At 73.3% G+C, this 96,976-nt stretch carries 88 protein-coding genes and 1 tRNA gene; 42 read left to right on the top strand and 47 right to left on the bottom strand.

Annotation, left to right across the window (positions count from 1 at the left end; translation table 11 throughout):
• The 3 genes from ACFQ11_RS12280 to ACFQ11_RS12270 form a co-directional block, all read right to left on the bottom strand.
• Positions 1–873 (bottom strand): serine/threonine-protein kinase (locus tag ACFQ11_RS12280; protein WP_378298366.1); only part of this gene is annotated, 873 nt, incomplete at its 3' end.
• Between the two features lie 164 nt (positions 874–1,037).
• Entirely contained in the window at positions 1,038–2,669 is a 1,632-nt protein-coding gene (gene pruA, locus ACFQ11_RS12275; RefSeq protein ID WP_378298365.1) for an L-glutamate gamma-semialdehyde dehydrogenase, read from the bottom strand.
• A 15-nt stretch (positions 2,670–2,684) separates the two neighbouring features.
• Positions 2,685–3,593, bottom strand: coding sequence for a proline dehydrogenase family protein (locus tag ACFQ11_RS12270; protein ID WP_378298364.1), 909 nt, complete (start codon positions 3,591–3,593; stop codon positions 2,685–2,687).
• A gap of 115 nt (positions 3,594–3,708) precedes the next feature.
• On the opposite strand from ACFQ11_RS12270, the gene ACFQ11_RS12265 reads away from it, so the two are divergent.
• The gene (locus ACFQ11_RS12265) at positions 3,709–4,788 is read left to right on the top strand and encodes a PucR family transcriptional regulator (RefSeq protein ID WP_378298363.1); all 1,080 of its coding nucleotides are present in this window, start codon (positions 3,709–3,711) and stop codon (positions 4,786–4,788) included.
• Here ACFQ11_RS12265 and ACFQ11_RS12260 read toward each other — a convergent pair.
• From ACFQ11_RS12260 to ACFQ11_RS12240, 5 genes are all read right to left on the bottom strand, one after another.
• A complete protein-coding gene (locus tag ACFQ11_RS12260) occupies positions 4,785–6,347 on the bottom strand; it encodes an acyl-CoA synthetase (protein ID WP_378298362.1) in 1,563 nt (520 codons plus the stop codon). The two genes, ACFQ11_RS12265 and ACFQ11_RS12260, sit on opposite strands and share 4 nt — an antisense overlap.
• Before the next feature lie 371 nt (positions 6,348–6,718).
• Positions 6,719–6,792, bottom strand: a tRNA-Met gene (locus tag ACFQ11_RS12255).
• Positions 6,793–6,844: 52 nt separating this feature from the next.
• Positions 6,845–7,891, bottom strand: a complete 1,047-nt coding sequence (locus tag ACFQ11_RS12250; RefSeq protein WP_378298360.1) for a YlbL family protein — start codon at positions 7,889–7,891, stop codon at positions 6,845–6,847.
• Between the two features lie 28 nt (positions 7,892–7,919).
• Positions 7,920–8,366, bottom strand: a complete 447-nt coding sequence (locus ACFQ11_RS12245; RefSeq protein WP_378298358.1) for a molybdenum cofactor biosynthesis protein MoaE — start codon at positions 8,364–8,366, stop codon at positions 7,920–7,922.
• A 10-nt stretch (positions 8,367–8,376) separates the two neighbouring features.
• Complete coding sequence (locus tag ACFQ11_RS12240; RefSeq protein WP_378298357.1) at positions 8,377–8,913, bottom strand: PPA1309 family protein; 537 nt, start codon at positions 8,911–8,913, stop codon at positions 8,377–8,379.
• Positions 8,914–9,030: 117 nt separating this feature from the next.
• On the opposite strand from ACFQ11_RS12240, the gene ACFQ11_RS12235 reads away from it, so the two are divergent.
• Positions 9,031–11,898: a UPF0182 family membrane protein gene (locus ACFQ11_RS12235; RefSeq protein ID WP_378298355.1), complete on the top strand. Its 2,868-nt coding sequence runs from the start codon at positions 9,031–9,033 to the stop codon at positions 11,896–11,898.
• Positions 11,899–11,980: 82 nt separating this feature from the next.
• Here the strand turns inward: ACFQ11_RS12235 and ACFQ11_RS12230 are convergent, their stop codons facing one another.
• On the bottom strand, positions 11,981–13,066 hold the full coding sequence (locus tag ACFQ11_RS12230) for an NAD-dependent epimerase/dehydratase family protein (protein ID WP_378298353.1): 1,086 nt from the start codon (positions 13,064–13,066) through the stop codon (positions 11,981–11,983).
• Between the two features lie 91 nt (positions 13,067–13,157).
• Here ACFQ11_RS12230 and ACFQ11_RS12225 point away from each other — a divergent pair, with 91 nt between their 5' ends.
• Genes ACFQ11_RS12225 through ACFQ11_RS12215 form a run of 3 tightly spaced genes read left to right on the top strand, consistent with a single transcriptional unit; the run spans position 13,158 to position 15,354 of the window.
• Positions 13,158–14,612: a zinc-dependent metalloprotease gene (locus ACFQ11_RS12225; RefSeq protein ID WP_378298351.1), complete on the top strand. Its 1,455-nt coding sequence runs from the start codon at positions 13,158–13,160 to the stop codon at positions 14,610–14,612.
• Positions 14,609–14,785 (top strand): hypothetical protein, encoded by a 177-nt coding sequence (locus tag ACFQ11_RS12220; protein WP_157432914.1) that lies wholly within the window; start codon positions 14,609–14,611, stop codon positions 14,783–14,785. Before ACFQ11_RS12225 ends, ACFQ11_RS12220 begins: the two co-directional genes overlap by 4 nt.
• A complete protein-coding gene (locus ACFQ11_RS12215) occupies positions 14,782–15,354 on the top strand; it encodes an NUDIX hydrolase (RefSeq protein ID WP_378298349.1) in 573 nt (190 codons plus the stop codon). The genes ACFQ11_RS12220 and ACFQ11_RS12215 overlap by 4 nt, the downstream gene beginning before the upstream one ends.
• Positions 15,355–15,379: 25 nt before the next feature.
• Here the strand turns inward: ACFQ11_RS12215 and ACFQ11_RS12210 are convergent, their stop codons facing one another.
• The 3 genes from ACFQ11_RS12210 to ACFQ11_RS12200 all read right to left on the bottom strand — a co-directional run bounded on the left by ACFQ11_RS12210 (position 15,380) and on the right by ACFQ11_RS12200 (position 17,551).
• On the bottom strand, positions 15,380–16,015 hold the full coding sequence (locus tag ACFQ11_RS12210; RefSeq protein ID WP_378298347.1) for a hypothetical protein: 636 nt from the start codon (positions 16,013–16,015) through the stop codon (positions 15,380–15,382).
• Positions 16,012–16,554 (bottom strand): M48 metallopeptidase family protein, encoded by a 543-nt coding sequence (locus ACFQ11_RS12205; RefSeq protein WP_378298374.1) that lies wholly within the window; start codon positions 16,552–16,554, stop codon positions 16,012–16,014. The genes ACFQ11_RS12210 and ACFQ11_RS12205 overlap by 4 nt, the downstream gene beginning before the upstream one ends.
• Before the next feature lie 208 nt (positions 16,555–16,762).
• Entirely contained in the window at positions 16,763–17,551 is a 789-nt protein-coding gene (locus ACFQ11_RS12200) for an enoyl-CoA hydratase/isomerase family protein (protein WP_378298346.1), read from the bottom strand.
• Between the two features lie 174 nt (positions 17,552–17,725).
• Here ACFQ11_RS12200 and ACFQ11_RS12195 point away from each other — a divergent pair, with 174 nt between their 5' ends.
• The gene (locus tag ACFQ11_RS12195) at positions 17,726–19,057 is read left to right on the top strand and encodes an ABC1 kinase family protein (RefSeq protein WP_378298344.1); all 1,332 of its coding nucleotides are present in this window, start codon (positions 17,726–17,728) and stop codon (positions 19,055–19,057) included.
• Positions 19,058–19,250: 193 nt separating this feature from the next.
• Here ACFQ11_RS12195 and ACFQ11_RS12190 read toward each other — a convergent pair whose 3' ends face one another.
• The 5 genes from ACFQ11_RS12190 to ACFQ11_RS12170 all read right to left on the bottom strand — a co-directional run bounded on the left by ACFQ11_RS12190 (position 19,251) and on the right by ACFQ11_RS12170 (position 23,697).
• On the bottom strand, positions 19,251–19,466 hold the full coding sequence (locus ACFQ11_RS12190; RefSeq protein ID WP_378298342.1) for a hypothetical protein: 216 nt from the start codon (positions 19,464–19,466) through the stop codon (positions 19,251–19,253).
• Positions 19,467–19,662: 196 nt separating this feature from the next.
• Positions 19,663–19,941 carry a WhiB family transcriptional regulator gene (locus ACFQ11_RS12185; RefSeq protein ID WP_051300364.1) on the bottom strand — a complete coding sequence of 93 codons (279 nt, stop codon included), beginning with the start codon at positions 19,939–19,941 and terminating at the stop codon, positions 19,663–19,665.
• 121 nt (positions 19,942–20,062) lie between these two features.
• Positions 20,063–20,467 carry a hypothetical protein gene (locus tag ACFQ11_RS12180; protein ID WP_378298341.1) on the bottom strand — a complete coding sequence of 135 codons (405 nt, stop codon included), beginning with the start codon at positions 20,465–20,467 and terminating at the stop codon, positions 20,063–20,065.
• A 217-nt stretch (positions 20,468–20,684) separates the two neighbouring features.
• Complete coding sequence (gene tesB, locus ACFQ11_RS12175) at positions 20,685–21,545, bottom strand: acyl-CoA thioesterase II (protein WP_378298339.1); 861 nt, start codon at positions 21,543–21,545, stop codon at positions 20,685–20,687.
• 82 nt (positions 21,546–21,627) lie between these two features.
• Positions 21,628–23,697 carry an ATP-dependent DNA helicase UvrD2 gene (locus ACFQ11_RS12170; RefSeq protein ID WP_378298338.1) on the bottom strand — a complete coding sequence of 690 codons (2,070 nt, stop codon included), beginning with the start codon at positions 23,695–23,697 and terminating at the stop codon, positions 21,628–21,630.
• A gap of 154 nt (positions 23,698–23,851) precedes the next feature.
• Between ACFQ11_RS12170 and ACFQ11_RS12165 the strand changes: the two genes are divergently transcribed.
• Entirely contained in the window at positions 23,852–24,145 is a 294-nt protein-coding gene (locus tag ACFQ11_RS12165; protein ID WP_378298336.1) for a mycoredoxin, read from the top strand.
• A gap of 230 nt (positions 24,146–24,375) precedes the next feature.
• On the opposite strand, the gene nudC is transcribed toward ACFQ11_RS12165, so the two are convergent.
• Both nudC and ACFQ11_RS12155 read right to left on the bottom strand, forming a co-directional pair.
• A complete protein-coding gene (gene nudC, locus ACFQ11_RS12160) occupies positions 24,376–25,287 on the bottom strand; it encodes an NAD(+) diphosphatase (protein WP_378298334.1) in 912 nt (303 codons plus the stop codon).
• A 16-nt stretch (positions 25,288–25,303) separates the two neighbouring features.
• Positions 25,304–26,686 carry a dipeptidase gene (locus tag ACFQ11_RS12155; RefSeq protein WP_378298371.1) on the bottom strand — a complete coding sequence of 461 codons (1,383 nt, stop codon included), beginning with the start codon at positions 26,684–26,686 and terminating at the stop codon, positions 25,304–25,306.
• A 97-nt stretch (positions 26,687–26,783) separates the two neighbouring features.
• Here ACFQ11_RS12155 and ACFQ11_RS12150 point away from each other — a divergent pair, with 97 nt between their 5' ends.
• The gene (locus ACFQ11_RS12150; protein ID WP_378298332.1) at positions 26,784–27,122 is read left to right on the top strand and encodes a DUF4031 domain-containing protein; all 339 of its coding nucleotides are present in this window, start codon (positions 26,784–26,786) and stop codon (positions 27,120–27,122) included.
• On the opposite strand, the gene ACFQ11_RS12145 is transcribed toward ACFQ11_RS12150, so the two are convergent.
• Positions 27,108–27,716 carry an HD domain-containing protein gene (locus tag ACFQ11_RS12145; protein ID WP_378298330.1) on the bottom strand — a complete coding sequence of 203 codons (609 nt, stop codon included), beginning with the start codon at positions 27,714–27,716 and terminating at the stop codon, positions 27,108–27,110. The genes ACFQ11_RS12150 and ACFQ11_RS12145 overlap by 15 nt on opposite strands.
• A 133-nt stretch (positions 27,717–27,849) precedes the next feature.
• Here ACFQ11_RS12145 and ACFQ11_RS12140 point away from each other — a divergent pair, with 133 nt between their 5' ends.
• Genes ACFQ11_RS12140 through ACFQ11_RS12125 form a run of 4 tightly spaced genes read left to right on the top strand, consistent with a single transcriptional unit; the run spans position 27,850 to position 33,273 of the window.
• The gene (locus ACFQ11_RS12140) at positions 27,850–29,007 is read left to right on the top strand and encodes an ATP-grasp domain-containing protein (protein WP_378298328.1); all 1,158 of its coding nucleotides are present in this window, start codon (positions 27,850–27,852) and stop codon (positions 29,005–29,007) included.
• On the top strand, positions 29,004–30,623 hold the full coding sequence (locus ACFQ11_RS12135) for an IucA/IucC family protein (RefSeq protein WP_378298327.1): 1,620 nt from the start codon (positions 29,004–29,006) through the stop codon (positions 30,621–30,623). The genes ACFQ11_RS12140 and ACFQ11_RS12135 overlap by 4 nt, the downstream gene beginning before the upstream one ends.
• Entirely contained in the window at positions 30,614–32,206 is a 1,593-nt protein-coding gene (locus ACFQ11_RS12130; RefSeq protein WP_378298326.1) for an IucA/IucC family protein, read from the top strand. The genes ACFQ11_RS12135 and ACFQ11_RS12130 overlap by 10 nt, the downstream gene beginning before the upstream one ends.
• Positions 32,203–33,273 carry an alanine racemase gene (locus ACFQ11_RS12125; RefSeq protein WP_378298324.1) on the top strand — a complete coding sequence of 357 codons (1,071 nt, stop codon included), beginning with the start codon at positions 32,203–32,205 and terminating at the stop codon, positions 33,271–33,273. Before ACFQ11_RS12130 ends, ACFQ11_RS12125 begins: the two co-directional genes overlap by 4 nt.
• A 148-nt stretch (positions 33,274–33,421) precedes the next feature.
• On the opposite strand, the gene ACFQ11_RS12120 is transcribed toward ACFQ11_RS12125, so the two are convergent.
• Complete coding sequence (locus ACFQ11_RS12120; protein WP_378298322.1) at positions 33,422–33,856, bottom strand: hypothetical protein; 435 nt, start codon at positions 33,854–33,856, stop codon at positions 33,422–33,424.
• Positions 33,853–34,488, bottom strand: a complete 636-nt coding sequence (locus tag ACFQ11_RS12115) for a maleylpyruvate isomerase N-terminal domain-containing protein (RefSeq protein ID WP_378298320.1) — start codon at positions 34,486–34,488, stop codon at positions 33,853–33,855. The genes ACFQ11_RS12120 and ACFQ11_RS12115 overlap by 4 nt, the downstream gene beginning before the upstream one ends.
• A gap of 80 nt (positions 34,489–34,568) precedes the next feature.
• On the opposite strand from ACFQ11_RS12115, the gene ACFQ11_RS12110 reads away from it, so the two are divergent.
• Both ACFQ11_RS12110 and ACFQ11_RS12105 read left to right on the top strand, forming a co-directional pair.
• Positions 34,569–36,161, top strand: a complete 1,593-nt coding sequence (locus tag ACFQ11_RS12110; protein WP_378298318.1) for an AMP-binding protein — start codon at positions 34,569–34,571, stop codon at positions 36,159–36,161.
• A gap of 102 nt (positions 36,162–36,263) precedes the next feature.
• Complete coding sequence (locus ACFQ11_RS12105) at positions 36,264–37,019, top strand: ATP-binding cassette domain-containing protein (protein ID WP_378298316.1); 756 nt, start codon at positions 36,264–36,266, stop codon at positions 37,017–37,019.
• Here ACFQ11_RS12105 and ACFQ11_RS12100 read toward each other — a convergent pair.
• The 7 genes from ACFQ11_RS12100 to ACFQ11_RS12070 all read right to left on the bottom strand — a co-directional run bounded on the left by ACFQ11_RS12100 (position 37,016) and on the right by ACFQ11_RS12070 (position 47,577).
• A complete protein-coding gene (locus ACFQ11_RS12100) occupies positions 37,016–37,327 on the bottom strand; it encodes a hypothetical protein (RefSeq protein ID WP_191329913.1) in 312 nt (103 codons plus the stop codon). The genes ACFQ11_RS12105 and ACFQ11_RS12100 overlap by 4 nt on opposite strands.
• 104 nt (positions 37,328–37,431) lie before the next feature.
• Positions 37,432–38,211: a class I SAM-dependent methyltransferase gene (locus ACFQ11_RS12095; RefSeq protein WP_378298314.1), complete on the bottom strand. Its 780-nt coding sequence runs from the start codon at positions 38,209–38,211 to the stop codon at positions 37,432–37,434.
• Positions 38,212–38,318: 107 nt separating this feature from the next.
• Positions 38,319–41,726 (bottom strand): ATP-dependent helicase, encoded by a 3,408-nt coding sequence (locus ACFQ11_RS12090; protein WP_378298312.1) that lies wholly within the window; start codon positions 41,724–41,726, stop codon positions 38,319–38,321.
• A 24-nt stretch (positions 41,727–41,750) separates the two neighbouring features.
• Positions 41,751–44,933 (bottom strand): ATP-dependent helicase, encoded by a 3,183-nt coding sequence (locus ACFQ11_RS12085; protein WP_378298310.1) that lies wholly within the window; start codon positions 44,931–44,933, stop codon positions 41,751–41,753.
• A 159-nt stretch (positions 44,934–45,092) separates the two neighbouring features.
• Positions 45,093–45,401: an MGMT family protein gene (locus ACFQ11_RS12080; RefSeq protein ID WP_378298308.1), complete on the bottom strand. Its 309-nt coding sequence runs from the start codon at positions 45,399–45,401 to the stop codon at positions 45,093–45,095.
• Positions 45,401–46,777: a S8 family serine peptidase gene (locus tag ACFQ11_RS12075; protein ID WP_378298306.1), complete on the bottom strand. Its 1,377-nt coding sequence runs from the start codon at positions 46,775–46,777 to the stop codon at positions 45,401–45,403. Before ACFQ11_RS12075 ends, ACFQ11_RS12080 begins: the two co-directional genes overlap by 1 nt.
• Positions 46,765–47,577: a hypothetical protein gene (locus ACFQ11_RS12070; RefSeq protein WP_378298304.1), complete on the bottom strand. Its 813-nt coding sequence runs from the start codon at positions 47,575–47,577 to the stop codon at positions 46,765–46,767. The genes ACFQ11_RS12075 and ACFQ11_RS12070 overlap by 13 nt, the downstream gene beginning before the upstream one ends.
• A gap of 152 nt (positions 47,578–47,729) precedes the next feature.
• Here ACFQ11_RS12070 and moeZ point away from each other — a divergent pair, with 152 nt between their 5' ends.
• On the top strand, positions 47,730–48,911 hold the full coding sequence (gene moeZ / locus ACFQ11_RS12065) for an adenylyltransferase/sulfurtransferase MoeZ (protein ID WP_378298303.1): 1,182 nt from the start codon (positions 47,730–47,732) through the stop codon (positions 48,909–48,911).
• A gap of 126 nt (positions 48,912–49,037) precedes the next feature.
• Here moeZ and ACFQ11_RS12060 read toward each other — a convergent pair whose 3' ends face one another.
• Positions 49,038–50,309 carry an MFS transporter gene (locus tag ACFQ11_RS12060; protein WP_378298301.1) on the bottom strand — a complete coding sequence of 424 codons (1,272 nt, stop codon included), beginning with the start codon at positions 50,307–50,309 and terminating at the stop codon, positions 49,038–49,040.
• A gap of 101 nt (positions 50,310–50,410) precedes the next feature.
• Here ACFQ11_RS12060 and ACFQ11_RS12055 point away from each other — a divergent pair, with 101 nt between their 5' ends.
• Positions 50,411–51,286 (top strand): LysR family transcriptional regulator, encoded by an 876-nt coding sequence (locus ACFQ11_RS12055; protein WP_378298369.1) that lies wholly within the window; start codon positions 50,411–50,413, stop codon positions 51,284–51,286.
• Here ACFQ11_RS12055 and ACFQ11_RS12050 read toward each other — a convergent pair.
• Complete coding sequence (locus ACFQ11_RS12050) at positions 51,262–51,978, bottom strand: TetR/AcrR family transcriptional regulator (protein ID WP_378298299.1); 717 nt, start codon at positions 51,976–51,978, stop codon at positions 51,262–51,264. The genes ACFQ11_RS12055 and ACFQ11_RS12050 overlap by 25 nt on opposite strands.
• A gap of 152 nt (positions 51,979–52,130) precedes the next feature.
• On the opposite strand from ACFQ11_RS12050, the gene ACFQ11_RS12045 reads away from it, so the two are divergent.
• From ACFQ11_RS12045 to ACFQ11_RS12035, 3 genes are all read left to right on the top strand, one after another.
• Positions 52,131–54,326 (top strand): MMPL family transporter, encoded by a 2,196-nt coding sequence (locus ACFQ11_RS12045; RefSeq protein WP_378298297.1) that lies wholly within the window; start codon positions 52,131–52,133, stop codon positions 54,324–54,326.
• 174 nt (positions 54,327–54,500) lie between these two features.
• Complete coding sequence (locus ACFQ11_RS12040; protein ID WP_378298296.1) at positions 54,501–54,803, top strand: hypothetical protein; 303 nt, start codon at positions 54,501–54,503, stop codon at positions 54,801–54,803.
• A 155-nt stretch (positions 54,804–54,958) separates the two neighbouring features.
• On the top strand, positions 54,959–55,633 hold the full coding sequence (locus ACFQ11_RS12035) for a hypothetical protein (protein ID WP_378298295.1): 675 nt from the start codon (positions 54,959–54,961) through the stop codon (positions 55,631–55,633).
• A gap of 96 nt (positions 55,634–55,729) precedes the next feature.
• Here ACFQ11_RS12035 and ku read toward each other — a convergent pair whose 3' ends face one another.
• Positions 55,730–56,647: a non-homologous end joining protein Ku gene (gene ku, locus ACFQ11_RS12030; RefSeq protein ID WP_378298293.1), complete on the bottom strand. Its 918-nt coding sequence runs from the start codon at positions 56,645–56,647 to the stop codon at positions 55,730–55,732.
• A gap of 111 nt (positions 56,648–56,758) precedes the next feature.
• On the opposite strand from ku, the gene ligD (ACFQ11_RS12025) reads away from it, so the two are divergent.
• The 8 genes from ligD (ACFQ11_RS12025) to ACFQ11_RS11990 all read left to right on the top strand — a co-directional run bounded on the left by ligD (ACFQ11_RS12025) (position 56,759) and on the right by ACFQ11_RS11990 (position 63,968).
• A complete protein-coding gene (gene ligD, locus ACFQ11_RS12025; RefSeq protein ID WP_378298290.1) occupies positions 56,759–57,751 on the top strand; it encodes a non-homologous end-joining DNA ligase in 993 nt (330 codons plus the stop codon).
• Entirely contained in the window at positions 57,741–58,646 is a 906-nt protein-coding gene (gene ligD / locus ACFQ11_RS12020) for a non-homologous end-joining DNA ligase (protein ID WP_378298288.1), read from the top strand. Before ligD (ACFQ11_RS12025) ends, ligD (ACFQ11_RS12020) begins: the two co-directional genes overlap by 11 nt.
• Before the next feature lie 93 nt (positions 58,647–58,739).
• A complete protein-coding gene (locus tag ACFQ11_RS12015; protein ID WP_378298286.1) occupies positions 58,740–60,089 on the top strand; it encodes a dihydrolipoyl dehydrogenase family protein in 1,350 nt (449 codons plus the stop codon).
• Positions 60,086–60,277, top strand: coding sequence for a hypothetical protein (locus ACFQ11_RS12010; protein WP_378298284.1), 192 nt, complete (start codon positions 60,086–60,088; stop codon positions 60,275–60,277). The genes ACFQ11_RS12015 and ACFQ11_RS12010 overlap by 4 nt, the downstream gene beginning before the upstream one ends.
• 411 nt (positions 60,278–60,688) lie before the next feature.
• Complete coding sequence (locus ACFQ11_RS12005) at positions 60,689–61,309, top strand: TetR/AcrR family transcriptional regulator (RefSeq protein ID WP_378298282.1); 621 nt, start codon at positions 60,689–60,691, stop codon at positions 61,307–61,309.
• A gap of 107 nt (positions 61,310–61,416) precedes the next feature.
• Positions 61,417–61,641 (top strand): DUF3107 domain-containing protein, encoded by a 225-nt coding sequence (locus tag ACFQ11_RS12000; protein ID WP_378298280.1) that lies wholly within the window; start codon positions 61,417–61,419, stop codon positions 61,639–61,641.
• Between the two features lie 369 nt (positions 61,642–62,010).
• Complete coding sequence (locus ACFQ11_RS11995; protein WP_378298278.1) at positions 62,011–63,591, top strand: DEAD/DEAH box helicase; 1,581 nt, start codon at positions 62,011–62,013, stop codon at positions 63,589–63,591.
• 188 nt (positions 63,592–63,779) lie between these two features.
• Entirely contained in the window at positions 63,780–63,968 is a 189-nt protein-coding gene (locus tag ACFQ11_RS11990) for an MmyB family transcriptional regulator (RefSeq protein WP_378298276.1), read from the top strand.
• Here ACFQ11_RS11990 and ACFQ11_RS11985 read toward each other — a convergent pair whose 3' ends face one another.
• The gene (locus ACFQ11_RS11985) at positions 63,969–64,646 is read right to left on the bottom strand and encodes a glycerophosphodiester phosphodiesterase (protein ID WP_378298274.1); all 678 of its coding nucleotides are present in this window, start codon (positions 64,644–64,646) and stop codon (positions 63,969–63,971) included.
• A 72-nt stretch (positions 64,647–64,718) separates the two neighbouring features.
• Between ACFQ11_RS11985 and ACFQ11_RS11980 the strand changes: the two genes are divergently transcribed.
• The 3 genes from ACFQ11_RS11980 to ACFQ11_RS11970 all read left to right on the top strand — a co-directional run bounded on the left by ACFQ11_RS11980 (position 64,719) and on the right by ACFQ11_RS11970 (position 68,155).
• The gene (locus tag ACFQ11_RS11980) at positions 64,719–65,597 is read left to right on the top strand and encodes an alpha/beta fold hydrolase (protein WP_378298272.1); all 879 of its coding nucleotides are present in this window, start codon (positions 64,719–64,721) and stop codon (positions 65,595–65,597) included.
• Between the two features lie 78 nt (positions 65,598–65,675).
• Complete coding sequence (locus ACFQ11_RS11975) at positions 65,676–66,890, top strand: FxsB family cyclophane-forming radical SAM/SPASM peptide maturase (RefSeq protein ID WP_378298367.1); 1,215 nt, start codon at positions 65,676–65,678, stop codon at positions 66,888–66,890.
• Entirely contained in the window at positions 66,887–68,155 is a 1,269-nt protein-coding gene (locus tag ACFQ11_RS11970; protein ID WP_378298270.1) for an HEXXH motif domain-containing protein, read from the top strand. The genes ACFQ11_RS11975 and ACFQ11_RS11970 overlap by 4 nt, the downstream gene beginning before the upstream one ends.
• Here the strand turns inward: ACFQ11_RS11970 and fxsT (ACFQ11_RS11965) are convergent.
• A complete protein-coding gene (gene fxsT / locus ACFQ11_RS11965) occupies positions 68,152–70,635 on the bottom strand; it encodes an FxSxx-COOH system tetratricopeptide repeat protein (RefSeq protein WP_378298268.1) in 2,484 nt (827 codons plus the stop codon). The two genes, ACFQ11_RS11970 and fxsT (ACFQ11_RS11965), sit on opposite strands and share 4 nt — an antisense overlap.
• A 399-nt stretch (positions 70,636–71,034) precedes the next feature.
• Here fxsT (ACFQ11_RS11965) and fxsA (ACFQ11_RS11960) point away from each other — a divergent pair, with 399 nt between their 5' ends.
• From fxsA (ACFQ11_RS11960) to fxsT (ACFQ11_RS11940), 5 genes are all read left to right on the top strand, one after another.
• Positions 71,035–71,235, top strand: coding sequence for an FxSxx-COOH cyclophane-containing RiPP peptide (gene fxsA / locus ACFQ11_RS11960; RefSeq protein ID WP_378298266.1), 201 nt, complete (start codon positions 71,035–71,037; stop codon positions 71,233–71,235).
• 404 nt (positions 71,236–71,639) lie between these two features.
• Positions 71,640–73,052: an MFS transporter gene (locus ACFQ11_RS11955; RefSeq protein WP_378298264.1), complete on the top strand. Its 1,413-nt coding sequence runs from the start codon at positions 71,640–71,642 to the stop codon at positions 73,050–73,052.
• Complete coding sequence (locus ACFQ11_RS11950) at positions 73,030–74,505, top strand: VMAP-C domain-containing protein (RefSeq protein WP_378298262.1); 1,476 nt, start codon at positions 73,030–73,032, stop codon at positions 74,503–74,505. The genes ACFQ11_RS11955 and ACFQ11_RS11950 overlap by 23 nt, the downstream gene beginning before the upstream one ends.
• A gap of 20 nt (positions 74,506–74,525) precedes the next feature.
• The gene (locus tag ACFQ11_RS11945; RefSeq protein ID WP_378298260.1) at positions 74,526–75,548 is read left to right on the top strand and encodes an AAA family ATPase; all 1,023 of its coding nucleotides are present in this window, start codon (positions 74,526–74,528) and stop codon (positions 75,546–75,548) included.
• Entirely contained in the window at positions 75,545–79,714 is a 4,170-nt protein-coding gene (gene fxsT / locus ACFQ11_RS11940) for an FxSxx-COOH system tetratricopeptide repeat protein (protein WP_378298258.1), read from the top strand. The genes ACFQ11_RS11945 and fxsT (ACFQ11_RS11940) overlap by 4 nt, the downstream gene beginning before the upstream one ends.
• A 67-nt stretch (positions 79,715–79,781) precedes the next feature.
• On the opposite strand, the gene fxsA (ACFQ11_RS11935) is transcribed toward fxsT (ACFQ11_RS11940), so the two are convergent.
• Complete coding sequence (gene fxsA, locus ACFQ11_RS11935; protein ID WP_378298256.1) at positions 79,782–79,946, bottom strand: FxSxx-COOH cyclophane-containing RiPP peptide; 165 nt, start codon at positions 79,944–79,946, stop codon at positions 79,782–79,784.
• Positions 79,947–80,216: 270 nt separating this feature from the next.
• On the opposite strand from fxsA (ACFQ11_RS11935), the gene ACFQ11_RS11930 reads away from it, so the two are divergent.
• Entirely contained in the window at positions 80,217–81,284 is a 1,068-nt protein-coding gene (locus ACFQ11_RS11930) for an effector-associated domain 2-containing protein (RefSeq protein WP_378298254.1), read from the top strand.
• 51 nt (positions 81,285–81,335) lie between these two features.
• On the opposite strand, the gene ACFQ11_RS11925 is transcribed toward ACFQ11_RS11930, so the two are convergent.
• From ACFQ11_RS11925 to ACFQ11_RS11915, 3 genes are all read right to left on the bottom strand, one after another.
• The gene (locus tag ACFQ11_RS11925) at positions 81,336–81,617 is read right to left on the bottom strand and encodes a hypothetical protein (RefSeq protein ID WP_378298252.1); all 282 of its coding nucleotides are present in this window, start codon (positions 81,615–81,617) and stop codon (positions 81,336–81,338) included.
• An 81-nt stretch (positions 81,618–81,698) separates the two neighbouring features.
• Positions 81,699–82,325: a class F sortase gene (locus ACFQ11_RS11920; protein ID WP_378298251.1), complete on the bottom strand. Its 627-nt coding sequence runs from the start codon at positions 82,323–82,325 to the stop codon at positions 81,699–81,701.
• Positions 82,325–83,089 carry a hypothetical protein gene (locus tag ACFQ11_RS11915; RefSeq protein ID WP_378298250.1) on the bottom strand — a complete coding sequence of 255 codons (765 nt, stop codon included), beginning with the start codon at positions 83,087–83,089 and terminating at the stop codon, positions 82,325–82,327. The genes ACFQ11_RS11920 and ACFQ11_RS11915 overlap by 1 nt, the downstream gene beginning before the upstream one ends.
• A gap of 231 nt (positions 83,090–83,320) precedes the next feature.
• Here ACFQ11_RS11915 and ACFQ11_RS11910 point away from each other — a divergent pair, with 231 nt between their 5' ends.
• Positions 83,321–84,229 (top strand): oxygenase MpaB family protein, encoded by a 909-nt coding sequence (locus ACFQ11_RS11910; RefSeq protein WP_378298248.1) that lies wholly within the window; start codon positions 83,321–83,323, stop codon positions 84,227–84,229.
• A gap of 3 nt (positions 84,230–84,232) precedes the next feature.
• Here the strand turns inward: ACFQ11_RS11910 and ACFQ11_RS11905 are convergent, their stop codons facing one another.
• From ACFQ11_RS11905 to ACFQ11_RS11890, 4 genes are read right to left on the bottom strand one after another with little or no spacing between them, the layout of a single operon-like run.
• Entirely contained in the window at positions 84,233–85,120 is an 888-nt protein-coding gene (locus ACFQ11_RS11905) for a RecB family exonuclease (protein WP_378298246.1), read from the bottom strand.
• Positions 85,121–85,123: 3 nt separating this feature from the next.
• The gene (locus ACFQ11_RS11900) at positions 85,124–85,831 is read right to left on the bottom strand and encodes an MBL fold metallo-hydrolase (RefSeq protein WP_378298244.1); all 708 of its coding nucleotides are present in this window, start codon (positions 85,829–85,831) and stop codon (positions 85,124–85,126) included.
• Between the two features lie 30 nt (positions 85,832–85,861).
• Positions 85,862–86,707: a PHP domain-containing protein gene (locus ACFQ11_RS11895; RefSeq protein ID WP_378298242.1), complete on the bottom strand. Its 846-nt coding sequence runs from the start codon at positions 86,705–86,707 to the stop codon at positions 85,862–85,864.
• A gap of 26 nt (positions 86,708–86,733) precedes the next feature.
• Positions 86,734–87,381 carry a DUF6758 family protein gene (locus ACFQ11_RS11890; RefSeq protein WP_378298240.1) on the bottom strand — a complete coding sequence of 216 codons (648 nt, stop codon included), beginning with the start codon at positions 87,379–87,381 and terminating at the stop codon, positions 86,734–86,736.
• A 72-nt stretch (positions 87,382–87,453) separates the two neighbouring features.
• Here ACFQ11_RS11890 and ACFQ11_RS11885 point away from each other — a divergent pair, with 72 nt between their 5' ends.
• A complete protein-coding gene (locus tag ACFQ11_RS11885; RefSeq protein ID WP_378298238.1) occupies positions 87,454–87,843 on the top strand; it encodes an NUDIX hydrolase in 390 nt (129 codons plus the stop codon).
• A gap of 27 nt (positions 87,844–87,870) precedes the next feature.
• Here ACFQ11_RS11885 and ACFQ11_RS11880 read toward each other — a convergent pair whose 3' ends face one another.
• Together ACFQ11_RS11880 and ACFQ11_RS11875 are read right to left on the bottom strand one after the other, a co-directional pair.
• The gene (locus ACFQ11_RS11880; RefSeq protein WP_378298235.1) at positions 87,871–89,331 is read right to left on the bottom strand and encodes a CPBP family intramembrane glutamic endopeptidase; all 1,461 of its coding nucleotides are present in this window, start codon (positions 89,329–89,331) and stop codon (positions 87,871–87,873) included.
• A gap of 63 nt (positions 89,332–89,394) precedes the next feature.
• Positions 89,395–90,336 (bottom strand): HpcH/HpaI aldolase/citrate lyase family protein, encoded by a 942-nt coding sequence (locus ACFQ11_RS11875; RefSeq protein ID WP_378298233.1) that lies wholly within the window; start codon positions 90,334–90,336, stop codon positions 89,395–89,397.
• A 40-nt stretch (positions 90,337–90,376) separates the two neighbouring features.
• Between ACFQ11_RS11875 and ACFQ11_RS11870 the strand changes: the two genes are divergently transcribed.
• Entirely contained in the window at positions 90,377–90,904 is a 528-nt protein-coding gene (locus ACFQ11_RS11870; protein WP_378298231.1) for a hypothetical protein, read from the top strand.
• A gap of 19 nt (positions 90,905–90,923) precedes the next feature.
• Here ACFQ11_RS11870 and ACFQ11_RS11865 read toward each other — a convergent pair whose 3' ends face one another.
• The gene (locus tag ACFQ11_RS11865) at positions 90,924–91,832 is read right to left on the bottom strand and encodes an RNA polymerase sigma-70 factor (protein WP_378298230.1); all 909 of its coding nucleotides are present in this window, start codon (positions 91,830–91,832) and stop codon (positions 90,924–90,926) included.
• A 280-nt stretch (positions 91,833–92,112) separates the two neighbouring features.
• On the opposite strand from ACFQ11_RS11865, the gene ACFQ11_RS11860 reads away from it, so the two are divergent.
• The 3 genes from ACFQ11_RS11860 to ACFQ11_RS11850 all read left to right on the top strand — a co-directional run bounded on the left by ACFQ11_RS11860 (position 92,113) and on the right by ACFQ11_RS11850 (position 95,195).
• On the top strand, positions 92,113–93,414 hold the full coding sequence (locus ACFQ11_RS11860; RefSeq protein ID WP_378298228.1) for a magnesium transporter MgtE N-terminal domain-containing protein: 1,302 nt from the start codon (positions 92,113–92,115) through the stop codon (positions 93,412–93,414).
• Positions 93,411–93,911: a DUF1003 domain-containing protein gene (locus ACFQ11_RS11855; RefSeq protein WP_378298226.1), complete on the top strand. Its 501-nt coding sequence runs from the start codon at positions 93,411–93,413 to the stop codon at positions 93,909–93,911. The genes ACFQ11_RS11860 and ACFQ11_RS11855 overlap by 4 nt, the downstream gene beginning before the upstream one ends.
• Before the next feature lie 144 nt (positions 93,912–94,055).
• Complete coding sequence (locus ACFQ11_RS11850; RefSeq protein WP_378298224.1) at positions 94,056–95,195, top strand: Mrp/NBP35 family ATP-binding protein; 1,140 nt, start codon at positions 94,056–94,058, stop codon at positions 95,193–95,195.
• 85 nt (positions 95,196–95,280) lie between these two features.
• On the opposite strand, the gene ACFQ11_RS11845 is transcribed toward ACFQ11_RS11850, so the two are convergent.
• Complete coding sequence (locus ACFQ11_RS11845) at positions 95,281–95,637, bottom strand: sec-independent translocase (RefSeq protein ID WP_378298222.1); 357 nt, start codon at positions 95,635–95,637, stop codon at positions 95,281–95,283.
• A 102-nt stretch (positions 95,638–95,739) separates the two neighbouring features.
• A partial coding sequence (locus tag ACFQ11_RS11840) for a S1C family serine protease (protein WP_378298220.1) occupies positions 95,740–96,976 on the bottom strand: 1,237 nt, incomplete at its 5' end.

Below are 96,976 nucleotides of genomic sequence, written 5' to 3'. Positions count from 1 at the left end.
CGCGAGCGTCGCGGTCGGTGGCTCCGGCGGCGGCCCGGGGGGCGGCGGGAGGGCCGGGGCGCGCCCGGCCGTGCGCAGGAAGGACGCGACGGCGTCGGCGCTCGCGGGACGCTCGTCGGCCGCTTTGGCGAGCAGGTCGCGGACGAGCCGTTCGAGCCACGGCGGCACGTCCGGGCGGGCGGCGGCGAGCGGCGGCGGGGCCTCGTTCAGGTGGGCGTACATCAGCCGGGGCAGCCCGGCGCCGGCGCGGAACGGCGGTGCGCCGGTGAGGAGTTCGTGGAGGACGCACCCGAGGGCGTACAGGTCCGACCGGGCGTCGGCGGCTCCGCCGCTGAACTGTTCGGGGGCCATGTAGAGGGGGGTGCCGACGGTCCCGCCGTCCCGGGTGAGCCGCGTGGCGGCGTCGGCGAGTCCCGCGATGCCGAAGTCGCACAGCTTGAGCCGTCCGTCGGGGAGGACGATGCCGCGCGAGTGGGCGGCGGCGAGGGCGTCCGCGAGCCGGGCGGCGAGGGCGACGGCCTCCTCGACCGGCAGGCCGCCCGGGTTGCGGCGGACGACCGCCCGCAGGTCCTCGCCCTCGAGGAGCTCCATCACCAGGTACGCGAGGCCGTCGCCGGTGCGGCCGACGTCGAACACGACCGTGATGCCGGGATGCTGGAGCGCGGCGGCGGCCTCGGCCTCGCGCTCGAACCGTTCCATCGCGCCCGGCACGTCCGCGAGCTCGGCGGGCAGGACCTTCACGGCGACGGGGCGGCGCAGCCGCCGGTCGACCGCGCGCCAGACCTCGCCCATCCCGCCGCGGCCGAGCACGCTCTCCAGGCGGTATCTGCCGTCGAGTTCGGTCCCGGCGGCGAGGCCCGGCCCGTCCGTCATCCCCGCCCCCGGACGGTCGGTGCCCGGTCGCGCGTCGGGTGGCGGTCGGCACGGCGGCAAGTCGTGAACACGGCAAAGAGTACAACCCGCACGAAACTGTCCGGCGGTGTCGCGTTCGGCGCCCGCGGCCGGGGAGGCCCCGGCCGCGGGCGCCGGACGGCGCGTCAGCCCATGTGCGGGTAGCGGTGGTCCGTCGGCGGGACGAACGTCTCCTTGATCGAGCGCGGGGACGTCCACCGCAGGAGGTTGAACACCGACCCGGCCTTGTCGTTCGTGCCGGACGCCCGGGCGCCGCCGAACGGCTGCTGCCCGACGACGGCGCCGGTGGGCTTGTCGTTGATGTAGAAGTTGCCCGCGGCGAACCGCAGCACCTCGGCCGTGTGCGCGGCGGCGGCGCGGTCGTCCGCGATGACGGCGCCGGTCAGCGCGTAGTCCGACACCGACTCCATCTGCGCGAGCATCTCGTCGTACCGGTCGTCCTCGTACACCAGGACCCCCAGGATGGGCCCGAAGTACTCGGTCCGGAAGATGTCGTTCTCCGGGTCGTCCGACACGAGCACGGTCGGGCGCACGAAGTACCCGACGGAGTCGTCGTAGGTCCCGCCCGCCACGATCTCGATCGACGGGTCGTCCTTGGCGCGGTCGATCGCGGCCTTGTTCTTCGCGAACGACCGCTCGTCGATGACGGCGCCCATGAAGTTCGACAGGTCGGTCACGTCGCCCATCGTCAGCCCGTCGACCTCCGCCGCGAGCCGCTCCCGGAACCCGTTCTCCCAGATCGACCGGGGGATGTACGCGCGCGACGCCGCGGAGCACTTCTGCCCCTGGTACTCGAACGCGCCCCGCACGAGCGCCGTCTTGAGGACGTCCGGGTCGGCGGACGGGTGCGCGACGACGAAGTCCTTTCCGCCGGTCTCACCGACGAGCCGCGGGTAGCTCCGGTACTTGTCGATGTTCGCGCCGACGGTCTTCCACAGGTGCTTGAACGTGGTCGTGGACCCGGTGAAGTGGATCCCGGCCAGGTCGGGGTGCTCCAGCGCGACGTCGGAGACCTCGATCCCGTCGCCCGTCACCAGGTTGACGACGCCCGGCGGCAGACCGGCCTCCTCGAGCAGCCGCATGGTGAGGACGGCCGCGTACGTCTGGGTCGGGGACGGCTTCCAGACCACCACGTTCCCCATCATCGCGGGCGCGGTCGGCAGGTTGGCGGCGATCGCCGTGAAGTTGAACGGGGTGATCGCGTAGACGAACCCCTCGAGCGGCCGCAGGTCCGACCGGTTCCACACGCCCGCGGAGCTGATCGGCTGCTCGGTGAGGATCCGCCGCGCGAAGTGGACGTTGAACCGCCAGAAGTCCGCGAGCTCGCAGGGGCTGTCGATCTCGCCCTGCTGGACGGTCTTGGACTGCCCGAGCATCGTCGCGGCGAGGATCGTCTCGCGCCACGGACCCGACAGCAGGTCGGCGGCCCGCAGGAAGATCGCGGCGCGGTCGTCGAACGACAGCGCGCGCCACGCCGGCGCGGCCTCCAGCGCCGCCGCGATCGCGTCCCGGGCGTCGTCGCGCGTGGCCGTGCCGTACGTCCCGAGCACCGCCGCGTGCCGGTGCGGCTGCACGACGGCGACCTTCGCGCCGGCGCCGAGCCGCCGCTCGCCGCCGATCGTCATCGGCAGGTCCACCGGCGCGGCGCCGCCGAGCTCGGCGAGCTTCGCCTCCAGCCGGGCCCGCTCGGCGCTGCCGGGGGCGTAACCCCGCACCGGCTCGTTCACCGGCGTCGGGACGTTGGTGACGGCGTCCATGAATGTGCCTCCTGGTCAGCGTGAGACGAACGAACGGAGAAAGAAGACGAGGTTGGCGGGACGCTCGGCCAGGCGCCGCATGAAGTAGCCGTACCAGTCGGCGCCGTAGGGCACGTAGACCCGCACGGTGTGGTCCTCGGCGAGCCGGCGCTGCTCGCCGGCGCGGATCCCGTAGAGCATCTGGAACTCGTAGGAGCCGGGCTTGCGGTCGTTCTCGGCGGCCAGCGCCAGCGCGATGTCGATCATCCGCGGGTCGTGGCTGCCGATCATCGGGCGCCCGTCGCCCTCCATCAGCAGCTTCAGCCCCCGCACGTACGCGAGGTCGACCTCGTGCCGGCTCTGGAAGGCGACGGACGACGGCTCGGCGTACGCCCCCTTGACCAGCCGGACCCGCGACCCCTCCCCCACGAGGTCCCGCAGGTCGCCCTCGGTCCGCCGCAGCATCGACTGGATCGCGACGCCGACCCACGGGAAGTCGGCGCGCAGTTCCCGCAGCACGCCGAGCGTCGAGTCGACGGTCGTGTGGTCCTCCATGTCGAGCGTGACGGTCATGCCCGCCCGCTGCGCCGCGGCGCAGATCGTCCGCGCGTTGTCCAGCGCCAGCCGGTCGTCCAGCGCCTGGCCCAGCGCCGACAGCTTCAGCGACGCGTCCGCCCCCGGCGCGAGGTCCCCCAGCGCCTCGAACAGCGCGAGGTAGGCGTCCCGCGTGGCCTCGGCCCGCGCGCGGTCGAGCGTGTCCTCGCCCAGGTGGTCGAGCGTGACTTTGAGGCCGTCCCGGTGCAGGTCCGCGACCGTCCGGACGGCCGCGTCGAGATCCTCGCCCGCCACGAACCGGTCGACGACGCCCCGCGTGAGGGGCACGGCGGTCACGAGACCGCGCACACGCTCGCTGCGCGCGGCCGCCAGGAGAAGCGGACTCAACATCAGGGCCTCCGAACTGCGATGGACACTTCGCACGTTAAACCGGCTCTGCCCGACCGCGTATAGTCAGATGCCACTTTCAGGAGCCGAACTCTTCATACAAACGTCACAGGAAGCCATGGACCTCCAAGAGATCGTCGAACTCTCAGCGGACCTGCTCGGCGCGCCCGCCACTTTGGAGGACCGTGACTTCCACCTCGTCGCCTACGCCGCGCACGGCGACACGATCGACCCCATCCGGATGGAGTCGATCCTCCATCGCCGCGCCACCGAGGCCGTCCGGACCCGTTTCGAGCGGCACGGCATCGCCCGCGCCACCGGCCCCGTCCGCATCCCCGCCGACGCGGCCCTCGGCCAGCTCGGCCGGCTCTGCCTGCCCGTCCGCTGGAACGACGTCACCTACGGCTACCTGTGGCTCCTCGACGACGAGGAGCGGATCACACGCGCCGAGGCGGTCCGCGCCATGCCGCTCTGCGAACGCGCCGGCCTCCTCATGGCCCGCCGCGCCCGCGAACGGGACGACCTCGGCTGGCGCGTCGCCGACCTGCTGTCCGCGCAGCCCGACGTCCGCGCCCAGGCCGCGGCCGAACTCAACGAGTCCGCGGCGCCCGAGCCGCCCCTCGCGGTCGCCGTCCTGCGCACCGACGCGCCCGTCCCGCTGAACCCCTGGATGCTCCCGCACTCCGTGCTGCCGACGCTCTGGCAGCGCGACCACGTGCTGCTGATCCCGTCCGGTGTCGCGCCCCGCCCCGTCATCGACCGCGCCCGGCGCCTCCTCGAGGAGCGGGGCGCGCCCGTCCGCGCGGGCCTGCACACCGGGTCGCCCGCCCTCGACGCCGTCCACGAGGGCTGGCTGCGCGCCCGCGTCGCCGCACGCGTCGCGGCGCCCGGCGAGACCCGCACCTGGACGTCCCTCGGCGCCCTGCGGCTCCTGCGCACCGCCCCCGACGACGCGCTCGCCGAGGCCGTCCGCGTCCCCGGCACCCTGCACGAGCACCCCGACCTCGAGGCGACCGCCCGCACCTACCTCGACCACGCGGGCAACGTCCAGGCCACCGCCCGCGCCCTGAACATCCACCGGCAGACGCTCTACCACCGCCTGCGGCGCATCGAGGACCTGACGTCCCTATCCCTCACCGACGGCCAGGACCGCCTGACCCTCCACCTGTCCCTGACCCTCTCCCCCCACCTGGACTAGCTCTGGGCCAGGGAGGCGTGGGCCTCGCGGAGTTCGCGCTTGAGGATCTTGCCGCTCGGGTTCTTCGGCAGCGCCTCGGCGATCACGACGTACTTCGGCCGCTTGTAGGGGGCGAGCCGCTCCCGGGCGTGCGCGTTCACGTCGTCGGCTCCGAGGGACGCGCCCGCCTTGGGCACCACCACCGCCGTGACGGCCTCGATCCAGTGGGGGTGGCGGATGCCGAACACGGCGACCTCGGCGACGCCCTCCAGCTCGTAGATCGCCTCCTCGACCTCGCGGCTCGCGACGTTCTCGCCACCGGTCTTGATCATGTCCTTCTTCCGGTCGACCACCGACAGGTAGCCGTCCTCGGTCATGATCCCGAGGTCGCCCGAGTGGAACCATCCGCCGCGGAACGCCTCGGCGGTCTTCTCCTCGTCGCGGTAGTAGCCCAGCGCCGCGTGCGGGCTGCGGTGGACGATCTCGCCGACCTCCCCCGGCGCCACCGGGTTCCCGTCGTCGTCCACCAGCACGGTCTCGACGTTGATCGCCGCGCGTCCCGCGCTGCCCGCGCGCTCCAGCTGCTCGTCCGGGCGCAGGATCGTGGCGAGCGGCGCCATCTCGGTCTGCCCGTAGAAGTTCCACAGCCGCACGTCGGGCAGCCGCCGCCGCAGCTCGCGGAGCACCTCCACGGGCATCGGCGACGCGCCGTAGTAGCCCTTCCGCAGGCTGGACAGGTCGCGGGTGTCGAAGTCGGGGTGCCGCAGCAGCGAGATCCACACGGTCGGCGGGCAGAACAGCTTGGTGACCTTCTCCCGCTCGATCGTCTCCAGCAGCGACGCGGGATCCGGGCCCGGCAGGATGATGCTCGTCGCCCCCAGGTACACGTCGACGCTGAAGAAGCAGTCGAGCTGCGCGCAGTGGTACATCGGCAGCGCGTGCGCCTCGACGTCGTCCTCGCTCATCTCGCCGTCGACGATGCAGCTCACGTACTGGCTGATCAGCGACCGGCTCGTCAGCATGACGCCCTTGGGCCGCGACTCGGTCCCGGACGTGTACATCAGCCGCAGCGGATCGTCGTCCTCCACCGGCACGTCCGGCGCCTCGTCGGGCCCCTCGGCGGCCCAGCCGTCGACGTCCTCCCACCCGCCGGCCGGAGCGCCGATCACCCCGCGGACCCCGCCGTCTACGCCCGCGATCGCGAGCGCCTTCTCGGCCGTGGGCACCAGCACGTCCTCGGCCACGATCCCGGACGCCCCGGAATGCCCGAGGATGTAGCCGATCTCGTCCGCGTTGAGCATGAAGTTCACCGGGACGAGCACCACCCCGAGCTTCGCCGTCGCGAACGCCAGCACCGCGTACTGCCTGCAGTTGTGGCTCACCAGCGCGAGCCGGTCGCCCTTCCCGAGCCCCCGCGCGGCGAGCGCGTGCGCCGTCCGGTTCACCGCCGCGTCGAACTCCGCGAACGTCCACCGGACGTCCCCGTCCACGATCGCCACCTTGCCCGGACTCCGCCGAGCCGTCCGATGCAGGAGATCCCCGTACGAGTGCCGCCGGGCACGAGCGACCGATCCGGACATGGGCGCCTCCCGTGAAACCGCTGCTTAGGCCCACTTTCGACCATTCCGGCGATCATAACCACGCACCCCGGACGGCGACCAGGGTCAGCGGCCGCTCGTGTCCGCCTCGCCGAGGCGCCCGCGACCGCCGCGCGGAGAGGGACACCCGAGAGTCCGAAATCGAACAGCCACAGAACAATGCGCGCCAACACAGCCGTATTAGAAGCCGCCCCACCAGACGAAGGAAAAAGGGGGTCTAGGGGCAAAGCCCCAGGGGTGGGCGGGCGGGGGATGGCGGAGGCACGGGGGGTTCGGGGGGTCGCCCCCCGGTAAAACGCGGAGAATCCCCGGGAAGGTGCGCGAAGTGCACCGACCAGGGGATTCCCGATTCGTAGCGGGGGCAGGATTTGAACCTGCGACCTCTGGGTTATGAGCCCAGCGAGCTACCGAACTGCTCCACCCCGCGTCGCGTTGATGTCTTAACTGTATGGGGTGTGGGGTGGTTGTGCAAATTGGTTTCAGCCGGTGCAGGAGGGGACGGTGCCCTTGCCGGTGGTGAGGGCGTTGAGGGCTTGGCGGGCGTCCTTGAGGGTGTCGGTGCGGACGAGGCGGAGGCCGTCGGGGCGGGCTTCGACGGCGGCGGCGCAGTTGCCCTTGGGGGTGAGGAAGACGGTGGCGCCCGCGCGGCGGGCGGCGATCATCTTCTGTTCGATGCCGCCGATGGGGCCGACTCGGCCGTCGGGGGTGATGGTGCCGGTGCCGGCGACGAATCTTCCGCCGGTGAGGGGGCCGGGGGTGAGCTTGTCGATGATGGCGAGGGAGAAGATGAGGCCGGCGGAGGGGCCGCCGATGTCGCCGATGCTGATGTCGATCTCGAAGGGGAACTTGTAGTCGCCGGCGAGGACGACGCCGACGACGGCTCCGCCGTCGGGGCCCTTGGTGGTGGGGATCCGCTGCCGGCTCTCGTCGCCGTCGCGCCGGACGGTGAGGGTGACGGTCTCGCCGGGCCGGACGCCGTTCATGATGTCGCTGACCTGCTGGACTTTGGTGACGGCGGTGCCGTTGACGGCGGTGATCTCGTCGCCGGCCTTGAGCTTGCCGTCGGCGGGCCGCCCTTTCTGGACGCTGTCGACGACGACGCGGGTCCCGACGGGGATGCCGAGTTCGCGGAGGGCGGCGGCTTCGGCGTCCTCCTGGGAGTCGCGCATCTGCCGGGTGTTCTGTTCGTCGACCTCTTCGGGCGATTCGTCGTCGGGGAAGATGGTCTCTTCGGGGACGACGGCGGTGTCGCCGTCGAGCCAGCCGCGGAGGGCGGTGAGGAGGTCGATGCGTCCGCCGGGGCCGCCGCGGTAGGTGACGGTGGTGAAGTTGAGGTTGCCTTCGGTGGGGTAGGTCTGCCGCCCGTCGATGGCGATGAGGGGTTCGCCTTTGGCGTTGTCGGCGAGGGTGTTCTGGGTGGGGCCCGGCATCAGCGTGACGTACGGGACCGGCATGAGGGAGCCGACGAGGGCCAGCACCAGGACGAGCACGCTCGCGGCGGTGAGCGTGGCGGCACGACGAGACATGGTCGGAACTCTATGCGGCGCGCCGGTGTCAGCAGGCCCCGACCCATTCGTCGCCTCCGTCGGCGAACGTCTGGTGTTTCCAGATGGGGACCTGCGCCTTGAGGTCGTCGATGAGGCGGCGGCAGGCGTCGAACGCTTCGGCGCGGTGGGGGCAGGACGCGGCGACGACGACGGCGAGGTCGCCGATCTGGAGGTCGCCGACGCGGTGGAGGGCGGCGAGCGCCCGCACGGGGTGGTCGGCGGCGACTTTCTCCATGACGGCGCGCAGTTCGCGTTCGACGGTGGGGTGGGCGCTGTAGGAGAGGGCGCTGACGGCGCGGGCGTGGTCGTGGTCGCGGACGGTGCCGACGAACAGGGCGGTGCCGCCGGCGGCGGGGTCGCCGACGGCGCCGAAGACCTCGTCGACGGACAGTGGCGTCTCGCGGACGCCGATGAGCCGGATGACGGGGGGTGCTTCGGCGCTGTCGTCGTTCACGTCTCGCACACTACCTTCCGGACGGATCTTCGGGTTCGTCCGGTTCGAAGGTGCCGGCGAGCGCTTCGGCGAGGGCGGGGACGAGGTCGGGTCCGGCGACGACCTCGTCGTCGGCGTCGTGGCGGCGGAGCCGGAGGGCGGAGTGCCGGGCGCCGTCCCGCAGCACGCCGACGATCATGCGGACGTCTTCGCGGCGGGGGTGCTGGGCGGCGAACGCGGCGGCCTCGGCCTCGTCGGCGGGGATGTCGTCCTCGACTTCGGGGGGCAGGACGACCCGTTCGATGACGAGGGCGCAGCCGTCGACGGCGTCGGGCCAGGCGATGGCGGCGAGGGCGTCCTCGACGGCGGCCTGTTCGGGGAGCGCGGGCTGTTCGAGGGCGGCGAGCGTGTCGGCGTCGGCGGGGAGGCCGAGCTGGTCGGCGAGTTCGGGTTCGGCGGCGCGCAGTTCGGAGCTGCGGACGAGGGCGTAGAGGCGGGGTGCGGCGTCCCATCCTTCCTGTGCGGTATGGCGTTCGAGGTCCAGGACGACTTCTTCCAGTAGGCTCACGGGCCCATCTTTCCCCTAATCGGTCCGGGGACATGCGGGAACCCCGGTTCCAGTCGGTAAGTTGCTTACACAGCACCGGCCGGCGGCCGGTGGCGCGATCTCGATCGGAGTGGGGCCTTGACCTTCCGGACTCCCGGCCTCGGACGCCGAGCAGGCGGCGGCCGCGCACGGCCGTTGCTGCCCGCGCTGGTGGCGCTGGCGCTGTTGCTTGTGGCCTTCGTGGTCTTCACCGCTTTCTATACCGACTTGTTGTGGTACCAGTCGGTCGGTTTCGAGGCGGTCTTCACGACGCAGTTGAAGGCGCGGGCGGTCCTGTTCTTCGGGGCGGGGCTGCTGATGGCGCTGCTGGTGGGCGCGAACGTCCTGGTGGCCTACCGGCTGCGGCCCGCGTACCGGCCGCTGTCGGTGGAGCAGCAGGGCCTGGAGCGGTACCGGGCGGTGATCGATCCGCGGCGTCGGCTGATCGCGATCACGCTGCTGGGGCTGCTGGGCGTTTTCACGGGCGCGTCGGTGTCGGGGCAGTGGCCGACGTGGCTGGCGTTCATGAACCGGACGCCGTTCGGCGTCGAGGATCCGCAGTTCCACAAGGACGTCTCGTTCTACGTCTTCACGTACCCGTTCATCCGGCTGCTGCTGGGGGTGGTGTTCGCGACGGTGATCCTGTCGATCCTCGCCGCGGTGATGGTGCACTACCTGTACGGGGGGCTGCGGCTGCAGGGCCCGGGCGACAAGGCGAGCCCGCCGGCGCGGGCGCACCTGTCGGTGCTGGTGGGCCTGTTCGTGCTGCTGAAGGCGGTGGCGTACTGGTACGACCGGTACGGGCTCGTCCATTCGGAGCGGGGCGTGACGACGGGCGCGTCCTATACGGACGTGAACGCGTTGATGCCCGCGAAGACGATCCTGGCGGTCATCGCGGTGCTGTGCGCGATCATGTTCTTCAGCAATCTGCTGCGCCGCGGGATGATGCTGCCGGGTGTGGGTTTCACGCTGCTGGTGCTGTCGGCGATCCTGCTGGGCGGGATGTATCCGCTGCTGATCCAGCAGTTCCAGGTGAAGCCGGACGAGCTGGCGAAGGAGCGCCAGTACATCGAGCGCAATATCAAGGCGACGCGGCAGGCGTTCGGGGTGGAGGGCGCGAAGCTCATCCCGTACGGGGCGAAGCCGAAGACCGACCAGGCGACGCTGCGGGCGGAGGCGGAGAAGCTGGACGGCGCCCGCCTGCTGGACCCGAACGTCGTGGGCGAGACGTTCAAGCAGCAGCAGCGCATCCGGCCGTTCTACAACTTCCCCGACATCCTCGATGTGGACCGGTACGAGGTCGACGGCGAGATGATCGACACGATCGTCGCGCTGCGCGAACTGTCGGGCGCGCCGGAGGGGCAGCACAGCTGGATCAAGGACCGCATGGTCTACACGCACGGGTACGGGTTCGTGTCGGCGTACGCGGACCGGCTCGCGGGGGGCGGGGTGCCGGACTACATCACCCGTGACATGTCCGTCTCCGCGAACCAGCGGATCAACGTGACCCGCCCGGAGATCTACTTCGGGGAGCGGACGCCCGCGTACTCGGTGGTCGGCGGAGCCGGCCAGCAGGAGCTGAACTACCCGGACAACAGCGAGAACGGGCAGCAGACGAGCAACTACGGCGGGGACGGCGGCGTCTCGATCGACTCGTTCTTCCACAAGCTGCTGTACGCGACGAAGTTCCAGGACAAGAACCTGCTGCTGTCGGGCGCGATCAACGACGGGGCGAAGATCCTCTACGACCGCTCGCCGATGGAGCGCGTCCAGAAGGCCGCGCCGTGGCTGAAGCTGGACGGCGACCCGTACCCGTCCGTGGTGAACGGCCGGATCGTCTGGATCGTCGACGGCTACACGGCGTCGAACAGCTACCCGTACTCGGAGGAGATCAGCCTCGGCGAGGCCACGCGGGACACCATCACCGAGACTCGTTCGGCGGTCGCGCGGCAGTCCGACGACCATGTCAACTACATGCGCAACTCGGTGAAGGCGACGGTGGACGCCTATGACGGGTCGGTGCGCCTGTACCAGTGGGACGACAAGGACCCGATCCTCAAGACGTGGATGAAGGTCTTCGACGGGACCGTCCAGCCCCGTTCGCAGATTCCTCCCGAGTTGGAGAAGCACTTCCGCTACCCGCAGGACCTGTTCAAGGTGCAGCGGACGATCCTGGCCAAGTACCACGTGACCGACCCGGCCGCCTTCTACAGCGGTGAGGGCTTCTGGGAGGTCCCCGAGGACCCCAGCGCCAAGGGGAAGCGGCAGCCGCCGTACTACCAGAGCCTGCGGATGCCGGGGCAGGCCGAGGAGTCGTTCTCGCTCACCACGGTGTTCAACCCGCGCAACAACCAGCAGCTTGCGGCGTTCATGGCGGTGGGCTCCACGCCCGGACGCGATTACGGGCAGATCAGCATCCTGCAGATGCCGCGTAACGCGCAGCCGCCGGGCCTCAGCCAGGTGCAGAACGAGTTCGAGACCGACCCCCGGGTCAAGGAGGATCTGAACTCGCTGAGGCTCGGACAGACGGACACCATCGGCGGCAACCTCCTGACGCTCCCGTTCAGCGGCGGACTGCTGTACGTGGAGCCGATGTACGCGATCCAGGAGAGCGCCAAGCAGCCGTATCCCGTCCTCGGCGCGGTCCTGGCCAGGTACGGCAACACGATCGTCCTGGCGAACACGCTGGACGAGGCGCTGGCTCAGATCGTCGGGGACAGCGCTCCGCCGGACGGCGGGCAGGACGAGGGGCAGGACGGCGGAGAGCCCGGGGAGGGCGACGGCGGGACCGGCGGCGCCCTCACCCCGGAGGCGCAGCAGGCGATCAACGATCTGAAGAAGGCGGTCACCGACTACGAGGAGGCGCAGAAGTCCCTCGACTACGACAAGATGGGCCAGGCCTGGGAGGCGATCAAGAAGGCGCGGGACGCGCTGGCCACCGCCCAGCAGACCAAGCCGGAGTCGTAGGCCGCGCCGCCGCGAGGACGTTCGAGGGCCGCCGCCCGTCGCCGGGCGGCGGCCCTCGCCGCGTCGAGGCTCGTCCTCCGGGTCAGGTCCTGCGGCGCTTGCGCGCCCGGCGGATCGCGGCGGCGGCGCCGATCGCGGCGACGGTGGCGCCCGCGGCGGTGGCGGCGGCGGCTTCCCGCCCGCCGACGCGGCGGCCGACGACCGCGTGCCTTCCGGCGATCTCGTCCATCAGCCCGCGCAGGGCCGCGGCGTTGTCGTACATGGGTTTCCAGCCGGCGGCGCGCAGCCGGGCGCAGTCGACGACCCACGGGTAGGCGACGTAGCGCAGCTCGGTGGCGGGCGCCGGGGTCATGCCGAGGCGGTGCAGGCGCTGGGCCGTCCCGAAGGTGAGGGCGGCGGGCAGTTCGAAGCCGCGCTTGCCGGTGATCTCGGCGACCTCGTCGGGCCCGATCCAGCCCTCGCAGCCGACGGCGACGGGTCCGGGGACGTGCTCGGTGACGATCAGGTCGAGGGCGGACGCGAGGTCCTCGATGTGGCAGAACTGCCAGCCGGGGGTGCTGCCCTTGACCGACAGCAGCCGGGGCGCCTCGAAGTGCCGGGTGACGAGGGTGTCGACGCCGGGCCCGACGAGCGCGGCGGGGCGGACGACGGTGATGTCGAGCCCGGGGTGGGCGAGCGGCGCGGTGGCGGCGAGCTCCTCGATCTCCAGGTGGTCGCCGGCGATGCCGGTGTCGGCCTCGGCGAGCAGCGGCGCGTCCTCGGGGAGCGGGACGTCGTTGCCCGGTTCAGCGCCGTACACCATGGCGCTGGTGACGAGCACGACCCGCCGGACGCGCGCGGCGGCCGCGGCGGTGACGACGGTCTGGGCGCCCCGCACGTTGTGGGTGCGGCGTTCCCGCTGGTCGATCTCGGGCGACTGCTCCACGTCGAGGTGGACGATCACGTCGACGTCCGACAGCCGGCCCGACAGCAGCGGGTCGCGGACGTCCATGACGCGCCAGGTGACTCCGGGCACGTCGCCGCGCTGCCCGTCGATGGCCACGACCTTGCGGATCTCCTCGCGCTCGGCGAGCCGGGCGGCCAGCAGCCGCCCCGCTCCGGTGGCCGCGCCGGTGACCGCGACGACCGGGCTCTTGCTACGCCGAGGGCGAACCTTGCCCGTTGCCACGGAGGTGCCCCCTTCCTTTTGTTCGCGACCTTGCCGGGACCGGCTAACGTTGCGGATATGAGCCCATCATGCATCCCAGGGGCGAACCGATATGAGTGACACTCCCTTCGGCTTCAACCGTCCCGGTGACGGAGACGACGACCGGCCCCAGGATCCATTCAAGGCCATGGGCGGCGACATGGCGCAGTTCGCCGACATGCTGCACCGGTTCGCCGACATGATCGGCGGCCAGGGCGCGGCCGGTGCGGGCGGCCCGGGCGGCGGCCCCCTGAACTGGGATCTGGCCAAGAACATCGCCCGGCACTCGGTGGCCGAGAAGGGCGACCCGTCGATCGTGGACGCCGAGCGGCGCCAGGTCGAGGAGGCGCTGCGGCTGGCCGAGCTCTGGCTCGACGAGGGCACGACGCTGCCCGCCGGCATCCGGACGCCGCAGGCGTGGAGCCGGTCGGAGTGGATCGAGCAGACGCTGCCGGTGTGGGCGAAGGTCTGCGACCCGATCGCGGCGCGCATGGTCGAGTCCATGGGCGGCGCGCTCGGCGGCGGCGAGATCCCCGCGGACGTCCAGGCGATGGCCGGGCCGCTGATCGGCATGGTCAAGCAGATGGCGGGCGCGATGGTCGGCGGGCAGGCCGGGCAGGCGCTCGGCGAGCTGGCCCGCGAGGTGACCGGCTCGGCGGACGTCGGGCTGCCGCTGGCGCCGGACGGCGTCGGGGCGCTGCTGCCCGCGGGGGTCGAGGCGTTCGGGTCGGGCCTCGAGGTGTCCGGCGACGAGGTGCGGCTGTACCTGGCGCTGCGCGAGGCGGCCCACCAGCGGCTGTTCGCGCACGTCCCGTGGCTGCGGTCGCATCTGCTGGGCGCGGTCGAGGAGTACGCGCGCGGCATCACCGTGGACCTGTCGGGCATCGAGCAGGCCGTGCAGGGCCTCGATCTGAGCAATCCGCAGGCGATCCAGGACGCGCTGGGCGGCGAGATCTCGCTGCAGCCGGAGGAGTCGCCGCGGCAGAAGGCGGCGCTGGCCCGGCTGGAGACGACGCTGGCGCTGGTCGAGGGCTGGGTCGACACGGTCGTGAACCGGGCGGCGGAGAACCGGCTGCCGGAGGCCGGGAAGCTGGCCGAGGCGGTGCGGCGGCGCCGCGCGACCGGCGGTCCGGCGGAGCGGACGTTCGCGACGCTGGTGGGGCTGGAGCTGCGGCCCCGGCGGCTGCGCGAGGCGGCGGCGCTGTGGCGGACGCTGACGGACGTGCGGGGCGTGGACGGCCGGGACGCGGTGTGGGAGCACCCGGACCTGCTGCCGACGTCGGACGACCTGGACGACCCGGACGGGTTCGTGCACGGCCGCGAGGACGCCCTGTCGGACCTGGATCTGTCGAAGCTCACCAAGGGCGAGGGCCCGGCCGGGGCCGCCGACGAGGCGAAGGACGAGCCGAAGGACGAGGCCGCGGACGACGACCGGAAGGACGACGACCGGAAGGACGACGGGCCGGACGACGGGCCGGACGACGGGCCCGGCGACGGCGGGTCCGGCGACGCGGGGCCGCGGCGGTGAGCCGGCAGCGGCCGCACCGGGTGAGCGGCTGCCGGTACGAGCCGGGCTCGTCGACGAACGTGATCCGGCGGCGGGTCGCGCGGGCGAGCCTGTGCTGGCAGCGGCCCATCGATCAGGAGCGTCGGCGCCGCCATCTCGTCAACTCCCGGTACCCGCGCATCGGGCGCGCATGAGGGACGACTCGGGACGGCTGCTCGCCGCGGTCACGCTCGGCAAGAACGTGACCGACGTGCTGCGCCGCTGGCGCCCGCCGGACGACGCCCAGCGCGAGCTGGCGCTCGATTTCCTGCGGCACCTGCGCGATCACACGCTGGACGGCCTGTGGCGGGAGTGCGCGGCGGGGCACATCACCGCGAGCACGCTTGTGCTGGACTCGACGCGCACCCGGGTGCTGCTGACGCTGCACTCGAAGATCAAGGCGTGGCTGCAGCTCGGCGGGCATCTGGAGCCGGGCGATGCGACGCTGGCGGACGCGGCGCTGCGGGAGGCGGCGGAGGAGTCGGGCATCCGCGGGCTGCGGCTGCTCGGCGCCGGTCCCGTGCAGCTCGACCGGCACGCCGTGCGCTGCCATCCGGAGGGCTCGTGGCACCTGGACGTCCAGTACGCGGCGGTCGCCCCGCCGGGCGCGCGGCACGTGGTGAGCGACGAGTCCGACGATCTCGCGTGGTTCCCGGTGGACGCGCTGCCCGAGCCGACGGACGACGCGCTGCGCCGCCTCGTCGCGCGGGCCGTCCGGGCCTGAGTCCGGCCCCGGCCGGGCCGGGCGCTCAGCCGTGCAGCGGGTGCCCCTCCAGCAGGGCGCGGGTGTTCTCCCAGCCCTCCAGGCCGGGGTCGAGGAACCTCAGGTCGGCGGCGGTGCGGATGCGGTGCCAGCCGGGTCCCTGCGGGACGAGCCCGGGGCGCGGCGCGGCGGCGCGCAGCCGGGCGAGCGCGTCGGGGGTGTCGAGGTCGACCTCGGTGAGTGCGCCGGCGAGCCAGCCGGGCAGCGGGAGGCGGGCGGCGAGCGCGACGAGGCCGTCCGGACGGGCGGCGCAGGCGGCCGCCGGGGCCTGCCCCAGCGCCCGGAACAGCTTGCCGATCAGCAGCGGCGGCAGGTCGGGGGCGTCGCCCGCGACGAGCACGGCCTCCGCGGCGCCGGCGGCGTGCAGCGCCGCGAACGCGTCCGGCGGGGTCGCCGCGCGGACGATCGGCGTGCCGGGCCACGTGACGGCTTCGGCGTCCGGCTGGTCGGGCGGGTCCAGCACGAGGGCGGGGGTGACCAGCTCGAGGCCGGCGACGACCTCGTAGGCGTCCTCGAGCAGCGCGAGCCGGAACTCGCCGGGGTCGACGCCGGGCGGGGCCGCGCCGCGACCGCCGTCCGGTGGGGCGTGCGACAGCACCGCGGCGTGGCGGGCGGAGCTCAACCGGCGACCCCGTACCGCTCGTCGCGGTGCAGGGCGTCGCCGCGGTGGGCGTCCTTGCCGGGGTCGCCGCCGGGCGCGTCCGCCTCCATGGGCAGGTGCGCGGCGGCGGCGACGCCCTCGAGGTAGCCGCGGGCGCGGTCGGCCTTCGGGTAGTTGCCGACCAGTTCCCAGAAGTCGGCGCCGTGGCCGGGGATCAGCAGGTGCGCCAGCTCGTGGACCAGGACGTAGTCGACGACCCAGCCGGGCATGCCGCGCAGCCGTGCGGAGAGCCGGATCGTCCCGTCGTCGGGGGTGCACGATCCCCAGCGGGTGCGCTGGTTGTCGACCCAGCGGACGCTGACGGGATCGGCACGGCCGTCCAGGTAACGGCGGGACAGTTCGCGGGCGCGGGCCTCAAGGTCGGCGTCGCTGGGACGCCGCTTGCGTTCGCGCTCCTCCAGCCGTTCCAGGATGGTCGCGATCCACTGTTCCTCTTCGGCCTTGCTCAGCCTGGACGGAACCATCACCACCACCTTGTCCCCGTCGCGGTAGGCGGACACCGTCCGCCTGCGGCGGGAGCTGCGGCGGACCTCAACGTTTGGGGGCACGCCAGAACCGTACCCAAAAATTTGCGTCCACCACAGGGGGTGTTTGGCGTTTTCGCAGGTCAGACGCCATGTTTTAACCGCTTCATAGCGGCGCGCACACGTCCGCGCAACCTTGCCGCGGCCCGCGGCGGCCGTTACGCGTCCCGATCCGTGGTATTGATCATTCGCCGGTGAAGCGGGGGGCGCGGCGTTCCCGCTGCGCGGCGAGGCCCTCGGCCATGTCCTTCGTGGCCATCGTGACGGGCTGCGCGAGCGACTCCCAGCGCAGCGCCGACTCCATGTCGGGGTGGCCGCCTCCGGCCAGCGCGACCTTCGTGAGCCGGGTCGCGACGGGCGCCTGCGCGGCGACGCGTCCGGCGACCTCCAGGGCCTCCGCCAGCACCCGCTCCCGGGGGACGGCGCGGTTCACCAGGCCGGACGCCTCGGCTTCGGCCCCGGTGAGGACGCGTCCCGCGAGCAGCATCTCCCGGGCGAGCGGCAGTCCGGCGACCTCGGGGAACAGCCAGGTGGCGGCCATGCCCGGGTGCAGGCCGAGGGCGGTGAACGGGGCGAGGAGCTTGGCGTCAGCGGCGGCGTACCGCAGGTCGCAGGCCAGGGCGAGGCAGAGCCCGGCGCCGACGGCGTGCCCGTTGACGGCGGCGATCGTGGGGACCTCGAGGTCCCGGACGGCGAGCCACGTCCGGTAGAACTCCAGCATCCGGTCGCGCAGCGCCGGGACGGCCTCGGAGTTCGTGTCGGCGAGCCACGACAGGTCGCCGCCGGAACTGAACGCGCTGCCCGCGCCGGTGACCACGACGCAGCGCACCCGGTGATCGGCGCGCAGATCCGCGACGGCCTTTTTCCAGGCCGCGGTCATGTCATCGGCCATCGCATTGCGGCGGTCGGGATCGTTCAGGGTGAGAACGGCGATTCCGTCCGGGCGGCGTTCCACGAGCAGCTCTTCGGGCACGGGACGCACCGTACCGTGCGGCCCGCGGGCGCCGCGCGGCGGGGCGCGAAGACGCGTGAGAAAGCGCACACTTACCACATTTGCGCTGGTCATGCGAGTGCGTTGTTTCCGGCCATGTCGATTGTTCATCCGGCACTGTGGCGGAAACGGCGGCCGATCGCGGAGAATGGCCGGGTGAGCGATCTTCCCCGCCGCGCGGTGACGCGGTCAGCAAAGCTGGCGTCCCTCCCCCTCGGCTTCGCGGGGCGTACCGCCCTGGGCGTGGGGAAGCGGACCTTCGGACGACCCGCCGAGGCCGTCGCGCTCGAGATCCAGACGCGCACCGCCGAGCAGTTGTTCAAGGTGCTCGGCGAGCTCAAGGGCGGAGCGATGAAGCTCGGCCAGATGCTGTCGATCTTCGAGGCGGCGCTGCCGCCGGAGATCGCCGGCCCGTACCGCGCCACCCTGACCAAGCTCCAGGAGGCCGCTCCCCCGCTGCCCGCGTCGGCCGTGCACAAGGTCCTCGCCCAGGCGCTCGGGGACGACTGGCGCGACTCGTTCGCCGAGTTCGACGACGAGCCCGCCGCCGCGGCGTCCATCGGGCAGGTGCACAAGGCCGTCTGGCACGACGGCCGCACGGTCGCCGTCAAGGTGCAGTACCCCGGCGCCGGCAAGGCCCTGATCAGCGACTTCAACCAGCTCGCCCGCGTCGGGCGGCTGTTCGGGGTGCTGATGCCCGGCCTCGACGTCAAGACGATGCTCGCCGAGCTCAAGGAGCGGGTCGCCGAGGAGCTCGATTACGAGATCGAGGCCGAGTCGCAGACGATCATCCGTGCGGCGTACCTCGACGACCCCGATTTCTACATCCCCGAGGTGATCGCCCAGTCCGGCGACGTCCTGGTCACCGAGTGGATCGACGGCACCCCGCTCTCGAAGATCATCAGCGAGGGCGACCAGGAGACCCGCAACCACGCCGCGCTCCTGTACTGCCGGTTCCTGCTGTCGGGCCCGAAGCGGTCCGAACTCCTGCACGGCGACCCCCACCCGGGCAACTTCCGGCTCCTCGACGACGGGCGCCTCGGCGTCATGGACTTCGGCGCCGTCGACCACATCCCCGGCGGGTTCCAGCAGCGGCTCGGCCTCCTGCTGCGCATCGGCACGATGGCCGACATCGACGAGGTCGAGGAGGCCCTGCGCCGCGAGGACTTCATCCGCGAGGGCGTCGAGATCGACACCGAGTCGCTGCAGGGCTTCCTCGCGCCGATCACCGAGCCGTTCGTCACCGAGACGTTCGCGTTCAACCGGGAGTGGCTGCGCGAGCAGGCCGCCCGCGTCACCGACCTGCGCCCGACCAACGTCGTCCGGCAGCTCAACCTCCCGCCCGAGTACGTGATCATCCACCGGGTCCTGTCGGCGGGCACCGGCGTGCTCTGCCAGCTCGACTGCGAGATCCCGGCCCGTGCCGAGTCGCTCAAGTGGATCCCCGGCTTCGCCGACGACGAGGACGAGGAACTCGTCTCCGGCTGACCCCCGGCGCCAGGCGCCGCTTTGGACGGGAACAGGAAGGGCCCCGCACGCCGCGTCGGCGTGCGGGGCCCTTCTTCGCGGCGTCCGGCAGTGGGGGCCGGACGCCTCCTGCGGGCCCGCCGGGAGGCGCGCCGCGCTCGCGCCCGGAACGGGCGCGGACGCGCGGCCGCCTGCGACCTCGCGGACCCCCGGGTCAGGCCCGGCCGTGCCTCCGTGGACGGCCGCGCGGGTTCGGGGTGGGGTCCGGGGCCGCCGTCGGGGCGAGCAGGACGCGGCGGACGCGCGACGCGCGGATCTGTGCGTCCCGGCGGGCGCGGCGCAGCGCCCGCACCCGGACGGCCAGTTCGTCGGCGGCGATCGCGGTCGTGGGGCCGGGCTCGGCGCCGAGTCCTTCGGTCATCGTCGTCATGTCGTCCTCCCGGGCCTGAAATGCCTTCCCGGGTGTTATTTCCCCTTTGGGGTCTTTGTGTTTCATTTCGCCGGCGGGAGGACGCGTATCGATTCGGATACGCGTCCTCCCGCCGGGCGGTCGGGTGCGGCTCACGGTGGGCTCATCGCCCGCGTCGCCGCGCCGGTGCGCGCGTGAACGGCGCCTCCGGCCGTCCTCAGACGGTCACGTCCTCCGGGCGGGGGTGCTTGCGGGGACGGCCGCGCGGCCGCTTGCGGGGCACGATCACGCCGCGGACGAACAGTTCACCGCCCCAGACACCCCAGGGCTCCTTCCGCTCGAGCGCCCCGGCGAGGCACTGCTTGCGGACGGGGCACTCCTGGCACAGCGCCTTGGCGAGCTCGACGTCGGCGGGGTCCTCGGCGAAGAACAGCTCCGGGTCGGTCCGGCACGGAAGCGTGAGGTCCTCCTCGCTCACTGCGAGGGCCCCCTGCATCACAGTCACCCTTGTTCCTCTCGTTGGATCTCAACGGGCGTGTCGGTGGGTCGTCTGGGCAAAAGAGAAGGCCGCGGATCCGGTGTCTGGATCCGCGGCCTGGGGGCTTGCCGGTGTCTTGCTAGACCGGTCGCCTCCAGGGGTACGGACCCGACACGCCGCCCATCAGGGTGGCGCCCTTGCGGGCCGTGGCCGAAGCCTGGATGGTCACGTCTTCGAGAAGGTGTTCGAAGACACTCCACCCCTGCTCGTCCTGGAATCGCTGCGCACGACGGACCCCGCGCAGATCACGGAGATCGCGCAGGTCACGCGGCTGCTCGCCGATTTCGGCGCAACGCCGGACGGCAGAGATCGCCTCGTTGCCGAGGATCGATCCGCCGATCGGCTCCTGACCGCCGGTGCCGGCGGACGCGCCGCGCAGTCTCGGCCTGCGCAGGACGTCGGCGGACACCGGGGAATAGGCGAGCGGGGAGCCGGGGCATGCGGCGTTCCGGGACGGCGTGTTCGAGAACATCGTGAAGATCACCGGACTGCACACCACCTCTCTGGCTCCTCGGGCCGGACCGGTCGGATCAAGATCCACCAGACGGCCGCCTGATTGCTCGCGTACGAGACTACGGGGACTTCGGCAAATCGAGCAAGGTATTTTTGACCTGCGGTTTTGTGGGTCACTTCACCAAGATCGCGGGGAACCCGGGCCGTCGCGACGGCGTCGAAACTCCCGGGAGAGCCCTGCGGGACGATCAGTCCGAAACGCGGACGAGCCCCTCCTGCATCACCGACACCACCAGCTCCCCGGAGCGGGTGAACACCTGCCCCCGCGCGAGCCCGCGCGCGCCCCCGGCGAACGGGGTGTCCTGGTAGTAGAGCAGCCACTCGTCCGCCCGGAACGGGCGGTGGAACCACATCGCGTGGTCGAGACTGGCGCCCATCGTCCGCTTGTCGCCCCAGGCGAGACCGTGGTTGAGCAGGACGGTGTCGAGGAGCGTCATGTCGGACGCGTACGTCATCAGGCACACGTGCAGCAGCGGGTCGTCCGGAAGCTCACCGTCGACCTTCAGCCACACCTTCGACTCCGGTGTGGCCAGCGACGGGTCCTTGGCGGCCTCCCACGTCAGCGGGGTGGCGTGCCGGATGTCGATGGGCCGCCGGTTCACGAACGCCTCGGCGCCGCGTCGGCCGAACAGGGGCGTCAGCCGGGTGAGGGAGTCGGGAAGGGTCTCGGGGTCGGGCGCGTCCGGCATCGGCGCCCGGTGCGCGGGGCCGTCCTCGACGATCTGGAACGACGCGGACAGCGTGAAGATCGCCTTGCCGTGCTGGACGGCGGTGACGCGGCGCGTGGTGAAGGACCGGCCGTCGCGGACCCGGTCGACCGTGTACACGATGGGGACGAGCGGGTCGCCCGGCCGCAGGAAGTACGCGTGCAGCGAATGCACGGGACGGTTGACCGGGACGGTGCGCCCGGCGGCGACCAGCGCCTGCCCGGCGACCTGCCCTCCGAAGACGCGTTGCCGCCGCTCGTCGGCGGTGCGGCCGCGGAAGATGTCGTTCTCGATCTGCTCGAGGTCCAGCAGGTCCAGCAGAGCCTTCAGAGTCTCCTTCACGCCCGACAGTCTCCCCCATCCGCCCGTGTGACCGGCCTCTCACCCCACGCGAAGCCGCCGCCGCGCGCCCGGAAGGCCCTGCTCAGACGCCGCACAGGCCGAGGACGGCGTCGCCGTAGCGGTCGAGCTTGACCTTGCCCACACCCGGGATCCGGGCGAGGTCCTCCCGCGACTCGGGCCGGTGCTCGGCGATCGCCTGCAGGGTCGCGTCGGTGAACACGACGTACGCGGGGATCCGCTGCTCGGCCGACACCTCGGCGCGCCAGTCCTTGAGGGCGGCCAGCAGCTCCTCGTTCAGCTCGGCCGGGCAGTCCTCGCAGCGGCCGAGCTTGCGCTCGACGGCCGCGGTCAGCGGGCGTCCGCACACCCGGCACGGCTGCGGCCCCTTCGCCGGACGCCGTTTCGCCGACCGGTCGAGACGGGCCGGGGTGTGCGTCGTGGTCTTGCCGGTGAGGCCGTCCAGGAACCGGGACGGGCGCCGCGCCTGGGCGCCGCCGGGAGAGCGCGCCAGCGCCCACGACAGGTGCAGGTGGACGCGCGCGCGCGTGATGCCCACGTAGAGCAGCCGGCGCTCCTCCTCCACCTGGGCGGGCGTCTTGGCGTAGATGATCGGGACGGTTCCCTCGGCGAGGCCCACGAGGAACACCGCGTCCCACTCCAGGCCCTTCGCGGCGTGCAGGGACGCGAGCGTGACGCCCTCCAGCGGCGGCGCGTGCTGCGCGGCCGCGCGCTCCTCCAGTTCGGCGACGAACTCGGGCAGGCCCGCCCCCGGATCGTCGGCGGCCATGTCCTCGGCGAGCTGCGCCAGCGCGGCCAGCGACTCCCACCGCGCGCGCGCCGCGCCCGCCCCTTCGGGCGGCCGGTCGGAGAACCCCGCGCCCGACAGCACGTGCCGCACCGTCCGGATCAGCCCGGTGCCGTCGGTCTCGGCGTCGGCGCCCGCGCGGGCCGCGCCCCGCAGCCGCACGACCGCCTCGCGCACCTCGGGCCGTTCGAAGAACCGTTCCGCGCCCCGCAGGACGTACGGGACGTTCGCGGCGGCGAGCGCCGACTCGTACATCTGCGACTGCGCGTTCGTCCGGAACAGGATCGCGATCTCGCGCGCCGGGACGCCCTCGTCGACGAGCTTGCGGACGCGCCGCGCGGTGTCGTCGGCCTCGGCGATCTCGTCGTCGTACTCGTTGAACACCGGCGCGGGCCCGTCGGGGCGCTGCGCCACCAGCTCCAGCGCGTGCCCGGACGCGGGCGCCCGCCCCAGCAGCCCGTTCGCCAGCCCCACCACCTGCGGCGTCGACCGGTAGTCGCGGACGAGCCGGACGACCTTCGCGCCGGGGTGGTCGGCGGTGAAGTTCAGCAGGTGGGCGGCGCTCGCACCGGTGAACGAGTAGATCGTCTGGTTGGGGTCGCCGACGACGCACAGGTCGTCGCGGTCGCCGACCCAGACGTCCAGCAGCATCTTCTGCAGCGGGTTGACGTCCTGGAACTCGTCCACGACGAAGTACCGGTACTGGTCGCGGACCTGGTTGGCGACCTCCCGGTGCTCGGTCAGCACGGCGGCGGTCAGCTCGAGCATCCCCTCGAAGTCGAGCAGGTTGCGCTGCCGCCGGAGCTCCTCGTACATCGCGTACGTCCGGGCCACGTCGGCGATCTCGACGGACGGGCGCCGCGCCGCCCGCGCGGCCGCCGCCGCGTAGTCCTCGGGGCGGTGCTGCGTGACCTTCGCCCACTCGATCTCGCCCGCGACGTCCCGCAGCTCGCCGCCGCCCAGCGACACGCCGATCTCGCGCGCCGCGTCCGCGACCACCCGGATCTTGGACTCCAGGATCTTCGGCGGCTCGCCCCCGACCACGCGCGGCCAGAAGTAGGTGAGCTGCCGCAGCGCCGCCGCGTGGAACGTGCGGGCCTGGACGCCGGGCGCGCCGAGCGCCCGCAGCCGCCCGCGCAGCTCCCCCGCCGCGCGGGTCGTGAACGTCACGGCCAGCACCCGCTGCGGCGCCACCACCCCGGTCCGCACCGCGTACGCGATGCGGTGCGTGATCGCCCGCGTCTTGCCCGTCCCGGCCCCCGCCAGGACGCACACCGGCCCCCGTACCGCCTCAGCGACGGCCCGCTGCTCGGGATCGAGTCCCTCCAGCACCGACTCCAACGACATCCCCCCATGTTCGCAGCAGTCACCGACCGGGTCGTCCCGCCTCGGCGATTGTGGACGACCGTCACCCCCCACGGAATGCGAACCGGGCGTCCGGTGTTCTTCGGTACGCGCGATCTCGCGCATCACGCGAACGACGAGGGAGGACGACGCACCGATGGCGACGCCCACCGCCGACCGGGCCGAGGTGCCCGCCGGGCAGCTCACCATGTACACGACCACCTGGTGCGGCTTCTGCCGGCGCCTCAAGAGCCAGCTCGCCCGGGACGGGATCGAGATGGTCGAGATCGACATCGAGCGCGACCCGAAGGCCGCCGAGTTCGTGATGAGCGTGAACGGCGGGAACCAGACCGTCCCGACCGTCGTCATCAACGACGGCGAGGTCGTCCTCACGAACCCCAGCGCGAAGGAAGTCAAGCGCCACCTCGCGGAGCTCGCGAGCGAGAACTGACGCTTCCGCCCACGACGGCCGAGACGCCGACGGCCCGCCGCACCCGCGCGGCGGGCCGTCGGCGTCTCGGCCGGCGGACCCGTAAGGCGCGGGCCGACCGATAGGACCAGAGGCCACGGACGGCCCCGCGTGCGCTGGAGCACGGAACCGCACATGGTCACAGCCGGAGCGTGGACCATCCCCGCGGCGGCGGGGAGGCCGAGCACCGCCGGCCAGTGGCGGACCCTCCGTCAGAACGGGGGCATGTTGGGGAGTTCGCCGCCGTACCAGCGCATGATGAGCTGGGCGGCGATGGACAGGGGGCCGGGGGCGACGATCTCGCCCGCGTCGATCGCGGCGCGCAGGCCGTCGCGGGTGTACCAGGCGGCGTCCAGGATCTCCTCCGGGTCGGGACGCAGCTCGGTCTCGTCCGTCACGGCGGTGAAGCCGAGCATGAGGCTCTGCGGCATCGGCCACGGCTGGCTGCCCAGGTAGCGGACGTCCCGGACGTGCAGGCCGACCTCCTCGTGGACCTCGCGGGCGACCGCCTGCTCGAGGGACTCGCCCGGTTCGACGAACCCGGCGAGGATCGAGCGGCGGTCGGCGGGCCACTGGGGGCCGCGGGCGAGCAGGACGCGGTCGTCCGGGTCCGTGACGAGCATGATCACGGCCGGGTCGACGCGCGGGAACTGCTGCGCGCCGTCCCGGGGGCAGACCCGGACGTGCCCGGCCTGCGCCACCCGCGTCCCGGTGCCGCAGCGGGGGCAGAACCGGTGGGTGGCGTGCCAGTGCTCGAGCGCGACGGCGTGGGTGAGCAGGCCGGAGTCGCGGTCGCCGAGGAGGGCGCCGACGCGGCGGAGGCCGGCGCGGTCGGCGCCCTCGACGGCGAACTCGCCGGCGACCGTGAAGTAGGCGGTGCCGTCGGCGTCGACGCCGAGGAGCAGGCGGTCGCCGTCCGGGGCCTGGGCGGGCGGGACGAAGACGAGCGCGGGCGCGGGCTCGTGCACGACCGGGGCGCGGCCCTCGTGGACCGGCAGGACGCGGGTGCGCGGGTCGTCCCACGCGGCCGCGAGCCAGGCGTCGTCGCCGCGCCGCTCGGCGGCCCGGTCCAGGGTGCCGCGCGCGAGCGCCAGCCATTCGAGCGGGCCGTCGGTCACCGTCATTCGTTCTCCCCCCGGTTCAGCGCAGCGCGCCGGCGAGTTCTTCCCACAGGTACGCGGCGGCTTCGGCGCCCTTGAGCAGCAGCGGGATCTCCACCTTCTCGTTCGGCGCGTGGATGCGGTCGTCGTCCAGCCCCACCGCGACGAAGATCAGCGGCGCGGCGAGGACGTCGGCGAGGTCGGCCTCGGGGCCGCTGCCGCCCTCGCGGGTGAACAGCACCTCGCGGCCGAACGCGCGTTCCATGGCGCGGCGGGCGGCGAGGACGCCCGGGGAGTCGATCGGCGAGAAGCACGGGCGGACCCCGCCGCCGGGGACGCGCACCTCGGCCTCGACGCCCGGCGGGACGCGCTCGGCCACCCAGGCCCGGAACGATTCCCGCACCTTGGCGGGGTCCTGGCCGGCGACGAGCCGGAACGAGATCTTGGCGTGCGCCTCGCGGGGCACGATCGTCTTGCCGCCGGCGCCGGTGTGCCCGCCCCACATGCCGTTGATCTCGGCGGTGGGACGCGCCCAGACGCGTTCGAGGGTCGTGTAGCCCCGCTCGCCGTGCGCGGCGCGGCTGTTCCCGGCGGTGCGGAGCCATTCGGCCTCGTCGAAGGGGAGTTTCGCGAACAGGGCGCGCTCGTCGGCGGTCAGGGGGACGACGTCGTCGTAGAAGCCGGGGAGCGTGACGCGCTCGTCGGCGTCGTGCAGGCCGGCGAGGAGCGCCGCCATGGCGTGCAGCGGGTTCGGGACGGCGCCGCCGAACGAGCCGGAGTGCAGGTCGGTCGCGGGGCCGCGGAGGGTGACCTCGGCCTCGGTGAGCCCGCGCATGCCGGTGCACATGGACGGGACGTCCGCGGCCCACATCGTGGTGTCGCTGATGACGACGGCGTCGCAGGCGAGCCGGTCGCGGCGCTCGCGCAGCAGGTCGGCGAAGTGCAGGGAGCCGGATTCCTCCTCGCCCTCGACGAGCAGCTTCACGGTGACGGGCGGGGCCTGCGCGCCGGTCGCGGCGAGCAGGGCGCGGAGCCCGAGCGTGTGGAAGAACACCTGGCCCTTGTCGTCGGACGCGCCGCGCCCGATGAGGCGGTCGCCGTCCTCGACGGGCGCGAAGGGGTCGGTGACCCACTCGTCGAGCGGCTCGACGGGCTGGACGTCGTGGTGCCCGTAGACGACGACGGACGGGGCGTCCGGGTCGGCGGCGGGCCATTCGGCGAACACGGCGGGCAGTCCGGGCGTGTCCCAGATCTCGACGGTGGGCCAGCCCTGGCCGCGCAGATGGTCGGCGAGCCAGCCGGCGGACCGGCGGACGTCGCCGACGTGGGCGGGGTCGCCCGAGATGGAGGGGATCGCCAGCCATTCCTTCAGGTCCGCGATGAACCGGTCGCGCTCGCCGCGGATGTACCCGACAACGTCGATGTTCTCGACTGCGTCGTTCACTTCCCATGCCCCTTTGCATGTCGTCGTACTGTCGTGCACAGTACGGGATCGCCGCACTCGCCCACGGGAGGGCCTCTTGATCCTCATCGATCCGCCGCTGTGGCCGGCGCGCGGCCGGGTGTGGTCGCACATGGTCAGCGACGTGTCCTACGCGGAGTTGCACGCGTTCGCGGAGGAACTGGGGATGCCGCCGCGCGCGTTCGACCGCGACCACTACGACGTCCCGTCCGAGTTGTATCAGGCGGCGGTCGCGCAGGGGGCGGTGCCGGTGGGCTGCCGGGAGCTGCTGTCGCGCCTGACGCGTGCGGGGCTGCGCCGCCGGAAGGTCGTGCGGGAGGCGCTGCGCGCGCGCACGCCCAGCGTGGACGCGTCCGTCGTGGACGCGCCCGTCGTGGACGCGTCAGGCGTTCAGTAGGGCCAGTTCCGTCCGGATGTTGTGCCGGGCGGTCTTCTCGAAGCGCGCGCGGGCCGGTGGCGTGTTGAACAGGGACGGCAGTTCGAGCAGGGAGTTGAGCACCTGCGCGCGTCCGGCCCGGTAGAGCTCCTCCGGGACGAACGCGTACTCCTCGCGGACGGCGGCGGCGTAGGCGGCGTACCGGTCGGGGCCGGCCCCGAGGATCGCGAGGTCGGCGTCGCACAGGACCTGCCCGTCGCGGTCGCCGGGTTCGGGGGCGTGCGCGGCGGTCAGCTCGACGAGCCGGACGACCTGCGCGACGTCGTCCGGGGACAGGTCGGTGTCGGCGAGCATGCGGTCGGCGAGGCGGGCGCTGCGCTGCTCGTTGTCGGCGCGCTCGGGGTCGTAGACGGCGTCGTGGAACCAGGCGGCGAGCCGCACGAGGTCGGGGGACGCGGCGTGGCCGGCGAGTTCCTCGACGAGGTCGAGGACCGCGGCGAGGTGCTCGCGCGTGTGGTAGCGGCGGTGCGGCTCGCCGTAGCGGGCGTCGAGCTCGGCGCCGATGTGCCGGGTGTGCGGCCCGGCCAGCGCGACCCACCGCTCGATGAGTTCCATGCCCCCATCTTGGCGGATCCGGGGACGGCGGGAGACACGCGGTGTCATCGTTCTTGCCCGGGGGGTGCGTGCCCGCCACTATGGTTGGCGATCTGGAGTTAGGCAAGGCTTACCTCACTGGAAAGGGCCCCTCGTGGCCGCCTCCCTCTACCTGGTCGCCGGGAAGGCGACCGACTCGGTGACGCACGGGTTCCTGCCCGCCGCCGCACGCCTCGGGCTCGACGCGGTCCTGCTCACCGACCGTCCCGCCGAGCACGCGGACGTCCCGCCGCCGGTCGGCGCGGTCGTCGAATGCGACGTCTCCGACTTCCGGGACGTCATCGACCGGATCGCCGCGCGCGGGGAGCCCGCCGGCGTCTTCTCCAACGGCGACTTCCTGCAGGCGCCGGCGGCGCTGGCCGCCGCGTACTTCGGGCTGCCGGGCAAGGACTGGCGGGCGGCCGCGCGGGCGAAGAACAAGGCGCTGGCCCGCCGCTGCCTCGCCCACCTCGACCCCGTGTTCTCCGCGGACGCCCGCGCGGTCCCGGCGGACGCGCCGTACCCGCTCGTCCTCAAGCCGCGCGAGGGCGTGGCCAGCGAGGACGTCTTCCTGGTGCGGGACGCGGACGAGCTGCGCGCCCGCGTCGCGGAGATCGGCGCGCGGCGCGCGGACCCGCTCGTCGCCGAGGAGTACCTGCCCGGGACGCTGCACACCCTCGAGACCCTCGGGGACGGGCACGAGGTGCGGGTGCTCGGGTCGTTCCGCACGGACGTGTCCCCGCCGCCCCACTTCGTCGAGGAACGCCTCGAATGGGCGCCCCCTCCCCCGGAGACCCCGCAGGTCCTCGCGCAGCTCGCGGCGCTCGGCGCGGGGTTCGGCGCGTGCCACACCGAGTTCGTCGTCCACGAGGGCCGCGCCCGGATCATCGAGGTGAACTACCGGCTGATCGGCGACCACTGCGACTTCCTGCTCGCCGACCTGCTGGGCGTCCCGCTGCACGAGCAGATCCTGCGCGTGCACCTCGGGGAGCGGCTGCCCCCGGCCGTCCCGCGGCCGCGCGGGCACGCCGTCGCCGAGCCGGTCATCGCCGACCGCGCGGGCCGCCTGGCCGCCGCGCCCGGACCCGTCGAGCTGGACGACGGCGGCGTGCGGCTCGCGTACCGGCCGCAGCGGGCGGTCGGCGACGAGGTCGCCCTCACCCGGACGAACCGGGACTACCTGGGTACCGTGCGCGCCATCGGGCCGGAACCGGACGGCGTCCGGGCGGCCCTCGCCCGCTTCCGCGCCGCCCACGAGTGGACGATCGCGTGACCGAGGGCGACGCCGCGTTCATGGACCCGCCCACCCGCGACCCCGCGTCCGCGAACCCCGAGGGGGCGCTCGCCGCGCGCGTCCTGGACGCCCTGCTGCGGGAGGACTACGGGGGCCTGCGGGGGCTCGTCCGGGAGGGGGCCCTGCACCTGCCGGGCCGCGCCGTGCGGCTCGCGAAGGCGTGCCCCGCGTTCCTGTCGGAGATCGAAGTGGACCCGGCGCAGAACCTCACGCTGGACGACGTCTTCCACGCCGTCCGGCGCCTCGCCCACCCCACGGACGACGTCGCCGCGTTCGAGCGCGAATGCCGGGACGCGCTCGCCGTCGCCGGGCTGCAGCGCGACGCGCGTCCCGCCGTGCACCGGCGGCTCGCCCGCGTCCCGGACGAGCTCCGCACCGGCCCGGGCGCCTTCTACGAGACCCTCGCCGCGTACAACGGGCATCCGGTGCATCCGACGAGCCTCAGCCGGACGGGCCTGACCCGGGCCGACCTGAGCCGCTACGCGCCCGAGTTCGCTCCCGTGTTCCCGCTGCGGTGGGCGTCCGTCCGCGGCGCGGTCCTCGCGGGCGACCCGCCGCCGTGGTGGCCCGAGCCGTCCGACGTCGGGCTGCCGCCCGGCGGGGCGCTCTTCCCCGTGCACCCCCTCGCCGCGCCGCACGTCCGCGCGCAGCCCGGCGCCGTCCTCGCACCGGACCCGTACCTGCGGGTCAGGCCGACGCTGTCGATGCGGACGGTCGCCGCGGCGCCGCTCGCGCACGTGAAGGTGCCGCTGCCGACCAGCACGCTCGGGCTGCGCAACCGCCGCACGATCGTGCCGGGCACGCTGCCGGACGGCGCGCTCGCCGAACGGATCCTGCGGCGCGTCCTCGACCGCGAACCCTCCCTGCCCGTCCTGCTGGCGGACGAGCAGACGTACGGGCACGCGCAGAACCCGCTGCTGGGCTACCTCGTGAGGCGCTTCCCGCCCGAGACGGCGCGCGCGCACGTCGTTCCCGTCGCGGCGTTACTGGCCGAGGCACCCGAACACGGCCACGTCATCGAACGCTGGGACGTCGAGGCCCTCTTCGCCTCCTACCTCGACGCGCTGTTCTCCTGGAACGTCACCCTGTTCCGTTACGGCATCGCCCTCGAAGCGCACCAGCAGAACGTGTCGCTCGTCCTGGGCGACGGCCCGCTCCGCCTCCTGATCAAGGACAACGACGGCGCGCTCATCGAGCCCGCCCGCCTCCGCGAGCGTCTCCCGCCGGTCCCGGACGCCGACCCGCGCGACCTCATCGACCGCCGCATGACGACCGGCGACCCCGACGCCCTCGCCCGCGTCTTCGTCACGATCACCCTGCACCTGTGCGCGGCGGCGCCCGCCCTCGGCCTCGCCGAGCGCGGCCTGCTCCCCTGGCGGACGGGACGCGCGCTCGTCCGCGACCGGCTCGCCGCGGCGCTCGGACCCGACGACGCGTTCCTGCGCTCCCGCACCCTCGACGCCGCCGCGCTGCCGGGCAAGGCCATGGTCACCGCCGGGACCCTCGTCGACAAGGCGCGGACCGGCTCCGCCGACATCAACAAGCACTACGGCCCGGCCGGGCCCAACTATCTACGGGACACCACGTGCTGCTGACCGACCCCGCCCTCTCGGCCGACGACGCCACCGCGACGGCACTGCTGAACTGCCTGATCCGGGAAGTGTGCGCGCCCGAGCAGCAGGTCCGCGCGGACGGCGGGCGCCTCGTCGTCCGGCTGCCCCGGGTGGACGTCGTCCTGCGCGCCCGCCTGGCCCGCCCGCCCGCCGGGCCCACCTACCGGCTCGAACCGCCCTACGAGGAGCGGCGCGGCGACGCCTGGACGCCCGCGCCGTGGCGCCGGCTCGCCGACCTCGTCGCCGGCGAGCTCGAACTCGCGACCGGGCGCGCGAACCCCGAGTTCCTCGCCCAGGTGGACGACAGCCGCACCGCACTCGCCGCGATCATCGAGGCCCGCGAGGACGCGCCGGCCCCACCGGACGACCGGTACGTCGCGTCCGAGCAGTCGCTCGTCGCCGGGCACCGCTTCCACCCGTCCCCCAAGGCGCGGCAGGGCGCACCCGGCGACTGGCTCAGGTACGCGCCGGAGGCCCGCGCGCGCTTCCGCCCGCACTGGCTCGCCGTCCCCGAGGAACTCGTCGCCGAAGAAGGCGACCCGGACGCGTTCGCGACACTGGAGAAGCACGGCCCGCCCCCGGGCCCCGGCCGCCGCCTGATCCCCGCGCACCCGTGGCAGTTGTCCCTGCTCTCCGACCGCCTGCACAGGGCCTTGCAGGCCGGGCTGCTCACCGACCTGGGGCCGTCCGACGCGGAAGCCGTCCCGACCTCCTCCGTCCGGACCGTTTACCTTCCGGACGCCGACGTCTTCTGCAAGTTCAGCCTCGACGTGCGCATCACCAACTGCGTGCGCAAGAACGCCTGGTACGAACTCGCAGGTGCGGTCGCACTGAACGACCTCCTGAACCCGGTGTTCGCGTCCATGGGCGTGACCCTCCTGGCCGAACCCGCCTACCGAACCGTCACGCTCGCGGACCGCCGCCTGTACGAAGGTCTGGGCGTGATCCTCCGCCAGGGCGTGAAGCACCTTCCCGGCACACCGCTCCTCGCGGGCGCCCTGGCCGACCCCTACGGCGCGCTCCTGCGATCCTTCCCCGCCATGTCGACCCCCGAGGGCGCGCTCACCTGGTGGGACGCCTACGTCGCCCAGGTCGCCCCGCCCGTCCTCCGCGCGTACCTGGACCACGGCATCGTCCTGGAACCGCACCTGCAGAACGTCCTGGTCTGCGTCGACGCCGACGGAGTACCGATCCACGCCGCGTTCCGCGACCTCGAAGGAACCAAGCTCGTCCAGGGCCGGTGGGACCTCGCCCACCTGCCGCCCCGCGTCGCGGAGAGCGTCACCTACGCGCCCGACCGGGGCTGGAACCGCGTCGTGTACTGCCTGCTGATCAACCACCTCACCGAGATCGCCGCCGCCGTCGCCGACCTGCACCCCGGCCTCGAACTGTGGCCGTCCGCCCGGCGTCACTTCGCCGCCCACGACCACCACCCGCAGGTCCGCGCCCTCCTGGCCGGGGTGCCGCTGCCCGCGAAGGCGAACCTGCGCACCCGCTGGTCCCGCACCGCCGACCGCGGCGCCGCCTACGTCCCCGCACCCAACCCGCTGGCGAGGCCACTGTGAAACTCGACAACGTCCCCGAACGCCTCCCCGCGTACGTGTACGACCTGCGGGGGCTCGCCGAACACGTCGCGTCCGTCCGCGCGGCGCTCGGCCCCACCGAACTCTTCTACGCCGCGAAGGCGAACCCGGACCCCGAGATCCTCCGCACGGTCGCACCCCACGTGGACGGCGTCGAAGTCTCCTCGGGCGGCGAACTGACCCACGTCCGCGAGACGCTCCCGCACATCCCCATCGCGTTCGGCGGCCCCGGCAAGACCGACGACGAACTCGCCCTCGCCCTCGGCGTCGACCGCGTCCACGTGGAGAGCCCCCGCGAACTGTCCCGCCTCGCCGCCCTCGGCCCCGCGAACGTCCTGCTCCGCGCGAACCTGCCCTTCCGCACGTCCGGCGCCGCCCTCGCGATGAGCGGCCCCTTCGGCATGGACGAGGACGCGCTCGCCGAGTGCGCCCGCCGCGCCCGCTCCACGGGCCTCACCCTCCGCGGCGTCCACGCCCACCTCGCCTCCGGCCTGGACGCCCCCGCGATGGTCGACCTCGCGACCCGCATCGTCGACTGGGCGGCGCCGTTCCTCGAGGAGCACGGCGTGGACGACCCGGAGATCAACGTCGGCGGCGGCATGGCCGTCGACTACACCGCCCCCGAGGCCCGCTTCGACTGGACGTCCTACGGCGCGGGCCTCCCGCCCGGCCATCGCCTCCGCGTCGAGCCGGGCCGCGCCCTCACCGCCTACCACGGCTGGTACGTCACCGACGTCCTCGACGTGAAGACGACCCGCGGCGAGACCCACGCGATCCTGCGCGGCGGCACCCACCACCTGCGAACCCCCGCGACCAAGGGCCACGACCAGCCCTTCGACGTCCTGACCTCGACCGCCGCCCCGGCCGCCCGCGCCACCCTCGTCGGCCAGCTCTGCACCCCGAAGGACGTCTTCGCCAGAGACGTCCCCGTCCCGCCCCTGTCACCGGGCGACGTCATCGCCTTCGCGATGGCGGGCGCCTACGCGTGGAACATCTCCCACCACGACTTCCTGATGCACCCCAAACCCACCTTCCACTACCTCCGCTGACCGGCCCCACTGCCCGGGTGACCGAGGACTTCGGCCCGTACACGTTCGCGGCCCGGCGGGTCGTGGAATCCGCTGCCGTGCACGCCGCCGCACTCGGACATCGACGCGCGGGCCCGGAACACCCCGTGAACGCCTGCGGTGGAGCGGGTCAGCAGTGGTCGAGCAGATGGGCCGACGGGCCGTAGTTGATCTTCCAGTCGGCGTAGACGCCGACCGTGCCGTCGGTGACGCAGCGGAGGCCGACGCTGATCCAGCGGACCTCGCGGTCGGGGTGGAGGGAGAAGCCGACGCCGATCTCGAACTCGGTCCCGCCGCACCCGGGACACTCGCACATGCCGAGCTCCGCCTCCTCCAGGAAGTCGGCGCCGTCGGCGATGTACGCGGACGTCCCGCACCGGGCGCAGGTGCGCCGGACGACGCCTTCATCGTCGTCCAGGCACACCTCGAACGCGCGGTGGCCGCACTCCCCGCATACCGGCTGGACGACCTTGTCGACGCGGTACCCCTCGGCTCGGAAGGTGCGGACGTACTCGGCGAGGGCGGCGAAGCCGTCCGCGGGCGCGGGCTCGTGGTCGGTCGTCACCTCGGGGCGCCGTACCAGCGCCAGGTCGTGACGCGGGGGCGGCCGGGGAGGTCGGCGCGGCCCGTCGCCCACAGGAGCGTCCGCCACGGGGGCGTGTCGGCCGGGGCGTCCGGGAACAGGCGGGCCAGCGTCCGCGCGCACACGTCGGCGGGAGGGTCGTACGGGACGTCCAGGCCCTCGATCAGGTCGCGGGTGTGGACGAGCGTCTCCACGACGCCCATCGCGGCGAAGCCCCCGGGGTCGGACGCGCCGTAGACGTGGTACGCGCGGACGTCCGGCGGTGTGACGCGCACCTTCGCGACGAGCAGCGCGGCGCACGCCTCGAAGACCTGCAGGAGGCCGTCCGATCCGGCGGCGGTGTCGGCGTGGACGATGGTCGTGGGGGCGGCGGGCCTGCGCCCTTCGCGCGCGAACGGCACGTTGCGGTCCATGGGCGGCTTCCTGGGACCCATGTTCATGGCGTAGAGCGTGAGCGCGTTGCACATGTGCTCGACGGTCTCCCAGCGGGTCCAGTCGAGCGAGGCGGGGTCGCCGGACCATGCGTCGGACGGCAGCTCGCGCAGGGCGTCGAGGGCGGTCAGGACGGCGCGGTCGAGGTCGTCCGGGGTGACGGGTTCAATGTTCGCGGGCATCGACGCCACCCTAGCCTTTGCGCGCCGTTGAACTTCTCGTCTAATGGGTATGGCGACCTTCCCGACAAAGGAGAGATTCGGTGCTCGAGCGGGTGCGTTCGTTCGCGAGCCAGGGAGTACGGGCGGCGCGCGCGGTCCGGGACGTCGGCGCGCTGCGGCCGGTCCGTCCGGACCGGGCGGTCCGGATGCCGCTGGCCTACCTGCGCTACGGGCCCGTTCCGGCCACGGTCGGGGCGATGTCGGCGCTGCGGTGGCCCGACCGGACGGCCGTGATCGACGAGCGGGGCACGCTCACGTACGCGGAACTGGAGGAGCGGGCGGCGGCGCTGGCCACGGCGCTGCGCGACCGGGTGCGGGAGGACGACCGCGTCGGGGTCCTGTGCCGCAACCACCGGGGGTTCGTCGAGGCGGTGCTCGCGGCGTCCCGGCTGGGGAACGACGTGGTGCTGCTCAACACCGACTTCTCCGCGCGGCAGCTCGCGGACGTCGCCGAGCGGGAGGGCGTCGGGCTGCTCGTCCACGACGAGGAGTTCGGGACGGTCGTGGACGACGCCGGGTTCGGCGGCGCGCGGATCCTCGGCTGGACGGACGCGCCCGCGCCCGAGACGATCGACGCGCTGGTCGAGGAGACCCGCGCCGAGCCGCTGAAGCCCCCGCGCCCCAGCAACGTGATCATCATGACGTCCGGGACCACCGGCACCCCGAAGGGCGCGCGGCACGAGATGTCGGTCGGGGCGCTGATCCCGGCCGCGCTGACGCACCTGATGCGCGTCCCGGTCCGGTCGGGCGCCCCCATCGTGATCACTCCCCCGCTGTTCCACCTGCTCGGGTTCGCGTACTCGACGGTGGGGCTCGGCATGGGCATGCCGCTGGTGCTGTCGCGCCGCTTCGACGCGGAGAAGGCGCTGCGGCTCATCGCGGAGACGGAGGCGGAGGCGCTCGTCGCCGTCCCGGTCATGCTGCAGCGCGTCCTGGACGCCCCGGACGTGCCCGTCCCGTCGCTGCGGGTGGTCGTCTGCGGCGGTTCGGCGCTGCACCCGCACGTATCGGACGCGTTCATGGACCGGTTCGGCGACGTCCTCGTCAACGTGTACGGGGCGACCGAGATCGGCTGGGCGACGATCGCGACCCCGGACGACCTGCGGGAGGCCCCCGGCACGGTCGGGCGCCCGTCGCTGCGGCTGACGATCCGGATCCTGGACGAGGACGGGAACGAGCTGCCGCCCGGGGAGCCCGGCGAGATCTTCGTCGGCGGCGGGCTGCGGTTCGCGGGCTACACCGGGGGCGGCGGCAAGGAGGTGCGGGACGGCCTGACGAGCACCGGCGACCTGGGGCACTTCGACGACGCGGGGCGGCTGTTCGTCGACGGGCGCGCGGACGACATGATCGTCTCGGGCGGGGAGAACGTGTTCCCCGGCGAGGTCGAGGCGCTGCTCGGCGGGCACCCGGACGTCGCGGACGCGTCGGTGACCGGGGTGGACGACGCCGAGTTCGGGCAGCGCCTCGCCGCGTACGTGGTGCGGGCGCCCGGCGCCGAGGTCGGCGCGGACGACCTGAAGGCCTACGTGAAGGAGCACCTCGCCCGGTACAAGGTGCCGCGGGACGTCCACTTCGTCGACGAGCTGCCCCGCACGAGCACCGGGAAGGTCAAGGCGAAGGCGCTCCGGGGCTGACGGAGATCTTACGGATGTCGAACGGGGCCGCCGCTCCGCCCGCCGCGGCCCGCCCGCCCGGCTAGCGTCGTCCGCACAACGATCTTGGTGGGGGGACGACGGATGAAGGGCGCGATCATCGAGGCGCGCGGCGTGCGCCTCGGCACGGGACGGCGGGACGGGCTCTCGTTCACCGTCGGCGCGGGAGAGGTCGTCGCGCTGCCCTGGGGGCCGGGCCCCCGGGCGACGGCGCTGCTGGAGGCGGTCGCGGGGCTCCGGCGCCCCGCCGGGGGGACCGTGCGGGTGCGGGGCGCCGACCCGTACGAGGACCGGGGCGGGCGCCGCCCCGGGGCCGTCTGGCGGGCGGGCGGCTGGTTCCCCGGCCTGACCGCGGCGGAGGTCGTGGACGGCTGGCGCCGCTGGACGCTCGACCCGCTCCCCGCGGCCGAGGCGCTGCGGCGGACCGGGCTGGCGGACCGCGCGGACGTCCGGTACGAGCGGCTGGACCCCGGTGAGCAGCGCATGCTCGACCTGTCGCTGGCGCTGGTGGGCCGCTCGGACGTGCTGCTGCTGGACGAGCCCACGGCGGGCCTCGGCGACGCCGCGGCCGACCGGGTGTGGCGGGTGCTGCACGAGCTGGCGGCGTCCGGTGCGGCCGTCCTGCTGACGCCCCGCTCCCCCGCCGAGGCGCGCCTGGCCGACCGGGTGTGCGGCGCCGCCCAGCCGGCCCGCCCGGGCCCGCACGACACCGTTCATCCCGCCGACGCGCACCCGGACCGGCCGGACGCCGGGACCCGCGCCGCGCGGCGGCCGGACCCGCGGGCCGGGGCGCGCCGACGCCGCCCGCTCGCCTCCGCGCGCCCGGGAGTGCCCGTCTAGGCGGCGCGCCGCTTGGCGGCCATGCAGATGCGGGCGAGGTCGTTCAGGGCGTCCGCGCGGCGCTCGTCCAGCGGCCGGTCGTCGCCCGGCGCCGCCTCGGCGAGGGTGTCGATGACCAGGGAGAACAGCGGCCATTCGGCGGGGCCGATGGCGCCCTGGAAGTCGACGCCGTCGGCGAGGTCGTCCACGTCGAGGTTGCGCGCGAAGGCGGCGAGGGCGGCCTCGGCCGCCACGACGCCGATGCGCATCGCCAGCGCGGCCGGCTCGCGCTCCAGGGGCCGGTCGAGGGGAAGCGTGCTGGAAGCCATGCGCGACAACATAGAACATATGAGCGAGCGCCGTCGAACGTTTGCTCGAAAAGATGCCGCGTGTCACGCCCGGAACGTCGGCACGCTCCCCGTTCGCGCCGCCGTCAGCCCGCGATGGCGTGCAGGAACAGCAGCGAGTGCGTGAAGTGCAGCTCACCGTCCCGCTCGCTCGGCCGCATCCCGGTCGGGGGCCCGCCGCCCAGTTCGTCCCGCAGCTCGCGGCGGATCGTCGCCCGCACGTCCTCGGGGGTGCCGGAGAAGTCGAGCCACGGCTCCAGCGGACGGACGACCTCGAACCGCTCGGCCCGCTTGACCTCGGCGCCCGCGCCGGTGGCGAGCTCGGCGATCTGCGCCTCGGTGAGGATCGTCCCGTGCGAGGGGTCGCGGAGCCGCTCGATCCGGTCGGGATCGCCGTCGAGGTCGTCCGGGCGGACGAGATCCGCGACGAAGATCGCCGCGCCGGGGCGGCTGACCCGCTCCATCTCCTTCACGACGGCCTTCGGGTCGGCCGCCTGGTGCAGGGAGAACCGCGTGACGACGAGGGTGAACGACCGGTCGAGGTAGGGCAGGGCGGCGGCGTCGCCGTGCGCGAAGGTGACGTTGGTGACGCCGTCGCGGTCGACGGCGCGCTTGCCCTCGGCCAGCATCGCGGGCGTCAGGTCGAGGGCGGTGACGTGCCGGACGCGCCGCGCGATCGCCCGCGACACCAGCGCGGTCCCGGCGGCGACCTCCAGCACGACGTCCTCGAGGTCGAGTTCGGGGTCCATGAACTTCACGAGGCGGTCCAGATGCCGGGTGAACGCCTCGTTGCGGCCCGGGTCGGCGAACCCGGCCGCCTGCTTGGAGAACTCGCGGACCACCTTCGCGTCATGGGACTCCGTCATGCCGCAGCCTCCCTCGTCGGTTCCCCGGATCATCCCCGAAAGCACCGGCGGTGAACAGAGGCCCGTGACGATGCACACCCGAACGCTCACCCCCGCCCCGGCGGGGGTCAGCCCGCCGGGACGCCGTCGAGCAGCGCCGCGAGCCCGTCCGCGTCCAGCAGGTCCGCCGGACGGACGGTCACGCCCGCGCGCACGTAGTGGAACGCGGCGCTCACCCGCTCGACCGGGACGCCCGCGAGCTGCGCCCACGCGACCCGGTACGCGGCGAGCTGGACGGACGCGAACCGCGCGTCGTCGCCCGACGGGGGCCGCCCGGTCTTCCAGTCGACGACCTCGTAGCCGCCGTCCGGCGACCGGAACACCGCGTCCATGCGGCCCCGGACCAGCCGGTCCCCGATGATCGTCTCGAACGGCACCTCGATGTCGAGGGGCTCGCGCGCCGCCCACTGCGACGCCTCGAACGCCTCCCGCAGCCGCGCGAAGTCGGCGTCGTCGGCCGCGCCCTCGTCCGCCGCGCCGGGCAGCTCGTCCGGGTCGAGGAGCCGCTGCTGCCCCCAGCGCCCCTCGAGCCAGGTGTGGAACGCGGTGCCGCGCCGCGCGTAGGGGGCGGGCGGGCGCGGCATCGGGCGGCGGATCTGCCGGGCGAGCGCGGCCGGGTCGCGGGCGAGCGCCACCAGTGACGACACCGACAGGTGCCCCGGCAGCTCGACGAGCGTCCCGTCGCCGCCGCGGCCCCGGTCGCGTTCGGCGAGCAGCAGCTCGACGTCCCGCGCCCACGCCGACATGCGGGCCCGGTCGGCGTCCGCGAGCCCCTCGGTGCCCGCCCAGTGCAGGACGCGGCCCGCCATCGCGTCCTCGACCATGCGGGCGCCCTCGACGACGGCCTCGTACCGTTCCCGCGCGGACAGGTCGGTGTGCCCGCGCTCGCCCGGCGCCGCCGGCCACGGCGCCTCGTCGGGGTCGGTGAGCAGCGGGTTCGTCGCGTCCTGCGGCGGCGGGTCCGCCCACGCCACGATCTTCCCGGCGCCCGCCGCGCACACCTCGCGGACCTCCTCCAGGAACGGCGACGGCCCCAGCGGGCGGCCCGACGACCCCCACCAGTACCCGGTGACGATCAGCAGGCTGGACGCCCGCGTCACCGCGACGTACGCGAGCCGCCGCTCCTCGCGCACGTCCCGTTCGGCGCACGCCTGCTCGAACGCGGCGAGGTCGTCCTTCTCCAGGCCCGCGAGGTGCGGCAGGTCGGCGCGGTCGCCGCGCAGCGGGAACGGCAGGACGCGCGGGTTCGCGGTCCAGCGGGTCGCGTTCTGCGGCGGCGACGGGAAGATCGACCCCTTCGCGGGGTTCCCGTTCTTCTGCGCCGTGTACGCGAGCCCGGGGACGATCACGACCGGCCATTCCAGGCCCTTGGACGCGTGCACGGTCAGCAGCTTGACGCTGTCGGTCTCCCCCACGCGTCCCGCCTCGAGCCCGAACTCCTCGGTCTCGGCGGCCTTGAGGTAGGCGAGGAACGCGCCGAGCGTCGGGTCCTCGGCGTCCCCGGCGAACCGTGCGGCGGCGTCGATGAACGCGTCCAGGTCGGCGCGCGCGGTGACCGGATCGAGCCCGGACCGGGCCGCGACCTCGATGTCGAGCCCGAGCGCCCGCTCGACCTCGTTCACCAGGTCGGGCAGCGGCAGCCCGACCTGCCCGCGCAGCGCCCGCAGCTCGTCGCGGAGCCGCCGCAGCCGCCCGTACCCCTCGGGCGAGTACGCGGCCGGGTCGCCCAGGTCGTCGAGGGCGTCCACGAGGCTGCCGGTCTCCTGGTTCAGCTCGCCGACGAGCTGCCGCAGCGGATCGTCCGCCTCCCGCTCGCCCGCCTCGCCGGACGGCTCGGGCCGCGGCGCCTCACCGCCGGCCTCACCGCCGCCGTCACCGTCGGCCCGGCCCTCGTCGCGCGCGGGCGGCGTCACGTCCCGCGCCTGCTCCTGCGCCAGCGCGCGCGCCCGCCGCCCCAGCGCCACGAGGTCGCGGGGGCCGAGCCGCCAGCGCGGGCCGGTGAGCAGCCGGGCCAGGGACGCCCCGGCGGACGGGTCGTGCATGACGCGCAGGGTCGCGACGACGTCCTGCACCTCGGGGACGGTCAGCAGCCCGCCGAGCCCGACGACCTCGACGGGGATCGCGCGGGCCTCCAGCGCCCGCCGCAGCAGCGGGAACTGCGACCGCTTCCGGGCCAGCACGGCGACGTCGGAGTACCGCAGCGGCTCGGCCTGCGGGGCGCCGTCCGGGGCGGTGCCGGGGTCGGCGGCGAGCAGCGCGGCGATGCGGCCCGCGATGCGCTCGGCCTCTTCCTCGACGGTCTCGAACAGGGCGCACTCGACGCGGCCGCGCCCGTCCCGCCCGGCGCCCGGCACGAGCACCGGCACCGCCCTGGTGTCGGCGCGCAGCTCCTCCTGGATGCGCGCCGCCGCGTCGAGAATGCGCTCCCCGTTCCGGAACGACCGGCTCAGCTGCACGACCGGCGCCGGAACCGGCCTGCGGCCCCCGACGGACGGCTGCGCCGGGAAGTCGTGCGCGAACCGCAGCAGGTTGCCCGCGCTCGCGCCCCGCCACCCGTAGATGGACTGGCACGGGTCGCCGACCGCCGTGACCGGGTGCCCGCCCGCGAACAGCGACCGCAGCAGGACGAGCTGCGCCTGGCTGGTGTCCTGGTACTCGTCGAGCAGCACGACCGAGAACCGCGACCGCTCGATCATCCCGACCTCGGGATGCCGGTGCGCGATGCGGGCGGCGAGGGCCATCTGGTCGCCGTGGTCGATGACCTCCTTCGCCGCCTTCGCCCGCCCGTACGCCTCGACCAGCGGCATGAGCTGCTCGCGGACCGCCTGCTTGGCGAGGACGTCGCGCTGCGCCTTCAGCGGCTTGCGCAGCGCCGCGAACATCTCCTCCAGCCGCGCCCCGACGCCGCGCACGTCGTCGGCCGTCCGCAGATGCTCCGACAGGTCCCCCGACAGCTCCATGACCGCCTTCGTGACGGTGTCGGGCGACCAGTCGACGCGGTCCATCGGGCCGTTGTAGGCGTCGACGACCCGCGAGCAGATCTGCCACGCGACCGCCGGGGAGATCAGCCGCATCGTCGGCTCGAGCGCCTCCCGCAGCGCGTGGTCGCCGAACAGCCGCGCCGCGTACGCGTGGTACGTCGACACCATCGGCTCGCCGTCGAACAGCGACTCGCCGCCGAGCCGCTCCAGCTCGTCCGCCGGCAGCACCTCCCGCAGCGCGTCCAGCCGCTTGCGGACGCGCGCGCCCAGCTCGGCGGCGGCCTTGCGGGTGAACGTGAGCCCGAGGACCCGTTCGGGCCGGACGAACCCGTTCGCGACGAGCCACACGACGCGCGCGGCCATCGTCTCGCTCTTGCCGGACCCGGCGCCCGCGACGACCGCCATCGGCGCCATCGGCGCCTCGATCACGCGGGCCTGCTCGTCGGTGGGCTCGGGAATCTCCAGCAGCCGCGCCAGCTCGGCCGGGGTGATCACCGAAGGCCCCCCGCGTTCTCCCGCCTACTCACCGACCTGCCCGCCCTCGTCGTGGACGGGGCAGCAGGAGCGTACGGGACACGTCCGACACTTGTCGTTGGCGCGCGCCTGGAAGACGTCCGAGGCCATGCCGGTCGCGACGACCTCGATGAGCTTCTTCGGCCACTCGGGATCCGGGTCCTCGGACGGGGGCGGCTGCGCCTGCTCCCGCGCGCGCGCCGCGAACGCCGCCTTCCCCACCTGGACGAGCTTCGCGCCGCCGGGCTCGATGAGGCCGTGGCGCTCGAACGCGCCCAGCATCACCGCGTACTGGTACACGCCGAGCTGCGGGTGCCGCGCCAGGTCGTCCTTCGGCACCGCGGTCGTGGACGTCTTCACGTCGATGATCACGGCGCGTCCGTGCTCGTCGCGTTCGGCGCGGTCGATGCGGCCCTTGATGACGACGCGGCCGAGGTCGACCTTGAACGACTCCTCCAGCGCCACGACCTCGTTCGGGTTGTCGCGGTGCCACGTCAGGAACTTGTCGACCATCGCGGCGGCCTGCTCGCGCTGCTTGTCGGAGTACCACGAGCTGCGGAACTCCAGGTCGTTCCAGATCTCGTCGAGCCGCTCAGCGACGTGCACCTCGTCGATCCCGTCGTCCGCGCCCGCCATCTCGGCGACCGCGTGCACGACCTTGCCCATGGTGCTGAACTCGTTCGGGCCGCCCTCCTGCGCGCCGACGGCCGACGCCAGCAGCCACCGCAGCCCGCAGGTCGTGAACGCCTCCACCTGCGACGGCGAGATCGTGATCTGCTCGTCCTCGGCGAACGCGGGCCCCGGGTCGGACAGGGCGGTGATCGCGTACCAGTTCTCCGGACGGGCGCCCCGCACGCCCGCGCGCGCGAGGCGCGCGAGGTGCCCGGCGGCCGCGCGCCGCAGCGGTTCCGGGCGTCCGGGGTCGGCGACGACCGAGCGGAGGTCGGCGACGAGGGCCGACAGGGAGAGCCAGCGCGTCTTCTCGTCGAGCTGCGACTGCTCGATGGCGCCCGGCAGCAGCTCGTTCAGGAACCGCGAGGGGCGCTCCTCCGCGTCGTCGCCGCCGACCGCCGTCACGACGAGGCGCCTGCGCGCCCGCGTCACCGCGACGTAGAAGAGCCGGCGTTCCTCGTCGAGCATCTTCGCGGCCATCGACGCGCCGACCGCGGGCCCGCCGGCCGGGCCGTCCTCCTGCGAGCCCGCGTGGTGCTCGACGAGTTCCTCGACGCCCAGCAGGGAGCCGCGCAGCCGCAGGTCCGGCCAGACGCCCTCCTGGACGCCCGCGACGACCACGACGTCCCATTCGAGGCCCTTGGACCGGTGCGCGGTGAGGATCCGGACGGCCTCGCCCTCGGGCGCCTGCTCCGCGAGCGTGTCGCCCGCGATCTCCTGGGCGGCGATGTTGTCGACGAACAGTTCCGGGCCCGCCTGCGGGAGCCGGTCGACGAACCGGGCCGCGTGGTCGAACAGCGCGACGACGGCGTCGAGGTCCCGGTCGGCCGCGGCGCCGCGCGTCCCGCCCCGGACGCTCTGCTCCAGCAGCACGTCCGCCTGCCCGCTCTCGCGCCACACGTCCCACAGGACGTCCTCGGCGGTCCCCCCCTCGGCGACGCTCCGGCGCGCCGTGTCGATCAGGTGGGCGATGCGCTCCGCCGGGCCCCGCACCCGTTCGTGGACGAGCGCCACCTCCCGCGGGTCGTTCACCGCCGCCACCAGCAGGTCGCCCAGCGGACGGTTCCCGCCCGAGAGCTCCTCCAGGTCGCGCAGCGCGCGCTTGAGCCGGCGCATGCCGAGTGCGTCCGCGCCGCCCAAGGGGCCCGTCAGGAGGTCCTCGGCGACCGCGTCGTCCAGGTAGTCCTTCTTCAGCGCCGCCCGCAGCAGCACCAGGAACGGGCGGACGGCGGGTTCGGACACCAGCGGCACCTCGTCGCCCGCGACGACGACCGGCACCCCGGCCTGCGCGAGGGCGCGCCGCAGCACCGGCACCTGCCGGACCGCGCTGCGCACCAGCACCGCCATCCGCGACCACGGCACCCCGTCGAGCAGGTGCGCGCGCCGCAGCTCGTCCGCGACCAGCGCCGACTCCTGCGACTCGGAGTCGGCGATCACCGCGCGGACCTCGCCCTCCTCGGCACCGTCCGGCGGGACCAGGGCCCGGTGCTCCGCGGCGGCGGACGACCCGGCGGGCAGCCGGCGCGCGATCCGCCGCGACGCCTCCAGGATCTCCGGCCCCATCCGGCGGCAGTGCCGCAGCGCCACCACGGGCGCCGGGTCCCCGCCGAGCGTCCGGAACCGTTCGGGGAACTCCAGGATCCCGCGCACGTCGGCGCCCCGGAACCCGTAGATCGACTGGTCCGGGTCGCCGACCGCCACCAGGTCGCGGCCGCCGCCCGCCAGGTGCCGCAGCAGCGCCTCCTGCGCGGGGTCGGAGTCCTGGTACTCGTCGACGAACACGACGTCGTAGGCGTCCCGCTCCCGGCTCCGCGCGTCCTCGTCGGCGAGGGTCTCCGCCGCGATCTGGATCAGCTCGCCGTAGTCGTAGGTCGGGACGGGATCGAGCGCGAACCGGTCCTCGTAGCGGTCCATGAACCCCGCGATGGCGTGCCAGTCGTCGCGTCCCCGGACGCGGCCGAGCGCGTCCAGGTCGTCCGGCAGGTAGCCGCGCTCGACCGCCCGCAGGACGAAGTCGCGCAACTCCTCGGCGAACCCCCGCGTCGCCAGCGCCGCCCGCAGCCGCTCCGGCCAGCCGGGCGCCCCGTCCGCGAGTTCGCCCTCGAGCAGCCGCCGCACCTCCAGGAGCTGCTCGGGCCCGGACAGCAGGCGCGGCGCCGGTTCCCCGTCGTCGACGGCCTGGCGGCGCAGCACCGCGTACGCGTACCCGTGGAACGTCAGCGCGAGCGGCGTCCGCGTCGTCCGGTGCAGCCGTCCCGCGATCCGCTGCCGCAGCTCCCCGGCCGCCTTCCGGCCGAACGTGAGGACGAGCACCCGCTCGGGGTCGACGCCCCGGTTCTCGATCCGGTCGACGACCGCCTCGACGATCGTCGTCGTCTTCCCGGTGCCCGGCCCCGCCAGCACCAGCAGCGGCCCCCCGGCATGCTCGACCACGCGCCGCTGCCGGTCGTCCAGGACGGGCGCGGCGGCCCGCGCGGGACCGGCGCGGCGGACGAGGCGGTAGGAAGCAGGCGGCACAACAGTTCATTGCAGCAGATCAACGAGCATGATCGGACCACAACGCACCCATGTCGCGGAAGTGTGCAGGGTGGAACGCCGAAGTGAAGGTGACCGGACGGGGCCGGACGGGCCCGAGTGGCGCAGGCGGGTGCCAGTGGCGCAGGCGGGGTCGTCCGGTCAGGCGGGGTCGTCCGGGTTCCAGCGGGCGCGCGCCATGTCGACGCGGCGGCCGTCCGGGCGCAGCGGGGTGCCCTCCGCCCGCCAGTGCTCGTGCGCTCGCACCTCGTCGCAGCGCGGCGGGCTGCCGTCCGCCCGGATGACGCGCCACCACGGCACGCCGCCCCCGAACAGCGACATGACCCGGCCCACCTGGCGCGGCCCGCCGCGCCCGATCAGCTCGGCGATGTCCCCGTACGCCAGCACCTTCCCGGGCGGGATCCGCTCGACCGTCTCCAGCACGGCCTCGGAGTACTCGTCGGGTTCCATCACCCGATCGTCTCGCGTCCGCCGGGCCGCCACGGCCCGGCCCCGGAATCCGGCCCGGAATCCGGCCCGGAATCCGGCCCGGGTCCCGGCCCGGTCCGAAGACCGGGCAGTTGGAGGCCGGGCCGCGCCAGACCGGGCGGGCCCCCGCCAGGCCCCCCGCCGGGGACGGACGGGCGCGCGGCGCGCGGGTGGCGGCGGGCGAACAGCATCGAGATCCACAGCGCGGCGATCGTCCCGCCCAGGATCCCGCCGACGACCATGACCAGCACACCCGTGAACCAGGCGGGACGCTCGATGACCCGCACCGGCTCCGGCTCGGCCGCGCCGAACCGCCGCCCCGGCGGCTTGCCCGCGGTCGTCTTCGCCCGCTCCCGCACCAGCTTCGCCGCGGCCGTCAGCGACCGCGCCGCGTGCACCACGCCGAACCCCGTCTCGGCGTCGTAGGTCTCCGCGGGCCCGTCGCGGGTCCCGTCGACGATCGCCTGCGCGACCAGCGCCGGCGGCAGCTCCGGGTACTCCGCCTTGATCAGCGCCGCGATGCCGGACACGAGCGCGCTGGAGTCGCTCGTGCCGCTGCTCAGCGCGTACCGCCCGCCCGGCAGCGCCACCGGCAGCCCGGCACCGGGCGCCGCCACGAGCACCGAGTAGTTGCTGTTGGAGAACGGGGCCCGCCCGCCGCCCGTCCGGGACGCCGCGACCGCGATCACGCCCGGATACGACGCCGGGTACGAGTACGGCGCGAACCCGTGGCCGTCCCGCAGGTCCGGGTCGTCGCCGTCGTTGCCGACCGCCGACACCACCACGGCGCCCTTCGCCATCGCGTACGCGATCGCCTGCCGCTCCGCCGTGATCTCGCCCTCCTTGCCGAGCGAGAGGTTGATGACGTCCGCGCCCCGGTCGGCGGCGTGCCGGATGCCGCGCGCGACGGCCTGCTCGGCCTTCTTCGAGCGGCGGAACCGCCCGTACGAGGCGTCCTCCTCCTCGGCGATCGCCCGGATCGACAGGATGTGCGCCTCCGGGGCGACCCCGATGATCCCGTCGCCGCCGCCCGGCCCGTGGCCGTGCCCGGCGATCAGCGACGCCATGCCGGTCCCGTGCAGCCGCTCCGGCCTCGTCCCGGCGTCCTCCTCCGCGAGCATGTTGGGCCCGACGGTGACCGAGCCCTTCAGGTCCGCCTGGTCCGGGTCGACGCCCGAGTCGACGACCGCGACCGTCACGCCCTCGCCGCGCGTCACCTTCCACGCCTGGTCCACGCCGAGGACGTCCAGGACGGGCCGCTGCCGGTCGCGCACCTCGTCCGCGCGGGCCGGGGCGGCCGGCAGCCACGCCACGGCGCACGCGGTCAGCGCCGCCGCCGCGCGCCTCAGCACTGCCACTCGCGCTTGGCGCAGTCCGGCAGCGCCGGCGTCGACAGCGACTCCTCCAGGGCGTTCGCGAGCTGCGGCGCCAGGAGGAAGGGGCGCCCCGGGCGTTCCCGCTCGATGGCCGCCGCGGGGCGCCCGTCGGTGTGCCCGGACGTCGTCAGCAGCACGTACGGGCCGCCGCGGTCGCTCCCCCGGGCCTGCCGGGCCGCGTCGGTGAACCGCCCGGAGGCCGTCCCGGGGAACGCCGCGGCCTTCAGCGCGGGACGCACCCCGCCGGATCCGTCCGGTTTCTTCGTCCCCGGCAGCTCCTTGAACGCGCGGTCCGCCTTGAACGCGTCCGGGAAGACCACGACGCCGACGGTCGTCACGATCCCGTTCAGGGCCCCCACGTACGTCGCGCGCAGGATCGCCTTGCACCCGTGCCGGGCGAGCGTCTTCACCATCGCGGGGTCCACGGCCCCCGCGCAGTCGGTGTCGGGCACGATGCCCGTGCGCGTCGCGTACTCGGTGACGCCCTTCTCGACCCGGTACGGGACCCGGTCGGGGAAGATCCGCTCCGCCGGCCACGCCTGCCACCTCCGCGCCACCTCGGCCCGCGACGCGATCTCCAGCTCGGCGTCCGTCGGGTCGCGGGTGTAGGACGTCCACACGCTGCCCAGCGCCGCCACGGACGCGAGCAGGTAGCAGCAGCCGACGACGATCGCGACGACCATCCACTGCCGTCCGCGCAGCCCGAGCACGGTGACGCGCGGGGGCGGATCCGGTGGGGGGAACGGCGCAGGGGGCTGGGGAGAAGGGGGCAGGAACGCCACAACAGCCTAGATTAGCTGCGCTCCCGGCATTCCGCCCCTCGCGCCGGGGTGACGGCGGGGAATGCGGCCGGTCATGGCAAGGTTGTGCCGAGTGGGGACGACGATGTCCCGCCCCCCCTGAACAGCCGAGCGTCAGCACAGGAGCACCCACCGTGTCGTTGCCACCTCTGGTCGAGCCCGCAGCGGAGCTCACCCGTGACGAGGTCAACCGCTACTCGCGGCACCTGATCATCCCCGACGTCGGAATGACCGGTCAGAAGCGACTCAAGAACGCGAAGGTCCTGGTCGTGGGCGCGGGCGGGCTCGGCTCCCCGGCCCTGCTCTACCTGGCCGCCGCGGGCGTCGGCACCCTCGGCGTCATCGACTTCGACGTCGTCGACGAGTCGAACCTGCAGCGGCAGATCATCCACCGGCAGTCGTCCCTCGGCAAGCCGAAGGTCGAGTCCGCCGCCGACACCGTCCGTGAGATCAACCCGCTGATCGACGTCGTGGTCCACAACACGGCGCTCGACCGCGACAACATCATGGACATCTTCGGCCAGTACGACCTCATCCTGGACGGCACCGACAACTTCGCCACCCGCTACATGGTGAACGACGCGGCCGTCCTGCTCGGCAAGCCGTACGTGTGGGGCTCCATCTACCGCTTCGACGGGCAGGCGTCGGTGTTCTGGGCCGAGCACGGCCCGTGCTACCGCTGCCTCTACCCCGAGCCCCCGCCGCCCGGCATGGTGCCGTCGTGCGCCGAGGGCGGCGTGCTGGGCGTCCTGTGCTCGTCCATCGGCTCCATCCAGGTCAACGAGGCCATCAAGCTGCTGACCGGCATCGGCGAGCCCATCGTCGGCCGCCTGATGATCTACGACGCCCTGGAGATGACGTACCGCTCGGTCAAGGTCCGCAAGGACCCCGAGTGCCCGCTGTGCGGCAAGAACCCCACGCAGACCGAGCTCCTCGAGGACTACGAGGCGTTCTGCGGCGCCGTCTCCGAGGAGGCCACCGAGGCCGCCAAGGACTCGACGATCTCCGTGCACGACCTCAAGGCCATGCAGGACCGCGACGACGACATCTTCCTCGTCGACGTCCGCGAGCCGAACGAGTACGAGATCGTCTCGATCCCGGGCGCGACCCTCATCCCGAAGGGCGACTTCCTGAACGGCTCCGCCCTCGAGCGGCTGCCGCAGGACAAGAAGATCGTCCTGCACTGCAAGTCGGGCGTCCGCTCCGCCGAGGCCCTCGCCGTGGTGAAGAACGCCGGCTTCGCCGACGCCGTCCACGTCGGCGGCGGCGTCGTGGCCTGGGTCAACCAGATCGACCCGAGCCTCCCGTCCTACTGACGCGCCCCGAAGGCCCCCGGAACCGGACGGTTCCGGGGGCCTTCGCCGTCGAACCCGCAACGGCCCTCGCGGCCGCCTCCGGCCGCGGGGCGCCCGGCGCGCACCGGCCGGTTCGCCGGCGCCGCGCTACGCCGGGCCCGCCTCCGAGGACGTGGACGAGCGGTGCGCCGGGCCCGCCGGGTGACGATCGTCCGCGGGGCCGCTCCGGGCCGCGTCGGGGGCGCGGCCGGCCAGGGCGGTGAGGAGGGCGGCGGCGGCCAGTGCGGCGCCCAGGTACGGGACGCCGCCGGGGCCGTCCATCACCAGCCCGCCCGCGAACGCGCCGAGCGCGATCGCCCCGTTGAACACGCCCACGAAGAGCGCGGTCGCGCGCTCGGTGTCGCCCGGCGCGGACGCCATCAGCCACGTCTGCGCGCCGACCGACACGCCGCCGTAGGCCAGGCCCCACGCGACCATCAGGACGGCCGCGCCCGCGAGCGTCGTCCCGAACGCCGGGACGAGGACGACCGCGCAGGCCAGCCCGCCCGCGAGCACGGCGAGGGTCGCGCGCGGAGCACCGGGTGCGCGCAGGCCCGCGACGAAGTTCCCCGCGACGCCCGCGAGCCCGTACGCCAGCAGCAGCGTCCCGACCGCGCCCGGCCCGAGCCCGGCGCTCTCCTCCAGGACCGGACGGACGAACGTGTACACCGCGAAATGCCCGGTGACCAGCAGGGCGGTGATCACCAGGCCGGTCCGGACGGACGGACGGGCGATCGGGTGCGCGGCCGTGCGGGCGTCCCGGCGGGGCGCGCGTCCGGCGGGCAGCCGCGGCAGCAGCACCGCCATCGCGGCCGCGACGGCGACGGCGAGCCCGGCGGCCGCCGCGAACGCCGCGCGCCAGCCGGCGAGCGCCTGGAGGTACGTCCCGAGCGGCACTCCCAGCACCGACGCGACCGCGATGCCGCTGAAGACGAGGGACGTGGCCGCGCCGACGGACGCGGGCGGGACGAGCCGGGGGGCGAGGCCCGCCGCGAGCGTCCAGACGCCGCCCATGCCGAGCCCGACGAGGACGCGGGCGCCGACGAGCACGGGGAAGTTCGGCGCCCAGGCGGCGAGCAGGTTCGCCGCCGCGAGCAGCAGCATGAGGGCGACGAGGGCCGTGCGCCGGTCGGCCCGCCCGACGGCGCGCGGGACGAACGGGGCGGACACGGCCGCGACGAGGCCGGTGACGGTGAGCGTCCACCCGGCCGTGCCCGCGCCGACGTCCAGGGACGCGCCGATGGGGGTCAGCAGGCCGACCGGCAGCATCTCGGACGTGACGACGGTGAACGTGGCGGCGGCGACCGTGAGCACCGCGAACGGGCGGCGCGGCGGGCCGTCCGCCGGCGCCGAGGGAGGCTTCCCGGAGACATCGTGCATGTCGCTCATCTCACGGCCGGGAGGCCCGCCGAACAACGGCGGATCCCTCATACTCCGATGAGCGCGACTCATCGACGCAGGCCGGAGGGTGTGCCGTGGGGCTGGAGATCCGGGAGCTGGAGTGCTTCCTCGTGCTGTCCGAGGAGCTGCACTTCGGCCGGGCGGGCGAGCGCCTCTACGTGTCGCAGAGCCGGGTCAGCCAGTTGCTGCGGTCGCTGGAGACGCGGCTCGGCGCGCGGCTGGTCGAGCGGACGAGCCGGCGGGTGCGGCTGACGGCGTTCGGCGAGGCGTTCGCCGCGTCGCTGCGGCCCGCCTACGGCGCCCTCGCGGGGGTCGTCGAGGAGGCGCGGGCGGCCGCCCGCGGCCGCACCCGCGTCGGCTTCCAGGGCGCGGTGTACGAGCAGGTCACGCGGGCGATCGCGGAGCTGCGCCGGGACCGGCCGGAGCACCGGGTGGAGATCGCGGAGATCCCGCTCGGGGACCCGTTCGGCGCGCTGCGGCGCGGCGAGGTGGACGCGGCGGTGGTGCTGCTGCCGGTACGGGAGCCGGACCTCACGGTGGGGGCGGTGTTCTCGCGGCGGCCGCTGGTGCTCGCCGTCCCGGCCGGGCATCCGTTCGCGCGCCGGGCGCGGCTGGCGGCCGAGGACCTCGCCCGCACCGCGCTGATCCCGGTCGAGGGTCCCGCGCCGGGGTACTGGCGGCGGTTCCACTGTCCCGCGGCGACCCCGGACGGACGGGCGATCCCGCACGAGGACGGCGTCCGCACCCTGCAGGAGGGGCTCACGCTCGTCGGCGCCGGGCGGGGCGCGATGCTGCTGTGCGACGCGACGGCGCACCACAACCGCCGCGGCGACGTCGCGTTCGTCCCGGTCGGGGGCCTGCCGGAGTCGGCGCTCGGGCTGGTGTGGGCCGGGAACGGGACGGCCGCGCTGCGGGCGCTCGCCGCGGCGGTTCAGGGACCGGGCGGCGGCACGTAGCGCAGGTGCAGGACCCCGGCGAGTTCGCCGAGCATGAGCTCGAACATCGGCTCGGGGTCGTCGAGGGCGAACTCGAGGTGCCCGAAGACCTCCAGGCTGACGGCGCCCTGCAGGCGGACCCAGCACTTGAGGAACTGCAGCACGACGCCCAGCGGGAGCGAGACGCCGAGGTCGGCGCGGTAGCGGGCGAGCTGGTCGCGCAGGCGGGCCGGGATGTCCTCGTCGGCGGGGACGGGGAACGGGCGTTTCTCCCACAGGTCGAGGAACAGCGCCATGAACGTCCAGCCGAACCGGCGGGCGCACTCCTGGGCGAAGTCGGTCTCGCCGTCGTGGCCGGCGCCGCGGACCGGGACGCCGAACAGCAGCCCGTACTCGCGGGGGTGGGCGAGGGCCCAGCGGCGGAACCGCCGCGCGACGGCGTGGAACTTGGCGCTCATCTCGTCCGGCGGGACGGCCTTGGCGGCGCCCATCAGCTCGGCGGTGAGCTCGGTGAAGATCTCGCCGATCAGGTGGCGCAGCAGCTCGCCGTGGCTGCCGAAGTAGCGGTACAGCGCGGGCGCCGTCATCCCCATCTCGCGGGCGATGGCGCGGAGCGTCACCGCGTCCGGGCCCTGCTCGATGAGGATGCGGCGGGCGGTCTCGGAGATCTCCCGGACCGTCGCCGCCCGCACCCGGTCTCGCCGTGTCGCCACCTGCGCCGTCTCCTTCCGTTCGACCGGCCGCCTCCGGTCGTTCCCGCATGATCCCGCAAATACACCGTTGACGAAAGTGAATCCTGTATGCGAAGTTAACGGCGTTCGCAGTTAACGGCATTCACTCACGTGACTGCCTGTAATGGGGGTCGATGATGTTCGACAGATGGGGACGGTGGGTGGACCGGCGCCGCCGCTGGGTGCTCGCCGTGGCGGGCGGCGCGCTGGTGTTCGCGGGCGTGTGGGGAACCGGCGTGTTCGGCGCGCTGGCGCCGTCCGGCGGGTTCGACACTCCGGGCAGCGAGAGCCACCGGGCGGCGGCGATCGCCGAACGCGACCTCGGACGGGACACGGCCGACATCGTCGTCCTGTACCGGGGCGGCACGACGGTCGACGACCCCGCGTACCGGGCGGCCGTCGAGGCGGCCCTCGCGGACCTGCCGGCGGACGAGATCGCCTCGACCGCCACGTACTGGACGACCGGGGCGCCGCAGTTCGTCAGCGAGGACCGCACCGGCACCTACGCCGTCCTGCGGCTGGCCGGGGCGGACGACGCGGAGCGCGAGGAGGGCTACGCCGCGATCCGCGACGACCTGACGCGCGTCGGCGGCGGGCTGACCGCGCAGGTCGGCGGGGCCGTCGCCACGAACGTCGAGATCAACGAGCGGGTGGCGCAGGACATCGCGCGCGCCGAGATGATGGCGATGCCGGTGCTGCTCGTGCTGCTGGTGCTCATCTTCGGCGGGCTGGTCGCGGCGAGCCTGCCGCTGCTGGTCGGGGGCCTGGCGATCCTCGGCTCGTTCACCGCCCTGCACGTCCTGACGTACATGACGGACGTGTCCATCTTCGCGGTGAACATCACGACGTTCCTGGGGCTCGGCCTCGCCATCGACTACGGGCTGTTCATGGTCGGCCGGTACCGCGAGGAGATCGGCCGCCGGGACCGCGCGGACGCCCTGGCCGCCACCATGGCCACCGCCGGGCGGACGGTCGCGGTCTCCGGCGTCACGGTCGCGGTGTCGCTGTCCGGGCTGCTGCTGTTCGACCAGAACTTCCTGCGCTCGATGGGCTACGGCGGCATCGCCACCGTGTTCGTCTGCATGGTCGGCGCGCTCACCGTGCTGCCCGCCCTGCTCGCCGTCCTCGGCCCCCGCGTGAACGCGCTCTCGTTCCGCCGCCGGGCCCCCGGCGGCGGCGGGCGCGGCGAGGCCCGGTGGGCGCGGCTCGCGCACAGCGTCATGCGCCGCCCGGCGGTCTACGCCGTCGCCACGGTCGCGTTGCTGCTCGCGCTCGGCGCCCCGTTCCTGCGCATCGACTGGGGCGGCGTGGACGCAGAGGTCCTGCCGGCGGACGCGCAGGCGCGGGTCGTCGCGGAGGCCCTCGAGACCGACTTCCCGCGCAACGCGACGAGCCCCATCGAGGCCGTGGTGACCGGCACGTCCGACCGGGGCGCGATCCAGGCGTACGGGGACCGCCTGGCCGCGCTCGACGGCGTCACCGGCGCGACCGTCACCGGCTCCGGCACCGGCACGGACGGCGGCACGACCCGGATCGCCCTCGCCTACACCGCCGACCCGAACTCCGACGAGGCCCGCGACCTCGTCGAACGCGTCCGGGACGTCCTGCCGCCGCCCGGCGCCGACGCGCACGTCGGCGGCGCCACCGCCACCGTCGTCGACGAGCTCGCGAGCCTGGGCGCGACGCTGCCGTGGGTCGCGCTGCTCGTCGGCGCGGCCACGTTCACGCTGCTGTTCCTGGCGTTCGGTTCGGTCGTGCTGCCGCTCAAGGCGATCGTCATGAACGCGCTGTCGCTCGCCGCGACGTTCGGCGTCGTCGTACTGATCTTCCAGGACGGCAACCTGTCCGGCCTCCTGGACTTCACCGCCACCGGGACGATCGCGCCCGCGATGCCGATCCTGATGCTCGCGATGCTGTTCGGCGTCTCGATGGACTACGAGGTGTTCCTGCTGTCGCGCGTCCGCGAGCAGTACGACCTCACCGGCTCCACCACGGCGGCGGTGGCGGCCGGCGTGCAGCGGACGGGCGCGGTCATCACCAGTGCGGCGCTGCTGTTCATCGTGGTCATCGGCGCGTTCGCGACGTCCGGCATCACGTTCATCAAGATGACGGGCGTCGGCATGGTCGTCGCGATCCTCGTGGACGCCACGGTCGTGCGGGCCCTGCTCGTCCCGGCGACGATGCGGCTGCTCGGCCGCGCGAACTGGTGGGCGCCCGGCCCGCTCGCCCGGGTCTACCGCCGGTACGGGATCCGGGAGGGCGACGCGCCGCCCGGCGCGCCGCCCGCCGGGGCGGAACCGGCGCCCGCCCCGCCGGTGCCGGTCCGCTGACCGTCCGGACAAGGGAAACGCACCACCAAGTGAGCGAAAGCGCTTGTGCTCGCCCATGAGCGGGGAGAGACTGAACGCGATTCGCCCGGCTGCCCGCGCGTGACGCGCACCGCGACGGAGCCCGCCCGGCGTGCACTCTCACCGCTCATGGGACGTTCCCTTGGAGGCATCACCATGCCCGTGCAGGCGATCACCGAGGCCGAAGAAGCCCTCGGACACCTGGAGCACCTCACCGACGTGCTGCGCTCGCGCGGCTGGACGGTCGAGGTCTCGGCGCACGCGGACCGCTGGCCGAGCGCCCTGGTCGCCAACCCCGACATGCCCGCGATGAACGAGTCGGTCATCGCCGTCCAGGAGGGCCCCGACCGCGTCTGGACGTACTACTACGGCTGGGGCGAGCGGATCGCGCCCTGCACGGACGCGCCGGCCGCCGCGGCCGCGCTCGTCCGGGTCCTCGCCGTCCGGCGGGACGCCTAGCGCGGGCGGCCCGGCGGGACGGCCGGGGCTCCCCACCGCCGTGTGGGATTCTCTTGACCGGCTCAGGGCATGTGAGTCGTGCATCGTTCACTCTCCGTGAGGATGATCGTGAGCCACCGGTCATCGCGGACCGGTACCTACGGAGAGGAACACTCATGCGACTGCCCGCCCGGGCCGCCGTCACGCTGGCCGCGGCCGGCGCCGTACTGCTGCCGTTCGCCGCGCCCGCCGCGGCCTGCCCCGACGACGACCACGACGGCAAGGGCCATCACGGTCACCACGGGCACGGCCACGGCAAGGGCCTCGGCTGGGGCCACCACGAGGGCGACCACGACGGCAAGGGGCACCACGGCGGCCACCACGGCGACGGCCACCACGGCGACAAGGGCGACCACCACGCCCGCAAGCACGTGGTGGGCGGCCCGACGTACGTGTACGACCCCTACTTCAAGAAGGTCGACACGCAGGTCGTCACCGAGCTCGACGAGCGCGGCACGACCGTCCGGCTGAAGGTCTCCGACGTCCCCAAGAAGTACTGGGGCAAGACGATGGGCACGCACGTCCACGAGAACAAGTGCGGCCTGAAGCCCAAGTCGTCCGGCGACCACTACCAGAACCCGGACGCCCGGAAGCACACCCCGCTCCGCAAGAAGGAGATCTGGCTCGACCTCAAGGTCAAGAAGGGCGGCAAGGGGCACGCGAAGGCGTGGGTGCCGTGGCGCGTCGACAAGAAGGACGCCCGGTCGGTGGTCATCCACGCGAAGCCGACCAACCCGAAGACCGGTGACGCCGGCGACCGCCTCATCTGCACGGACGCGGTGTTCTTCTAACCGCGGCGAGCGTCAGCGTGCCCGTCGCCGCGACCCGGCGGCGGGCACGCCCCCAAGGAAGGGCGGCCCGCGGACGGCGGTCCGTGCGGGCCCGCGTCACGCGGACTTGCGGCCGCGGCTCTTCGCGGGCTCCTTCTTCGCCGTCTCCTTTTTCGTCCCCCCGGACGCCGGCTTCTTGCGGGCCGGGGCCTTCTTCGCCGGCGCCTTCCGCCCGGCCTTCTCCCCCGCCTTCTCCCCGCCGCGGCTCTTCTTCGCCGCCTCGACGCTGGCGCGCAGCGCGCTGAGCAGGTCGGCGGCGGGCTCCTCCTCGGCCTCCTCGGCGGGCCGCGCCACCTCCCGCCCCTCGATCTTCGCGTCGATGACGGCCTGCAGCGCCTCCCGGTAGGCGTCCTTGTACTCCGACGGGTCGAAGTCGCCCTCCATCGACTCGATCAGCGACGTCGCCATCGACAGCTCCTGCTTGCGGACCTCGATGTCCTCCTCCAGGAACGGGAAGTCGGGGGTGCGGACCTCGTCCGGCCACAGCATCGTCTCCAGCACGAACACGCCGCCGCGCACCCGCAGCGTCGCCAGCGACTCCCGCTGCCGCAGCGCGATCTTGACGATCGCGACCTGCCCCGAGTTCTCCAGCGCGTCCCGCAGCAGCACGTACGGCTTGGCGCCCTGCGCGTCCGGCTCCAGGTAGTACGACTTCGCGAAGTAGATCGGGTCGACCTCCTCCTGCTCCACGAACTGGAGGACGTCGATGCGGCGGCTCGACGACAGCGGCAGGTCGGCGAAGTCCTCGTCGGTGAGGATGACCATCTCGCCGCTGGGCAGCTCGTACCCCTTGGCGATGTCGGCGTACGGGACCTCCTCGCCGTCGACCGAGCAGACCCGCTTGTACTTGATGCGGCCGCCGTCCTCGCGGTGCACCTGGTGGAAGCTGACGTCCCTCTGCTCGGTCGCCGAGTAGACCTTCACAGGTATCGTCACCAGCCCGAACGAGATCGCGCCCTTCCAGATACTGCGCATGACGTGTCCTTACCCAGCGGCACCGGCCCCTAGCGTCCCCGGAGGGCGCATTTGCGACACAACGCGCCCTTGATCCTTTTCCTTTGCGCGGGCTCCGGGTAAGACGCGGATATGACCATGCCTTGGCCCGTCGAGCCCATGACGGCCGCCACCGGGGACCTTCCCGGCGACGGCGCGCGCTGGGGCCTCGAGCTGAAGTGGGACGGCGTCCGCGCCGTCGCGCAGGTGTCGGCCGACGGCCTGCGCGCGGCCGGGCGGCGCGGCGGCGACGTCGCGTCCCGCTACCCGGAGCTGTCCGCGCTGGTGGACCTGCTGCCGGGGCACGACGCCGTGCTGGACGGCGAGGTCGTCGCGTTCGACCGGGGCAGGCCGAGCTTCGAGCGGCTGCAACGGCGGATGCACGTGGCGCGCCCCGACCCCCGGCTCATCCGCGACGTCCCGGTCCGGTACGTGGTGTTCGATCTCCTCTACCTGGACGGGTACGTCCTGTTCGACACTCCGTACGCGGACCGGCGCGCGCTCCTCGCCGGGCTGGACATCGCCGGCGGCGGTCCCGTCGAGGTGCCCCCGTACCTGGACGGCGGCGACGCCGAGCAGGTCGCGGAACTGCTCGCGTTCACGCGCGAACAGCACCTCGAGGGCCTCCTCGCCAAGCGCCTCGACTCCCCGTACCGTCCGGGCCGCAGAGTCGACTTCTGGCGGAAGGTGAAGAACTTCCTCACCCGCGAAGTGATCGTGTGCGGCTGGAAGCCCGGCAAGGGACGGCGCGAAGGCGGAGTGGGGTCCCTCCTCCTCGGCGAGTACGACGGCAAGGGCAGGCTGGGGTTCGTCGGCCACGTCGGCACGGGCTTCACCGACCGTTTCCTGGACGAGCTGTACGAGATCCTCTGGCCGCTGCGGCGCCCGACCAGCCCGTTCGACGACCCCGTCCCCCGCGAGTTCGCCCGGGACGCGCAGTGGGTTGAGCCGAACCTCGTCGGGGAGGTCGCCTACAGCGCCCGCACCCGGGACGGACGCCTCCGCTTCCCGTCCTGGCGCGGGCTCCGTGACGACAAGGACCCACGGGAAGTGACCAGCGAGCAAGGGATCGTGAGTGAGCAGTAAACGGGTCGAGGTCGACGGAAGAACGCTCAGCCTGTCCAACCTGGACAAGAACCTCTACCCCGAGTTCACCAAAGGCGAGGTCATCGACTACTACGCGCGCGTGGCGCCGGTCATGCTGCCGCACCTGGAGAACCGTCCCGCCACCCGCATCCGCTGGCCCGACGGCGTGGACGGCGGCAAGTTCTTCGAGAAGAACGCGCCCTCCCACACCCCCGACTGGGTGCGGACCGCCACCGTCCCGAGCCCCGGAAGCACCAGGGGACGCGACACGCTCGACTACGTCGTCGTCGATGATCTGGCCACGCTCGTCTGGTGCGCCAACCTCGCAGCCCTCGAACTGCACGTCCCCCAGTGGAAAGTGGGGCCGCGAGGCAAAGTGCACACTCCCGACCTCGTGGTCTTCGACCTGGACCCGGGTCCGCCCGCCACGATCGTCGAAGCGTGCGAGGTCGCCGCCATGCTCCGCGACCTGCTCGCAGAGGACGGCCTTGAGTCGTACCCCAAGACCAGCGGCAAGAAGGGCCTGCACCTTTACGTCCCCATCAAGGAGCCCCCGCACGCCGAACGGACGTCCGAGTACGCGAAGGCCGCCGCGCAGCGGCTCGCCGGCGAACACCGCGACCTCGTCGTCGCCAAGATGGAGAAACGCCTGCGCAAGGGCAAGGTGTTCGTCGACTGGAGCCAGAACAACCCCGCCAAGACGACCGTCGCGCCCTACTCCCTCCGCGCCGCGGACGCCCCCGCCGTCTCCACCCCCCTCACCTGGGACGAACTGGGCGCGTGCAAGCGCGCCGCCGACCTCGTCTTCACCCCGGACGACGCCCTCGCCCGCATCGACGAGCACGGCGACCTCCTCGGCCCCCTCCTCGCGGAGGACCGTCCCGCCCTCCCCTGACCCGGCTGCCGTATGTGTTGGAATCGCCACGCTCCGGCGCCTCCGTCCGCCACTATGAGGAGGGGGTGACCACTGGGGGAAGGACCGGGGCCGTTGAACCACCACTACGACGCCATGGTGCTGGGCGGGGGCACCGCCGGGGAACGGATCGCCGCCGGCCTCGCCCGCGCCGGGCGCGACGTCGCGCTCGTCGAGGACCGCCTGGTCGGCGGGATCGCGCCGTACTTCGCGTGCCTGCCGTCCAAGTCGCTGCTGCTGTCGGCGCGGCGCGGCGAGCCGTGGGAGCTCGCCGTCGCCCGCCGCGACGCGCTCACCGGCGGCCGCACCGACGACCGCGCCGCCGCCCGGATGGCCGAGGCCGGCGTGACCGTCCTGCGCGGGCGCGGCCGCGTCGCCGGCCCCGGCCGCGTCGAGGTCGGCGGGTCCGCGTACGGCTGCGCCGAACTGGTCGTCTGCACCGGGAGCGAACCGGTCATCCCGCCCGTCGACGGGCTCGCCGACGTCCCGCTGTGGACGAGCGACGACGCCCTCTCCGTCCCCGACCTGCCCCGCCGCCTGGTCGTCCTCGGCGGCGGCCCGGTCGGCTGCGAGCTCGCGCAGGCGTACGCGTCGTTCGGCTCGCAGGTCGCGGTCGTCGAGGCGTCCGGGCGGCTGCTGACCGCCGAGGCCCCGTTCGCGGGCGACGTCCTAGCCGACGCGCTGCGCCGGACGGGCGTCGACCTGCGGCTCGGCGCGGACGTCGCGCGCATCGAGCGCAAGGAGTCCGGCCTGCGGCTGTGGCTGTCGGACGGCGGCACCCTCGACGCCGACCGCGTCCTCGTCGCCGCGGGCCGCCGCCCCCGCACCGCCGGCCTCGGCCTGGAGACCCTCGGGCTCTCCCCCGGCCCGGGCGTCCCCGTGGACGCCACCTGCCGCGTGCGGGGAGCCGAGGGCAGCGTGTGGGCCGCGGGCGACGTCACCGGCATCGCCCGCACGACCCACGCGGCCCGCTACCAGGCCGACGTCGTCCTCGCCAACCTCCTCGGGGGCCGCCGCGAAGCCGACTACCGCGCCGTCCCCCGCGTCGTCTACACGACCCCCACGGTGTACGCGGTGGGGATCACACCGGGACAGGCGGCCGGACTCGGCATAGACGTCGCCACCGCCGGGTACGACCTCGCCGCAACGGCCCGAGCGGCGGTCGAAGCCGACGTCCCGGGCCGGGTGGAGCTGTACGCCGACCGTTCCCGCGGTCTGCTGATCGGCGCCGCCGCGGCCGGACTCCACGCCGAGGAGTGGATGAGCGAGATCGCGCTGGCCATTCGCGCCGGGACGCCGCTGAGCCTGCTCGCCGACGTCGTGCACGCGTTCCCGACGTACGGCGAGTCCGTCGAGGCGCCCCTCCGCGAACTGGCCGGACGCCTCGCCGCACCCCAGGCCACACCAGAGGAGGAAGCGCGATGAGCGAGACCGACGACCTGGCGCAGACACCCGACGACGCCCCCGAGGCGGACGCCGCCGAACAGCGTGCCGTCCTCGACGAGAGCGAGGACCTCCCCGAGCCCGCCCCGCGCGTCCCGATGGACGCGAACGAGGCCGACGCGGCCGAGCAGAGCCGCGAGGTCCCCTTCGACGAAGACGACTACCGCTGACCCCGCCCCAAGGCCCCGGCACCCCGGACGAGGCGCCCCACGCCCATCAGCGGAGGGACGGCCGTCCACAGGCGCCCGGAGCGAACCCCGCGACCGGCGGACGAGGCCCCGCAGAAGGAGAAGCGGGTGCCTCGCCTCCGCCCGGAGCAAGCCCCGCGACCGGACGGACGAGCCCCCGCAGAGGGAGAAGCGGTGCTTCGCGGGCGGCCGGAGCGAGCTCTGCGAGCGGAGGCCGACCGGAACCTCGACCGGAACCTGGGAGGTTCGGAAGGGAAATACACTGGCCTGCGTGTGGGAACGACGTCGGCTTTGTTAGTGACCCGCGAGGTTACCGGCGCGTAGGATGATGGGATTGTCTCCCCGCGACGGACACCCTTACCCGTCGCACTGATTCGGTGATCGGAGAGTGTGGTGACCGCGACCCCGGACGCCCGCCCCCGTGGCACACGACTGCCGCGAATGGCGCGCCGCAGGCAACTCCTCGGCGCGGCCCAGGAGGTGTTCGTCGCGCAGGGGTACCACGCGGCGGCGATGGACGAGATCGCCGAGCGCGCAGGCGTCAGCAAGCCCGTCCTGTACCAGCACTTCCCGGGCAAGCTCGAGCTGTACCTGGCGCTGCTCGACGAGCACGCCGAAGCGCTCGTGAAGACCGTGCGCGACGCGCTGGAGTCCACCACGGACAACAAGCTGCGGGTGCAGGCCAGCATGCAGGCGTTCTACGACTTCGTCGCCGGCGACGGCGAGGCGTACCGGCTGGTGTTCGAGTCCGACCTGCGCAACGTGGCGCCCGTCCGGGCCCGCGTCGACCGCGCCAACCAGCAGTGCGCCGAGATGATCGCCCAGGTCATCGCCGAGGACACCGACGCCCCCCGCGACGAGGCGCACCTGCTCGGCATGGGGCTGGTCGGGATGGCCGAGGTCAGCGCGCGCTACTGGCTGTCGCAGCACCGGGCGATCCCGAAGGACACCGCCGAGAAGATCATCGCGCGGCTCGCCTGGCGCGGGATCTCCGGTTTCCCCCGGACGTCCTGACCCTCGGTTCCCGCCCGCCGGGACCGCGCGGAGGACGATCTCCGTGCGACCATCGGAGGCGGGGCCGCCGGGCGTCGGCGGGCCGGATCAGACGACGGGAGCATCACGTGCAGGTTCGCATCGGCGTGCAGTCCATGCCCAAAGAACTCGTGGTCGAGACCGCGGAGTCCGCCGACGAGATCGAGAAGTCGCTCGCCAACGCGCTCGCCGTGGACAACGGCGTCCTCGTGCTGCGGGACCGCCGGGCCGGCCGCGTGCTCGTCCCGGCCCGCAGCGTGGGCTACCTGGAGATCGTCGACGACGAGCAGCGCAGCGTGGGCTTCGGCACCTGACGGATCGCGGCGGGGCCGGGGCCTCCGGCGCCGCGCCGGGTGTCCGGAAGTGGCCGCCCGGACGGAGGTTTGAGTTCGCCATGGCGCAGGCCCGCGGGGCCGTCCGGGGCGGCCCCGGGGAATACCTCCGGCGGCCCCGGCGTTGAGCCAGGTGATCGGCTATTGGTGTATGCATTCAACGGTCGGTACACTGCGTCGCGGAGTGTGACCGCACGCAGCCACAGCGAGTGACTGCTTTCGACCCCTGACTGCGGTCGCCGAGTAATTTGATTGACGGCTGGTCCCTCCCGCGCGAGCGCGCGGCCACAGGAAGCGACCGGCGGGCACGCCCGGACGGTGCGGCCCGCCCGAGGCCGGTCCTGTCTTCGGATGACAGGGCCCGCGACCGTCCCGCCCGTCGGCAGCCGGCCGACCCGGGCGCCGCGCCGCGCCGCACCGGGGAGCGAGGACCCCGCATATTGGAGGCTGAAAGCCCTGACTACCTTTCGTGAACTCGGGGTCGTACCCGAGATAGCAGACGCCCTCGAGACAGAGGGCATCGTTGAAGCGTTCCCGATCCAGGAGCTCGCCCTGCCGATCGCGCTGGGCGGGCACGACATCATCGGCCAGGCCCGCACGGGCACCGGCAAGACGCTCGCGTTCGGCATCGCCGTCCTGCAGCGGATCCGGCACGGCGGCCGCAAGCCGCAGGCGCTGATCGTCGCCCCGACCCGCGAGCTGGCCCTGCAGGTCACCGACGACCTCCTGGTCGCCGGCGGCAAGCTCGGCACCCGCGTGCTGTCGGTGTACGGCGGGCGCGCGTACGAGCCGCAGATCTCGGCGCTGCGGGAGGGTGTGGACGTCGTCGTCGGCACCCCCGGGCGGCTCCTCGACCTCGTCAAGCAGAAGCACCTCGACCTCTCCGAGGTCGGCGTGCTCGTCCTCGACGAGGCCGACCGCATGCTCGACCTCGGGTTCCTGCCCGACATCGAGCGGATCATCAAGAAGGTCCCGGACGTCCGGCAGACGATGCTCTTCTCGGCCACCATGCCGGGCGAGATCGTCGCGCTGTCGCGCAGCTACCTGACCCGGCCGACGAACGTGCGCGCCGAGGCGCACACCGAGTCGGAGGCCACGCCGCAGGTCGTCCAGCACGTCTTCCAGGCCCACCAGATGGACAAGCCGGAGATGCTGGCGCGGCTGCTGCAGGCCGACGGCCGCGGGCTGACCATGGTGTTCTGCCAGACGAAGCGCGCGTGCGACCGCGTCGCGGCCGATCTCGCCCAGCGCGGGTTCGACGCCGCCGCCGTGCACGGCGATCTCGGGCAGAGCCAGCGCGAGCGGGCCCTGCGCGCGTTCCGCAACGGCAAGATCAGCGTGCTCGTGGCCACCGACGTGGCGGCCCGCGGCCTCGACGTCGACGACGTCACGCACGTCGTCAACTACGAGTGCCCCGACAGCGCCGACACCTACGTGCACCGCATCGGCCGCACCGGCCGCGCGGGCAAGGAGGGCGTCGCCGTCACGCTCGTCGACTGGTCCGACCTCACCCGGTGGAAGCTGATCAACGGTCAGCTCGACCTGCCGTTCGCGGCGCCGGAGGAGACCTACTCGACGTCGCCGCACTTCTTCGAGGCGCTCGGCATCCCCGAGGGCACCAAGGGGCGGCCGCCCAAGGAGAAGCGGCACGACCGCGCCGGGCTGGACGCCGAGGAACTCGAGGACATCGGCGAGACCGGCAAGGCCCGCAGCCATCTGCACGAGCGGGAGCGGGAGCGGGAGCGTCCGCGGCCTCCGCGCCGCAAGCGCAACCGGACCCGCACCCGCGGCGGCAAGCCGGTCGAGCAGGCGGCGCCGAAGGACGACAACGTCGTCGACGCCGTCGCGACCGAGCGCAAGCGGAGCCGCACCCGGCGCCGCACCCGCGCGGGCAAGCCGGCCGGCGAGCCGACGGAGTCGCAGACCGCCTGACCCGGGGCCGCCCGGCCCCGGACGGTCCGGCGACCGCGAGGCACCCGCTCCGCCTCGCGGTCCTCGGCGCCGCACACCCGACCGCCCGGCACGCCTCGCGCGCGCCGGGCCGCACGTGCGTCCGGCCACCCGGCGGGCACGAGCCTGCGGACGAGCCGCCCCGGGCGAGGGCTCCGGCCGGCGCGTCCGTGCGGGGCTCCGCCGGCTCCTGGACTCGGCCACGGACGCCCCCCGGACGGCTCGACCTCGGCTTCGAGACCCTGCGGCTTCCCGACGACCCCGACCAGGCGCTCGTCGCGCACACCGTCGAGGAGGGATCGCCCTCGCAGACCGCTCTGCGGCTGCTCGCGGCGTGGAAGGCCGAGACCCGCTGCTGATCAGCCGTCCCGCAGTGCCAGGGCCTTCGCGGGATGGTCCGTGACCAGGACGGCCACGCGCGGGTCGCCCAGGAACCGGCGCATCACCGGCTCGGCGTTCACCGTCCAGATCATGGCGGGGAACCCGGCCCGCGCGCACTGCCGCAGCACGCCGACCCGCGCCAGCCGGTGGTTCAGCGCGACCATGTCGGCGCCCGCGCGGCGGATCAGCGGCAGCGGCGCGAAATCGTGCGCGGCGCCCCGCTCCCACAGGTTGCGGCCGACCGACAGCGCCGTCACCGCCTGCGGGAACCGCGCCTTGATCTCGATCAGCGAGGACACCTCGCCGGTCGTGACGACGAACTGCGGGCCGAACGCCTCCAGCGCCAGCGCGACCGTCTCGTGCTCGCAGCCGCGCTCCTTGAGGTCCAGATGCCCCCGCGCCTTCCCGGCGATGATCTCCATGGCGTCCTCGACCAGCGGCACCGGACGCGGCGACAGCTCCCGCACCCGGTCGTACGCCAGCCGCTTCAGCGGGAGCCCGCCCACCGTCGCGTCGTGATGGACGACCAGCCTCCCGTCGCCCGTCCGCCGGATGTCGATCTCCACGTACTCGGCGCCGGACTCGGCCGCCTCCCGGAGGCCGTCCAGCCCCGCCTCGTCCCGCCGATGCGCGGACACGGCCGGCTTGGGTTGCACGCTGTGGACGTTACCAGGGCGGCGCCGTCGCGCCGGGCCCGGCCCGGGGCCCGTTTAGTATGGTGGCGCCCCGTGAGTACGCCCCGGTTCCTGAGATTGCCCACCGGCGTCGGCCGCACGACGCTCGAGACCTCCCGCGGTTCCTTCGCCGCCCTGGAGGCCCTGCCGGGTTCGGGGGTGTCCGAGCGCCGTCCCGCCCTGCTGGTGCCCGGTTACACCGGCAGCAAGGAGGACTTCCTCGCCGTCCTGCAGCCCCTCGCCGCGTCCGGCCGCCGGGTCGTCTCGATCGACCTCCGCGGGCAGTACGAGACGCCCGGGCCCGACGACCCGTCCGGCTACGGCCGCGCCGCCCTCGGCGAGGACGTCACCGCGCTGCTGGACGTCCTCGGCCCGGACCCCGTGCACCTCGTCGGGCACTCGTTCGGCGGGCTCGTCACCCGCGAGTCCGTCCTCGCCGACCTCGTCCGCCCGGCCTCGTACACGCTGATGGGGTCGGGCCCCGCCGGCATTTCCGGCCCGACCGGTGCCCGCGCCGCCGCCCTGCGCGACGCCCTTCCCGAGATGGGCATGCAGGCCATCTGGGACATCAGCATGGAACCCGAACTGATCGCCAAGGGCGTCCCCCTGGAGATCGTCGACTTCCTGAAGCGGCGCATGCTCGGCACGTCCGAGGCGAGCCTCATCGGCATGGCGCGCGAACTCCTCACCGCGCCCGACCGCACCGACGAACTGGCCAAACACTGCGCCGACACGGGGCTGCGCACGCTCGTCCTGTACGGCGAGGACGACGACGCCTGGCGGCCCGAAACGCAGGCCGCGATGGCGGAACGCCTCAACGCGGACCGGGTCGTCATCCCCTCCGCGGCCCACTCCCCCGCCGTCGAGGCCCCCGAAACCACGGCCCGCGCCCTCATCGATTTCTGGAATCAGGCAGAACGCGCCCTGGGCTGAGAATTTCACGCGTGCACCCGCCCGTATATCCGGGTTATCGTAACGCGCAGCCGTTTCTCGCTTCGGGAGTTGATCAGCGTGACGATGGGCGGGACACCGGACACCGAATGGCCCGCCGCGCTGAACGTCCAGACTCTCCTCGAAGAGGGCTGGCGTCCCACGCCGTTCCGGCAATTCGTGTTGAAGATGCACAGCCGCTGCAACCTGGCATGCGATTACTGCTACATGTACGAGATGGCGGACCAGGGCTGGCGGCGCCAGCCCCGCCGCATGTCCCGCACCACGATCGACCAGGTCGCCGCCCGGATCGCCGAGCACGCGCGGCACAACGACCTGCCCCGCGTCGACGTCATCCTGCACGGCGGCGAGCCCTTGCTGGCCGGCGTGGAGCACATCCGGTATGCGTTGCAGACGATTGGTTCGGCGGCCCGCCCCGACATTTCCGTCGGTTTCCATGTGCAGACGAATGGCGTGCTGCTCGATTCGTCCTTCCTGGAACTGTTCGACGAGCACGACGTATACGTGAGCGTCAGCCTGGACGGCGACGAGAAGGGCCACGACCGGCACCGGCTCCGCAAGAACGGCGAGGGCAGTCACCAGGCCGTCACCCTCGGCCTGCACCGGCTCACGTCCGCGCAACGGCGGTTGTTCAGCGGCCTGCTGTGCGCCATCGACCTCGACAACGACCCGGTGACCACCTACGAGGCCCTGCTCGCCCACCGCCCCCCGGCCATGGACTTCCTGCTCCCCCACGGAAACTGGGAAGAAGCGCCCCCCGGCCTCCCCTCCGACGGCACCCCCTACGCCGACTGGCTCATCGCCGTCTTCGACCGCTGGTACCGCGCGCCCGCGCGGGAGACCCGCGTCCGCCTGTTCTCCGAGATCATCCGATTGCTGCTCGGCCGCCCCTCGCACAGCGAGTCCATCGGCGTCTCCCCCGTCGCCGTCGCCGTCGTCGAGACGGACGGGAGCATCGAGCAGGTCGACACGCTCAAGTCGGCCTACGAGGGAGCGGCGCACACGTCGCTGCACGTGCGCCGCGACCCGTTCGACGCCGCCCTCATGCTCCCCGCGATCGCCGCCCGCCAGATCGGCCGGCGCGCCCTGTCCGCCGAGTGCCGCGCATGCCCCGTCCACCGCGTCTGCGGCGGCGGCCTCTACGCGCACCGCTACCGGTCCGGCACCGGCTTCGCCAACCCCTCGGTCTACTGCCGCGACCTCTTCCGGCTCATCACGCACATCCGGGACGCCGTCGCCCGCGACGTGGACGACATCAAACGGAGGAGCACGTGAACCGCCACGAGATCCCCGAGAAGACCTTCCTCGCCCTCGCCGCGGGCGGCGGCGGTGAGGAGGCCCTCGACCTCCTCCGCAAGGCGCAGTACAGCAAACGGCTCCTGCTCCTGCGCGGCGTCCGCGACGCCGCGCCCCGCGAGACGGCCAGCGCCTACGACCTGCTCGCCCGCATCCAGGAGACCGACCCCGGCGCCGTCGAGACCGTCCTGCGCTACCCCACGGTCGGCGAGTGGGCCCGCCGCACCCTCCTGGTCCTCACCGGCCGCGAACACGGACGGGCGAACCCCGCCGAGCTCGCGGCCCTCGCGGCCGCCGCGGCGGTCCGCGCGCGCCGCCCGTGCACGATCGACGTCCCGTCCCGCGACGGCGCGATCGTCCTGCCGTCCCTCGGCCGCGCGTTCGTCCGGACGCCCGCCGCGCGCGTGGCCGTCGACCGCTCGGGCGCCCGCATCGGCGACCTCGCGCTCCCCCGCGACCTCCACACCGACGCCCCGGGCTGGCAGGCCGTCCGCCGCCTCGACGACGAACTGCTCCTCGACGACCACGACCCCGACCGGATGCCCGGCGGCACCGCGCTCCCCGGCCGCCTCACCCCGTCCGAACTCGCCCACTGGCGGACGACCCTCACCGACGCCCGGCGCATCCTGCGCGCCCACCACGAAGCCGTCGCCGAGGAGATCTCCGGGGCCCTGACCGTCCTCACCCCCCTGGTCCCGCCGGCCCAGGGCCAGTCGAGCGCCACCCCGAAGCACGCCTTCGGCAACATCGGCCTCTCCACACCGCCCGACGCGCTCTTCTTCGCCGTGACCCTCGCCCACGAGGTCGCGCACACCAAGCTCACCGGCCTGCTCGACGTCGTCCCCCTCACCCGCCCCGACGACGGCGGCCGCTACTACGCGCCGTGGCGAGCCGACCCCCGTCCCGTCTCCGGTCTCCTCCAAGGGGCCTACGCGCACCTCGCCATCGCCGCGTTCTGGCGCACCCAGCGACGTCACGAAACAGGCGATTCAGCCCTCCGCGCCCACACCGACTTCGCACGCTGGCGCACCGCCACGGACCTGATCGTCCGGACCCTCGCCGCCACCGGCGGCCTGACCCCCGAAGGGGAACGGTTCGTCGGCGAGATGTCGAACACCCTGCGGCCCTGGCTGGCCGAGCCCGTCCCGTCCGAGGCACTGGCCCGCGCGGAGCAGGCCGCCGGCGCCCACCTCGCGGCCTGGCGCGCCACCCACGGCGCCCCGCCCGCCCTGCAGGGCCTCTAGATCGGCGGCGGGTCGAAGTCGAAGTCCAGGTGCCGCCGCTCCGCCGCCACCACCGCGTCCCGATGGTCGAGCCCGAGCGTCCGGACGTAGCCGTCCATCGTCTCCTTGTACAGCCGCGACGCCTCGTCCTTCCGGCCCGCCTTCTCGAGGTCCACCGACAGGTTCGCCGCGCACGCGAGGGTCATCGGGTGCTCGTCCCCCAGCGTGACCTTCAGGCGCCGCAGCGTCCCCTCGCCGAGCCGGACGGCGTCGTCCAGCTCCCCCAGCTCCGCGAGGTCGCTCGCCAGGTTCGTCGCCACGGTGAGCGCGTAGTGGTGATCGTGCCCGAGGACGTTGCGCAGCCCGGCCAGAGCCCGCTCGTTCAATTCCCGCGCACTGGCGGAGTCGCCGAACACCCGGTGCAGGATCGCCAGGTTGCCGATGCAGCCGTAGTTGTACGGATGCTCCGCGCCGTACGCCTTGGGGTACCGGCGGACGGTGTCCTCCGCCAATTCGAAGGCCGCCTCCTTCTCACCGATCGTCCGCTGGATATTGGCCAGGCACATCGCGGCGGCGAGCGTGTCCGGATGGTTCAGCCCATAAAGCCGCACGAACCGCCCGTGCACCTCCTGTGACAGCTCGAGGGCGCTGTCGAGGTCCTCCCCGAGCCGCCGGTAGGCGATGGCGAGGTCGGTGCCCGAGCGCAGCGCCCAGGGGTGCTCCGCCGTCAACTCGCTGACCCCGTAGCTGTACACGTCCTCACCGATGTCGCACGCCTCAAGGTAGTCGCCGCACAACCGGACCGCGCGAGCGAGCCCGTTCCAGGCGTTCAGAATGCTCGGGGTGGACGCCGAACTGTGGGCCGTGAGGCCTTTGTAAGCCTGCTGATGCAGGTCGCGGGCGTGCGCGTAGTCACTGTTCAGGCCATACCCGAGAGCCAGGTTGTTCATGACCAGGTAGGTCGAGATGTGATTGGGCCCGTACACCTGCTTGTGCAGGTCGAGAGAGTGGCGGTCGTGCTCCAGCGCCTGACGGAAATCGCCGCGCGCGCGCAGGTCGGCACCAAGGCTGTTGCGGAACCGCAACGCGTCCTCGTACTCCGCTCCGACAATACGCTCCGCCTGTTCCAGGCCGACGCTGTCGATATCGTACGCCGCGCCGAACTCGCCGAGCGCACGCAGCACGTTCGCGTAATAGAACCTTCCGCGCAGAATCTCCGGGTCGCCTTCCGAACTGTCCCTCGCCCAGCGGTCGAGGAACTGCTCGACCAGCCGGCGGGCCAGCGAATAGTCACCGATCTCGTACAGGTACTTGACCACGGTGATGGCGAAGCGGCGGACCTTCGGATCGTGGCTCTCGCCCACCTCCGCGGGTTCGATGTGGCCGAGCAGGTCCGCGAACCGCTGCCACGTCTCCGGACCGACGTCCGGCGGCGCCGCCTCCACGAGCAGCCGGTGCACGTCGTCGCGCAGGCGTTCCTGGGCCGGCTCCGCGATCTCGTCGCGCAGCAACGCCTGGATCAGCCGGTGGATCTGCACGGTGCGGCTCTTGGAGTCGACTCTGGCCAGCGCGTACCGCCCCAGTTCACGGATCGCCTTGGAGAGCCGGATCGGGTCGGCCAGCAGTTCGGCCAGGGGCTGCTGGACGCCCTCGGGGACGCGGACGAACACATCGCGCGGGATCGGTTCCGGCCCGAAGAAGGCACAGCAGCGGAGCAGGTCGACGGCCTCGGGCACCTTCTCGGACAGGCTGTCCACCGACAGCTTCCAAGCGGCGGTCATCGACACCGGGTACTCCGTGGGTTTTCCCTCGGCCAGCAGCTGACTCGTGCGGTCGGCCAGCAGCTCCAGGTACTCCTGGACGGTGATCCCCGTCTCCGCCTGCAGCGCCCCGGCCTGCTCCAGGGCCAGGGGAAGGTCGCCGAGTTCGTCCGCGAGCCGGCCGGCGTCCTCGGCCGTGATCGCGCGCGGCACCCGCTTCTTGAGGAACTCGATGCTCTCCTCGCGGGTGAAGACGTTCACCGCGACCGTCGCGGCGACCGCCTCCCACCGGTTGTTGCGCGAGGTGATGAGGACGTGCCCGTCCCCCTGCGGGAGGTTGTCGCGGAGGTCCTCCGGCTGGTCGGCGTTGTCGAAGATCAGCAGCCAGCGCGCATAGGGCTCGCCTCTGCGCAGGCAGTCCAGGACGGCGTTGGCGGCCTCCTCGATGCCCATCGAGCTGACCGGGGGGAGCCCCAGGTGCGGGGCCAACGCGGCGAGGGTCGGCTTGACCAGCGCCGGCTGGTCCGAGGGGACCCACCACACGAGGTCGTAGTCGCCTTTGAACCGGTGGGCGTACTCGATCGCCATCTGCGTCTTGCCGACGCCGCCGTACCCCTGCAAGGCGTGCGGGACGACGGCGGTCACCTCACTGGAGATCCCGGCCCTCAGCCGGTTGAGCAGTTCTTCCCGGCCGGTGAAGTTCTTGTTCCGCTGCGGGACTCTGCCCCAAACCTCGGGCATCGCTCCCGACGCACGTCCGATCCTGGCCGACACCGGCAGAGACACGCGTCCACCTCCGAGAACCGCCAGAGCACCTCGTCATAGGGGCCGTCCTGGCGTAATCCTAAGTTTCAGAACAGCAATATCCCACTACGGTGACGAACAGAACAGGTCATGCGACACAGATGGCACCCCATCAGCGCTCCAAGGCGCAGATGACCACGATCCGGACCGGCCGATACGCGATTAAGGACGTCCGCAATCGCGGGGCGCACCGTTTTCTTCAATGGATCACTCGCCGCGGGGGTGGCCGCCGGGTCCGGTGTCTGCGAAAATCCATGATAAGGACCTCGCCCGCTTGGGCGATCTTTCCGCCACGACGACATCGTCCCCATTCAATACCGACCCGAGGACCGAGGTATGTCGTACATCGATTCGAGCAGCCCGGACGTCGTCATCGACCTGACGGGGCTCTCCCTGAAGGAACTCGACGAACTCGGCGACCGCGTGATCGAGGACGCGCTGCGCAGCGTCCTCGATCCCTCGCGCGGAGAGGTCGCCGCGGCCGGCTTCGACAGCAAGTTGTTCCATCCCTCGATCGACGCGGCCACCGCGGACTGAGGCCGCCCCTGCACGGGTCGCCCGGGTCGCGTCCGCTCCGCACCGGGGCGAGCGCGGCGCGCGCCCAAGGATCGCGACCGTCGCCCGGACGGCCGGGCGAGGTTCGGGGACGCCCTCCCCTCTCGAGTCGGTCGAGCGGCAGAGGGTACGACATCGCACAAGCAACCGTTTGGATCCGGGCTCGGGTTGCCCAAATCCCCGCATCTCGTCTACCGGCGCGACTAGAGTTTGCCCTGAGCTAGACGCTTTGGCGAACGACTCTTCCGCGCTCGGTACGGAGTATCTTTGTCGTGCCCTTTTTGGGTGTTGCGCACCTGCTATCCGGTTCGCTGGGATAACGACCGTCCACCTCGGTTTCGGTCCGCACGCCCGCCGGCCTCGGCCGAGCCCCGTCGACGGTCACCGTGAGCCGCGCGGGAGAGACCGACGGTCATCGGTCCCGCCGGACGAGCGGGCGGCACGCCGAAGCGGCGCTTCCGCGGAATTTCTCGCGCCTCTGGCTCGGCTCGGCCGCCTCCCATCTCGGGCGCATGAACGCCGCCATCGCATTGCCGTTGCTCGCACTGTCACTGACCCATTCCGCGGTCTTCGCCGGATGGGTCGCCGCGGCGGGAACGTTCCCAAGCCTCTTGCTCTATCTCCCGGCCGGCGTCCTGGTCGACCGCCTCGACCGGCGCTCGGTGATGATCGCCTGCCAGAGCGCCCGGTTCGCCATCGCGCTCGTGCTCGTCATCGGGCTCCTGACCATGGCCGATCCCGCCCCGCTGCTGCTCGGGGCGGCGGCCGCGGACGGCACTCTGGCATCGCTGTACAACCTCGCCGAGGCGACCCTGATCCGGCGCATCGTGCCGGTCGACGCGCTCCCCGACGCGATGGCGAGAAACGAGGCGCGCAGCCATATCGCCCTGCTCCTGGGGCGCCCGCTGGGCGGGTTCCTCTACGGCTGCAACAGGTCCTACCCGTTCATCGTGGACGCGCTGACCTCGCTGTTCTCCGTGTTCATGATCCTGAAAATACAACGGGGCGACACCGAGTCTCCACGGACGGCCGATAAGGAAGCCCGCGAAAGCAACCTGCGAGACTGCGCCAGGCAACTGATACGCGATCCTTTTCTGCGCATGCTGCTGATCGTATGCAGCGCGACCAATTTCGCCTTCCAGATCATCTTTCTGATGCTCATCGTCCAAGCCGAACGCACGTTCGAGTCGAGCGCCGTGATCGGTCTGCTGTTCACCGCGTCCGGACTGGGCGGAACGCTCGGGGCCGTCGCGGCCCCACGGCTGGTGCGCAAGCGGCGGAAGTTCCTGGCCATCTTCGTCTGCGTCTGGGGCTGGGCGGCCGCGATCGCGGCCGTATGGGTCTTCGACCACCCCATCGCGGGCTTCGCGGCCTGGGGCGTCATCAGCCTGCTCGGTGCGCACGTCAACGTCGCGCTCACCGTTCACCTGGCCACGCACGTTCCCGATGCGATGCTGGCCCGGGTGACCGGCATCAACAATTTCGTCACCGGCAGCGCAGTCCCGCTGGGGGCGTCTTTCTCCGGTTATCTGCTCTCCATGGTCTCCACGCCGCGGTCCGCGAGCGCGACCGTTCTCGCTTTGACACTGTGCGTTGCGCTGGGAGTCAGCGTCTACGGGCTGCACCGCAGGAAGACTCAACTGAAACGCCGCGTGCGCCCATTGCTCCTCCGTATGTACCTGGTTCCACACCGCCCACGACGTCCACTGAACGCGTACCATGACCCCACCGACGACGGCCGTCCATGCGACGGCATCCGAGGGGGCGTGGCTGAAGGTGACATCGTCGCTAGGCAATGACGACATCAACCGGCTTGTCGAGGGGATGTGGCGCCTGGACGCGCTGCAGAAGCAGAAGAACCGCGACCTCTACCTCTCGATCGTGCGCAAGGAACTCGGAATCCCCCTGCCGGTCCGGCGCGACGAACGCGACTTCGTCGACCTGTGGTGCCTGGTCGAGGGATGCCTCGAACACAGCGGCGCACTTCACGCGTTCCTCCAGGTCATCGAACGTTTCCATGGGGGAAGCAGCACTTTCGCGAACATCCGCCGGGTCGCTTCGGCGCTACTGCCGGAACCCCTGCTCGAATCCGGGGAGCGCCGGGCGCTCCACGAACTCGTCAAAGTCCTGCAGAACGGCGATCCCGACGCGCTGCGCGAGGAAGTGGTCCGCGAGCTGTTCTGGACCGTCGCGGAACCGGCCGATCTGACCATCGACACCGGGGACATCTGGCCGGTGCTGGACGGCTTGGAGGACTTCAACGTCGACGAGGACGGCGTGCCGCCACTATTGAACTTCGTGGAGGAACTCGCGGTCCGGACGGGCGGCCCCTTGCGCATGCGCCTTCTGCGGTGGTCGGAGCGCGCGGCCGCGCGGCTCGGCGTGGCGCACGTCGTCCACGCGCGCCGGGAACGCGCCGCTCTGCTGGGAGAACGACCGCGCAGGTACCTCGTCATCGCGTTCCGGCCGGACGGAGCGTCGCCCGACCGGTACCTGGTCTCCGCCTGGCTGCAGTCGGACGACGGTCACGGCATCATGCTCCGGTGCGAGGACGACGACCCGATGCCGGTCACCGGCCTTCCCGCGCTGATCGTCGAACTCCTCACCGAGGAGCCGCAGGTCGTCAACCGGCCGCCGATGGCGGAGCTGACGCTCGAGTTCGTCCTGCCGTTGAACCTTCTCGGCAGGACTCCGCTCGACCAGTTCCGCATCACCGTGGACGGGCTGGAGCGACGACTCGGCATCGAACACCCCGTCGTGGTGCGCAGTCTCGACCGGATGCAGAAGCAGAACTACCACCCCGCCTGGCGGCGCAAATGGAGCTGGCTTCGTGACAATCCCCACGGCGCCGAAGTGTGCTGGGTGACACAACCGGGTGAGTACCGGGGCGAAAGCCTGTACAACATGCTGCTGGCCGATCCCTCGTCCGTGTGCCTGGCCCTGGCCTTCCCGCCCCGCGCGGACGGCGGCGGAGCTCCCGACGAACTCCGCATCGCCTTGCAGGCCGGAGCCCCGATCATCGCCTGGTGCCGGAACGGCCGGTCCCCCCGGAAGTTCACCGAGGAGTTCCGGGAGCTGGTCTCGCACGGCGCGCTCGCGCTTCCCGACAGCGTGCTCGCCCTGCGCCGGGAAGCGGTGCTGACCAGTGACCGCGAACCCGACGCCGACCACCTGGGCTTGGAACTGACCCTGCTGTTCGACGACGCCGACCGGTTCCCCGAGCACCACGGACTACTGAAGGCCCCGGCCTGAGCGCCGGCGAGGAGGATGTCGTGACGAAGCACGCGGATCCGGGCGAGAGGCCGGGCGACTGGCTGATCTATCGCGGCGAGGGCACGCCTCACGACGGCCTGCGGGCGCTGCCCGAGCCGCCGCCGTGGCGGCGGTTCGACCGCGGGAGGTCCGCGCCCGGTCTGGGGCCCGGCGCGCTCGAGCGGGCCGTGTCCTACCGGCCGGATCCGAACGTGATCACGATGGTGAACGTCGCCCTGCACCTGCGGCGTCCGCTCCTCGTCACCGGAAAGCCCGGCACCGGCAAGTCGACGCTCGCGTTCAACGTGGCGCACGAACTGGGGTTGGGGCCGGTCCTCTACTGGCCGATCACCAGCCGTGCCACGCTCGAGCACGGGCTCTACCGATACGACGCCATCGGGCGCCTCCACGAGACGAGTCTGCGCCAGGCGACCGCCTCGGGCGCGGCCGCTCAGGCGCCCGACATCGGGCGCTACATCCGCCTCGGGCCGCTGGGAACCGCGCTGCTGCCGCGGGAACGACCCCGCGTACTGCTGATCGACGAGCTCGACAAGAGCGACATCGATCTGCCCAACGACCTGCTGAACGTCTTCGAGGAAGGCGGCTTCACCGTCCCGGAGCTGGAGCGGCTGCCGGAAGAGGACGAGGTGGTCCATGTCCTGCCGGCCAAGGGCAACGACCGCGTGCCGGTCACCCGCGGCAAGGTCCAGTGCAGCGCCTTCCCCCTCGTCGTCATCACCAGCAACGGGGAACGGGAGTTCCCGCCGGCCTTCCTGCGCCGCTGCGTGCGGCTGGTGATCGAGCCGCCCGACGCCCAGCGGCTCGCCGAGATCGTCGAAGCGCATTTCGGGCCCGAGGCCCGGCAGGCGAGCACGGACCTGATCAACGACTTCCTGAGCCGCCGCGAACACGGCGACCTCGCGACGGACCAGCTTCTCAACGCCGTCTACCTGTGCACGTCGGGCTCCCGGCCGCCCGAGGGCACCCTGCAAGAGATGATCGAGTCGATCCTGCGCCCGCTGGGCACGGCCGGATCGGGATGAACGGGGGCCTCGACGAGGTGATCGAGGCGCTGAGCCGGCTCGATCCCCGTCCCACCGCCAGGGAACTGGCCGACGCGCTCTGGCTCGCGCGGCTGCTGCCGCCGCACGCGGACGACGCCGGGCCGGTGCCGGAGCCGCCGGCCGCGGAAGGGGACCGCGGCGCGCCGCCCGAGCCCCCGCCCGCCGAGCCGGCCGATCCCGAACCGCGCACCCGTCCGGACGGCGCCGCCCCGGCCGCCGCGGCGCCGCAGGCGGCCCTGCACCTCGCCCACCCGGGCGCCGGCGCGGACGGCATCGTGCGGAGCCCGGCGCTGCCCGCGATCCCCGGGGCCCTGGACCTCGCACGCGCGCTGCGGCCGCTGCGCGAGCACGTCTCGTCGCGGACGGTCCAGAACCTGGCCGAGGACGCGACGGCGCAGTGGATCGCCGACACCGGCATCTGGCGCCCCGTGATGGAGCCGGCGCCGGAACGCTGTTTCGAGCTCGCGCTCGTCGCCGACGACAGCGCCTCGATGGTGGTGTGGACCAGGATCATCGGTGAGCTCCACACGCTGCTGGAGCGGCTCGGAGCGTTCCGCGACGTGCGGATGTGGCGGTTGAACACCGATGACGGCGTGCTCGCCCTCACCACGGGAGGCGGCGCACAGGTACGGAACCCCAACGAGCTGATCGATCCGACCCGCCGCCGGATCGTCCTGGTCGTCAGCGACTGCATCGGCCGCGCCTGGCTCGACGGGCGGGTCGCCGCCCTGCTCGAGCGGTGGGCGGACGCCGGTCCCGTGGCGATCGTCCAGCCGCTCCCCCAACGGCTGTGGGGCCGCTGCGGGACGCTCGTCGAACCGGTCCGGATCCGGGCCGGCCAGGCCGGGCTGCCGAACAGCCGGCTCTCGGTCGACTCCCGGGACGGCTTCCTCGTCCCTCCGGGCACGGCGATCCCCGTGCTGGAACTGTCGCCGCGGTGGCTCCGGCCATGGGCGGAGCTGGTCGGCGGGGGCGCCCGCCAGATCAGCACCATGGCGATGTTCACGGGTTCCGAGCCGCCGAAGGAGCCCGAGGAAGAGGGCGTGGAGGACCTCTCTCCGCGCGAGCGGGTCATGCGTTTCCGGGCCGGCGCCTCACCCAAGGCGTTCCGGCTCGCGTGCCATCTCGCGGCGGCGCCGCTGCGGCTGAAGGTGATGTCGCTCGTCCAGCACGCCGTCCTGCCGCAGACGAACCAGACGCACCTCGCCGAGGTGTTCCTCGGCGGCCTCATGCGCAGAGCCGACGAGAACGGCACCGCCCCTGCGCCGGACGAGGTTCTGTACGAGTTCCACGACGGTGTCCGCGACGTCCTCCTCGGCGGCCTCAAACGCGCGGACGCGCTGTTCGTGCTGCGGAAGGTCTGGGACGTCGTCCGGGAGCGCCTCGGCTCTCCCCTCGACTTCCCGGCGCTGCTCCGCGCGCTCGAGGAGGAGACGGAGGATCTCCAGGACGATCTGCCGTTCGCGCAGGTCGCCGCCCATGTGCTGCACCGGATCGGTGGACCGTACGCCAGGCTCGCCGCGCGGCTCCCCATGAGACCGGCGAACCCGTCCGCCCTCACGGACGACCCCGGGGGCGCGCACCTCCCGGGCCGTCCTCGTCTTCCCGAACAGCGGGTCCAGCCCCCGGCCGCCTCCGCCCGCCCCCTGCTGGGGGGCGGGCTCCCCGCCAGGAATCCCGATTTCGTCGGCCGGGACGCGCTCCTGCGCGACGTCCGCCGGCGCCTGCGGGACGGGGTCACCACCCTCTTGCCGGCGCCACCGCACGAACTGGGCGGCCAGGGCAAGTCGCAGCTCGCCGTCGAGTACGCGCACCGGCACCTGGACGACTACGACCTCGTCTGGTGGGTTCCCGCCGAGCAGGCGCCCCTGGCGCGGTCGTCGCTCGCCGAACTCGCGTCCGTCCTCGGGACGCCCCTGAGCGACGACGTCAACCGCACGGTCGAGCACGTGCTCGACGCGCTGCGGCGGGGGCGGCCGTTCCGGCGCTGGCTGCTGATCTACGACAACGCGACGGATCCCGACGGGCTGCTCCCGCTGATGCCCGTCGTTCCCGGGCCGCCGCCGGCCGCGTCGTCCCCGCACGGGCACCTGCTGGTCACGTCGCGCGACCAGCGCTGGCGGGAGATCACCTCGATCGCGGAGGTCGGCTTCTTCGAGCGGCGGGAGAGCGTCGCGCTGCTGCGCCGCCGTGCCGCGGCGTTGCCGCCCCGGGACGCCGAACGCCTGGCCGAGCGGGTCGGCGACCTGCCGCTCGCCGTCGAGCAGGTCGCGGCCTGGCACGCGGCGACCGGCCGTCCGAGCGCGGAGTATCTGCGGCTGCTGGACGAGCGGCTCGGGGAGTCGTCCGGCGGGCCGCTGCCGGACTACCCGGCGGAACTCGCCGCGGCGCTCGAGATCTCCTTCGAGGGCCTGCGGAGCGAGGATCCGGGGGCCGGCCGGCTGCTGGAGATCCTGGTCTTCTTCGGGCCGGAACCGGTGACGGCGGAGCTTCTCTCGGCGGGCGCGTCGGCGCGGCAGCCCGGTGCGGACGTCCCTTCCGCACTGGAGGACCCGGATGCGCTGCGCGCCATGATGACCGCGATCGCCCGGTACTCACTGGGCCGCTTCGACATCGACGCGGACGCGCCGCGGATCCAGGTGCACCGGCTGGTCCGCACGATGCTGCAGCACAAGGTGCCGGAAGCGGAGCGGACCGCGACGCGCGACCTCGTGCACCGCCTCCTCGCGGCGGCGACTCCGGCCGCGGCGCCCGACGATGAGAGCACCTGGGCGCTCCGCTGGCAGATCGCACCGCACGTGATCCCGGCCGGTGTGATCGACGGGTCCACCGCCGACGTCCGGGAGATCGCGCTCGACCAGATGCGCTACCTCTACCTGCGGGGTGATTTCGAGGGGAGCCGGGCCCTCGGCGAACTCGCCCTCGCGCACTGGCGCAGGGAGTGGGGCGAGGACGACGCGTCCGTGCTGATGGCCGGGCGGGAACTCGGCACGGTGCTGCGCGCCCTCGGCGACGTCACGGCCGCCGCCGCGCTGAACGCCGACGTCTACCGGCGGACGGCCGGCAGCTTCGGTCCCGACAGCCTCGCGACGCTCCGGGCCGCCAGCAGCCGGGCCGCCGACCTGCGCCTGCGCGGAGACTTCGTCCAGGCGCTGGATCTGGACCGGGACACGTTGCAACGCATGGACCGCATGTTCGGGCGCGGGCATCTGGAGACCCTGCGGGTGGCCAACAACGTCGGCATCGATCTGCGCCTGCTGGGAGAGTTCCGGGAGGCCCGTGAGATCGACGCGGACGCCCTCGGCCGCCTGCGGTCGGAGTTCGGCAACGCTCACCGCAGCACCCTCCTCGCCATGAACCAGCTCGCCCGCGACCTGCACGGGCTCGGCTTGTACTGGCGGGCGGCGGAGCTCCAGCAGGACGCCCTCGAGCGGATGCAGGGCCCCCTCCCCGCGGACCACGCCTTCGTCCTGCACGCGGAGATGAGCCAGGCCGCCACGTTGCGCCAGCTCGGCTCCTACACCGACTCGCTGCGGCTGGCCGAAGAGACCCATCGGCTGCACCTGCAACGCTTCGGGGAGCACCATCAGGACACGCTCGCCGCGCGCCGCGTCCTGGCGCTGGCCTGTGTCCGGACGGGCGACGCCGAACGCGGGCGGCTCCTGGCCGAGACCGCGCTCACCGGGTACCGGTCGGTCATGGGCCGCGACCACCCGTTCGTCTACGCGTGCACCACGGATCTCACGGCGACCTTGCGCGCCCTCGGCGGCCACGAACCGGCGCGGGCGATCGACGACACGACCCTCCGGGCGCTGACCCGCCTGCTGGGCCCCGACCATTACTACTCGCTCTGCTGCTCGGTCGGGCTCGTGCACGACCTCTACCGCATGAACCGGCTGGAGGCCGCCCATATCCGGTCGGCGGAGACGCTCGCGCGCTTCGGTCACCGGTACGGACCGGGCCATCCCTACACGCTGGCCTGCACGCACAACCACCGGGTGATCAGCAGGTCGCTGCGGCGCGACGGCCCCGTCGAAGACCCGCTCGTCTCGCTTCAGGAATCCCTGGGCCGGGACCATCCGGAAATCCTGGCGGCACGGGAAGGGAGGCTGCTGGAATGCGTGATCGAGCCGATTCCCCTCTGAGCGGACGCATCGAGAGAAAGGCGAACGCGCCGAGCCGGTGCCGTGCCGCGGCGGGCCGCCGACGAATTCAACGGGAAAGCGGACCGCCGGCGTCGTCCACGGGAGACTGGAAGGCGTCGAAACCCGCCACGGCCTCCTGGGGCCCGTACGACTCGTCGAGCACCTGCTGTAGGGCCCTGCCGATCACCGTCGACTCGATCGCCTCGATCTGCCGCAGGGAGACGTCGCTCACGTCGATCAGAAACGACCGACCTTCGTCGCCTGTGTCCCCCAACCAAGCCTCCTTCTCACGGTCACGCGACCATCCCGGGTCTCGGACCGGTGCGGGATCTTCACCACGAGACGTCCGTTCCCAGATCTAACCATGTGAAGCAAAGAGACGTGTGTTCTTCCGGAGCCATGGATCGACTTTTGGCCCATCGTGGCAAGGTCTGCCGGGTTCTGCTTCCGGGACCGGAGGAAACACCCCTCCACAACAGGACCGAGGCGGAAGGGGCCTGTTATGAGCACCGACGAGCTCGGGGAACTCCCCGTGGACGAGCAGGGCGGACGATGGACGCCGCACGGAGCGTGTGTGATCTTGGCCTTCGACATCGCCGCGTTCGGGGACACGGCCCGGACGGACGACGTCCGCCGGATCATGCGGGACGCGATGTACCGGCAGATCGACGTGAGCCTGCGGGCGGGCGGCGTGGAGCCCGCGGACCGCTACCGCGAGGACCGGGGCGACGGGGCCATGGTGCTCGTGCGGCCGACGGTCGGGACGGAGGCGTTGCTGACGACGGTCGTGGACACGTTGAGGGCCGAGCTCCGGCGGTACAACAAGGCCGCGGCGGACGTGGCGAAGATCAGGTTGCGGGCGGCGGTGCACACCGGCGAGGCCCGTCACGACGGGAACGGGGTCGTGGGGACGGCCGTGAACCACGCGTTCCGGATCCTGGACGCGCAGCCGTTCAAGGACGCGCTCGACGAGTCGGGCATGGCGCTCGCGGTGGTCGTGTCGCAGCGGGTGTACGACGACGTGGTGAGGCACGGGCCCGGGCTGGTCGATCCGGACGAGTACCGGCCGATCGGCATCGCGGTGAAGGAGACGGAGGGCGCCGCGTGGGTCCGGGTGCCCGGTGCGGGGGCTCCGCGGGCGGAGCAGGGCGGGGGGAACGGTTCGGCGGCCGGGGGCGGGGCGGAGGTCGCGGAGCGGCCGCCGGCTCCCGCGGTCGCGGCGCACGACGTCCTGCGGGCGGGCGGGGTGGACGGTGCCGGGGTGGCGGCGGCGCCGGGCGCCGTGCCGCCCGGGGCGGTGTTCGAGGTGGTGGATCGGATGCTCGACGTGCCGCTGATGGCGTCCGAGTCGGGACGGGAGCAGGTGCTGGGGGTGCTCCGGGGGGAGATCGCCGGCTCGGTGCCGCGGCAGGCCACGGCGCGCACGGACGTCTACGCGATCGTCACGACGTGTCTCGACTATCCCGGGGGGCTCGGGGAGTTGCTTGCGGCGATCAAGGGGCTGGCGGGAGAGCCGATCGCCGTGCTGCGGTTGGAGCAGACGATCGCACGGGTGCTTCCGCGGCTCTGACGTGGACGGGCGTGCGGGGCGCGTGCGGGACGATCGGGGGGCGCGGGCGGGTCAGTCGCGGGGGCAGTCGGGGCAGGGCCGCTGGGCGAAGGTCGGGGTGAGGACGACGCCCGCGCCGAAGCACGTCCAGCAGCCGAGCTGGTAGCCGGTGGCGTAGACGGGGCCGCGGAGGCCGTCGGTGCGGAAGCGGGGACCGGCGGGCGCGGTGCCGGCGCGGCCGCTGCCGGTGCAGTCCTCGCACTGCAGGGTGATGCGGTTGTCGCCGCGCGCGTAGACGATCTCTCCCCTGCCCTTGCAGGCCCGGCAGGAAGGGCCGTCCCACGATGCGCCCATCTCTCACCCCCGGTCGCGGATTTTTCCCTCGTTCATCATGCCAGCTCAAGGCCGGAATTTGACCCCGATGCGAGGGATGCTTTACGCGGAGAGGCGGGCGTAGACGACGATGTTGTCGAGGTAGCGGCCGTCGTGGAGGGCGCCGCCGCAGGTGATCAGGCGCAGGGACGGGTGCGGGGTGTGGCCGTAGACGGCCTTCGCGGGGAAGTCGCTCTTGGCGTGGCGGCGGACGGTGTCGACGGTGAAGACCGCCGTGGTGCCGTCGGCACGGCGGACGCGGACGGCGTCGCCGGGGTCGAGGGTACCGAGCCGGTGGAAGACGGACGGGCCGGAGGCGCGGGAGTCGCGGTGGCCGAGGATCACGGCGGTGCCGCGCTCGCCGGGGGTGACGGAGCCCGTGTACCAGCCGGCGAGGTCCTCGTGCGGCGCCCGGGGGACGTCGAGGGCGCCGCCGGGTGCGAGGCCGAGGGGCAGGAGGCTGGAGCGCACGCCGATGGACGGGATCGTGATCGTCGTCGGGCGGGACGGCGCGAGCGCCGGTGGCGCCGGCGCCGGTTCGGGCGCGGGCGCCGGGGCGCGGGACGGTGCCGGGGCTCGCGGGGGTCCGGCGGGGGCCAGGAGGTCGACGCCGGTGGTGGCGGTCAGCGCGGTGGCCGCGAGGGCCGCGAGCCGGACGCGGGGTCCGGCCGCGCGGCCCCGGGACGGCATCAGGCGGTGCGGCGCCGCGCGGCGAGGGCGAGGGCCGCGCCGGCGAGGGCGATGAGGCCGGCGCCGAGGACGCGGGTGCCGCCGGTGGTGCCGGCGCCGGTGTCGGCGCCGTGCGCGGCCATGGGGCGCAGCGCCCCGCACAGGGCGGGCGCGGTGACGGAGAGCGGGACCCCGGGCACGAGGTCGCTGCCGGCGCTCCGGGCCTTCTCGCCGATCAGCGAGGGGTCGAGGCCGTGGACGACGACGACCGCGGTGCCGTCGCGGAGCGACGCGAGGGTCGCGTCGTCGAGTTCGATGACGCGTTCGTAGTCGAGGGCGGCGCCGTGCGGCGCGATCTCGAGGTCGGTTCCGGCGGCGGGGGTGGTCTCGCCCCGGACGGAGAGGGTGGTGCGGACGGGCCCGTAGAAGGGTTCGCCCTCGGCGGTGCTGACGACGCCGTCGCCGTCGGCGTCGGCGCCGGGTGCGGGGCATCGGCCCTCGGCGCCGCCGTGGACGTGCTGGAGGTGCGGGTACGGTTCGCCGTCGAGGAGGCCCGCGAGCCCGGAGTAGTGCTCGGTGACGGTGGCGGTGCGGCCGTCCAGTTCGAGGGTGAGGGTCCCGGAGCCCTTCTGGTGGTTCAGCGGATCGAGCACCGCCTGGTACGTCCGCGCGCCGGAGTCGGCCAGCGCGGGCGCGGTCAGGGCGGGCGCGGTCAGGGCGGACGCGCCGGCGGCCGCGAGCGCCGCGGCGGCCGCGGCGAGCGGCCGGTTTCCTGTGAGTGCCATGCTCTTCCCTTCGCGTGGAGACCGGGTGCGGGGAGGCGCCCGCGCGTCCCTGTCCGTGCTCGTCCCCCTTGATCGTTATCGCCAAGGGAAGGGGCGGGAATTGGTCGGGCAATGCGTGGCGGACGGGTCTGACATGGCCGCCACGTCGCCATATGTCGCGAGCGGGGGGCGGTGTCGCGCGCCGGGCCCAGTAATGACACACTTACTGGAGTTTGTCTCACGGAGGTGCGTATGTCGGCGACCGTCCAGCCACCCGAGAGCGTCACCTGGCGCGTGCACATCGACCGGTCCATGTGGGTCGGGGGCGTCCGCAGCCTCATGCTGCAGGCCCTCCACCCCGTCGCCATGTGGGGCGTCTGGCAGAACTCGAACTTCCGGGAGGACCCGTTCGGGCGGCTGCAGCGGACGTCCGACTTCGTGGGGCTCTCGACGTTCGGCAGCGAGGAGGAGGTCGAGGCCGCCGCCTACCGGGTGCGCGAGATCCACCGGAGCCTGCGCATCCTCAACCACGACACCGGCAAGAGGGAACGGCTCGACCAGCCCGAGCTGCTCCTGTGGGTGCACTGCGCCGAGGTCTACTCGTACCTGGAGGTCGCGCGACGCGCCGGGCTGCCGCTGACGGACGCCATGGCCGACCGGTACCTCGACGAGCAGCGGCGGTCGGCCGTGCACGTGGGGCTGCACGCGGAGGACGTCCCGGGGAGCGTCGCGGAGATGGAGCGGTACTTCGCCGGCATGCGGCCGCGCCTGCGGGTCACGGAGGAGGCCGCCGAGACCGTCCGGTTCCTGATGTGGCCGGCGTTGCCGGAGAACCTGAGGTTCCTCGCGCCCGGAAAGCCGGGCTGGTTCCCGTTCGGGGCGCTCTGCTACTACTCGCTGCCCGACTGGGCCCGTGCCATGTACGGGGTGCTGCCGGAGGTGCCGCGGCCCGCCGTGACCGCCGCGCTGCGGTCGTTCCGGATGACGATGAACTCCGTCCCGGAGCGGCTGCACGACTACGCGTTCGCCAAGGACACCCGCGACATGCTCGAACGGGCCCGGCGGCGGTTGAGCGCCGAGGGCTACGACGTGAGCAAGGGCCTGTACGGGCTGCGCGACCCCCGGCGCTGGCCCGCCCGCGGTCTCGCCGGCGCGGCCTGAACGTCAGGCGTCCACCGGGAGGGCCGCCCAGGGGTCCTTGCGCGGGGCGGCCGCGCGGCCCTCGGGGCAGTGGCGCGCGAAGTCGCACCAGCCGCACAGCGGGCCCGGACGCGCCGGGAAGCGCTCGTCGAACGGGGCGTGGTCGACCGGCCGGGCGGCCTCGCCCCGGCGCGGCCTCGGGACGCGGGAGCGGTAGTCGTCGTCCGCCGCGGACGCCTCGGCGGCGAGCTGCTCCGCGCGGCCGATGTGCCGGTCGAGGGACTCGCCGGTGTGCTCCCACGCGGCCACCTCGCCGGACGGCAGGTGGTGCAGCTCGACGCGGCGGCAGGGGCGGCGCAGCACCCGGGACGCCGCGACCGCGTAGATCGCGAGGGCGAGGGACCCGCGGGCGTCGTCGGGGGTGAGGGGACGCCGCCCGGTCTTGTAGTCGACGACGACGAGTTCGCCGCCGCGGTCGTCCAGGCGGTCGATGCGGCCGGAGACGGCGATGCGGGCGGTGCGGGCCGCGACCGTCCGCTCGACGCCGGCCGGCTCGTCGGACGGGTCGAGGCCCGCGACGTAGCGCTCGACCATGTCACGGGCCCGTTCGCGCTGCGCGGCGGCCTGCTCGGCGTCGCGGAACCCCTCGCCGATCCAGCCGCGCACCAGGAGGGATCCCGCGGCGGCGGGCGTCCGCTCGGCCTCGGGCAGCCGCCACCACGCGGCCAGCGCGTTGTGCACGCTCGCGCCGAGGCTGTTGTGCGCCCACGCCGGGCCCTTCGGCGGCATCGGACGGTCGAGGTAGGCCATCCGGTAGCGGCGCGGGCAGTCCTGCCAGGTGTTGAGCCGCGACGGCGTGCACGCGTACAGGCGTTCGGGCATGCCGTCGAAGCCGAGCTGCTCGGCGGCCACGCGTCAGTCGGTGTCCTCGCGCGCCATGTCGCCCCAGGACTCCCAGCGGGCGTTCTCCTCGCCGGCGGTGGTCTCGTCGCCCTGGGCGGGCATGACCTGCAGGTCGCGGGGCAGCGGGTCGAGCAGCGCGCCGATCGAGTTGAGCTGCTTGCGCAGGTCCTCGAAGGCGCCGCCGATGGACCCCGGACGGCCGCGGTGCAGGGTGTCGCCGGAGAACAGCACGCCGAGCTGCTCGCTGATCACGCAGACGCTGCCGGGGGTGTGCCCGGGGGTCTGGACGATCTCGAGCTGGACGTCGGCGATCTCGAAGACGCCGCCGTCCTCGAGCCAGATGTCGGGTTCGAGGGACCGCAGCGCCTTGGCGTCGTCCTCGTCCTCCTCTTCCCGGGCGAGGCGGCCGAAGTAGTCGCGCCACAGCAGCCGGTCGGCGCGGTGCAGGGCGATCGGGGCCCAGTTCTCCTCGTCCTCCTCGCCGGCGGCGGCGACCTCGAGCACGACGCTCAGCCGATGCTCGTTGCCGTCGGTGAGCAGCACGGCCATGACCTCGCGCTCGCCCACCTTCTCGAGGATCGCCTCGGCGTCGAACGCCGGGTCGATGACGATGACCTCGTCGTCGTCGCCGACGATGTAGGTGTTGTTCTCGACGTCGTACTCGGTGTCGTCCAGGGTCAGCTTGCCCGACGTCACCACCTGTTCGATGCGCGCGTCCACGCTGGCACCCTACCGCGCTTCGCAACCGGGTCAGGGCAGCGGCGAGACGGGTCCGCGGGCGGCGGCGACGAGGGCCTCGTAGGCGGCGGGATCGGTCGTCTCGGCGCCGATGCGGTCGCCGGTGGGGGCGCCGTGGTCGTCGCTGGATCCGGTCACGACGAGGCCGAGCGAGGCGGCGAGCCCGCGCAGGCGGGCGCGGTCGTCCGGGGCGTGGTCGGGGTGGTCGGTCTCGACGCCGGTGAGGCCCGCGGCGGCGAGCCGCTCGATCAGCTCGTCCGGGAACGCGTACCCGCGGCGGCCCGCCCGCGGATGCGCCAGGACGCACGCGCCGCCGGCCGCGCGGACGAGCGCGATCGCGCGCTCGGGGTCGAGGGCGTACCGCCCGACGTGCGCGCGGCCGCCTTCGGCGATCCAGTCGGGGGTGAACGCCTCGTCGTGCGACGCGACGGCCCCGGCCTCCAGCATGGCCTGCGCGATGTGCGGGCGCCCGACGGCCTCGCCCCGCGCGAGTTCGCGGACCCGCTCCCAGGTGACGTCCACGCCGAGTCCGCGGAGCCGGTCGACCATCGTCCGGGCCCGGATCACGCGGTCGTCCCGGATGCGGGCGAGTTCGGCCGCCAGAACGGGGTCGGCGGGGTCGAACAGGTAGCCGAGCATGTGCAGGCTCCTGCCCTCGTGGAGGCACGACAGCTCGACCCCGGGGACGAGCGTCAGTCCGTCCGGGAGGGCCGCCGCGGCCGCGTCCCATCCGGCGGTGGTGTCGTGGTCGGTGAGGGCGACGACGTCCACGCCGTTGCCGCGCGCGCGCCGCATCACCTCGGCGGGCGGGCGGGTCCCGTCGGACACGTCACTGTGGACATGGAGGTCGATCACCATTCCCACAGCCTAGGCGCGCGCGTTTCTCAGAGGTCCAGTCTGCCGCTGTAGGCGCCGTAGGGAACGTCCACCTTCATCCCGGGTTCGCGCAGGTCGAGGAGGTTCAGCTCCTCGAGCATGAGCACGCCCGCGTCCGCTGGCCACAGGACGGCCCACAGCCAGTTGCCGAGGGCCTCGCCGACGAAGACGGCCCGGTCCGGCTCGCGGCCGACCGTCCACAGCGGGACGGTGTGCCCGGGCGTGGCCGCCGGGCCGCTGATGCCGATCTTGGCGTGCGGGGGGCTGCCGTCGAACTCCTCGCCGGGGTCGGCGCCGTCCAGGCCCGCGTAGTGCGCGCCGAGCCCGATACCGGGCTCCTCGGCGATCAGCATCATGTCGGCGGGTCCGCTGAGCAGGCCCGGCCCGGACAGCGCGACACCGCACGCGCGGCCGCCGCCGCGCTCGTCCCCCACGGTCGTGAACCCGGTGACGAGCCAGTTGAGCGGGAGCGGCCAGGGCGTCCACACCGGCACCCGCATGTCCCGCAGGACGACGGCGAGCGCGTCGGGGCCCGGCCGCACGGGCGGCTGCCTGGGGAGTACGGCGCCGTGCACGCCGCAACTCCAGTCGCTCGACCAGAGGCCCGGCGCCTGCACCTGGGACCCGCATCGCGGGCATGTGGGCTCCGCCCTCATGATTCCCCACCTTGCGCGGCGGTTCCCCCGCGCGTCAAGGCGCGTCCGGGAAAGACGGGACAAAATGGGGGCATGCGGGAACGGTGCGTGGGCGCGATCGTCCGCGATCGGGACGGGCGGCTGCTGCTGGTGCTGCGCGGCCGCCCGCCCGGCGCGGGCCGCTGGTCGGTGCCGGGCGGCCGCGTGGAGCCGGGCGAGGACGACGCCGCGGCCGTCGCGCGCGAACTGCTCGAGGAGACGGGCCTGCGGGTGCGCGCCGGCGCGCTCGTCGGCACGGTCGAACGGGCCGGTCCGGGCGGCGTCGTGTACGAGATCCACGACTACGCCGCCACGGTGCTCGGCGGGACGCCGCGCGCCGGGGACGACGCGGCGGACGTCCGCTGGGTGGCGCCCGCCGAACTGCCGGACCTCCCCCTCGTCCCCGGCCTGCTGGACGCCCTCACGGAATGGGGCGTCGTGTGAGCGGCCAGGTCGACCGGATCAATACGCCTAGAGCACCGGCTGGGCGCCCGGGACGTCCCCGGGACGCTGCGGCGCGTCGGGGCCCGGGCCGTCGGGATCCGGGCCGTCGGCGGGGCCGTCGCCCGGCGTGACCCTCCGGACCTTGAACCGGCGGGCCAGCAGCACGATGCCCGCCGCGTACAGGGCCATGGACGCGACGTCGGCGAGGACGTACTGCCACGGGATGTCGCCCTGCTCCAGGCTGAGCTCGCCGAGCGCCGCCGGGATCAGGAACGCCATCAGGTTGTTGAACACGTGCAGCGCGATCGTGCACTCCAGGCCGCCCGTCCGCACGGTGAGCCACCCGGCGATCGCGCCGAAGAGGAAGATGTCGAGCATCCCCCAGCCGGTGTACCCGTGCCCGGACGTGAACAGCGCGGCGCCGATCACGATGCCGGGCCACGGGGTGCGGAACACGACGCTCAGCGCCCGCGCGAGCCCGTTGCGGGCGTTCTCCAGCGTGCACGCGCCGATCGCCTGCATCAGCCAGCCGCGGAAGAAGTACTCCTCGGCCGCCGACTGGAACGGGACGAGCGCCACGATCACGAGCGCGGGCAGGAGGAAGTCGCCCCAGCCGACCCACGAGCCCTCGGCGGCCGAACCGGCCGGATCGTCCTCGACGGTCGCGCCCGCGGCCATCGACAGGCCGAACGACACCGCGCAGAACACGACGGCCATGCCCGAGCACGCGAGCATCCACCGCCAGCGCAGCCGTCCGACGACCGAGGACAGCGTCCCGAAGCGCCGCCGCTGGACGCCCCACGCCACGAGCCCGACCAGAGGCAGGAAGGCCGCCAGGGACAGCAGCGCGTAGGCGATGTCGGCCGTGTCGTTGCCGAAGAAGGACGTGCCGGTCGGGTCGTCGAGCAGCGCCGGATCCTCGTCCGACACCATCATCTGGATCAGCAGGCCGAGGACGCCGAGGACGCCGCCGATGCCCAGCCCGACCACGACGATCGTCACGGTCCCGACGAGCGGGCGCCACCAGGAGTGCACGTCCGTCCGCGCCATCCGGTGGAACGGCACGCCGCGCGGCGAGGGGACGGTCCAGGGCCGCTTCACGGGCTGCTGGTAGCCGCCGTGGCCGTACGGGTACTGCTGGGGATACTGCCCGCCCCAGCCGGGCTGCTGACCCCAGCCGGGCTGCTGACCCCAACCGGGCTGCTGACCCCAACCGGGCTGCTGGCCCCAGCCGGGGTGCTGACCCCAACCGGGGGGCGCCCCGGGGTGCTGCCCCGCGTAGGGCTGACCGGGGGGCGGGCCGGGGTACGGCTGCCCATGCGTCTCCGGCGGGCCCTGCTGACCCGGCTGACCCGGTGGCGTCTGCCGCGGCTCCTGCGGGCCCGGCTCCTGCGGCGCCGGGGATTCCGGGGCAGGAGGACGTGCCCGCCCGTCTCCCATACCGGGATCGAGCGGCGCCCAGCCGTTCGGGTCCTCCTGGTCGGACATGCTTCCCCTTCTCCTCGACCGGCGCGTCACGCCTAGGTAAGCGTCGACGAATCGTACGGCCGGTCAGTTCCCGGACGGCTCGAACGTACGCGTGCGGGACAGCCCGGCGGCGCGGCCCTTCGCGGCGATCACGAGCGCCATCTTCCGGGACGCCTCGTCGATCATCTCGTCCCCGAGCATCGCCGCGCCGCGGCCCTCGACGTTGACCGCGTGATCGTAGGCGTCGAGGATCAGCTCGGCGTGGTCGTAGTCGTCCTGCGTCGGGGAGAAGATCGCGTTCCCGGCGTCGATCTGGGACGGGTGCAGCACCCACTTGCCGTCGAAACCGAGGGCGGCCGAGCGGCGCGCCGCGCGCTCGAACCCGTCGGAGTCCCGGACGTTGAAGTAGGGGCCGTCGACGGCCTGCAGGTCGTGGGCGCGGGCGGCCAGCAGGATCCGCATCAGGATGTAGTGGTAGGCGTCGCCCTCGGTGTAACCGGGCGGCTGCTCCCCCACGACGAGCGTCTTCATGTTGATCGAGGCCATGAGGTCGCCGGGGCCGAACACGAGGGTCTCCAGCCGGGGCGACGAAGCCGCGATGTCGTCGATGCGCGTCATGCCGCGCGCGTCCTCGATCTGCGCCTCGATGCCGATGCGCCCGGGCTCGTATCCCATGGCGGCCTCGATCTGCGTGAGGAGCCGGTCGAGCCACTGGACGTGCGACGGGTCCCGCACCTTCGGGAGCATGACCGCGTCGAGGTTCGCGCCCGCGCCCTCGACGACCTCGATGACGTCCCGGTAGGCGAACGGGGTGTCGAGGTCGTTGACCCGCACGACGCGGATCTTGCCCGTCCAGTCGCCCTCGTTGAGCGCCGCGACGACCGACCTGCGCGCGTCCTCCTTCGCGGACGGGGCGACGGCGTCCTCCAGGTCGAGGAAGATCTCGTCGGCCGGGAGTCCCTGCGCCTTCTCGATGAACCGGGGATTGCTGCCGGGGACCGCGAGCGTGGTACGACGTGAGCGCATGGGGCGGATCGTATCCAGCGGATGTGAGACGCTGCGGAACATGGGTGACCCGAGCGCGCCGTCGGCGCACGCGCTGAGCGCGGCGCTGGTGGAGGAGGCCGCCAAGAAGTCGGGGCTGCTGTGGCTCGACCTGCCGGGCCTGCCGCAGCCGCGGGCGGCGTGGCACGTCTGGCACGAGGGGTCGGCGTACGTGCTGACGGGCGGCGAGGGCGAGCAGCCGCTGCCCGGCCTGCCCGAGGCCGACCGGGTGACGGTGATCCTGCGCAGCAAGGACAAGGGCGGACGGCTCGTCGCGTTCGTCGCCGCGTGCGAGCACGTGGAACCGGGCGGCCCGCTGTGGGACGAGGTGGCGCCCAGGCTCGCGAAGGACCGGCTGAACGCGCCCGCGCACGAGGGGCTGCTCGAGCGGTGGGCGGCCGGGTCGTGGGTGATCCGGCTGACGCCGACGGGCGAGGAGATCGAGCCGTCCGGCGACTACGCGCGCGTCCGGCCGGTGCCGTCCCCGGCGACGACCGCGGGTCCGCCGCCCCGGCTCGCCGGCGGCCGGCGCCGCGCCGCCGACCGGTAGGGCGCCGGCCCGCGGCCTTCTAGAACGCCAGCTCGCGGCCTTCGGCCACGGCGACGAGCTTGTCCGGATTCGACACCATGTGGACGGCCTCCACGCGGCCGCCCGCGTCGAAGTCCACGGTCACCACGCTGATCGTGCGGTCGGGGCCCTCGATGACGAGGCCCGGGCGGCCGTTGACGTCCGTGCGCCGCATCCGCATGTCGGCGGGGTCGACGCCCGCGTAGGGCTCCCCGGAGATCGCGCCGATGAACCGGGCGACCTTCGCCGCACCGGTGATCGGCCGCATCGCCGCGCGGACCTTGCCGCCGCCGTCCGTCCACATCGTGACGTCGGGGGCGAGGATCTCCATGAGCCGGTTCACGTCGCCGCCCAGGACCGCGTCGAGGAAGCGGTCGGTGGCGGCGCGGCGTTCGGCGCCGTCCGCCGCGAACCGTGGCCGCCGCGCCTCGACGTGCTTGCGGGCGCGGGCGCCGAGCTGCCGCACCGACGCCTCCGACCGGTCGAGGGCCGCCGCGATCTCCGCGTACGGGTAGCCGAACGCCTCCTTGAGGACGAACACGGCCCGTTCGAGCGGGCTGAGCGTCTCCAGGACGACGAGCAGCGCCATCGACACCGACTCCGCGAGCTCGGCGTCGTCGGCGACGTCCGGGGCGGTCAGCATCGGCTCGGGCAGCCAGGGCCCGACGTACGTCTCCCGCTGCGCCCGCGCGCTCCGCAGCCGGTCGAGCGCGATGTTGGTGGTGATCCGGACGAGGTAGCCGCGGGTGTCGCGGACGTCGGACCGGTCGGCGGCCGACCAGCGCAGCCAGGCGTCCTGGACGGCGTCCTCGGCGTCGGCGGCGGTGCCCAGCATCCGGTACGCGACCGCGAACAGCAGGCTGCGGTGCTCCTCGAAGGACTCGCTCATGTCCGTTTCGGCGATCCGCATCCGGCCTCGTCCTTCCCGTTCCTCGGCTCGGGCCGAGAACGGCCCGGGATCCACCTTGGGATCACCCTACGAGCGATATGTCTCCCCGACCCCACCGGGCCGGATGCGAACGGAACGATCGCGCGGAGCGTCCGCGGCGGGCTGGCGGAGCGCTCCGGCGGTGCGGCGCCGCGGGACGGGCGAAGGGAGCGCCGGGCGGCTCCGTCTGCGGCGTCCGGTATGTGAGGGAGATGACCGGCGCGGCCGGGTCGTCCGTTCGATCATGGGTAGTGTCCTGGCCATGAGCGCGTCTCCGACACGGGTGTTCATCGCCCGGCTCGCCGGGATCGCCGTGTTCGATCCGGTGGGCGATCAGGTCGGCCGGGTCCGCGACGTCGTGGTCGCGCTGCGGCTGGCGCCCCGCCCGCCGCGCGTCCTGGGGCTCGTCGTGGAGGTGCAGCCGCGGCGCCCGGTGTTCCTGCCGATCACCCGCGTGACGGTGATCGAGTCGGACGCGATCATCTTCGACGGGCGCCTCAACATCCGCAGATTCCAGCAGCGGGAGTCGGAGACCCTCGTGATCGCGGAGATGCTGGACCGGACGGTGCGGTTCCGCGACACCGCGGAGCCGGTCTCGGTCGTGGACGTGGCGATGGAGCCGACCCGCACGCGCGACTGGCTGCTGTCGAAGGTGGCGGTGCGGCGGCACACGAAGCGGGGGCTGCGGCGGCGCGGCGAGAGCTTCGTCGTCGACTGGGACGCGGTCGAGGGCTTCTCGGCCGTCGAGCACGGGCAGGGCGCGGCCGGGCTGATCGCGGCGTTCGAGCGGATGAAGCCCGCCGACCTCGCCGGCGTCATCCACGACATGCCGGAGAAGCGGCGGGCGGAGGTCGCGGAGGCGCTCGGCGACGAGCGGCTCGCCGACATCCTCGAGGAGCTCCCGCAGGACGACCAGATCGAGATCCTCGAGAAGCTGCAGGCCGAACGGGCCGCCGACGTCCTCGAGGCGATGGACCCCGACGACGCCGCCGACCTGCTCGGGGAACTGCCGGACGAGCAGCGGGAGCGGCTGCTCGCGCTGATGGAGCCGCACGAGGCGGCGCCCGTCCGCCGCCTACTGACCTACGAGGACTACACGGCGGGCGGCCTGATGACCACCGACCCGGTGATCGTCGCGCCGGACGCCACGGTCGCCGAGGCGCTCGCGCTGATCCGCGCCCCCGAGCTGAACCCGGCGCTGGCCGCGCAGGTGTACGTGTGCCGGCCGCCCACCGCGACCCCGACCGGCCGCTACCTCGGCACCGTCCACTTCCAGCGGCTCCTGCGCGAGCCTCCCCGCACCCTGGTCAGCGCGGTCGTCGACGCCGAGCTCGACCCGCTGCGCCCGGGGATGACGCTCGAGGAGGTCGCGATGCTGCTGGCCGCCTACAACCTGGTCGCGGGCGCCGTGGTGGACGAGAACGGCCACCTGCTGGGCTCGGTGACCATCGACGACGTGCTCGACCATCTGCTGCCCGAGGACTGGCGGGAGTCCGTGATGGACGCGGGCGCGCAGGAGCCGCCGTCGGATCCCGAGGAAGAGGCCCTCCGGGGGAGGACATGACCACGACCACGCGCCTGGAGACGACCCGCCTGGACCAGCCGCGGCGCTACCGCCGCAGCCTCGTCCCGCGCCCGCACTACGACCCCGAGTCGTTCGGCCGGCTGTCGGAGCGCATCGCGCGGTTCCTCGGCACCGCCCGGTTCCTCGTCTACATGACGGTGTTCATCATCGTGTGGATCGGCTGGAACTGGTTCGGGCCGGCCGCCCTGCGCTGGGACCCGTACCCGTTCATCTTCCTGACGCTGATGCTGTCGCTCCAGGCGTCCTACGCGGCCCCGCTCATCCTGCTGGCGCAGAACCGGCAGGACGACCGCGACCGCGTCCAGTACGAGCAGGACCGCGCCCGGACCGAGCGGACGACCGCCGACACCGAGTACCTCACCCGGGAGATCGCCGGGCTGCGGGTCGCCCTGAGCGAGGTCGTCACCCGCGACTTCCTCCGCTCCGAACTCCAGCAGGTCATCAGGGACCTCGAAACCAAGGACCCCGTCCGCTGATCCTCCGAGGCGGCCCCGCGCCACGCTCGGCGCGGGCACCGCCGTCACCGTGACGAGGTTCAGGGGACCGCCCCCGAGCAGGGACGGGTATGAGCTCGGACACCCGATTGTTCAGCGGGGCGTAACAGTCCATACCATGGACGCATGGCCTCCGAGTTGACGACCGAGCAGGTGACCGCGGCGCTCGCCACGGTGAACGATCCTGAGATCCGTAAGCCCATCACCGAGCTCGACATGGTCAAGAGCGTCGACATCGCGCCGGACGGCGCGGTGCGGGTCGGCGTGTACCTGACCGTGGCCGGCTGTCCGATGAAGGACACCCTGACCAACAACGTCACCGAGGCCGTGTCGCGGCTCGACGGCGTCACGTCCGTCCAGGTGGAACTGGACGTCATGAGCGAGGAGCAGCGCAAGGCGCTGCAGACGAAGCTGCGCGGCGGGGAGCCCGCGAAGGAGATCCCGTTCGCCAAGCCGAACTCGCTGACCAAGGTGTACGCGGTCGCGAGCGGCAAGGGCGGCGTCGGCAAGTCGTCGGTGACGGTGAACCTGGCGGCGGCGCTGGCGGCGCAGGGCCGCAAGGTGGGCGTCGTCGACGCCGACATCTACGGCCACTCGATCCCGCGGATGCTGGGCGTGCGGCACTCGCCCACCAAGGTCGAGGACATGATCATGCCGCCGTCGGCGCACGACGTGAAGGTGATCTCGGTGGGGATGTTCACCGCCGGGAACCAGCCGGTCGTGTGGCGCGGGCCGATGCTGCACCGGGCGCTGCAGCAGTTCCTCGCGGACGTGTACTGGGGCGACCTCGACGTCCTGCTGATGGACCTGCCCCCGGGCACCGGCGACATCGCGATCTCGGTGGCGCAGCTGCTGCCGTCCGCGGAGATCCTCGTGGTGACGACGCCGCAGCAGGCGGCCGCCGAGGTCGCCGAGCGGGCCGGCGCGATCGCCGCGCAGACGCACCAGCAGGTCGTCGGCGTGATCGAGAACATGTCCTACCTGGCGTGCGCGCACTGCGGCGAGCGGCAGGACATCTTCGGCTCCGGCGGCGGCCAGACCGTCGCGGACGCGCTGACGCAGACGCTCGGCACCCGGGTGCCGCTGCTCGGCCAGGTGCAGATCGACCCGCGGCTGCGCGAGGGCGGCGACGAGGGCGTCCCGCTGGTGCTGTCCGACCCGGACGCCGGCGCCGCGAAGGAGCTGCGGACCATCGCCGACACGCTGGGCGGACGCAGCCGCGGCCTGGCGGGCATGTCGCTCGGCATCTCCCCCAAGCGCCGCTGACGCACGACGCACGAAGGCCCCGTCCCTGCGAGGGACGGGGCCTTCGTGCGTCATCGCGGCGGCCGGGCCGCCGGGCCGGACGGCGTCAGGTGGCTTCGCTGTCGAACGGGGGGCGCTCGTCGTAGTCGAGTTCGCCCGCGGTCGTCGCGTAGGACGGCTCGTCGTCGAAGAGCCTGCCGTTGGTGCGGGACGGCCGGTGGTCGTCGTCGTCCTCCAGCAGGTGCTTGCGGACGAACGTCTTGGGGTGCAGGTCGGCGATGTCGAAGTCCTTGAACTCCGGGCCGAGCCCTTCCTGCAGGTCGCTGCGCGCCGAGTTCGCCATCTGCCGCACCTGCCGCAGCATCCGGCCCGCCTGCCCGGCGACCTGGGGCAGCCTGTCTCCGAAGATGACCAGGGCGAGGACGACGAGCACCGCCATCTCGCCGAGTCCGACGTCGAACAAACCGTCCTCCACACGCCATGCCGGGGGGACCGTCCCGCGCGGGACGGTCCCCCCAGGGTATCCCCAGCCCGGATGAACCGGACCTGAACATCTCCCCGGACGCTACGACGAGGCGCCCAGCGTCACCGTGACGGTGCTCTCCCGGCCGTCCCGCTCGTAGGTCACCTTGACCTGGTCGCCGGGGGCCCGGCTGCGGATCTGCGCGATCAGGTCGGTGGCGTCCTGGATCGGCCGCCCGTCGATCTTGGTGATGACGTCGCCGGGCTTGATGCCGGCCTTGTCGGCCGGGCCGTTCGGGGTGACCGGCTGCTGGCCCTGGATCGGCTCGGGCAGGATCCGCGCGCCGCCCTGCTGGTAGCGCGGGTCGGGCAGGACGCCGAGCAGCGCCTGCCGGACCTTGCCGGTCGCGATGATCTCCTCGGCGATCCGCTTGCCCTGGTTGATCGGGATCGCGAAGCCGAGGCCGATGTTGCCGCCCTGCTGCTCGCCGCCCATCGACTGGCCGCCGAGGGTCGCGATCGCGGTGTTGATGCCGATCACGCGGCCCTTCATGTCGACCAGCGGGCCGCCCGAGTTGCCGGGGTTGATGGCCGCGTCCGTCTGGATGGCGTTCAGGTACGACGAGTCGCCGCCGCCCTCCCCGCCGACCGGCACCGCCCGGTTGAGGGACGAGACGATGCCGGTGGTGACCGAACCCTGCAGGCCGAGCGGCGAACCGATCGCGATCACCGGGTCGCCGACGGCGAGGGCCGCGGAGTCGCCGAGCGGCAGCGGCTTCAGCTCGTGGTTGCCCTCGGGCTTGATCACCGCGATGTCGGTGCCGGAGTCGGTGCCCTTGATCGTGGCGGGCAGCGTCTTCTTGTCGTTGAACACGACCTCGATGCGCCCGCCCGCGCCGCCGCCCGACACGACGTGGTTGTTGGTGATGATGTAGCCGCCCTCGACGATGAACCCGGTGCCGCCGACCTCGCCCTGCGGGGCCTGCACGCGGATCATCACGACGCTGGGCAGGACCCGGGCCGCGACGCCCGCCACCGAGTCCGGCGGCCGGTTCGGCGCGGCGCCGCCGGCCGAGCCGCTGCCGCCGCCGAGGCTGACCGCGCCGTCGTCCCCGTCGGTCGCGATGACGCCGACGCCGGCGCCGACCGCGCCCGCCACCAGCGCCACGATCAGCGCGATGACGGCGAGCAGCCCGAGACCGGGGCCGGTGCGGGACGAGGGCGGCGGTGCGGGCACCGGCGCCCAGTTCGGCGCGGGGCTCCCGAAACCGGCGGCGTGCGGGCCGCCGGGCGGGGCGCCCATCGGCGCGGGCGGCGGCCCGGAGGGCGGCCCGCCCGGC

The sequence above is a fragment of the Actinomadura sediminis genome, from assembly GCF_042675525.1.
In the GTDB taxonomy this organism is placed as follows: Bacteria; Actinomycetota; Actinomycetes; order Streptosporangiales; family Streptosporangiaceae; genus Spirillospora; species Spirillospora sediminis.
This window is presented reverse-complemented; position numbering and strand designations above follow the sequence as displayed.

Bases quoted from the DNA above. Each gene is read 5' to 3' on its own strand.
- ku (WP_378298293.1), bottom strand. From the start codon at position 56,647: ATGCGCAGTATCTGGAAGGGCGCGATCTCGTTCGGGCTGGTGACGATA.
- ACFQ11_RS11910 (WP_378298248.1), top strand. From the start codon at position 83,321: ATGTCGGCGACCGTCCAGCCACCCGAGAGCGTCACCTGGCGCGTGCAC.
- ACFQ11_RS12010 (WP_378298284.1), top strand. From the start codon at position 60,086: ATGAGCGAGACCGACGACCTGGCGCAGACACCCGACGACGCCCCCGAG.
- ACFQ11_RS12215 (WP_378298349.1), top strand. From the start codon at position 14,782: ATGAGGGACGACTCGGGACGGCTGCTCGCCGCGGTCACGCTCGGCAAG.
- ACFQ11_RS12270 (WP_378298364.1), bottom strand. From the start codon at position 3,593: ATGTTGAGTCCGCTTCTCCTGGCGGCCGCGCGCAGCGAGCGTGTGCGC.
- ACFQ11_RS12095 (WP_378298314.1), bottom strand. From the start codon at position 38,211: ATGACGGAGTCCCATGACGCGAAGGTGGTCCGCGAGTTCTCCAAGCAG.
- ACFQ11_RS12225 (WP_378298351.1), top strand. From the start codon at position 13,158: ATGAGTGACACTCCCTTCGGCTTCAACCGTCCCGGTGACGGAGACGAC.
- ACFQ11_RS12170 (WP_378298338.1), bottom strand. From the start codon at position 23,697: ATGTCGTTGGAGTCGGTGCTGGAGGGACTCGATCCCGAGCAGCGGGCC.
- ACFQ11_RS11925 (WP_378298252.1), bottom strand. From the start codon at position 81,617: ATGGGCGCATCGTGGGACGGCCCTTCCTGCCGGGCCTGCAAGGGCAGG.
- ACFQ11_RS12185 (WP_051300364.1), bottom strand. From the start codon at position 19,941: ATGCAGGGGGCCCTCGCAGTGAGCGAGGAGGACCTCACGCTTCCGTGC.
- ACFQ11_RS12035 (WP_378298295.1), top strand. From the start codon at position 54,959: ATGCGACTGCCCGCCCGGGCCGCCGTCACGCTGGCCGCGGCCGGCGCC.
- ACFQ11_RS11890 (WP_378298240.1), bottom strand. From the start codon at position 87,381: ATGAGGGCGGAGCCCACATGCCCGCGATGCGGGTCCCAGGTGCAGGCG.
- ACFQ11_RS11870 (WP_378298231.1), top strand. From the start codon at position 90,377: ATGGGTGACCCGAGCGCGCCGTCGGCGCACGCGCTGAGCGCGGCGCTG.
- ACFQ11_RS12105 (WP_378298316.1), top strand. From the start codon at position 36,264: ATGAAGGGCGCGATCATCGAGGCGCGCGGCGTGCGCCTCGGCACGGGA.
- ACFQ11_RS12060 (WP_378298301.1), bottom strand. From the start codon at position 50,309: ATGCACGATGTCTCCGGGAAGCCTCCCTCGGCGCCGGCGGACGGCCCG.
- ACFQ11_RS12045 (WP_378298297.1), top strand. From the start codon at position 52,131: ATGATGTTCGACAGATGGGGACGGTGGGTGGACCGGCGCCGCCGCTGG.
- ACFQ11_RS11885 (WP_378298238.1), top strand. From the start codon at position 87,454: ATGCGGGAACGGTGCGTGGGCGCGATCGTCCGCGATCGGGACGGGCGG.
- ACFQ11_RS12165 (WP_378298336.1), top strand. From the start codon at position 23,852: ATGGCGACGCCCACCGCCGACCGGGCCGAGGTGCCCGCCGGGCAGCTC.
- ACFQ11_RS11895 (WP_378298242.1), bottom strand. From the start codon at position 86,707: ATGGTGATCGACCTCCATGTCCACAGTGACGTGTCCGACGGGACCCGC.
- pruA (WP_378298365.1), bottom strand. From the start codon at position 2,669: ATGGACGCCGTCACCAACGTCCCGACGCCGGTGAACGAGCCGGTGCGG.
- ACFQ11_RS12250 (WP_378298360.1), bottom strand. From the start codon at position 7,891: ATGTCTCGTCGTGCCGCCACGCTCACCGCCGCGAGCGTGCTCGTCCTG.
- ligD (WP_378298290.1), top strand. From the start codon at position 56,759: ATGACCATGCCTTGGCCCGTCGAGCCCATGACGGCCGCCACCGGGGAC.
- ACFQ11_RS11880 (WP_378298235.1), bottom strand. From the start codon at position 89,331: ATGTCCGACCAGGAGGACCCGAACGGCTGGGCGCCGCTCGATCCCGGT.
- ACFQ11_RS11860 (WP_378298228.1), top strand. From the start codon at position 92,113: ATGAGCGCGTCTCCGACACGGGTGTTCATCGCCCGGCTCGCCGGGATC.
- fxsA (WP_378298266.1), top strand. From the start codon at position 71,035: ATGTCGTACATCGATTCGAGCAGCCCGGACGTCGTCATCGACCTGACG.
- ACFQ11_RS11915 (WP_378298250.1), bottom strand. From the start codon at position 83,089: ATGGCACTCACAGGAAACCGGCCGCTCGCCGCGGCCGCCGCGGCGCTC.
- ACFQ11_RS11930 (WP_378298254.1), top strand. From the start codon at position 80,217: ATGAGCACCGACGAGCTCGGGGAACTCCCCGTGGACGAGCAGGGCGGA.
- ACFQ11_RS11875 (WP_378298233.1), bottom strand. From the start codon at position 90,336: ATGCGCTCACGTCGTACCACGCTCGCGGTCCCCGGCAGCAATCCCCGG.
- ACFQ11_RS11995 (WP_378298278.1), top strand. From the start codon at position 62,011: ATGACAGGGCCCGCGACCGTCCCGCCCGTCGGCAGCCGGCCGACCCGG.
- ACFQ11_RS12260 (WP_378298362.1), bottom strand. From the start codon at position 6,347: ATGTCCGGATCGGTCGCTCGTGCCCGGCGGCACTCGTACGGGGATCTC.
- nudC (WP_378298334.1), bottom strand. From the start codon at position 25,287: ATGACGGTGACCGACGGCCCGCTCGAATGGCTGGCGCTCGCGCGCGGC.
- fxsT (WP_378298268.1), bottom strand. From the start codon at position 70,635: ATGCCCGAGGTTTGGGGCAGAGTCCCGCAGCGGAACAAGAACTTCACC.
- ACFQ11_RS11855 (WP_378298226.1), top strand. From the start codon at position 93,411: ATGACCACGACCACGCGCCTGGAGACGACCCGCCTGGACCAGCCGCGG.
- ACFQ11_RS12115 (WP_378298320.1), bottom strand. From the start codon at position 34,488: ATGCCCGCGAACATTGAACCCGTCACCCCGGACGACCTCGACCGCGCC.
- ACFQ11_RS12040 (WP_378298296.1), top strand. From the start codon at position 54,501: ATGCCCGTGCAGGCGATCACCGAGGCCGAAGAAGCCCTCGGACACCTG.
- ACFQ11_RS12265 (WP_378298363.1), top strand. From the start codon at position 3,709: ATGGACCTCCAAGAGATCGTCGAACTCTCAGCGGACCTGCTCGGCGCG.
- ACFQ11_RS11850 (WP_378298224.1), top strand. From the start codon at position 94,056: ATGGCCTCCGAGTTGACGACCGAGCAGGTGACCGCGGCGCTCGCCACG.
- ACFQ11_RS12190 (WP_378298342.1), bottom strand. From the start codon at position 19,466: ATGACGACGATGACCGAAGGACTCGGCGCCGAGCCCGGCCCCACGACC.
- ACFQ11_RS11865 (WP_378298230.1), bottom strand. From the start codon at position 91,832: ATGCGGATCGCCGAAACGGACATGAGCGAGTCCTTCGAGGAGCACCGC.
- ACFQ11_RS12145 (WP_378298330.1), bottom strand. From the start codon at position 27,716: ATGGAACTCATCGAGCGGTGGGTCGCGCTGGCCGGGCCGCACACCCGG.
- ACFQ11_RS11920 (WP_378298251.1), bottom strand. From the start codon at position 82,325: ATGCCGTCCCGGGGCCGCGCGGCCGGACCCCGCGTCCGGCTCGCGGCC.
- ACFQ11_RS12080 (WP_378298308.1), bottom strand. From the start codon at position 45,401: ATGGAACCCGACGAGTACTCCGAGGCCGTGCTGGAGACGGTCGAGCGG.
- ACFQ11_RS12100 (WP_191329913.1), bottom strand. From the start codon at position 37,327: ATGGCTTCCAGCACGCTTCCCCTCGACCGGCCCCTGGAGCGCGAGCCG.
- fxsT (WP_378298258.1), top strand. From the start codon at position 75,545: ATGAACGGGGGCCTCGACGAGGTGATCGAGGCGCTGAGCCGGCTCGAT.